This is a genomic window from Stenotrophomonas sp. SMYL11 (genome assembly GCF_036320005.1).
Classification (GTDB): Bacteria; Pseudomonadota; Gammaproteobacteria; order Xanthomonadales; family Xanthomonadaceae; genus Stenotrophomonas; species Stenotrophomonas maltophilia_A.
Genome location: NZ_JAWIRS010000003.1, coordinates 332,243 through 426,052, shown reverse-complemented (window position 1 = coordinate 426,052; position 93,810 = coordinate 332,243). Strand labels below are relative to the sequence as shown.

Sequence of the window (93,810 nt, the reverse complement as noted above, 5' to 3'; positions counted from 1 at the left end):
GCGGCCCCCGGGGGCGCGGGGGGGGGGGGGGGCTTCGGTTTCTCCCCCGGCGGCGGCCCCCCGGCCACTACCGGAGCAGAATCAGGCCGCAGCGCGCGCCTGGGGCATCGACAGCAGGCGGAACGCACCCACCGCTTCGGCCAGGGCATGCACCTGCGCCTGCATCTGCGCGGTCGAGGCCCCCGCCTCTTCCACCAGACTGGCGTTGCGCTGGGTACTGGCCTCCATCTGCACGATGGTCTGGTTCACCTGGGCGATGCCGGCATGCTGGTCCTGCGACGCGCTGCGGATTCCGGCCAGCAGGTCCGCCAGCTGGTGCACGCTGCCGACAATCTCGCCCATCGTGATGCCGGCCTGTTCGGCCTGCTGGTTGCCCTGGCCCACACGCGCCACCGAGTCCTCGATCAGGCCCTTGATCTGCTTGGCCGCCTCCGCGCTGCGCTGAGCCAGCAGGCGCACTTCGGCAGCCACGACGGCGAAGCTGCGGCCCTGCTCTCCGGCGCGCGCCGCTTCCACTGCCGCGTTGAGCGCGAGGATGTTGGTCTGGAAGGCGATGCCATCAATCAGCTGGGTGATGTCACCGATCCGCCGTGAGGCTTCGCTGATGCCATGCATGGTTGCAACCACCTGGCCGACCGCCTCACCGCCGCGCTGGGCCACTGCCGCCGCGCCCTTGACCAGCGCATCCGCACGGCCAGCGGCGTCAGCATTGCGGCCGACGGTGTCGGTCAGCTCATGCATCGACGCCGCGGTCTCTTCCAGGTTGGCCGCCTGCTGCTCGGTGCGCTGTGACAGGTCGTGATGACCGGCGACGATTTCGCCGACACCGGTATCGAGGCTGGACGTCGCCTGCTGGATGCGGGTGACGATGCGGCCCAGTTGCGCGACAGTGGCGTTGGCATCGTCGCGCATGCGTGCGAACACGCCCTGCAGTTCACCTTCCATGCGCACGCTGAGGTCACCGCGGGCCAGCGCGGCCAGAAGCGCCTGCAGATCGCCAAGGTTGGTCTCAAAGGTGGTCAACAGGCGATTGATGCTGGTCGACAGCGTACGCACAAAGCCCTGCTTGCCCTCCAGCGCGATGCGACCGTGCAGGTCGCCCTGTGCGGCGGCATCGACCAGGGCTGCCACTTCGGTTTCCAGCAGCGTTTCCAGCGCGCGGCTGCGCCATTCCACCGCCACGCCGAGGAAATGCTCTTCGTCGGTGATGGCATTGGCGATCAACTGGTAGCGGACACCGGCATGACCGATCTCGCGCTCCTCGCGTTGTCGCACGCCGACCAGGCTGGCCAGTGCCGGATGCAGGCGCACCGCATCGCTCCCCACCAGATCTTCAAGCCGGAGTTCAAGCTGCTCCAGCAGCGCCGGATTGGCGTACGCCACCAGGCCTTCGGCATCGATCACCATCAGGCCGGTCTGCGCACTGTCCAGTGCCTGGCGCACCCGGGTGTTGCCGCGCGCCACGGCGCGCTCGGTCTCGATGCGCGCGCGCAGGCGCTGCTGCATGTCGACCAGACGCTGGGCAAGCTGACCGATCTCATCGTTGGCGTTGTACACACGCAATGTGGTGTCCAAGCGATCGTCGGCGATATCGCTGGCGAAACGCAGGGTGTCCTGGATCGGCTGGCGCACCGCACGCAGCACCAGCACCAGGCTGGTGATCAGCACGCCAGCGACCAGCAGCAGAGTCAGCGCGAACAGCACGCTCATCGTGCGCGCACCGGCCTGCTGGCGCGCCTGCGCCTTGGCCAGCGCCGCCACCTGTGCCTGCTGGAAGGCAGCCAGCGCCGGCGCAACGCCAGCAGCGGTATCCAGCAGCGACTGCGCCTCCACGTCCAGACCGACGCGGGCGGCGGTGTAACCCAGCAGGGCGCCCTGATACGCCTCCATCCCGGTGCGCAGGGCGTCCTGCGCATCCGCAGGCAGGCCCGCCAGCGCGAGGTCGAACGGCAGCTTTTCCTCGCTGGCGCGGTCGGCGTGAGCGGAATCACCGTCGAGCAGCAGCAGGGCCTCCTGCCTTCGCATCTTCTGCAGGGACAGCGCCAGTGCGGGCCGCTGCTGCGCATCCACCTGCGCCTGCAGGGTGTCGGCGGCCTGCTGCAGCTGCGCGGCGAGGCCGGCCTCACCACGACCCATCTCGTCGACCCGTTCGAACAGGGCGGCCACGCCCTGCGAGAACGCGTCGGCCGCTTCGGTCAGCGCCTGCAGCGCCTTGCGCCGGCCGGCATCCATCGGCATTGCGCGAAGCGCCTGCAGGTCGGCCTGCAAGGCCTTCTGTGTAGCCAGCAGCTGGCTGCGGTCAGCATCATCGAAACTGCGTGCATACTGGGTCTGCAGGCGGCGCGCTTCGGCCACCCGCGTAGACAGGCTGGCAGCCAGATCGCTGCCGCGCTGGTAGCTGGCCTGGCTGCGCGCAGCCAGTGCGTTGGCATGGCCAGTCCATGCGTAGACAGCGGCGATCGCCACCAGGCCCAGGCCACAGACCCACAGGGTCGCCTTGAGCTTGTTGGCCACGCTGAGCCGGTGTGGTTGCAGCCACAGCAGCAGGCCGGGGGACGCCGAGCGCAACGTGGCGATACGCGTGCGCAGGGACCGGAGGTGGGGAACAACGGCCGACATGACAGACTCCAGGCGGAAAGACGCACCTGTATCGGCCGTATTAGGAGAAACTTTAAGTCTAATTTTCGTCGCGGATCCGATCTCGCTTCTTGTACCGGCAACAAGCGACGATGCGATGACAGAGAACATCTCCATTTCTCATCTCCTGAGAATCCCGACTGATAGAACTACGTTTCACACAACTACCTCGGAGCAACTGCAGCCATGCTCAGCAGCACGGTACTGAGTCAGATTCAGACGCTTGGCATCCCTGTCGGGATCGGTACTGTCATAGTTGTCCTCGCAACCATCGTGCGCTGGTTCTTCGGTCCTCCTATGGACAGTTTCCACCGCTGGAGAGAGTCAAAGCACCGGGATCGCGAGTACTTGCTGAAGATCGCGGATCATTCAGAGGATGATCTGGAAGCAAGTTGGGTAAAGGAATCCACATTGCAGGAGGCATTTCGAGGGCGCTATGGCCTCCTGGTCGGGCGCGAAGAGCGCCGGGCCTACTTCAGCCTCATGCGCTGCTACTCGCCAAGCATCAAATGGCGTCATATCAGGGGCATAAGCACACTGGCACGGCGCAGCATGGATGGCGCCGGCATTGAATTTCACATGCCCAAGCGAGAGCGCCGCTGGCGATACGCTGCCGGCGCTACTGGCATGATCTTCTATCTGTTCGGCAGCGTGCTTTGGGTTGAAGGCCTGCTTTCCGCAATGCATGGCTCTTGGGCGGGAATCGTTCTGGGGGTTCCGGTCGCAGTACTGGGCGCCTTCACAACGCGCGTGTCCCTGTTCCCTCTGCAGAGCTACGATGCAATTGAGAAAGTTTTCCAGCCTAATGAGCGTAATGAGTTTCTTTTGATCCCAATCCCCGAGGCAAAAAAACCAGAGCCCTCCTCTCTCAAGCCAGCACCAATTGACGCTATGCCGCGCCGCCGCGCTTGACCTCAACCCCGGTTGGGGGAGCACAGTGGACCTCCCTTCCCCGCCCGGTGCCCCCATGACGACGCTCGATGTCCCACGCTACCTGCAGCGCCTGCAGCTGGATGCGCCGCCACCGCGGACCCTGGCCGGCCTGACCCTGCTGCAGCAGCGCCACAACGCACTGCTGCCGTTCGAGACCCTCAGCTGCCTGCTGCGCGATGCCGTGCCGATCGACCTGGACAGCGTGCAGCGCAAGCTGCTCGATGACCGCCGTGGCGGCTACTGCTTCGAACTCAACGGCGGCCTGCTGGCGCTGCTGCAGGCGCTGGGCTTCGATGCACAGCCACTGAGCGCACGCGTTCTACTGGCGGCACAGGACGGCGAGCTCACGGCGCGCACCCACCTGCTGCTGCGTGTGCACGTGGACGATGATGACTGGCTGGTGGACGCCGGCTTCGGCAGCCTGACCCCGACCGTACCTCTGCGCCTGCACGATGCGCAGCCACAGCCCACGCCGCACGAGCGCTATCTGCTGCAGCGGCTGCCCGGCGACGGAGATTTCGTGCTCTCCGCCGAGTCCAGTGGCGGCTGGCGGGCGATGTACCGCTTCGATCTGCAGGCGCCGGCGCCGATCGACAACGTGGTGGGCAACTGGTACGTATGCACCCATCCCGATTCCAGTTTCCCCGGCCAGCTGCGCGCGTCGCTGACCGGACCGGACTGGCGCCGCACCATCGGTAGCGGCAACTACACCGAGTACCGCCCCGGGCAGGCACCGGACAAGCGTCCGCTGCATGATGTGGGTGATGTGCGCGACGTGCTGCAGCAGCGCTTCGGCATCCAGCTACCGGACGACCCTCGGCTGGATCCGGCGATCAACGACTGGCTGCAGCGCTCGCGCGCCGCGACGCTGTAGAGTCGAGCTTGCTCGGCTGATGCATCTACGGCGACGTCAGAATCAGTCGAGCAAGCTCGACTCTACAAATGCGCGCACCGCAGCGTTGACGTTACGGCGCTGTGCGCGCCTGCAACGCAATACGGTTGCCTTCACTGTCGCGGATCTCGGCCACGCGCCAGCCACCGGCATCAGCGGGGCCGAAACGCAGTTCTGCTCCAACCTGCAAGGCTCGCTCGAGGCTGGCATCAAGGTCATCGACCCCGATGTAGATGCGCGCGCCATGTTCTGATGGCCGGTAGTCCGCCCCCTGCACCAGCGCCATGCTGGCCCCTGCCGCTTCATCGGCGAACGGCAGGTAGGCCATCCGGCAATCGTGAAGCAGGATCGGTTCGTCCACCCGCACCTGCAACCACCGCTGGTAGAAGGTGATGGCACGAGCCAGATCACTGGCTGGGATCTCGACATGCAGGATCGGATTCATCCGCGCAGGATAACCGGACGCTGACACCGCCTGCGCAGCAGCACTGGCATGCTGGACGTCCCCCCTGCCCCGTGGAGTCCTGCATGTCCCTGGCCGACCACCGAAGTACGCTGGCACCGCACGGCTTCCTGCGCGTGGCGATCAACCTGGGCAACCCGGTGCTGGCACAGGGCGATGCGCGCTCACCGCGCGGCCCCTCGCTGGAACTGGCTACCGCGTTGGCGCAACGGATGGGGGTGCAGGCACGCTTCACCTGCCACGAGGCCGCAGCCTCGGTGGTCGCCGCAGCAGTCGAAGACGGCTGGGATCTGGCCTTCCTGGCCATCGATCCGGCACGTACCGACCGCATTGCCTTCAGTGCTCCGTATGTGGAGATCGAAGGCACCTATCTGGTGCGCAAGGACAGCCCTGCGCAGCAGGTGGCCGACCTGGATCACGAGGGGCTGCGCATCGCGGTGGGGCGTGGCGCGGCCTATGACCTGTTCCTGAGCCGTGAACTGCGCCACGCCACGATCGAGCGGGCAGAGACGTCGGCAGCCGCTATCACGTTGTTCGATCAGCAGCATCTGGATGCCGCCGCCGGTGTACGCCAACCGCTGCAAGCATGGGCGCAGACGCATCACGGCCACCGCGTGCTGGCCGACCGTTTCACCGCGATCCAGCAGGCGGTAGCGGCGCCAGCCTCACGCCCCGCCGACGCGCTGCAGGCGTTGTTCGAGGAAGTGGAAGCGATCAAGGCCGGCCCGTTGCTTGAGGAAGCGTTCGCGCGCGCCGGGCAGGCAGTCACGCTGGTTCGGTGACTGTAGAGCACACGGAGGCGAGCATGGCTCGACTCTACAGGGACGGCAGTCGAGCATGGCTCGATGCTACAGGGCGCGCATACGGCTTACTGGAACAGATACTTCAAGCCGATCTGCGCGCGGCGACCGTAGTACTCCACCTGCAGCGGGCGCTGCGGGCTGCCCTGGTAGTACTTCAGCGGCTCATTGGTGAGGTTGCTCAGCTCTGCGAATACCGTCCAGCGATCAAAGGTATAGGAAGCGCTGAAGTCGACCGAGGTGTTGGCGCCGTACCATGCGTCGGTGAGGCTGCTGTCTCCGTGCGACTCAATGTAGGCCCCCTTGTGGTTGGTGGCCAGGCGGGCTGCGAACGCGCCGTCGTCGTAGTACACGGTAACGTTGTACAGGCGATCGGCCTGGCCGGTGATCGGCACGTTGCCGTTACGACCCGGAATGCGCATGCGCGAGTCCATCAGGGTCAGGTTGGCGTTGATGCCGAAGTTGCTCCATAGGCCGGGCAGGAAATCGAAGCGCCGCACGAAGGCGAACTCGGCCCCCCACAGCTTGGCGTCGTCGCCATTCTCGGGCCGGTAGAAGGTGACGTTGGAGTTGCCGTTGAAGCTGCCGGTGCTGCTGCTCTGGAACACCGGATTGCTGATGTTCTTGTAGAACACGCCGCCGGACAGCAGGCCCAGTGGACCCGCATACCATTCGGCCATCAGGTCCAGGTTGTCCGAATAGGTCGGGTCCAGGTTGGCGTTGCCGGAGGTGAAGGTGCCATCGGCTTCCATGAACGAGCCACCCGGGTTGATGTCACCGAAGTTCGGGCGGGCGAAACTGCGGGTCAGGCCCAGCCGCAGGTTGAGATCGCTGCGTGGTGAAAAGCGTACGTTGAGCTGCGGCAGCACCGAGGTATAGCGCTTGCGGCCCAGGTTGGGCACCAGAGCGCTGCTGCCATCGGCATCGCGCTCCAGCACCAGCCCGCGCACATCGGTGGCGGTCCGCTCCAGGCGCACGCCGCCCACCACGTCCCAGCGTTCGTCCGGCGTCCAGGTGGCCATCGCATAGGTCGCGTACTGCTTCTCGGCCACGTCGAAGTTGCGGCCCAGCGCTGCACCGTTGGCCACCAGCGCCGAATCGCCCGCTACCAGCACCAGGTGCTGCTTGTTCTGCCGGTACCACTCGGCCAGTGCCTGCATCGGCACCACCTGCGAGAAATCGCGGGCGTAGTCACGGCCATTGCCGACGTCGTAGCCACTGCGATCCGGCTGGTCCATCAACGGGAAGTCGGCCAGGGTCGGCACCGGGCCACCGGTGGCGGTGTTCCATGCATAGAACTCGTCGGAGAAGCGCGCACGGCGCTGCTTGTCGCGGTACTTGGCCCCCATCTTCCAGGTCAGCGTGTCGCTCGCGTCGAAGCTGAAGTCCACCTGCGCGACCGCCTTGTCCTTCTCATTGATCGCCACCCGGTACAGCTCGACCGTGCTCAGCGACATCTTCCCCGGGTCCATCGCAAAGCCAGGCGGCAGATGGGTATCGGGGGTGTCGGCCGCAACATTGCCGCCATCGACGGTGTTGTACGAATTGCGGCCCACACCACGGTCCTGCAGGCCCTGGTAGCCGACCTTGCCCTGGTTGAACTGGACCACGAAGTAGGCGTTGTCGGCACAGGTGGGAATGCAGCCGTAGCGGAAGTCGTTCTCGGCGGTGGCCAGTCTCCAGTCCACCTGGCCGCGACCGAAGGTGTGCTGGCCACCGAACTCGAAGGTCTTGAACTCGGTGATCAGCTCGTTGTGGATGTTCTGCAGCTCCACGCGGTCCTTGTCGAACCGGTAGCGATGCTTGTAGTGGGTCTCATCGTCGCTCAACTCGCCATACTGGCCACGCACGTACAGGCGATGGCCGTCGGCCGGAAGGAACTCCAAGCCGCCGTTGACGCCGCGGGTGGTGCGCTCGCCGGTGTAGTCGCGCAGCTCCAGCCGGTAGACGCCCAGGCCGTCGGCGCTGCGGCGAGGCTCGAAGTTGTCGGTCGCCCACGGGCGCTTCCAGTAGGTGCCGTTGATCAGGAAGCCGAAGCGGCCGTCGGCGCTGCGGTCGCCGTACAGCACGTTGGCGCTGGTGCCGGTATCGACGGCCTTGTCGTTGTAGTTGCCGGCCACGCTGGCGGCAAAGGTGCGCCGTGTCGGTGCGGTACGCGTGACGAAGTTGACCTGGCCTCCGATGGCATCGCCTTCGCGATCGGGCGTCAGCGTCTTGCTCACTTCAATGCGCTCGATCAGCTCGGTCGGGAAGAAATCGAATGCCGTGGCACGGCTGGTGGTTTCCTCTTCGGCGGTCGGCAGCCGGTCACCGTTGAGGGTGGTCGAGTTCCACTGTGCCGGCAGGCCACGTACCGCGACGAAGCGGCCTTCGCCCTGGTCACGTTCGATCGACACACCCGGCACCCGCTGCACCGCCTCGGCCGCGTTGTGGTCAGGCAGCTTGCCGATGCCGTCGGCGCTGACGACGTTCATCAGGTGGCTGGCTTCGCGCTGTGCATCCAGCGCCTGCTTCTCGCCATTGACGATGCTGCCGACCACGGTGACGGTATCCAGGTCGACGGCAGAGGTGGCAGGCATGGTATCGGTCGCGGCCGAAGTGGCAGCCTGGGCGGCCAGCGGGACATGCAGCAGGGCGAGCAAGCCCAGGGTTAGCGGGTGGCGCGAGGGCAGTGTGGACATGGCGATGGCGGCGGCAAGGGAAAGTGGGCCGCTCCGGCGGGAACGGCGATGGCGGCCACTTTCGATCAGTGCGGTGAAGCGCAGGCGGCATCCACTAGGCAGGTCGGGGCAGTTGTCTAGGTGTTCGCGCCGTAGCGGCTACTGGGCCAGCAGACGACGGCCGGCCACCCAGACCTCGGCCACGTAGTCCGGCGTGGATCCACGCACCCGCAGCAGATCGGCGCGCAGGCCTTCGCCGATGCGACCGCGATCCTGCAGGCTCAGCGCGCGCGCCGGTGCATGGCTGACCGTGGCCACCGCACGTGGCAGGCTCCAGCCCAGCCGGGTGCACAGCACGCCCAGCGCCGGCAGCAGGCTGGCGGGCACATAGTCGGAGGACAGCACATCCAGAAAGCCACCGCGGGCCAGTTCAAGCGCCGCCACGTTGCCGGAATGCGAGCCGCCCAGCACCAGGTTGGGTGCGCCGGCGACGATCGTCAGGCCGGCTGCACGTGCGGCGGCAGCGGCCTCCAGCGTGGTCGGGAACTCGCAGATGCGCGCACCACAGGCCACAGCTTCATCCACATCCGCAGCCACCGTGTCGTCGTGGCTGGCCAGGCACAGATCGCGCTCGCGTATCCACCGCAGGACCTGTTGCAGGTGTGCCGGCCGATAGCGCGCTTGCTGCTCGCGCCTCGCCTGCAGCAGGTCGTCCAGGTAACCGGTCTTCCTGTCGGCCGGCAGACCGTAGTACGCCGCGTAGCGTTGCAGGTTGCGGAACTGGCGCTGCCCCGGTGTGTGATCGGTCAGCGACAGCAGGCGCACCGCCGGATCATCCAGCAGTGGCTCCAGCAATGGCAGCAACCCGGGATACGGCAGCTCAGCACGCAGGTGCAGGTAGTGGACGCTGCGCAGGCCGCCGGCGCGGCGCGCCTCGACCAACGCGGCATGCGCGGCCTGCAAGGTACGCACACGCACGCTGTCGGCTTCCACGTCACCCACCGCCAACGCATCGCAGGCCGTAGTGATGCCTGCCGCGAGCAACTGCGCATCGTGCGCCTGCACCGCCGCTCCAGCCGGAAACGCCACCCCAGGACGCGGCACCAGGTGTTTCTCCAGATTGTCGGTGTGCAGCTCGACAAACCCCGGCATCAGCCAGTCGCCGCCACAGTCTTCGGCGCCTGGCAGGCGCACCCGTCCCTGCCCCACCGCGCGGATGCAGGGCCCGTCCAGCACTACATGGCCGTGCACGACCTCGTCGGCCAGCACCAGCTTCAGGTTGTCGAGGATGCGTTCGCTCATGGATTCCGCCATCTGTGTCATGCCGTTGCAACCGCAACGCGTTGATATGCCTGCACGTGCAATGCACCTGTCTAGTCCAGCAGCCGCAGATGGAGGTTTGATGACCATGACCGACACGACCCTGACGCCGCGCGATTCGGCGCTGCCGCTGTGGCAGCAGATCGAGCAGGCGCTGCTGCGGCAGATCCGCGAACGCCAGCTGGTGGAAGGCGACCAGCTGCCCTCGGCGCAGGTGCTGGCCAAGCGCTTCGCGGTCAACCGCCACACCGTACGGCGTGCGATCGAGGCGCTGGAGGAGCGCGGCTATGTGCGCACGGAGACCGGCCGCGGCAGCTTCGTGCAGGAGCATCCGTACCACTACCCGATCGGCCGACGCACGCGCTTCGGCCGGGCCATGCATGACCTGAACGTGGAAAGCCACTACACCCTGCTCGATACCCGGGTGCAGGTGCCGAGTCGGCAGGTCGCACGCGCACTTGGCCTGATCGCCGGTGAGCGTGTGCATCGGGTGGTGTATTCCAGCCAGGTGGAAGGCCGTACGGTGGACCACAGCGAAGCCTATTTCCCGGCCACCCGCTTTCCGGGGCTGGGCGAGGTGTTCGCGCGCACGCCGTCGGTGACCCGCACGCTGGCCGCGTTCGGAGTCACCGACTACCTGCGCCGGCATACCACGGTAATGGCGCGCCTGCCCGATGCCGAGGTCGCGCGCGTGCTCGGGCAATCGACGCGCCGGCCGGTGCTGTGCGTGCATTCGCTGAATGTCGATCCGCAAGGGCAACCGGTGCAGTTCGGCATCACCTGCTTCGCCGGTGACTGGGTGCAGCTGATGGTCAGCAGCGACCTCTAGCGAAAGCGCGGCGGGTATTGCATCCGCCGAGTGCAGCGCCTCACGCTGCGCGGCGTAGTACCGTGTAGCGACCGTCCACCAGTTCCTCGGCCAGGCCAAAGCTGAGCGTCATGCCCAGCCCCCCACCGCCGATGGCGTTGACGATGGTCACGCCCGGCGCCGGCTCGGCGACGAACTCGCTGCTGCCGTCCAGCAGCTTGGGGTAGATGCCGTGCCAGGTCTGCGCGATGCGTGCGTCGGCCACCTGCATGAAGCGGGCCAGGTAGTCGAGCACCTTCTGGTTGACGGCGTGCTCGTCGAACGGGTCATGGGTATGTGCATAGGCATGCGAATCGCCGATGGTGACTTCACCCAGGCCGTTCTGCGCGGCCATCACGTGGATGCCAAGCTCGATCAGGTCGGCATGCTCGGCCTGGTAGCGCGCCTGCAGCGGGGCAACGTCGGCGGCCTCGCGGAAGCCAGCGTAATGCACCAGCGACAGGCCGCCACAGAGGGCCGCACCCAGGCGGAACCCGGAGGGCTGTGCGGCCAGTCGCAGCATCTGCAGCTTGCAACGGGTCAGGGGCGCCGCCGCGTACAGCTCCGGATACAGCTGCTCGAACTCCGGGCCACTGCAGACGAAGACCTGGTCGGCCTCGAACAGGCGGCTGCCGGACCACGCCCGGCCACTCTCCACCGCCGTCACCGGTGTGCGCCACTGGAACTGCACGCCGTGGCGCTCGCGCAGGACATCCGGCAGTGCACGGATCGCCTGGCGCGGATCGACCACCAGCTCATCGGCATTGAACAGTGCGCCACGCAGCTCGCGCGCGACCAGCGCCGGCGACTTCGCCAATGCCGCATCCCGGTCCAGCAGGCGGCACGGGCGCAGCTGCGCATTGGCCGCCGCGTACTGCTGCAGCACGGCCCATTCGTCGTCGGCGTGGGCAACGTGCATTGAGCCACTCGGGTCATGCCAGAGGCCGGCCACGTCGATCAGCTCCTGCCAGATCTGCCGCGAGCGCAGCGCGCGCTCATACAGCGGTCCATTGGGCACGCCGATAGGCCAGACCATGCCGAAGTTGCGGATGGAGGCGCCGACAGCGCGTTCATGGCGCTCCAGCACGGTGACCTTGCAGCCACGTACGGCCAGCGCGCGGGCCACGGCCAGACCGACGATGCCGGCACCGACCACGAGGGCAGTTGTGTTCTTCATGGGGGAGGGACTCAGACGGAGGCGAGTGCCGGCACGCGGGCCAGGCGCAGGGCCTTGTGGTGGAAGTACAGCAGGGACAACAGCAGGCAGGCACCGCCCAGCAGCGACAGATGGATGACCGCACTGGAGAAGAAGCGCACCCACGACAGCTGCAAGCCAGAGAATTCGTGGCCAAGCAGGACCAGCACGCTGCCCAGGTAGCCGAACGCATCGGCCAGATACATCACGAAGCCGACATTGCCGGCGACCTTGAAGGTGGCGATCAAGCGTTCGAAGAACACACAGTTGAACGGCACGTAGGCCAGGTACAGGCCGAAGCCCACCAAGCCCAGCCACGCCAGTGGATGCAGCAGGCCTTCACGGAACGCCAGCGTGCTCAGTCCTGCAGTGGCCAAGCCGATGAACATCAGCGCGTGCAACGCCATCAGGCCGTTGAGGTTGTTGCGGAACCAGGTCAGGCCGGCGGTCAGTGCCAGCACCGCGAACGCGACCGGCGTTTCGATGGCGGCAAACACGCCTGCGCTGCCACCGTAGCCCAGCTCGCGGAACAGCTCGGCCTCGAAGCTGTCGCGGAAATCACGGACCACGGTCAGGCACACGTAGCACAGGATCATCAGCGCCAGACCTGGCAGGAAGCGGCGCACGAAGGCACGACGCTGCGCGCGGTCCATCGGCAGCCGCGGCGAGCGCTCGCGCAGGTCGGCGGCATCCGGGGCGGGAATACGTTCGAGCATGCGCACCGACACCAGCAGCAACGGCAGGAACAGCAGGCCGCACAGGAATGGCATCCAGAACTCGCTCACGCCCTGCAGCAGCAGCCACTTGCCGACCGACTTCACCACGCCGGAGGCCATGATGAAACTGGAGGCGAGGATCGCACCCATCGCTTCGGTGGTCCGTCGCCCTTCCAGATAGCTGAACACCAGGCCCCAGACCATGCCCAGCGGCAGGCCGTTGAGGAACAGGAACGGGATGTTCCAGGGCGCCGGCACCAGCGCGAAGCCAAGCAGGGCCAGCCAGGAGATGCCGATCAGGCCCAGCAGCAGGCTGGCGCGGCGCTCTGTGCGCAGTTCGCCGATCACCCGTACGCCGATGAACTTGCTGCACATGTAGCCCAGCACCTGCGCCACCACCAGCCACACCTTGTAGTCGGCGCCGAACAGTTGCTGGCCATCGAACGACGCGGCGGCAAACGGTTTGCGGAAGGCATACATGCACGCATAGGTGGACAGCGCGGCACTGCCGGCGAACACGGTCAGTGCCAGCGGATGCCCCTGCAGGCGCGCCCACAGCGATGCCCGGCTCATGCAGCGGCGACCGTGCCGGAAGGTACCAGCCCGAGTAGCGACGGCAGGCGGTCGAGATGGTCGATGATGTGGTCCGGGCCATGCGGCAGCAGTTCGGAGCGAGTGAACGCGCCGGTGGTGACCGCCACGTTCAGGCCGACGCCGGCATTGCGCCCCTCGTTGATGTCGACTTCGGTATCACCCACTTTCACCACCGTCGCAGCATCGTCGACGCCGGTGCGCTGCATCAGTGCCTGGATCATGTACGGCGCCGGGCGGCCCGCCGGCACCTCATCGCTGGCCACCATCGCGTCGATGCGATCGTGCCAGCCGAGCCGTTCGATGATCACCTCGGCGATGTCGCGTGAGAAACCAGTATCCAGACCAATACGGATCCCGTGTGCGCGCAGCGTGTCGAACAACGCCTCGGCGCCCGGCAGCGGTGCAATGCCCGGCGCATGGCGATAGCACTCGAGCATGCGCGCCACGAAGTCGGTATGAATCGATGCCACGCGCGGATCATCCACCGCGGTCCCCAGCAGCCGCGCGATCGCCTGCGGCTTGGGGTAGCCCATCAACGGGCGTACGTCTTCCACCTCGATGGCGTGGCCGGCGGCGGCCATCGCTTCGGCGAAGGCACGTGCGACCAGGCCCGGGTCGGCAACGGTGGTTCCGGCGATATCAAGGACGGCAAGTCGGTAGCGCATGGCGGCAAGGGGCGTTGAGCGGAGGTGCCCAGCTTCGCTGCGGTCGGCCACGCCCTGATGACAGCGCCCGGACAGGCCGGTGCACCTGTCTAGCCGGTCGGTCCCTGCGCTGCCATGTGCCGCACGTGCTCGGCGGCCTGCGCGTGCAGCCAGTCGCGGAACGCGAGGAAACCGCGATGGCTGGCCGAGCGCTGCGGGTACACCAGCCAATGCGGCCAGTCGGTCTTCAGGCGCTGGCTGGAGAGTGCGACCAGCTGGCCCGAATCCAGCAGCAGCCGCGCCCGCGTCACCCGCCCGAGCGCTACGCCCACGCCATCCAGAGCGGCGCGATGGTGCGCCTCCGAATCATCCAGCACCGCCACGAAACGCGACGGCGGGCTCTGCCCGCTCAACGCGAACCAGGCGCCCCACGCGCCGTCCGGATCACCGAGCAGCGGCCACCGGGTCAACGGCACACGGTCAATGCCGCCCATGCGTTCGATCAGCGCCGGGCTCGCCATCGGCACCAGCCACTCGTCGAACAGCGGTTCCACCACCAGGCCCGGCCATTGCCCGCTGCCCAGACGCAGCGCGGCGTCGAACTGGCGCTGCCGCTCGAAATCGATCAGGCGTTCACTCGACTGCAGGTTGATCTCGATCTGTGGATGCTCAGCCACGAAGTGACCCAGGCGCGGCACCAGCCAGGCCGACGCCATCGACGGCACCGCGCTGATCGTCAGCACGTGCTCGGCACGTGCGGCATAGGGCTGGAAGGCTTCGTTGATCGCATCCAGATGCGGTCCGACCTGGTCGAGCAGGCGCTGCCCCTCAAGGGTGAGGGTGACACCACGCGGCTGGCGGATCAGCAGCGGCTGCCCGAGCCGTTCTTCCAGCTGCCGCATCTGATGGCTGAGCGCACTGACGGTCAGGTTCATCGACGCCGCCGCGCGCGACAGGTTGCCGAGCCGGGCAGCAGCCACGAAGCCCTGCAGGGCATGGAGCGGAGGGCGGGACATCAGACTTGAATTCCTCTCAAGGCATGCTTGCGGAAATGTCGCTTTTTGCCCGTCCATGCTGCCCGTATCGTGCAATCCACTCAAGTGGAGGCACGCTCATGAACATCTTCAGCGGCTTGTTGTTCCTGCACGGCCACGTGGCCAGCGCCGAGCTGGCACGCCAACTGGCCAGCCCGTCCACACCTGCCGCGCAGCGCGCGCAGCAACCGGCCGCGCCGGTTCAGCCGCCGCGAACGCGTTGAACGCTCCTCAACCTGCATACCAGCGTTGGACGTGTTCAGGCAGCCACGGGACCGGATCGATATCCAATGCCCGGCAAGCGTCGAGGGTGTCACGCAGCACGCCCTCGCCGACGCCACCGGGCATCCGCAGGCCTTCCTCTTCCGGAAGCTGCACCGCAGCCCAGTCGTGCAACCGGTCCATGCGCAGGCGCATCGCGGCCTGCAGCCACGCCTTCAGTGGATAACAGCGATAGCCTTGTTCGCCCAATGCGGCAATCGCAAGCGACAAAGCCGGGTTGGCACCACGTACCCATTCGGTACGACCTCCTGCCTTGTCCTGGACCGTCATCGGCGCCGGTGCACGGTGCGCCTTGAACGGCGCACGCAGCTGCAGCTCCAGGTCCCGCGCGTCGCGCTCGCTTTCCGCTTCCACCAGTGCACCGGCATCGAGGTCGAAGAACTCGAACCAACGCCGGTGCAATGCGCTGATGCGTCTGAGCGGATCACGTGAAAAGCCGATCTTGGCGTAGTCTTCCCACGCACAGGGGAAGACGTAGGCGAAGACACGGCCGTCGATGCGGATATCCGATTGCATGTGCGCAGGCTGCCTCGACAACAGCCCAGGTGCAACCGGGCGTTACCGTGGATGCTGCAGCGCCTCCTGCACCGCGGCAGCCACGTCGGTATTGTCGATGTAGCTGCCGTCGTTCCAGCGCACGTGCTGACGGTAGCCGGCATCAACGCCCCGCACGCGCTTGCCCAGCAGCTCCGCGCCCGCGCCCTTGGCCCACAACGGCACCAGCGCATTGGAATGGTTGCCGGTCGGGCGAAAGCTGATTCCCGGCATGCGTCCACGGCCGTTGTTGCGTACCGGCTGGAAGGCAACGCTTTGTGCATCCGGGCCCATCGGCATGCTGTTGTCGTGGTCGGTGGTGACGATCAACAGGTTGCGCTCCCAGCCACCGTTGCGCTCGATCCAGTCGACCACCGCCGCCACCGCGTCGTTGAACTCCACGGTTTCCTCGATCAGCCGGCCGTACTGCGGCTGGTCGCTGCACTGGCCGTAGTGCCATTCAGTGCCGCAGGCACTGGTATGCGCCGCCCAGTCGGTAGCGCCACCTTCGACCATCAGGAACAGTCCCTTGGACGAACGCTGCTGCAGGAACCGCAGCGCACCACGGGTCATGGTCGCAAGATCCGGCACGCTGTCGATCTTCCTCACACCGGAAGGCGTGGCCGCATCCTTGCCCAGCACCTGCAGCTGGCGCGCCTGCTGCAGCGTGTTGGCCACGCGCGGCACGCCGATCAGGGGCCGGTCTGCCGGCAACCGTCCCTGCACCAGCGCGGCGAACGCTTCCTTGCTGCGGATCAGGCGCCACGGCCCGGACGGATTGCCGGCAATGGTGCTGCCCGCTTCCAGCTGCTGCCAATCCTGCGGCGACACCCACTCCCATGGATTCGCGCAACCCTCGGCCTTGGCCGCGCCGGCACTCTCGTCACAGGCGCGACCATCAACGCTGTAGCCCGGGCCTCCGGTGCCCATCACCAGGTCCATGTGGCCCTGCGCCAGCATCTGGTGCGCAATGGCGTGGTAGTTGTTGCGCGATTCGTTCTGCGCCGCGAACGCGGCCGGCGTGGCATGCGCGAACGGTACCGAAGTCACCACGCCAGTGGCCATGCCCAGGCGCTTGGCGCGCAGCGTATTGAACTCGACCGGCTGGCCATCGTTGTTGAAGTTGATGGCGTTGTTGTAGGTCTTGATGCCCGAAGACAACGCGGTGCCCGCCGCCGCACTGTCGGTAGCCACCGCAGCCAGGTACTGGTAGCCCGCAAACGGCAGGTCCTGCGCAGGAACCGGTGTGTCATCCCAGGCCTTGCCCGCGTCGTAACCCAGGGTCTGTGCGTTGTCGCGGGTCGGCTGGCTGCTGGCGTTCAACGGGAAGGTGGTTACCGCCAGGCGCTGCGGGAAATCCGCATACGGGGCCCCTTCGCGGCGGCCGTATTGCCAGTAGGCGGCGGCGTCCCAGGTGCCCCAACCGGCGCCGTCGTTGATCATCACGATCACGTTGTGCGGGCGCGCTGGGCCGGAAGCAACAGCCTCGGCGCGCAGATTGGGCTGGCAGCCGCCAAGTGCGGCCAGCGCGAGCAGCAACGAAGAATGAAGCCAGCGGCGTGGAATGCATGCAGTCATCGGATGTCCCGTCGGGCCATCGGCGGCCCACAATTGCGATACGTTATATCGTTGCAATATTGCAGCTTCATGCAGCCGCCGCACACTATCCTGCAGGCCCCCACTGCCATCCTCGTTTCCATGCCGTCTCCTGCTCCTGCGCGTGCACCGCTGTCCTCCATCACCCTCGATGCGGCAACTTTCGCGGTGATTCACCAGCACAACGCGGACATCGCCAGGCAACCGGCCTCGCTGACCAAGCTGATGACCGCCTATGCGGCGTACGAATGCGTCGAAGAGAACGGAGGCGCGTGGGACGAAGCGGTCACCATCGCCGCCGGGGATGTGCACGCGGTGGCCGATGATGAAACGCGCATGGGCCTGGTGCCCGGTGAAACAGTCACCCTCGCGCGCCTGCTGGAAGGACTGATGATCGTCTCCGGCAATGACGCGGCGCTGGCCATCGCGCGCCATCTGGACGGATCACAGCGTGCGTTCCTGGACCGTATGAACCGGCACGCACGCCAGCTCGGCCTGCGCAGCAGCTGGTTCGCCAGCGTGTCCGGCATCACCACCCCGCACCATGCGTCCAGCGCGCGCGACATGGCGGTGCTGGCCGCCTGCCTGTTGAACGATCATCCGCAGATCCTGGCGATCACCGCGCAGCGCGCGTTCGCGCACGGCAGCTTCAGCCGCAGCAACCAGAACGCGCTGCTTGGCGATGACGGCGTGGATGGCTTGAAAACCGGCTACACCCAGGCCGCAGGCTTCTGCCTGGCCGCCACCGCCTGCCGGGCAGTGCCCGGGCGGGATCAGCCGGTACGCCTGATCACCGTGGTGCTGGGTTCTGAAAACCGCGACGCACGCGATGCCCTTGTGCGCGAGCGGCTGGCCGCCGGGTTCGCGGCGCTGGCCGACAGCACCGCCGACGCCTGAGCGGCTCAGCGCCGCTTGACCGTCGCCACGATCAAGCGCTGCAGCTCGGCCTCGGCGTCGGTCTTGTCCAGCGCGCCTGCGGCCACACCTTCGGACAGGGTTTCGGCCGCGCCAAGGATCGCCCAGCGTCCCGCCAGCGGCACCGAGCCATCGGCGGCGAACGGGCCCAGCCAGGCGTCGCAGTTGTCGATGAAGTCCTGCTGGTAACGCCGCCGCACCTCGTGCAGTTCCGGCGCGCCCACCAGCGCGGCGAGGATGCCCTGCACTTCACTGCCCTGGCTGAGGATGCAGTCGATGTAGCCGGAGGCGATGGCCGCCGCACGATCGGCCAACTGCGCCCGTGCGCGGCCGATACGCTCGTTGAAGACCACCGTCTGGCGGCCGTCGTAGTCATCGTAGAGCGCGGCCAGCAGGCCGTTGCGGGTCACGAAGTGATCGTAGGCCACCGGCTTGGTCACGCCCGCGGCCCCGGCCAGCCGACCCAGGGTCAACGCGTCGGTGCCTTCTTCGCCAACCAGCGCCCAGGCCACGTCCAGCAACTGGCGGGCGCGTTGCTCGCGGGTCAATCGGCGGCGCGTGGGAGCGGCGTTGGCAGGCATCGGCGGAACACGGCGATCAGTGCATCGGAGTTCCGATTTTACGGCCGATCGCCAGCGCGGTCTGCAGATGCGTTTCGGCCGCACCGGTATCGGCATCCAGCAGCAGGTCTGACGTCAGCACGCGCGCGCCGCAGTAGTCGAAGATGCCCATGTCGATCTGCGTCTTCATCGCCCCGTCGTAGCCGCGCCGTTCGACCATGTCCGCGCCGGCTCCACCGATGCCGACCAGGTGCACGCGCAACCGCTGCAGCTTCTTCTGCACCTTGCCGTCTGCACCGTCCTGGTAGGCCCAGCCCTGGGTGAACACGCGATCGATCCAGCCCTTCAGCAGTGCGGGGAACGACCACCAGTACAGCGGATAGACCAGTACCAGCGTGTCGGCAGCATCCAGCCTCGCCTGCTCGGCGGCGACGTCGGCTGGAGCTGCGCCGGTGCCCCGGAACAGCGCCTGGTCCTGCCGGTTGAAGCGGGGATCGAAGCCCTCAGCCACCAGGTCGGCGTGGGCCACGGTATGGGTGGCATCCGTTGCGATGATGGCGTCGCCGATGCGCCTGGCGATGGCATGGGTGAGCGAGCCGGGCTCGGGATGGGTGGTGACGATGAGGGTGTGCATGGGGGACGTCCGGAATTCACTACCTACCAATAGTAGATAATGACGCCCGGGACAGCAGCGCCATGCGTGGGACGCTGTTTCCGCATCCGCCGTATAGTGCGGCGGTTCCCGCTGAGATACCCGACGATGCACCGATACCTGCTCGCCCTTCTGCTGGCCCTGCCGATGGCAATGGCCGTTGCGCCAGCGCTGGCCGGTGAGCTCAGTCCGGAAGACTCAGCCGCATTGCGCCAAGACGTGCAGGCGATGATGGGCGCATTCGCCCGCGGCGATGCCGAATTGATCATCGCCCGAACCCATCCCAGCCTGAAGCGCCTGGCCGGGGGCGATGAGGCCTATGCGCGTATGACGCGCGACAACCTGAAAGAGCTGCGCAAGGCCGGGGTCACCATCATCAGCGACGAGGCCGGCGTGCCGGGCCACACCTATGCAGCCGGTGATGAGGAAGTCTGCTTCGTGCCGCGCCAGTCGCTGCTGCGCGTGCGCGAGGCGCCGATGCGCAGCACCTCGTTCATGCTCGCCGTGCGCCGCGTCGGCACAGCCCAATGGACTTTCATTGACGGTGCTGCGTTGCTGGACAATCCCGCGCTGCTGCGGCAACTGCTGCCGGCGTTGGAGCCTGGGGTGACGCTGCCCAAGGGTGGGATGGAAGCGCTGTAGTCGCAGGCGCATCCATCCACGCATGGCGTCGATCTACTTCCGTCTGCTGGCCTGGGCCAGTGCCGGGGTTTCCGTCAGCGGAACAGGGCGTTCAATGCGGCCCCGGAAGCCGCCTGCTGCAGGCCGTCGAAGCGTCCGTCCTGCACGATCGGCTGTGTCGCCTGCATCAGTCCGCCCCATGCAGCACGGGCCAGTGCGCCGCCCAGGCTGACGCGGCGTACGCCGAGAGCAGCAATGTCCTGCACGCCCAGCGGTGTCGGCCCACCGACCAGCAGGTTCACCGGCTTCGACCCTGCGGCGGCAACCACCGCGCTGATCTGCTCGCGCGTGCTGATGCCCGGTGCATACAGCACATCGGCGCCGGCCTCGGCATAGGCGCGCAGGCGCTGCAGGGTGTCCGGCAGATCCGGCACGCCGACGAAGAAGTTCTCGGCACGGCCAACCAGCAGCACGTCGCCGCCCGCGCGGTTGATGGCTGCACGGGCAGCGCGCAGGCGCTCCACCGCCTGGTCGATCGGACGCAGCGGTGCATCGGCGACGCCGCTGGCATCCTCGATCGACAACGCGGCGATGCCGGTGTCGATCGCCGCGGCCACCGCCTCCTGCACCGCCTGTGGCGTGGCACCGAAGCCATCGCCGAAATCGGCGTTCAACGGCAGCGGCGTCGCTGCCGCCATCAGGCGCAGATGGTCCAGCGTGGCCTGCAGCGAAACCGCTCCGTCCGGGCGCCCTTCGCTCCAGGCACAGCCGGCACTGGTCGTGGCCAGCGCCAGGAAGCCCTGCCGCTGCAGGTAGCGCGCACTGCCCACGTCCCACGGATTGGGCAGTACGAAGCACCCTGCTGCATGCAGCTGGCGAAAGGTCGCGCGCCTGCGTTGGGTATCGGCATCGGGCGAGGTCATGGCGGGCTCCGGGGCGGCAGACCTGCACCCTAGCCCGCCCTGCAGCCGCACTCAACGACGACGGGACAAACCTGCATGAGGTGATGCCGCCTGCTTATTGGACGCTGTGGATGCAGGTGCCCGAGCGTGCTTGCCTGCCCACACGATGCCGCCACGGAGCCCTTCATGCACCCGGACCCGCTGACACTGATCGACGCCGGCGACGATGACGCCCACTGGGCCGACCTGCTTTCGCCCGCACGCCGCCGCCTGATCGCTTCGGCCGGTCTGGCCGCCGGCGGCCTGGCCAGTGCGTCGACCGCCGCCGCAGCCCCGCGCAGCGGCGGCGCGGTGAACACCACCGAACCCGGGCGCCCCGGCTTCCGCGCCATCGTCCCGCCGCCGGTGCAGGGCAGCAGCCCCTGGGGCCAGGTCACCGCCAGCGAACCGACCCCCCGCCCGGCCAGCGTGCGTCCCGGGGAGGCCACCCTGCCCGCGACCCCACGTGCCTACACCGAGATCAAGAGCTATCACGCGCATATCTACTTCGACGAGGACAGCTTCGAGAAGGCCGCACTGCTGCGACGCTGGGTCGCCGAGCGCTTCCCGGTGGAGCTGGGAAACTGGAACCTGGAACCACGCGGACCGCACGTCACCCCGTCGTTCTATTTCGGCTTCACCAACGACCTGCTGCCGGTACTGGTGCCGTGGCTGCAGCTCAACAGCCTGGGCCTGACCATCCTGATCCATCCCAATACCGGCGATGGCCGCGCCGACCATCTGTATTACGCGTTGTGGGTGAACCGCGCGCAGCCGGTGAACGCCTACAACTGGCCGGCACCGAAGCCGGGGGAACGGGAGCCGCTGGAGGAGGTGTTCCCGAACGTGGTGCCGACGGTGCCGCTGGAGACGTGAGCGGGTGCGTGGCGGGGGCGGTGGGTGGCTTGTAGCGCACCTTGGGCTGCCCCTCGGTGGGTGCGTAGCTTGCTGCGCACCGAACTTCCTTCATCCACGCATGGCGTGGATCTACCGCATCAACGCCCATGGCAGCATCAGCCCTGCCCATGCCTGCCGCCATCGTCGGCCTACGTGCACGCATCCCCCATCTGCACGGCGTTCAGCGCGCCTTGATCCAGCGCCCGACATACGGCCGCAAGCCCTCCGGGGAATTTCAAACAAACGATTGAAACGCTGCAAACTTCGCCGAACTGGACAGCATCCGCCGGTTCCGCCAGACTGCCGCCCTTTCCCGTCTTCCGGATCCCATGGCGAAGCTGCTGGTCCTGCACGGCCCCAACCTCAACCTGCTCGGCACCCGCGAGCCGGAGGTCTACGGCCACACCACGCTGGCCGACATCGACCATGCGCTGGCCGCCCAGGCCTCGGCCGCCGGGCACGCGGTGGAGAGCCTGCAGTCCAATGCCGAGCACGTGCTGGTGGACCGCGTGCAGGCCGCGCGCGACGACGGAACCGCTTTCATCCTGATCAACCCCGCCGCCTTCACCCACACCTCGGTCGCCCTGCGCGATGCGCTGGCGGCGGTGGCGGTGCCGTTCATCGAGATCCACCTGTCCAACCCGCATACCCGCGAACCGTTCCGCCAGCACAGCTTCTTCAGTGACAAGGCCGTGGGCGTGGTCTGCGGCTTCGGCGCCGACAGCTACCGCTACGCGATGGACGCGGCGCTGCTGCGCGTGCAGGCGGCCCGCGCGTGAAGATGCTCCCAAGAGTGCTTGCCTGCATCGTGCTGTGGGCCGGCGTGTGCGGCGCCAGCGTCGCCGCCGAGCGCGCGGCCGCCGGCATTGACTGCGCGCAGGCGACCGGCGGCTACGAGCGCGACATGTGCGATTCCGATCGCCTGGATGACGCCGACAGCGCATTGAACGCCGTTTACGTCCAGGCGCGCCGCGAACTGAAGGCGCAGGCCGCCGATGGCAGCTGCAGCCGCTGCGCAGCGGCCGAACAGCAGCTGGTGAAGGCCCAGCGCATCTGGATAACCCTGCGCGATGCAGACTGCGAGGCAGTCTACGCCTTCAATGCAGACGGCACCTCGCGCAACCCTGCGAAGATGCAGTGCCTGATCACCCAGACGCGCGACCGTACGCGGCAGCTGCGCGAGTTCTACGAACTGCTTTGACCCGAGCGCGATGCGCTTCCCACCACACTTACATCAAGAGCAAAGAGGCCACCATGGATCTCCGCAAAATCAAGAAGCTGATCGACCTGCTGGAAGAGTCGAACCTGGCTGAAATCGAAATCAAGGAAGGCGAAGAGTCGGTGCGCCTGTCGCGCGCCCCGGTGGCCGGCTATGCCGCCCCGGTCGCCGCCCCGGTGTACGCCGCTCCGGCCGCTCCGGCGCCGCAGGCGATGCCGATGCAGTCGCCGACCGAAGCCTCCACCGGCGGTACCGCCAAGCCGGGCCCGTCGCTGCCGGAAGGCCACGTGCTGCGCTCGCCGATGGTCGGCACCTTCTACGCGTCGTCCGCCCCGGACAAGCCGGCGTTCGTCAGCGTTGGCCAGCAGGTCAAGGAAGGCGAGACCCTGGCCATCATCGAAGCGATGAAGATGTTCAACCCGATCGAAGCCGACAAGTCCGGCACCATCGTCGCCATCCTCGGCGAGAACGGCCAGCCGGTCGAATTCGACCAGCCGCTGTTCGTGATCGGCTGAGGGGCACGCCATGCTCGACAAAGTCGTCATCGCCAACCGAGGGGAAATCGCGCTGCGCATCCTGCGCGCGTGCCATACCCTGGGCATCCGCACGGTGGCCGTGCATTCCACGGTCGACCGCAACCTCAAGCACGTGGCCATGGCCGACGAGTCGGTCTGCATCGGTCCGGCGCCGTCGCCGCAGAGCTACCTCAACATCCCGGCACTGATCGCCGCGGCGGAAGTCACCGACGCCCAGGCCATCCACCCGGGCTATGGCTTCCTGTCGGAGAACGCCGACTTCGCCGAGCGCGTGGAAGAGTCCGGTTTCATCTTCATCGGCCCCAAGGCCGACACCATCCGCATGATGGGCGACAAGGTCGAAGCCATCCGCGCGATGAAGTCCGCCGGCGTGCCGTGCGTGCCCGGCTCGGGCGGCCCACTGGGCGATGACATCGTCGCCAACACCAAGATCGCCCGTGAGATCGGCTACCCGGTCATCATCAAGGCGGCCGGTGGTGGTGGTGGCCGCGGCATGCGCGTGGTGCACGCCGAAGCCTCGCTGAAGACCTCGATCGAAACCACCAAGAGCGAGGCCAAGGCCGCGTTCGGCAATGGTGAGGTCTACATGGAGAAGTTCCTGGAGAACCCGCGCCACGTGGAAATCCAGGTACTGGCCGACGGCCAGGGCAACGCCATCCACCTGGGCGAGCGTGACTGCTCGATGCAGCGCCGCCACCAGAAGGTGGTGGAAGAAGCGCCGGCACCGGGCATCACCGCCGAGCAGCGCGAGCAGATCGGCAAGGTGTGCACTGAAGCCTGCGTGCGCATCGGCTACCGTGGTGCCGGCACGTTCGAGTTCCTGTACGAGGACGGCCGCTTCTACTTCATCGAAATGAACACCCGCATCCAGGTGGAACATCCGGTCACCGAAATGGTCACCGGCATCGACCTGGTGGCCGAGCAGCTGAAGATCGCCGCCGGCCAGAAGCTGTCGATCAAGCAGAGTGACGTGGTGCTGACCGGCCATGCCATCGAATGCCGCATCAACGCCGAAGATGCGGAGACCTTCGTGCCGAGCCCGGGCACCATCACCGGCTTCCATCCGCCGGGCGGCCCCGGCGTGCGCGTGGACACCCACATCTACAGTGGCTACCGCGTGCCGTCGAACTACGACTCGATGATCGGCAAGCTGATCGTGCACGGCCCGGACCGCGAAACCGCCATTGCCCGCATGCGCGTGGCACTGAGCGAAATGGTGGTCGATGGCATCAAGACCAATGTCGCCCTGCAGCAGCGGATCATGCGCGACAAGGGCTTCCAGGCCGGTGGCCAGAACATCCACTACCTGGAAAAGCGCCTGGCCGAACGCAAGAACAAGCCGATCGCGCTGACCTGATCGGCGCCACGTGCTGGACATGAAAAGGGCGGGGATATCCCCGCCCTTTTCTGTTGCTGCAGCGCCGAGCCCATGCTCGGCTTGCCGGAAAGCTCAGCCGAACGTGGGCTCGGCGCTACAGCAGGCGTATCAGCGCTTGTCGGCAGCTTCGGCCGGAATCTGCGAGTTCGCCAGCGGACGCACGCCATTGGGCGACGTCGGATCGACGATCACCATGGTCTCGGTCGAACCATCCGGCCACACCACCTGGAAGGTGCTGCCCGCCGGCAGCGACGCGAACGGCATGCCGCTCTGCGCGCGATAGACCGCGGCCACCTGGCTGGCACCGGCACGGCGCACGTCTTCCTGCGCCTTCACCGTGGTCAGTTCCACCTTCGACAGATGCCGGTAGCGATCTTCATAGGTATCGATCATCAACAGGCCAACCGCGCCGGCCGAGTAGGCCACGAACAGGGCCACCCAGAACCAGAACTTGGCCCCGTGCAGGAATCGGCGGTAGTTCATTGCTCGTTCCTCTTTCCAACCAATCGCTTGATCCATTCCTTCATCTTCCCAGCGCCCTGCCGCGATACCGCAGCGTCATACACGAAATCCCGGAAATCCTGCGTACCATCCTGCGAACAGATCCCTCCGTTCGCACAAAAACTGTTGACCAGCACACTGTCTGCCCCACACGGTAGACCGAGTTCGCAGGCCGCAAGCCGCCATGCGAGTTCACTGAGCTGCTCGCCCGCCACCAGGCCGTTGAGCGCGCGGTCACCCGAGGCGCGCACGCCCATGCCCGGTGCGATCGCCATGAAGGCCTCCGGGTCGCGCGAGGTGCGCACCCGTTCAACCAGGTCACGGCGGTACTCGGGGCTGTCCTGCAGCGGTTCGCCCTCGGCGAACAAGGCAGCCTCAGCAGCCAGATTGCCTTGTGCGGCCGCCTTGCGACGTTCGGAGAGCACCAAGGCCATGCCCAGCTTGTCGCCCGGCACGAAACCACCACAACGCTGCGCGACGCGTTCGCGCGCCTGCACCATCGCCGGTGCGGCGGTCAGGCCCAGCCCGGCCAGCACGTTGTTGTCCAAGCGGTAGCCACCCGGATCGACCGCGTACTGCGCGCAATAGTCATAGACACGGCTGAGCATCCAGCGCGCCTCGTGGTTGCCTTCGTCCGCCTGGGCACGCAACCGCTGAGCATAGGCATACAGGTCGGTGGCGTCTTCGATATCGGCACGCAGATCCAGGGGCAGCCCGGACGGCAACGCGTTGCCACGCTCGAAGGGTGCCAGGCGGCGCGCCAGCGCCTCCGGCATCACCGGCAGCGGCGCCGCACTGTCAGCGGCCGCAACCCCACCTGCCAGATCCGCCGACGCTACCGAAGACGTCGCAGCATGGCCGCTGGCCCGATAACCGGCCACGCCCAGCACGGCCACAGCCGGCAGTACGAGCAACCAGGTTTTCAGGGTCGGAGCGAAGGCCATCGGCGGCGGTAGGCGATGCGGCGCATAGGAAAGCACGAAGTTTAGCAAGGCCCGACGGGCCTGTCTGAACGGGCTTCGTTCATCTCTGAGCGGCATCTCAGTCAATACGGAGACGCCCCGATGGTCTAGCATGGCCCCCTTTCCCGCGATTGCCCCCAACCACCATGCCGTTCCTGGAACTGACCCTGCGCTGCACCGAAGCCACCCAGCCCCGCTATGAAAATGCGCTGGAGGACGTTGGTGCACTGGCCGTGACCCTGCTCGATGCCGAGGCCGATACCAGCAACGAACAGGCCATCCTCGAGCCGGGCGTGGGCGAGACCCCGCTGTGGGACACCCTGGTGCTGAGCGCGCTGTTCCCCGCCGACAGCAACGCCCTGCTGCTGCTGGCCGCACTGGAGTCGTTCGATCCGGAGCTGGACTGGAGCAGCGGCAGCTTCCGTGCGGTCGAGGATGAAGACTGGGAACGTGCCTGGCTGGACCAGTTCCAGCCGATGGATTTCGGCAGCCGTACCTGGATCGTGCCGTGGAACCATGAACTGCCCGATGCCGCACAGGCCGCCGATGCCGCCGTGGTGCGGTTGGACCCGGGCCTGGCGTTCGGTTCGGGCACTCACCCGACCACCGCACTGTGCCTGCGCTGGCTGGACCAGTTGGCGGTCGATGGCCTGCTGCAGGGCCAGCGCGTGCTCGACTTCGGTTGCGGCTCGGGCATCCTCGCACTGGCCGCGCTGAAGCTGGGCGCCGCCGAAGCCATCGGCGTCGACAACGATCCACAGGCCCTGGTCGCAACCGCCGACAATGCCGAGCGCAACGGCGAGCAGGCCCGCATGCACGTGTACCTGCCGCAGGACGAACCGGTCGCGACCTATCCGATCGTGGTCGCCAACATCCTCGCCTCGGCGCTGGATGCGCTGGCCGAACTGCTGGCTGCGCGCGTTGCTGCCGGTGGCCGCATCGCCCTGTCCGGCATCCTGCATGGCCAGGAAGGCGAACTGCTGCAGCGCTACGCAGCATGGTTCGACGATCTGCAGGCCACCCAGGATGGCGACTGGATGCGCATCACCGGCGTGCGCCGCGCCTGATCGTGGTTGAATGACCGCTGGATCCGAGCCCGCGCCCTGAGCATGTCCGAGCCGAACCCACCGCGCCGTCCCCTGGCCACCTTCCTGCGCACGACGCCGGAGGGTGAGCCTGCGCCTGCGACCGATGCGCGCACGCAGGACGAAGCCGTACAGGCAACGCCTGTGGAGCAGATGCAGGCCGAGCCCATCGACCTGGCACGCCCACCGGCGACAGAGATGCGACACGACGATGACGTTGTCATCATTGATGAAGCAGCGGCCATCGAACCGGCGCCGGTCACGGTGCAGGCAACGGCGGTCGCCAGTGATGCCCCCAGCTTCCTCGGCAGCGCACGCACGCGCACGCTGCCAGCACCCCGCTGGCACTGGCTGCTGGCCGCCGGGCTGGCATTGCTGCTGGTACTGCAGAGCGTGCTGGCCGACCGCGCGCGGCTGGCCGCCGACGCCGGCAACCGCGCATGGCTGGGCACGCTGTGCGGCGTGCTGCGCTGCAGCCTGCCTGCCTGGCACGAGCCCACTGCGTTCACCATGACCAGCCGCGAGATCCGCCCCCTGCCGGGCCAGGCCGGTGTGCTGCAGGTGCAGGCCAGCATCCGCAATGATGCGCGCTGGGCACAGGCGTGGCCGGATTTGCGGCTGTCATTGTCCGATGCCGATGGCCGGGTGATCGGCAGCGGCGTGTTCACGCCCGCGCAGTACCTGGGCGAGAACCCCGGCGCAGCCCTGCTGGAACCGGGTCAGAGCGCGCGCGTCGCCTTCCGTGTACAGGAGCCCGCCGCGTCCACCGTCGCATTCACCTTCGATTTCCTCTGACCGGGCACGGGCGTCCGACCGTGGCAGGCCGGGCACGCTCGCGCTAGACTGGCCGCCACCACCTCGTCCGGCCGCGCGCTCCGCGCGCACGGGCCAACCGAATCGGGAACCCCCTTGAACGCTGTCCTTTCTCGTCCTGACAACAGTCGTGGCGCTCCCCGGCCACCGCTGCGTGAACACGTCGCCCAGTCCGTGCGCCGTTACCTGCGTGACCTCGATGGCTGCGACGCGGACGATGTCTACGAGATCGTGCTGCGCGAGATGGAAATCCCGTTGTTCGTGGAAGTGCTCAACCACTGCGAAGGCAACCAGAGCCGCGCCGCGGCGATGCTCGGCATCCACCGCGCCACCCTGCGCAAGAAGCTGAAGGAATACGGCATCAGCGCGTAAGCGCGCACGAGGGTAGTGCCGGCCGCTGGCCGGCAACCCCATGAGCGATGGCAGGATGTTGCAGTTGCCGGCCAGCGGCGGGCACTACCGGTAGATCCACGCCATGCGTGGATGAAAGCCCGGCAGAATCAGCCGCCGCCGCCCGCCTTCCAGTAGTACCGCACCACATGGAAGAACACCGGCGCGGCGAAACATACCGAATCCAGGCGGTCGAGCATGCCGCCATGGCCCTCGATCATGTGGCCCCAGTCCTTGATGCCACGATCACGCTTGATCGCCGACATCACCAGGCCGCCCCAGAACCCCATCAGGTTGATCAGCAGCGACAGGCCGAACGCCTGCAGCGGCGTGAACGGGGTGATCCACCACAGCGCCGCGCCCAGCGCGCTGGCACTGAGCACGCCGCCGACGAAGCCCTCCACCGTCTTCGACGGCGACAGCTTCGGCGCGATCAGGTGCTTGCCCAGCAGCTTGCCCCAGATGTACTGCAGCACGTCCGAGGACTGCACCACGATCACAAGAAAGGCGAACAGCAGCACGTTGCGCGACGGATCATGGCCGGGCACGTGCAGGTTCAGCAGCAGCGGTACATGCGAGATGCAGAACACGCAGATCATCAGCCCCCACTGCACCTTTGCGGTCCGCTCCAGGTAGTGCGTGGTATCACCGCCAATGGTCGACAGGATCGGCAGGAACAGGAACGCATAGACCGGAATCAACAGCGTGTACATGCCGTACCAGTCGATCCAGACCAGGTAGTACTGCCACGGCAGCACGATGTAGAACGCGGCCAGCAGCGCGTAGTAGTCGCCCGAGCGGGTCGGCGCCAGGGTGATGAACTCGCGCAGCGCGAACAGCGAGATGATCGCGAACAGCACGATCACCCCGGCACGACCGAAGAACAGCGCCAGCCCGACCACGATCGCCATCACCCACCACGCGCGGATGCGCGACACCAGGTTGGCGATCACCGCGCTGGGCTGTCCACGCTGGCGCCAGCGCAGGGTCTCGGCCACCAGCGTGGCCAGCACCAGCACCGCACCCACGCCAGCAAACAGCAGGCCGGTCTGCTGGCCGACACTCTGCGTGGCCAGGTCGCCGGACACATCGATCAGGAAACTCATGCCCTGCCCCCGTTCGGCGCCAGGTCCAGCAGCGCCTGCCGGCTGCGGGCCAGGAAGGCGGCCTTGTCCTCGTCGGCCTGCAGCCGCAGCGGCGTACCGAAGGTGGCCGTGCACAGCAGCGGCAGCGGCAGGAACCGGCCCTTCGGCATCACCCGCTTCAGGTTGTCGATCCACACCGGCACGAACTCCAGCTCCGGCCGCTGCCGTGCCAGGTGATAGATGCCGCTCTTGAACGGCAGCAGCGGCTCATCGCCCACGTTGCGGGTACCTTCCGGAAACAGAATCAGCGAGCAGTCTTCGTCCACCGCGTCACGCAGGGCCTGCAGCGGATCCTGCTGGCGATGGCCGGCCTCGCGCTCGACCAGCACGCCGTTGAACACCGCATCGATCAGGTAGCGGCGCAGGCCATCGCGCTGCCAGTATTCGGCCGCGGCCACCGGGCGCACCTGGCGCCGCAATGCCGGTGGCATCGACGACCAGATCAGCACGAAGTCACCATGGCTGGCGTGGTTGCCGTAATACACGCGCCGTTCGCTGGACGGCGCACAGCCGATCCACAGCGCGCGGGCGCCGGTCACTACATGGATCGCGCCACTGCAGGCGCGCGCAATCAATTCAGCGAACATCGGTCCCTCCCGTTCACGTCTGCGGCCACAACACGGCCAGCACCAGCAGTGCGAACTGCACTGCGGTCAGCAGGTACTGGCGCAGCAGCAGGCGACGCATGCCGGACCAGCGCGCATCCCAGCCGCGCAGTGGCGCATCGGGCGACGCGCGGCGCAGGCCACTGGCGTGCAGCAGCTGGTCGGTGCGGCGCGCGGCCGCGTCACCCTCCAGGCCTTCATCGCGCAGCAGCTGCAGCAGGCTGGCATCCAGCTCCACCCGCCACGCGTGGTAGATCTGTGCGATGCCCGCAGCAACACTGAGCAGCAACAGGCCGGCAGCGATCATCGCCAGCCCCGGCTCGATGCCGAGCAGCAGCAGCGCCACCAGCAACAGGCCCAGCGACAGCAGCGCGGGCCAACGTCCCTGGCGCAGCAGCAGCTGCAGGGTCGCAAGGTCGGGAACCGTGCTCATGTATGGTCTTCCCTTGCTGCAGCGATGGCGTGCAGATGCGCCGCGCCCAGCACGATGCCCGGACGTGCCGTGCGGACGATCGTCACCGCGGCATCGGTATCGGTGGCACGACCACTGCGCAACAGCCAGGCCGCCACACTGGCAGCACTGCGCGAATAGCCCAGCGCGCAACACACCAGCAGCGGTCCGTGCGCGCGCAGCCGCTCGATGACCTCGGCCGCCTCGCGCAACTGGTGCGGCGTGGGCACCACCAGGTCCAGCATCGGCACGCTGGCATACGCGGCGCCCGGCGCGTGGCAGGACAGCTCGGCACAGGTATCGACCACGCCGACCAAGGGTGCCGGCAATGCAGCGCAGGGAACACGCCCCAGCCATACACCGTCCATCACCGGCACCGGCTGCGGCGCGCGGCGCGTCCACAGCCGCGAATTGATCCAGGCCGCACCCAGGTACGGCGCCAGCAACCAGCGCGCCGCCATGGTCAGGCGACCATCGGCACGCTTCTGGAACACCGCCGCACCGAGCCCCGCATACGCCAACGCCACCAGCAGCAGCGATACCACCGGCCACAGCAGCCACAATGCCGCGCCACGCAGAAGCACCACCGGCACCAGCAATGCAGCGGCCCCCAGCACGTACAGCGCTGCCAATCGCCAACGTCTGGCATCACGCGCGGTGTGCCAGGCCCGCAACGGTGGCGTACCCTGCTCCGGCCACAGCCAGACGCACAGCCAACCGGCCAGCAGGCCGGTCGGGATATCGATGAAATGATGCTGGAACGTGGTCAGTACCGAGACACCGATCAGCAGCGCCCACACATGCAGCACCCAGCGCCAGGCACCGTGCAGGTACTGCGCGAACTTCACCCACAGCACGATCAGCAGCACGATGTGCAGCGATGGCGCCTGGTTGAACGGCTTGTCGAAGCCCAGCAGCACATCGAACAGCCAACCGAACACGCCGCTGATCTCCGGCCGCTCGAAGCTGAAGCGCAACGGCCACAGCAGGAAGCAGGTCACTGCGATCAGCTGTGCACTGAACAGCCGCAGCGCGTGCCGGTCCAGTTCCAGCCGACGCCGGCACAGGAAGAACGAGATCGCGTAGAACAGATCGATCGACCAGTACGGCACGATCGTCCACGGCACGAACGGAATGTGCGTCTCCCATGCGAACGCCATCACCGGCAGTTCGGCATGGCGGCCGGCCATCCAGTTGGCAAAGCCGTAGCTGGCGAAGAAGAACGGACCCAGCAGGGCCAGCCACAGCAGGGCGCGCCGCCAGGGGCGCCCTTCCGCGGCCAGCGGGGTTGCAGCGAGCGTCGCCATCACGCGGTCCGGCGCGCCAGCGATACGGTGAAGATGCCGAAGTCGTCGATGCGCTGCGCCACCTTCTCGAACCCGGCCAGGCGCACCAGCTCGTCCATTTCCTGCTGGGTACGGCGGCGCATCACCCACGCGGCGCCGCCACGGTGGCTGGTCAGCGCGCGGGCGATGAATTCCAGCTGCGGGTGCCAGGGTTGGCCGGTGTAGGCCAGGTAGCCACCCACCGGCACCGTTGCTGCAATGCCCTGCAGCGAGCGCAGCACCGCATCGTTGTCGGGGAACAGTTCGTACAGGCCCGATACCACGGCCAGCGTCGGTGCGGGTTCCACCTTGGCCAGCTGTGTCGGGTCGAACGCATCACCCTGCTCGAAGCGCGCGATGTCGGCCGCCCCCAGGCGCTCAATCAACGCTTGGCCCAGGGTCACGTTCAGATCACTGAAGTCGCGCAGCACGATGCGCTCGGCGCGCTGTTCGCCCTGCCCCAGCGCTTCCAGCACGTAGAGGCCATGGCCGGCGGCCACGTCCAGCACGCGCACCGGGGTGCCCTGCCCACGCAGGCGCTGGGCGGCATCGCGCAGCAGCGCCTGCAGGTGCTGGCCACGGATGCGGATGCCGCGCCAGCCGATCGCATCCAGATAGTTGCGGTCGACCATGCGCCCCAGCGGGCCCTTGCCGCGCGCCTGGTCACGATAGATGTAGTCGAGCGTGCTGCCGGAATCGAAACCGGTCTGCAGGCCCAGGGCGATGCCTTCGGACAACGTGCCGCCGAAACGCAGGCCGCCACGTACCACCCGCCAGCGCAGGTCGGCCAGGCTGTTGCGTTCCGGTGGCCAGGCCAGGATCTCCGATTCCTCGAAGGTCGGCCCATGGCGGTGCGCATCGCGCCGCGACAGCTCGCGCAGCGGCTCGGCAAACCGCGCCTGGATGAAACCGCGGATGCGCGCCAGCGCGGGCGCCCGGTCACGCTCGCCCAGGGTGTCGTGGAAGAAGCCCGGCAGGTGCACGCGCTCCTTGATCGGGCTGGACAGGCGTTCGTAGAAACGGTCCTGCGGGCCCCGGTGCACGACGAAATCCGAGCCGGACACCAGCAGCTGCACCGGCACGCTGATCGCCTGTGCGTCGGCCACGATGCGGTCGGCGGCCTCGTACAGGCCCAGCAGCACGCGCACCGAGATCGGCCGGGTGATCAGCGGATCGGTGCGGTAGCTTTCCACCCGCGCCGGATCGTGGGTCAGCCACTGCGGCTTGACGTAGCTGTTGACGAAGAAATTCCCGCGCAGCTTCTGCATCAACGCCAGCCCGGCGCGTGCGAACGGCACGTACAGCTTCACCTTGAACGCCGGCGAGGCCATCACCAGCGCGCGCAGGCGCGGCGCGTAATCGTGCACCCAGGTCGCGGCGACCACCGCCCCCACGCTCTGCGAGATCACCACGATGTCCTGCACCGCGATGCCATGCTCGGCGCCGATGTGGGCGATGAAGCTGTCCAGATCGCGCACCAGCGCCGGGAAGCCCGGTGCATCGCCACGTGCGCCCGGCGAACGGCCATTGCCGCGCGCATCCCAGGCGAAGAAGGCGGTGTCGGGCAGGTCCAGCTCATCGACCAGGTGTGTGACCCGGCCGGAATGTTCATGGCCGCGGTGCAGCAGCACGACAGCCTTGGTGGCCGGGGTTGCGGTGGTGCTCGCCCAGTACCGGTAGAACAGCGGTACCTGGTCGAAGCTGTGGAATTCCCGTTCCTGCGCCTGACGCATGCAATCTCCTGATTGTCTTTTTGTATCTGCTTGATTAATTCGGCGAAACCGCCGCTTCCCGCAGTCCGCGACGGACGCGGTTGATCATGGTCAGCATGCACAGCACCGCCATCGCAGCGGCCACGCCAGTGACCGTCATCGCGCCAACCCACTCAAACGCCAGCAGCAGGCCCAGCACGCCGATCACGAAGGCGCGATCGCTCTTGCCCATCGGGCCGTCATAGCGGCGGCTGGCACCGGCCATCAGCCCCAGCACACCGGCGTACTCGCTCAAGGCCGCGGTCCAGGCCAGCAGCCACAGGGCTTTCGGGCGCACGCCCGGCACGCTGAGCAGGCTCAGGTACAGCGCCGCATCGGCGATCACATCGCACAGCTCGTTCAGATAGGCGCCCAGCCGCGACTGCTGGCCGAACTCGCGGGCCAGCATGCCGTCCACGGCGTTGAGCGCCATGCGCAGCAGCATCCACAGCGGCAGCAGCAGGTACAGCAGCGGCTGGGCCGGCGCGCAGCACCACACGGCCGCGGCCACCAGCAGCGAGACCACGGCAGCGGCCACGGTCACCGTATTGGCGGTGATGCCCATGCGGTACAGGCCGCGTACGGCCGGACGCAACAGGTCCTGGAAACGTCCTTTCAATGCATAGATCGACATGATCTGTACCTGCTGATCCTTGGCAGTCCGGGCACAGCCTACCCGATCGGGGCGATGCCGCCCCATCGGATTGCTTGCCGTCTGCAACCAACCGGGCTGTGCCGAAGGGAGCCGCAGGGCCGCGCCGGCAGCCGATTTCGCCCGGCGGCGCCCGCCACCGGCCCCCACCGCCTACAATATCGGCCCCGCTCCGCTGCCGATTCTGTCCCATGACTGCTGATCTGTTGCCCGTCCGCCGGGCCCTCCTCTCCGTTTCCGACAAGACCGGTCTGGTCGAGCTGGCCACTGCGCTGGCGGCACGTGGCGTGGAGCTGCTGTCCACCGGCGGCACCGCCAAGGCGATCCGCGATGCGGGCCTGGCCGTGAAGGACGTGGCCGACGTCACCGGCTTCCCGGAAATGATGGACGGCCGGGTCAAGACCCTCCACCCGATGGTGCACGGCGGCCTGCTGGGCCGTTCGGGCCTGGATGATGCGGTCATGGCCGAGCACGGCATCGGTGCCATCGACCTGCTGGTGCTGAACCTGTACCCGTTCGAGTCGGTCACCGCCAAGGCCGACTGCACCCTGGCCGACGCGGTCGAGAACATCGACATCGGCGGCCCGGCCATGCTGCGCTCGGCAGCCAAGAACTTCGCCCGCGTGGCAGTGGCCACCGACCCGTCGCAGTACGCCGAGCTGCTGGCCTCGCTGGAGGCCAACAACGGCCAGCTGACGGCCGCCACCCGCTTCGCGTTCTCGGTGGCCGCGTTCAACCGCGTCGCCCAGTACGACGCCGCGATCAGCAACTACCTGTCGGCGGTCACCGCCACCGACGCTGCGGTGCCGGCGCGTACCGAGTACCCGGCGCAGATGAACTCCACCTTCGTGAAGGTGATGGACCTGCGCTACGGCGAGAACCCGCACCAGAGCGGCGCCTTCTACCGCGACCTGTACCCGGTGCCGGGCACCCTGGCCACCTTCCAGCAGCTGCAGGGCAAGGAACTGAGCTACAACAACCTGGCCGATGCCGATGCGGCGTGGGAATGCGTGCGCCAGTTCGATGCGCCGGCCTGCGTCATCGTCAAGCACGCCAACCCGTGCGGCGCGGCCGTCGGTGCCGGCAACGGCGATGCCTACGAGCTGGCCTACGCCACCGACCCGACCAGCGCCTTCGGCGGCATCATCGCCTTCAACAAGCCACTGGACGCCGCCACTGCCAAGGTGATCCTGGATCGCCAGTTCGTGGAAGTGCTGATCGCCCCGGACTACGAGCCGGCCGCGCTGGAATACGCGCAGAAGAAGGCCAACGTGCGCGTGCTGCGCATCCCGCACGGCGATGGCCTGAACAACTTCGACAGCAAGCGCGTCGGCTCGGGCCTGCTGCTGCAGTCCTCGGACAACCGCGGCATGACCCGCGACGAACTGAAGGTGGTCAGCAAGCTGGCGCCGACCGACAAGCAGTTCACCGACCTGCTGTTTGCCTGGAAGGTGGCCAAGTTCGTGAAGTCCAACGCGATCGTCTATGCCAAGGACAACCGCACCATCGGTGTCGGTGCCGGCCAGATGAGCCGCGTGTACTCGGCCCGCATCGCCGGCATCAAGGCCGCCGACGCGAACCTGGTGGTCGAGGGCTCGGTGATGGCTTCCGATGCGTTCTTCCCGTTCCGCGACGGCATCGATGCCGCCGCCGCCGCCGGTATCAAGGCGGTCATCCAGCCGGGCGGTTCGATGCGCGATGCCGAAGTGATCGCCGCCGCCGACGAACATGGCCTGGCCATGGTGTTCACCGGCGTGCGCCACTTCCGCCACTGATCTGCATCACGAAGCCGGGCCCTGCCCGGCTTTTTCTTCTCCGTACCTGAGAACCCTGTCCCATGAAGATCCTCGTCATCGGCTCCGGCGGCCGCGAACACGCCTTGGCATGGAAGCTGGCCCAGTCCTCCCGTGTCACCGAAGTGATCGTGGCGCCCGGAAACGCCGGCACTGCAAGTGAAGGCAAGTGCCGCAACGTGGCGGTGAAGGTCACCGATATCGACGGCCTGCTGGCGCTGGCCCAGGCTGAGGGCGTAGCGCTGACCGTGGTCGGCCCGGAAGTACCGCTGGTGGCCGGCGTGGTCGACCGCTTCCGCGCTGCTGGCCTGCGCATCTTCGGGCCGACCGCCGCTGCCGCGCAGCTGGAAGGCAGCAAGGCTTACGCCAAGGATTTCCTGGCCCGCCACAACATCCCCACCGCGTTCTATGCCGTGCACACCGAGGTGGGCGCCGCACTGGCGTATGTGCGCGAGAAGGGCGCCCCGATCGTGGTCAAGGCCGATGGCCTGGCCGCCGGCAAGGGCGTGATCGTGGCGATGACCCTGGCCGAAGCCGAGGACGCCGTACGTGACATGCTCTCGGGCAACGCCTTCGGCGATGCCGGCGCCCGCGTGGTGATCGAAGAGTTCCTCGACGGCGAGGAAGCCAGCTTCATCTCGTTGGTGAACGGCGTGCACGCACTGCCGATGGCCACCTCGCAGGACCACAAGCGCGTCGGCGACGGCGATACCGGCCCGAATACGGGCGGCATGGGCGCGTATTCGCCGGCCCCGGTGGTCACCCCGGAGGTGCATGCACGCGTGATGCGTGAAGTGGTGAACCCGACCGTGCAGGGCATGATTGCCGACGGCATTCCGTTCACCGGCTTCCTTTATGCAGGCCTGATGATCGATGCCAGCGGCGCGCCGAAGGTGATCGAGTTCAACGTGCGCTTCGGCGATCCGGAAACCCAGCCGGTGATGCTGCGCCTGCAGTCGGATCTGGTCGAGCTGGTGGAAGCGGCCATCGACGGCCGCCTGGACGAAGTGCAGGCACAGTGGGATGCACGCCCGTCGCTGGGCGTGGTGATGGCCGCGAAGCCCTACCCGGAAGCGCCGATCACCGGTGACGTGATTTCCGGCCTGGAGGATGTGCCGGCCAGTGCCAAGGTGTTCCATGCCGGTACAGCACTGGATGCACAGGGCCAGGTGGTCAGTGCCGGCGGCCGTGTGCTGTGCGTGGCGGCGCTGGGCAACAGCGTGCGCGATGCGCAGGCCAATGCCTATGCCGGAGTGGCCAAGGTCAGCTGGGCCAACGAATTCCACCGCAACGACATCGGCTGGCGCGCGATCGCACGGGAAGGCTGAGGTCCGGCGGCGCAGCGACGCATGGCGTGGCTCTACTGGATGAGCTCCACAAATGTGAAAGGCCCGGCATTGCCGGGCCTTTCTGCATTCCAGCGCCACCCCGCCTTACGCGGTGAACAGCGCCTTCATCTTCTTCAGCGCGTTCGCTTCAACCTGGCGGATGCGCTCGGCCGACACGCCGTACTCGTCAGCCAGTTCCTGCAGCGTCACCTTGCTGTCCGCATCCAGCCAGCGGCGGCGGATGATGTCGCGCGAGCGGGCGTCCAGCTCGGCCAGGCCTTCGCGCAGCAGCTGCATCTGGTTGTCTTCGCTATCGGCACGTTCGTAGGCCATCGACGGGTCTTCGTCGTTGGCGACCAGGAACGCAGCCGGCGACGGCGGCGCGTGCTCGTTGTCCTCGTCGGCCGGCGCATCGAAACCGATATCGCGACCGGACAGGCGCGACTCCATTTCCATGACCTCGCGTTCGGACACGTTCAGGTCCTTCGCCACCGCGCTGACCTCAGCCGCGTTCATCCAGCCCAGGCGGGTCTTGGACTTGCGCAGGTTGAAGAACAGCTTGCGCTGCGCCTTGGTGGTGGCGACCTTCACGATGCGCCAGTTCTTCAGGATGAACTCGTGCATCTCGGCACGGATCCAGTGCACGGCGAAGGAGACCAGGCGCACGCCCATGTCCGGGTCGAAGCGCTTGACCGCCTTCATCAGGCCGATGTTGCCTTCCTGGATCAGGTCGCCCAGGGCAAGGCCGTAGCCGTTGTAGCCGCGCGCCACGTGCACCACGAAGCGCAGGTGCGAATGCACCAGTTCGCGGGCGGCGTCCAGATCGTTGCCGTCGCGGAAGCGACGGGCCAGGTCCTGTTCGTCATCGACCGACAGCACCGGGATCTGGTGCACGGCACCGATGTAGGCGTCCAGCGAACCGAGCGCACTGGGAATCGGGAGATTGTTTGCCACAAGGGCAGTAGAGGTGTTCTGGCTCATAGGCACCCATCTTAGCAGTCCGGGATTTGGACTGCTAAAGGAGGAAAAAGTTCCAGCATCCTATTGATGCAACACTGGTCCCAAACAGAGCCCTACCGTAGCGCGATTTGATGACAGTGGCGAGCACGCTTTTCGGGATTCACAATCCCTTGGAATTCAATCAATTAACTGCCGGAAACCGGCCGATTCCGGTCAAGCGGAGCTGAACGGGCCGTTCTTGAGGCCCATTCAGGCCAGAAGACGTTGCCGGGTGTTCAGGCCCGGAGGCTGGCGTCGCCCCTTTACTACTAAGAAACCCGTTGACAGCCATCCAGCGACATGCTCCGATGCATCAACTAATTCATACGTAGAAGCACATGGCCCGTCCTGTCTCGCAGACTCCCACCCCCGCCGAGCAGGCCATCCTGGACATCCTCTGGGACAAGGGCGAAGCGTCCGTGCGCGAAGTGGCGGATGTGCTCGGCGAACACAAGCCGGTCGCGTACACCACGGTGCTGACCATGTTCAACGTGCTGGCGAAGAAAGGCTTCGTCAGTCATCGCCAGGAAGGTCGCGCCTACATCTACCACGCCACGCTCAGCCGCGAGCAGGCCCGCCGGCAGGCGCTCGACCATCTGCTGCATCAGTTCTTCGACGGCTCACCGAACGTGTTGGCACAGCACCTGGTGGACGAACGCGAAATCGACCGCAACGAACTGCAGGCACTGCAGCAGCGCATCAGCGATGCCAGGGCCGGGAGGAAGGAATGAACCTCATCGACATGGCGATGGCACTGGGCGTTCGGCAGTTGCTGTTGTCCGCAGTTGTGCTGCTGCCAGCGCTGTGGCTGGCACGACGGCGGGCCCTCAGTGCCGAACAACGCTCCTGGCTGCTGACCGCCGCGATGGCAGCGGCCCTGCTGTTGCCGCTCAGCGCCTTCCTGCCGGGCTGGTCGACCACCCTGCCCGCACCGGCACCGCCCGCCGCCGCGTTCCACCCCATGCCCGGCGAAGGGGCAACGGCGGGAGAGGCCATCTTCGAAGCTGGACGGCAGCCCGACATCTATTACGTCGAACTACCGAAGACCCTGCCGACAGTGCTTGCAGTGGTGTGGCTGCTGGGCACCCTGTGGCTGGGCATGCGCCTGCTGGACGCGATGCTGCACGCGCGCCGGCTGCGGCGGCTGGCACAACCGGCGTCCGCCGGACTGCGCGCGGTCCTGGCCGACATCGTGCCCGCCCACGTGAGGATCGCCACCTGCGCCGTCGACGGGCCGATGGTGGTCGGCCTGTGGCGCCCGCAGATCCTGCTGCCCCGCCCCTTGCTGGCACGGCTGGACAACAACGTGCTGCGCGACATCGTCCGCCACGAGGTTGCACACCTGGATCGACGCGATCTGTGGACAAGCACGCTGCTGCGGGCGGGAACAGCCCTGTTCTGGTGGAATCCGCTCCTGCACCTTGCCCAGGCACGCCTGGCGCTACTGCGCGAAATGGCCTGTGATGCACGCGCTGCGATGCAGGCACGCGAACCGCTGGACTATGCAGGCTCGCTGCTGGCCGGTATCGAACAGCTGCAGGCCCTGCGCGAAGAGGCGCCGACGCTTGCACTGGGCATGTTCAGTGCACGCAGCCAGCTGGCGCAGCGCATCGACCAACTGCTGGACGCCCCGTCGTACGCCCCTCGGCGCCGCAGTCTGTTGATGCTGGGCCTGCTGCTTCTGCTGGCCTGCGCCGGCACCGCGGTGGCTGTCTCACCACGACTGGCCTCACCAGCGGCCAGCACCTCCGATACGCGCGTCAACACTCTGCTCCAGGCCGCCAGCACGCATGACGTCGCGCATGTCCACGCGTTGGCGGCGGCGGGCGTCGATCTCGATGCGCGCGTGCTCGGCGATGGCACGGCGCTGATCCAGGCCATCCGCGCACGCGATCCGGTGATGGTCGACGCCCTGCTGCAGCTGGGAGCCGACCCTGATCGCGCTGCGCTGGGCGAAGGCAATCCGTTGATCGTCGCCTCCGCGCTGGGCCTGCAACCCATCGTCGAGCAGCTCGTGCAGGCGGGTGCTGATGTCAACCGGGTCGTGACCTATGACGAGACGCCGCTGATCAACGCCTCGCGCGAAGGCCACCTGGTCACCGTGCAATATCTGCTCGCGCACGGCGCCGACATCAACCTGGGGGTGGAAGCCGACGGCTGGCTGGGGCGCTGGCGGACACCGCTGAACCAGGCCGGCAACGCGGCCGTGCGCGATTACCTGCTGGCGCAGGGCGCCCGCCGCGAACGACGCTGACGCCTCCGCCGCATCGCCTCCTGCGCTGCGGCGGCAACCCGTTCCACCCGCAAAGACCGGACGCGACAGGCGTGCGTGGCAACGCCTGCGCCGATCCCGCCCCCTCTTCCACTCCTGCAAGGATGTCGATGATGAACCGCCTGTTGCTGTGTTCGCTGCTGGTCTCCCTGGCCCCGTTCCACGTGATGGCCACTGACGCCAGCGCTGAAGACGCTGCGCGCTGTGCCCAGGCAATGGCCCATGGCCTGCGCCCCAGCACGGCCCCGCTGGGCGCCGCGCTGCCGCAGTGGTCGATCGAAGAACGCCTGACCCACTACAAGGTACCGGGTGCCGCCGTTGCGGTGATCCGTGATGGCAAGGTGGTGTACGCCGCCGGATACGGCCTGCGCCAAGCCGGCACGCGCGACGCGGTGGATGCCGATACCGTGTTCTCGGTCGGCTCGGTCAGCAAGATGGGCACTGCGGCGACCACCCTGAAGCTGGTTGCTGCCGGCAAGGTCTCGCTGGAGGAAAACATCGACCATCGCCTGCGCCGCTGGCACCTGCCTGCCGATGCGCAGGGACAGCACCCGCCGATCAACCTGCGCATGCTGCTCTCTCACACCGCCGGCTTCAATGTGCATGGCTTCCAGGACTACCAGCCCGCCGAACGCCTGCCGACCTTGCTGCAGACACTGGATGGACGGGCGCCTGCAAAGAATGAACCGGTACGCCTGATCCACGCACCCGGCCAGCAGGTCGACTATTCCGGTGGCGGCTACACGGTGGTGCAGCTGGCGATCGAAGATCTGACCGGCAGAGCATTCGCTGAGGTCGCACAACGCGAGGTGTTCTCGCCACTGGGCATGTCGCGCAGCACGTATCAGAATCCCTTGCCTGCCCGCTACGGCAACGTTGCCCATGCGCACGACAACAAGGGCCTGCCGGAGGCCCTGCCACGCGGCTGGCAGAGCTTTCCGGAACAGGCGGCGTCCGGGCTGTGGACCAGCGCCAACGACATGGGCCTGTTCGTCGCAGCCCTGCTGCGCAGCATCCGCACGAAGGATGGATGGCTGCCGCAGCCATTGGCCCTGCAGATGGTCAGCGAAGTGGCGCCGGCCGGTCGTGGCCTGGGTCCTGAGCTGGCCGGCACTGGCGCCAGTCGCCGTTTCTTCCACAACGGCAGCAATGACAGCTATCACGCCGGCATTGAAGGCTACCCGGAGAGCGGCGATGGATTCGTCATCCTGACCAATGGCGACAACGGCCCCGCACTGCGCGGGGAGATCCGCAATGCCCTGTCCGATGCACTTGGCCACAACGCCAAGCCGGTCATCCGCACGCTGGATCCCGCATTGCTGGTGGATGGCTATCCGCGCTTCAGCGGCCGCTTCGTACTCGATGACACCCTGCCCATGGATCTGCGCAGTGGCCTGGCCGATTGGTTCGACGTCACTACCTTGGACGTGCAGGCGGTCGATGCTGGACTGCAGGTGCGCCTGCCCGGACGTGATACACCGGTCGCGCTGCTGCCGCTGACGCCTGTCCGCTTCCTGGCAGGGAGCGTGGGCGCGGAGCTACTGTTCCATCGCGGCGGCGATGGCAGCGTACAGGCACTGAGCGTGATCGCCGAAGGCGCGCGGGCCTACTACCGGCGCGCGGATATCGCGCCAGCGGTGGACCACTGATCCATCGCTGGCGACGCAGGGCCCATGCTCTCAGAGCGCCGAACGCGGCGGCAGCGACCAGTCGATCGGGGCCTGGCCGCGGCGCTGCAGGTACTCGTTGGCCATCGAGAAATGCTGGCAGCCGAGGAAGCCGCGGTGGGCCGACAGCGGCGACGGGTGCGGCGACTTCAGCACACGGTGGCGGCGGGTGTCGATGACCTTGCCCTTCTGCTGCGCATAGGCGCCCCAGAGCATGAACACCAGCCCTTCGCGCTCGCGGTTGAGCACATCCACGACGTGGTCGGTGAAGCCTTCCCAGCCACGGCCCTGGTGCGCACCAGCCTTGCCCTCTTCCACCGTCAGCACCGCATTGAGCAGCAGTACGCCACGCTGCGCCCACGGAATCAGGCAGCCGTGGTCCGGACGCGGGATACCGAGATCGCTCTCGATTTCCTTGTAGATGTTCAGCAACGACGGCGGCACCGGCACACCGGGCGCCACCGAGAAACTCAAACCATGCGCCTGCCCGCGGCCGTGGTACGGGTCCTGGCCAAGGATGACCACCTTCACCTGTTCGAACGGCGTAGCGTCGAACGCGGCAAAGATCTGCGGACCGGGCGGGAACACCGCCGCACCGCTGGCCTTGCGCTGGCGCAGGAAACCGGACAGCTCACGCATCTGCGGCTGCATCAGGTAATCGCCGACATGCTGCTTCCAGCTCGGCTCAAGCTGGATCGTCGGGGTGCCGGCTACTTCATCAATCATCACGCCACTTCATCGAATCAGGGGTCCATCGTTCAACCGGGCCAGGCGTAGCTGGAACAGCACCTTGGTGACCAGCAGCCGTTCTTCGATCGGCTTGAGCACCAGGTCGTTGGCACCGGACTGCAGCAGCCCGGTCTGGTTGTGCGGATTGCCATCGCCGGTCATCACCAGCACCGGCAGGCGACGCTTGCCGTAGCCGAAGTCCACGCGCACGCGCTGCACCACGTCGCGGCCGCTCAGTTCGCCCTTCAGGGTGACGTCGGTCAGCACTAGGTCGATGCGGTGGCGACTGCGGCCCAGCGACTCGGCAGTGAGCAGGGTGAACGCTTCTTCGGCGCTGACCACGTGCAGCACGTTCAACTGCTGGCGTTCCAGCATGCGCTTGGTGGCCTCGGCCACCACGCGGCTGTCCTCGATGTAGAGGATGGTGGCGCCGGGAATGGTCTGCGGCTGCACATAGCCGCGGATGAAGGTCGCCAATGCCTCGTGGCCCAGCGCCTTGTCGAAATAGTCGGTGACGTACTCGGTGAAGCGGCGCTGCTCCAGGTGCTGTTGGGCATCGCCGGAGACCACGATCACCGGCACATAGGCCTGGCCTGCGGCTTCGCGCACCATCCGCGCCAGTGCCAGGCCGTCGCCATCACGCAGGGTCAGCGAGGTGGTCACCAGATCCACCGGGCCCTGCGCCAGCGCCAGCTGCGCATCCTCGATGCTGTCGCAGCCGATCACTTCAACGCCCGGCAGGTCGCGCTGCAGGACGTCGGCGATCAGCTTGCGGACCAGCTTTGACCCATCGACCACCATCACCCGCGTCGCGGGCCCTTCAAGGTGCTTCAGCGCTTGCGGTTGCATGCCGGTCTCAGGTGTCGGTCGGGCGGGTCTGGCGAAGGAAATGGCCGGTCACCAGCCACGCCCCCAGCCAACCCAGCAGCAGCGTGCCGAGCAGGACCAGGCCGCCATGCAGCAGATCCAGGCCATGCAGCACGAACGGGCTGCCGTAGCTGCGCGAGAGTTCGGCCAGCGGCATGCGCAGGGCTGCACCGGCGGCGCCGATCAGGGCCAGTGCCACCGCGCCGGCGCCCAGGCCGTACCACGCACCCAGGTAAAGGAACGGGCGACGGATGAAGCCATCGCTGGCGCCCAGCAGCTGCAGCACGCCGATCTCTTCGCGGCGGGCCTGGATGTCCAGGCGCACGGTGTTGCCGACCACCAGCGCGGCGCCGACGCCGAGCAGTACCGACAGCACCTGCACCAGCCGTGCGCCGAACGCCAGCCAGGCATCCAGACGCTGGCGCCACAGCGCGTCGTGCTGCACCAGGTCGGCCTCGGGCAGGCTTTCCAGCGCGCGCGCCAGGCGTGCGTCATCCTTGCCCTGACCGGGGGTGATCACCAGCAGCGAGGGCAGCGGGTTGTCGTTGAGTGCATCGATCGCCTCGCCGAGGCCGGCGTCGCGCAGTTCCTGCAGGCCCTGCTCGGGCGTGCGCACGTTCACTTCGGCCACGTCGTCGCGGTCGCGCAGCTGGCCGGCCAGGCGCAGCGCGCCGGGGCCATCGACGTTGCCTTTCAGGAACACGTTGATGTCGCGCGACTGCTGCACGCTGCCGGCGAACTGCTTGAGGTTGTCCAGCGCGATCGACAGGCCCAGCGGCAGGGCCAGCGCCAGCGCCATGACCATCACCGTCAGCAGGGTCGCCCACGGCTTGCGGCAAGCGCGGCCGAGACTGAACACCACGCTGTGCACGTGGTGCTGGAACCAGACGCCCACACGCGACGGGGCGGCGGCTTCGCTGTTTTCGTTCTTCGCCATCGATTACTCCGCCAGGTCCTGCGGCGAGATGTCATCCACCAGCCGGCCGTGGTCAAGGATCAGCACGCGCTTGCGCATGCGGCGCAGCAGCGGCAGGTCGTGACTGACCACCAGCACGCTGGTGCCGCGCGCGGGCAGCTCGGCGAACAGGGCCATGATCTCAGCCGCCAGGGTCGGGTCGAGGTTGCCGGTTGGCTCATCGGCCACCAGCAGCTTGGGCTCACCGACAATGGCGCGGGCGATGCCGACGCGCTGCTGCTCACCGGCCGACAGCTGCGAGGGCAGCGCCTTCTCGCGATGGCCCAGGCCCATCCGCTCCAGCACCGAGCGCACGCGCTTGTTGATGTCGCTACGGCGGGTGCCGCGCAGGATCAGCGGCAGCGCCACGTTCTCGGCAATAGAGCGGTCCATCAGCAGCCGGTGGTCCTGGTAGACCGCGCCGACCGCGCGTCGATGGCGGGGCACGTCGCCACCGCGCACCTTCAGCAGGTTGCGCTCGTCGAACACCACCGCGCCGCGGCTGGGCCGCTCGTCCAGGTGGATCAACTTGAGCAGGGTGCTTTTGCCCGCACCGGAATGGCCGGTGACGAACAGCATCTCGCCCGGCGCGACCTCGAAGCTGACATCGGTCAGCGCCTCGTGGCCACCGGCGTACTGTTTGCTGACATTGTCGAAGCGCAGGACACTCATGCCCCGATTATGCAGGACCAGCGCGACGTCGTGGAGACGGTCACATGATCGGTAGTGCCGGCCGCTGGCCGGCAGCGGTGTGGGTTGCCGGCCAGGGTGGGTGCCGACCATTGGTCGGCACACCGGTCAAGGTCACCCGACCAACGGTCGGGTGCTACCCGCTGACAGCGCCGATCAGCTGCCCGACAGCATCCGGCGGATCTTGCGGCCGATGCGGGTCAGGAACGAATCGCCGGTATCAGCAGCCGTGCGCACCGGCTTGGCCACCACCTGCACGGGGTTGACCGGGTTGGCGCCATTGCCGGCGGCGCTCTGCACGCCCTCGGCACCTTCGACCGGACGGCCGTGGCGACGACGACGGCGCTTGCGCGGCTTGTGCTCGCCGTCCACCGCACCTTCCGGTGCGCCTTCGGCACGCGGCGGGCGCGGCGGACGCGGGGCCTGGGCAGCGGCGCCTTCGGCACCGGCGACCGGCGCGGCAGCACCCTGCTCGCCTTCCACGCGCGGCTTGCGCGGGCCACGCGGACGGCGTTCGCCACTGCGCTCACCGTCGCGGCCACCACGGCCACCACCGCCTGAACGGCCGCCACTACGGCCGCCGCCCCGACGCTCTTCCTCTGCGGCGCGGGCTTCGCGCGCTTCGCGGAAGATCTGGCCGACGCTTTCGTTGTCCTCGCCTTCCTCGCCTGCAGCCGGAGCCGGGCGTTCCGGGCGCGGCAGCGGGGTCAGCAGTTCCTTGGTCACCGGCTCGGACGGAATCTTCTGCTCGATGTAGGCCTCGATGTCCGGCAGGCCCATCGCATAGCGTTCGCAGGCGAAGCTGATCGCATCACCCTCTTCGCCCAGGCGCGCGGTACGGCCGATGCGGTGCACGTAGTCTTCGGCGTCGAACGGCAGGTCGTAGTTGTAGACGTACTTGATGCCATCGATGTGCAGGCCGCGCGCGGCCACGTCGGTGGCCACCAGGATTTCCAGCTGGCCCTTCTGGAAGCGGTTGAGCAGGCTCTCACGCTTCTTCTGCGGCACGTCGCCGGACAGCACGCCGACACGGTAACCGGCCTTTTCCAGCGAACGGGCGACGCGTTCGACGAACACCTTGGTGTTGACGAAGACCATGGTGCGCGCGCCTTCGCTACGCGACAGCAGGCCCAGCAGCAGCGGGATCTTCTCGTCGTCGGCCGGGAAATAGATGCGCTGGCGCACGCGCGCGGCGGTGATGGTCTCGGCTTCAACCACCAGCTTCTGCGGTTCGTTCATGTGCTCGTAGGCCAGCTCCAGCACGCGGTGGCTGAGGGTGGCACTGAACAGCAGGGTCTGGCGGGTGGTGCGCTCGGGCATGCGGCGCAGCAGGAAGCGGATGTCCTTGATGAAGCCCAGGTCGAACATGCGGTCGGCTTCGTCCAGCACGCAGATCTCGCAGGCGTGCAGCGAGACCACCTTGTGCTGCTTCACGTAGTCGATCAGGCGGCCCGGGGTGGCGATGATCACGTCCACGCCCTGCTGCAGCAGTTCGCGCTGCTTGTCGTAATCCACGCCGCCGTAGACCAGGGCGAAACGCAGGCCCAGGTCGGAACCGAACTTCACTGCATCCTTGTGGATCTGGATGGCCAGTTCGCGGGTCGGGGCGAGGATCAGCGCGCGCGGATCCTCCGGCTTGCGGTCGGCCAGGGCCGGACGCGTCAGCAGGCGGTTCACGACAGCGACCAGGAAGGCCAGGGTCTTGCCGGTGCCGGTCTGGGCCTGGCCGGCAACATCACCACCGGGCAGCGCGACCGGCAGGGTCAGCGCCTGGATCGGGGTGCAGCGGGTGAATCCGGCTCCTTCAAGGCCGGCCTGCAGGGCCGGATGCAACTCGAAGGAGGAGAAGGTCAAATCGGTCAGCGGTTTGTCGCTCATGAGTCCGTCTTGGTATGGCCGCCGGCCCACGGGGCGGCTGGCACTTCAGCGTCTAGGGGCACCGTCGCAAACTGCGGCCCCTGCGGCGGGTTGGCAGGCTGGGACCACCCGGTCCGCGCGCCGCACAATGCCCCAGTTTAACGCACTCGGGCCGGCAAACCGGAATGACCTGTCTCACAATGTCAAGAGACGGCCTCCTTCACCCAGCCACACCGGACTTGAACGGCCCTGACAGGGCCGCTGGTGTCGCCCGCTGCCAGCCCCATGTACAGGAAGACAGTGAAATCCGACACATACCAGGCATCGAAGCGATCACGATACGCTGGGTTCCAGCCGGCGCCTGTCCCCGCCCTGCGATAGGGGTACACTGCCGGGCGTGAGCGTCCAGGCATCCCGCCGAACGCACCGCGGCAGTGCGCCGCGAGGCAACGACGAGGGTCGCGCCACCGGGCATGGCCCAGTTCACCCACCTCCGGCATGGCCGGGTGCAATCCAAGACGAGAAACCAAGATGAGCGACAAGGTTGTACATGTCGGCGACGCCGACTTTGATAGCGCAGTGCTGAATTCCAAGGAACCGGTGCTGGTCGATTTCTGGGCCGAGTGGTGTGGCCCGTGCAAGATGATCGCCCCGGCGCTGGACGAACTGGCCGATGCCTACCAGGGCCGCGCCAAGATCGCCAAGGTCAACGTCGACCACAACCGTGCGCTGGCCGCCAAGTACCACGTGCGTTCGATTCCGTACCTGGTCGTGTTCAAGGACGGCGAGAAGGTCGGCGAGCAGATCGGTGCGGTGGGCAAGGCCCAGCTGGCTGGCCTGCTGGACAAGGCCCTGGCCTGATCCTGCTGTTCTCCGGCAGCCGCCGACCGCGGCTGCCGGCGGGCGCCCCGCGCCCATGATGAATGCTGCTCCCGGCGACCCTTGCGTGGCGCCGCAGGCCGATGATAGTGTCGGCATATCCGGCCGCGTTCGCGTGCCGCACCCTCTGGACGCAGTTTCTTCCAGACCCATTCCCAACGTTCGCCGCCCCAGCCGGGCGCTCGCACCTTCAAGCGAGGAATAACGCTCTTGTCCGATAACACTTCCGAAACCGGCAGCGCCGATGCGCCCGCCGAAAAGCGCGTGCGCAAGCCCCGCGTGAGCAAGGCCGCCGCTCCGGCAGCCGCCGAAACCAGCGCCGCGCCGGCGCAGCCGACCCTGCCGCTGGCCGCCGCGCCCGAGGCACCGGCTGCTGCCCCTGCACCGAGCGCGCCCGCCGCCGAGGCCCCTGCCAGCAGTGGCGGTGGCGAAGGCGGTGAGGGTCGCGAATCCGGCCAGCCGCGCCAGCAGAACCACCAGGGGGGCGGCCAGAACCAGGGCCAGAACCCGTACAACCAGAACGGCCAGCAGGGCCAGGGGCAAGGTCAGGGCAACCGCCGTGACCGCTTCCGCAACCGCCGCGACCGTGACCGCAACAACCGCTTCCGCGACGATGGCCTGCCCAACGACGGCGGCGAGCAGCAGCCGTTCGTGCCGCGCCCGCACGCCAACGTACCCGAGGGCTTCCCGGTCTACTCGCTGAGCGACCTCAAGCGCATGCCGGCACAGAAGCTGCTGGAAATCGCCGAGCAGCTGCAGATCTCCGAAGGCGTGGCCCGTGCCCGCAAGCAGGACGTGATCTTCGCCCTGCTGAAGGTGCTGACCCGCCACGGTGACGGCGTCGCCGCCGACGGCGTGCTGGAAATCCTGCCGGACGGCTTCGGCTTCCTGCGCGCGGCCGAAGCCAGCTACCTGGCCGGCCCGGACGACACCTACATCTCGCCCAGCCAGATCCGCCGCTTCAACCTGCGCACCGGCGACCACATCTCCGGCCGCATCCGCTTCCCGAAGGACGGCGAGCGCTACTTCGCGCTGAACATCGTCGACACCATCAACGGCGAGCCGATCGAAGCGTCGAAGAACAAGGTGCTGTTCGAGAACCTGACCGCACTGTTCCCGCGCCGCCGCTTCACCCTGGAGCGTGGCAACGGTTCGTCGGAAGACATCACCGGCCGCATCCTCGACCTGATGGCCCCGCAGGGCAAGGGCCAGCGCTCGCTCATCGTGTCGCAGCCGAAGGCCGGCAAGACCATGATGATGCAGCAGGTCGCCACCGCCATCACCACCAACCACCCTGACGTGCACCTGATCGTGCTGCTGATCGACGAGCGCCCGGAAGAAGTGACCGAGATGCAGCGCACCGTGCGCGGCGAGGTCATCAGTTCGACCTTCGACGAGCCGGCCGCGCGCCACGTGCAGGTGGCCGAAATGGTCATCGAGCGCGCCAAGCGCCTGGTCGAGCACAAGAAGGACGTGGTGATCCTGCTCGACTCGATCACCCGCCTGGCCCGCGCCTACAACAACGTGGTGCCGAGCTCGGGCAAGGTGCTGACCGGTGGTGTGGACGCCAACGCCCTGCACCGCCCGAAGCGCTTCTTCGGTGCCGCGCGCAACGTGGAAGAAGGCGGCAGCCTGACCATCATCGCCACCGCGCTGGTCGACACCGGCTCGAAGATGGACGAGGTGATCTACGAAGAGTTCAAGGGCACCGGCAACAGCGAAGTGCACCTGAGCCGCCGTATCGCTGAAAAGCGCGTGTTCCCGGCCATCGACATCAACCGTTCCGGCACCCGCCGCGAAGACCTGCTGATCGAACCGGAGCTGCTGCAGAAGATCTGGATCCTGCGCAAGCTGCTGCATCCGATGGATGAAATGGCCGCGATGGAATTCCTGCTGGACAAGATGAAGAACACCAAGTCCAACGACGAGTTCTTCGGTTCGATGAAGCGCTGATCCCTGGCGCTGCATCAGAAGAAACCTGCCGTTCGCTGCGGCAGGTTTTTTTTTGCCTGCAGGGCGACGCACTTCACTTCGCTCGCGCCCGCTTTTGGCGATAATCCGCGCGATACCCTGCCCGGCCCCCGTGGGCCCTGCCACCGACTCCCGCTGTCGCCCCTTCCGGAGAACCGGTCGGGTCCAGCCTCCTGCCGGATCCGTCGACGCATGCGAACGCTGTCTCCCCGCCTCAACCTGGGCAAGCTGATCCTCGCCCTGGCCCTGCTCAGTGCCATCATCGCCCTGGCCAACACCCTGCTGGCCAGCTACCGGGTGCAGCGCGACCAGCTGGTCGGCAACACCCTGGAAGCCAACCGCGTCTATGCCACCAAGCTGGCCGAGACCACCCAGAACTTCCTGCTGGCTGCGCAGCAGCAGCTGGCCTATGCAGCCACCCGGCTCGGCCAGGACGACCTTGATCCGAAGCAGGCCCAGGATGAAGCCAGCCGCCTGCAGCTGCAGTCCAGCAGCTTCAACTCCTCGCTGGTGGTGGACGCCGACGGCCTGGTGATCGCCACCTCGCCGCAGACCCTGCAGCTGCAGGGTGAGGTGCTACACAGTGTTGGCAACAACGCGGCACTGGCGGCGCGCCAGCCGATGATCAGCGATCCCTACCAATCGGCCACCGGCAAGCTGCTGGTGTCGCTATCGCACCCGATCTTCGACCGCCAGGGCCGCTATCGCGGCTATGTAAGCGGCACCCTGTACCTGCGCCAGCGCAGTGCACTGCACACGCTGCTGGGCAAGCACTACTACCGCGACGGTTCCTACCTGTACGTGGTGGACCGCAATGGCCGCCTGCTGTACCACGCCGATGGCAAGCGGGTGGGTGACTACGTGGTCGGCAACCCGGCGGTGAAGGCCGTGGTGCGCGGAGAACGGGGCGCACAGCAGGTACGCAACAACCGCGGCGTGTCGATGCTGGCCGGCTATGCACCGGTGGCGGCCACCGGCTGGGGCATCATCGCGCAGCGCCCGACCGAGGCCACCCTGCAGCCGCTGTCGCGGTTGATGACCGCAGTGATCTGGAATGCGATTCCACTCGGCCTGCTGTCGCTGCTGGTCACCTGGTGGTTCGCGCGCCGCATTTCGATGCCGCTGTGGCAGCTGGCGCGCAACGTGCAGGGCGGCGAGGACACCGGCAACGCGATCAACCACGTCAGCGGCATCCGCGCCTGGTACTTCGAGGTCGCCCAGCTCAAGCAGGCGGTGCTGCACAGCTTCAATGCGCTGCAGGATCGTATCGGCACGCTCAACCGTGCCAGCCGCACCGACCCGCTGACCGGCCTGCTCAACCGCCGCGGGCTGCAGCAGGCGCTGGACGCGCTGCAGGTGCAGGGCATTCCGTTCGCGATCCTGGCGCTGGACATCGATCGCTTCAAGTCGATCAACGACAGCTACGGGCATGACGTCGGCGACAACGCCATCGTCCACATCGCCGACCAGATGCGCCGCTACTCGCGCGACAGCGACATCCTCTGCCGCGCCGGCGGCGAGGAATTCCTGCTGCTGCTGCCGGGCATCAGTACTGAATCGGCCCGCCAAGCCGGTGAACGCCTGCGCCAGCACATCGCCGACCATCCGTTCGAACCGGTCGGCACCATCACCGTATCGATGGGCGTGGCCCACTTCCCCAGCTTCCACGTCGACGCCGAGCAGGCATTGCGGCTGGCCGACAAGGCCCTGTACATGGCCAAGGAACAGGGCCGCAACCGGGTGGTGGTGTACCCGTACGCCGACTGAGAAAATCGCCGGATGCTCAGTGGCCTGGTTGCGCACGACCGCACTACCCCACGGCACGCTACAGCCTGTCGTGGTACGGAAACCTGACAGCCGGTTCACGCCAGCCGGTGTGCGCCCGCGTAGGGCGGCGTGTCCGGATAATCACCCCGGGCGAAGCGTTCCTGCAGGCCCTGCCACCAGCCCGGGTCGAACAGGTGCCGGTAGTGCTCGCGCACAGCTGCCAGCTCCGCAGGAGGCAGGCCCATGAACGGACCGAAGCGCTCGGGAAACACGTCGCGCGGACCGACATGGAACCACGGCTCGTCGGCCATCGCTTCCTCCGGCGTGTGTGGCTGCGGCCAGGCGCGGAACACGCAGTCGCTGACCAGGCACAGCTCGTCATAGTCATAGAACACGGCCCGGCCGTGCCGTGACACACCGAAGTTCTTCGGCAGCATGTCGCCGGGGAAGATATTGTTGCGCGCCATGTCGGTGATCGCCTGCGCGTAGTCGAGCACCGCCGCGCGCACCGCCTCGCCGGACTGCTCGCGCAGGTACAGGTTCAAAGGACGGAAACGCCGTTGCACATAGCACAGTGCGACTTCGACCTCGTCGCCATCGACACGTACGCTCTGCGCGCACTGCTGCAGCAGCTCTTCCAGCAGGGCCGGCGCGAAGCGCTCGCGCGGGAAACGCAGGTGGCGATAAGGCTGCGCATCGAGCAGGCGGCCGACACGATCAAGGTTGAACACCAGTGCGTACTTCTCCTCCACCTGTTGCCGCGACATCGATTTGGGCCAGGCAAAGCGGTCACGGATCAGCTTGAACACCAGCGGATAGCTGGGCAGCGTGAACACCGCCATGACCATGCCCGGCGTGCCTTCGGCATGCACCAGCCGTTCCTGCGGATGCTCGTTGAAGTGGCGGAAGAAGGTACGATAGCGCTCGGTCTTGCCCTGCTTGGCACGTCCCAGCACCGTGTAGATCTCGTCGATCGGCTTGCCCGGCAGCAGGCTGCGCAGGAACACCACGGCATCGCCCACCGTGGCCAGATCGGCCTGGAAATAGCTGCGCGACACGCCGAACAGGTGGGCGACATCACGGCGCCGGGTCAGTACCGCATCGGCACGCAGGCCACGCTCGTCATTGACCAGGGCGATCACGCACGGCGAGAAGCGATGCTCGCCGAATACACGTCCAACCAGATAAGCGCGGCGCTCGCGGTAGAACACGGTGTCGAGCAGTTCGATGCTGCGTACCGGCGTGTCCCCCCAATGGGCGAGGTCGTCCTGCAGGCGCACGGCGATGGCCGCCGCACAGCGCAGCTGGTGCGCATATGGAATGTCGAAACGATAGTCGGCCAATACGCGTTGCAGGGCCTCCACCGGCCGCGTCGGCGAGACGGCATAGGTATGCCGCGCGACGGGATGGGTGATCGCATCGGACGGCTCGACGTCGAAAGCAATGAATTCCAGCGCCGGGTCCACGCCGCGGGTAGCGAACAGCCGCCGCGACAACGTGTTGTAGAAGGTCTTGTACAGCTCGGCGTCGATCAGGCCCTGCAGCAGCGCGCTGTACTGCGCGTGCACCTGCAGCCACAGCGCGCGCTCACCGATCGCGTCACCGGCGAGGCGACGCAACGCATCCATCTGCTCGGCGATGCACAGGTCGTACAGGGCGATGCGCTCGACCGCATCCTGTCGCGCACCGGCCCAGTCGCGCTGCTCGAAGCGCTGCCGCGCGCGCGCAGTGATCGCCGCGAAGCGGGCATGGTACTGCTCGAAACCATCGCGGATGGCACCGGCGATACGCGGCGCGAGTTCGGCAGCGATGTCAGGCTGGGACATGCACGGCTCGGCAGGGAGACGGGCATCCACCATACGCCGGCGTGGGGTGCCTTGTGTAGAGCCGAGCCCATGCTCGGCTGCTGCGGTTCTGTAGAGTCGAGCTTGCTCGACTGCTTCTGGCAGAAGTCGAGCAAGCTCGACTCTACGAAAGGCCGTAGCAGAAACAGCCGAGCATGGGCTCGGCTCTACAGACGCCGGTGGCTCAGATCGCCAGTTCGGCCTCCACGTCCTGCACCTTGCGCCGGGCCAATGCCAGGTTGGACTTGGTCCGGTCCAGCACGATGTAAAAGAACAGGCCCTTCTTCTTCGCCACCGGGCGCATGATGTGGTAGGCCTTGCCCAGCGAGATCAGGATGTCCTCGATGCTGTCGTTGAGGTTCAGCGACGCGGCGGTCTTCATCTTGGCGCGGATCACTTCGGTGTTGCCGGCGGCGGCCACTTCCATGTCCATGCCGGCCCCGGCTTCGCCCAGCAGCATGCCGCTTTCGTAGTCGACCAGCGCCACTGCCTGCGCGCCGTCGATGCCCATCAGTGCGTTCAACGATTCATTCAATCCAGCCACGTGGCACCCCTTGTCGATGTTGGTTCGAGCCCCTCGTTCCCCTGCGGCCGGGCTCACGATCCGCCGAGTTCGGCCAGGATCGCCTGGCCACATTCCCTGCTTTGCCACAGCACCTGGCCGATCACGCTGCGCTGGTCGCAGGCCGCCATCAGCAGCAGCGGTGCGCGCCCCTCGGCCTGGATCGCCAGCATCAGCACCTTGCCGCCTGCGGCCTCCAGCATCAGCGTCTGCAGATCGCCCAGCACCAGTTCGCGCCCCACCGCTGCGGCCAGCGCCAGCATCGCGCTGGTCATCGCCGCCAGCCGTTCGCCACGCCCTTCGGCACCGGCACTCACCAGCGCAAAACCATCGACGCTGGCCAGCACGACCGTGCGCACGCCTTCGACCCGCTGCAGCAGATCCTGCAGCAAGGGCTGCAGGCGCTCACGCTGACCGGCATCGGGCAGTACCGCCATCTGCCCGTCAGCCATGTGCAGCCACCAGTGCGTGCGCTTCCATTTCGCTCATCAGTACATCCATCAGCAGCAGTCCCTGTTCGCGCTCACGGGCATCCACGGCCAGCAGCGGCAGCGGCTGGTCGTCAAGGCAGGCACGGGCGGCCCAGTCATCCAGTGCGGCCTGCGGTGCCTGGTCCAGGTGGGTGACCGCCACGACCAGTGCCAAGGATGATGCGAACGGCTGCAGCACCTGCAGGTAGCCTTCCAGCTCGCTGGCCATGCCGGCACGACGCGCATCCAGCAGCAGCACCGCGCCACGCGCGCCCTGCAGCAGGATCGGCCACAGGAAATCGAAACGCTGCTGGCCGGGTGTTCCGTACAACCGCAGGCGTTCGCCATTGGGCAGGTCGATGTCTGCGTAGTCCAGCGCCACGGTGGTGGACGCCTTGTCGGCGCCGAGGCGATCACTGTTGGCCACATCCGTGTCGACCACCGCGCCCGCTGCGATGCTGCGTACCAGGGTCGACTTGCCGCTGCCCATGCCGCCCAGCACCACCACCTTGTGCTCACGCATTGCGTTCGCTCCCGCGCAGGTGCCGCCACAGGCGGGCAAGCAGACCGTTGTCGGTGCGGGTGGCACCTGTCGCCATCATCGGCGTCGCCGGTGCAGTCTGCAGCTGCGCGTAGCCGCACAGGTAGGCGGCATGGATGAAATCGCGCACCGCCGCAGCCGGCAACTCAAGCAGCATCACGCACTCGTCAACCGTGCACGCGCGCTTGAGCAGCAGCGAACACAGGCGGAAGCCATCATGGTCGTGCCCCAGCACGCGGAAGTCCGGCCAGCGCAGCAGCTTCACCGACGCGCTGCGCAGGCGTTCGTCCAGTGACTGCCAATGGCGGCTGCGCTGTGCCCACTGCCACAGCAGCGGCCGCAGTGGCTGGCGTGGTCGCTCACCGGCCAGCGCCTGCAGGCGTGCGGGTGTCAGCGCATCCAGTTGCAGGCGTTCGAAGGCATCGGCCAGACGCTCCACCAGCGCCGCAGCCGGTTCCTGCAGCAGCACGGCCTGGTCGTGCTCCAGATCCATCAGCAGCAGCGGCTCGCCCGCATCAGTCAACAGTGCCTGGCCATGTCGCAGCGGCAGCCGCTCGCGCAGCAGGCGGGTGATGGCGTGTGCACCATCGGCCAGACGGATCGGTGCAGGTGCATGCATGGCAATGGGCTCCGGTACCAACTGCATGCGGCGCAGCGCGCGGCCGATGGCACCATCGTCAAGCACGTCCTGGTGCCCATCACCGTCACGCAGCTGGCCGCCCAGGTCTTCGATCCAGCACTGCAGTCGCGGACGCTGCTGGCGCATGCGCTGGGCCGCGTTGCGCAGCGCCGGCGTATCGCGGATGACCAGCAGATCGCAGTCATCCAGGTCCTGGCTGCGGCGGATCTGGCCGTCCGGCAAGGCCGATGCCACGCGCAGCCGCTGCAGCAGGGCCTGCTCGCCCTGGATGTCGGTTCCCACTACCAGCACGCGTGCCATCCGTGTTCCCCGTGCGGCCACCTCCCCGGTGGCCTCGCGTCGCCAAGGCTAGGGCATCGCCAGCGGCAGCCGTCGTGATCGACTGCTCAGATCGAGGGCGGTTGCAGACTGTCTCCTATCCGTTCTGCGACGGCCATCGCGGGCAAGTTTCATGCCCCTTTGACGGCATTCCGACAGCCGATGGATGTCACGGTTCTGGACCCCGGCAGATCCACGCCATGCGTGGACGAAGGGCAGCAGTAATCCTGGCCCAAAAAGAAACCCGCGCCGAAGCGCGGGTTCCGATGTCACGGCCGAGCGGCGATGGATCAGCCGCGCAGCTGCTCCAGCGCGGCGTTGAAGGTCGCGCTCGGGCGCATCGCCTTGCTGGCCTTGGCCACGTCCGGGCGGTAGTAGCCGCCGATGTCCACGGCCTTGCCCTGCACCGCGATCAGCTCTTCAACGATCTTCTGCTCGTTGTCGGTCAGTGCCTTGGCCAGCGGAGCGAAGCGCGCCTTCAGTGCAGCATCTTCGTCCTGCGCGGCCAGCGCCTGGGCCCAGTACAGCGCGATGTAGAAGTGGCTGCCACGGTTGTCGATGCCACCCAGCTTGCGCGACGGCGACTTGTCGTTGTCCAGGAACTGGCCGTTGGCTTCGTCCAGCGCCTTGGCCAGCACACGGGCGGCAGCGTTGTCGTAACGGTTGCCCAGGTGTTCCAGCGAGGCGGCCAGGGCCAGGAATTCGCCCAGCGAATCCCAGCGCAGGTAGTCCTCTTCAACGAACTGCTGCACGTGCTTCGGGGCCGAACCACCGGCGCCGGTCTCGAACAGGCCGCCACCGGCCATCAGCGGCACGATCGACAGCATCTTGGCGCTGGTGCCCAGCTCCATGATCGGGAACAGGTCGGTGAGGTAGTCGCGCAGCACGTTGCCGGTCACCGAGATGGTGTCCTCGCCCTTGCGGATGCGGTCCAGTGAGAAGGCCGTAGCTTCCACCGGCGGCAGGATGCGGATGTCCAGGCCGTTGGTGTCGTGGTTCTTCAAGTACTGCTCGACCTTGGCGATGACCTGCGCGTCGTGGGCGCGGGCGGCATCCAGCCAGAACACCGCCGGGGTGCTGCTCAGGCGGGCGCGTTCGACGGCCAGCTTCACCCAGTCTTGGATCGGCGCGTCCTTGGTCTGGCACATGCGCCAGATGTCACCGGCTTCCACGGCGTGCTCGAACACCACGGTGCCGGCATCGTCAGTGACCTTGACCACGCCATCGGCAGCGATCTGGAAGGTCTTGTCGTGCGAGCCATACTCTTCGGCCTTCTGCGCCATCAGGCCGACGTTCGGCACCGAACCCATGGTGGCCGGATCGAAGGCGCCGTGCGCCTTGCAGTCGTCGATGACGGCCTGGTACACACCGGCGTAGCAGCGATCCGGAATGACCGCCTTGGTGTCCTGCAGCTTGCCTTCGGCGTTCCACATCTTGCCGGAGTCGCGGATCATCGCCGGCATCGAGGCGTCGACGATCACGTCGCTCGGCACGTGCAGGTTGGTGATGCCCTTGTCCGAGTTGACCATGGCCACGCCCGGACGCTGTGCGTACTCGGCGGCGAGGTCGGCTTCGATCGCAGCGCGGGTGGCTTCCGGCAGCGACGGCAGGCGTGCGGCCAGGTCACCGATGCCGTTGTTCGCATCGAAACCGGCCTGCTTCAGCACGTCGGCGTGCTTGGCCAGCACGTCCTTGTAGAACTCGTTGACCGCCACGCCGAACATGATCGGATCGGAGACCTTCATCATGGTCGCCTTCAGGTGCAGCGAGAACAGCACGCCCTGGGCCTTGGCATCGGCGATTTGCTCGCCGATGAAGGCGGCCAGTGCCTTGCGGCTCATGACGGCGGCGTCGACGATCTCGCCGGCCTTGACTGCGGTCTTTTCCTTCAGCACGACGGTGCTGCCGTCCTTGCCGTGGAAGGTGATCTTCAGCGAACCGGCGTTGGCCAGGGTGGCCGACTTTTCGCTGCCGTAGAAATCACCGGCGGCCATGTGCGCGACGTGCGACTTCGAATCCGAGGCCCAGGCGCCCATGCGGTGCGGGTGCTTGCGCGCATAGTTCTTCACCGACAGCGGTGCGCGGCGGTCGGAGTTGCCTTCGCGCAGCACCGGGTTCACCGCGCTGCCCTTGACCTTGTCATAGCGCGCCTTGTAGTCGCGCTGCTGGTCGTCAGCCGGGGTTTCCGGGTAATCCGGCAGCGGATAGCCCTGGTCCTGCAGTTCCTTGATGGCCGCCTTCAGCTGCGGTACCGAAGCGGAGATGTTCGGCAGCTTGATGATGTTGGCGTCCGGGGTGGTCGCCAGCTCGCCCAGCTCGGCCAGGTCGTCGTTGACCTTCTGCGCATCGCTCAGCAGTTCCGGGAACAGCGACAGGATGCGGCCGGACAGCGAGATGTCACGGGTTTCCACTGCGATGCCCGCGGTGGAGGTATAGGCGTCGACGATCGGCAGCAGCGACTGGGTGGCCAGGAACGGTGCTTCGTCGGTCAGTGTGTAGAGGATCTTGGACATGGGGGACTTGGACTCTGTAGCAGTGCTCAGGGGAAGGCCGGCGCCAGCGCCGGGCCACGTGCAACCGTGTCACTTCCCCCGCCGCCGTCAGGGTGGGCGCGCGGCAGGGGAAACCCCTGCATTGTCGCGTTTTCAGCCCCGCGGGGCAAAGCCGCGCCATACGCGGCGGTACTGGACCGCTGTGTTTCGTCGTTGGCTCGCTTCCGGTCTGGAAGCTGAGGCTTGATGGCTAGTTCGACTTCCCGCTCGTGGAGGAACGCATGACCCATTCCGACAATCGCGGCCCCCACTCGGCATGCCTTGGACAGGTCAATGTCTGTGAGCGCTTGCTTTGCTGGAAGTTGCAGATGCGCAATCCCCCAACGACGGCGGCCAGGCTGGCGAGTTCATCAGACGTCGCTGCAGAGCCGCGGATGTGCAGCGAACCGGCGCCAGACGATCCGGGTCGAACGTAGACGTCGTACCGGGTGGAACCTCCTTCCGCCCTTGCATACCCCGACACGACATATCCGCCGTCCGTGAAGCGCAGATCCGGCGTGCTTCCTGACGCAGGCTTTTCAGGGGCATCACCCTCGTAGATCAAAGCGACTTCCCGATCATCGCTTCTGACGCGGTGCACGCCGAAGTCAACAGGTGCCTCGTAGGTCACGGACATGCCTGTCGGCACGCGCATGCAGGCGCCGTATAGGAAGTGGTCGCAGCTGTAGCTCCAGAGATTCGCGGGTCCCATTGAGAGTGTGAGCGCAATCCAGCTGAGCATGCTGTCCCCCGACCTGTCCGTGTTCCGTTCAGCGTACCCGCCAGCATCCCTAAAACGGGCATCGCCCAATAAAAAAGGACGCAGCCTCGCGGCTGCGTCCATCGTGAGCCCTGCCGGGAGAGAGTCGGCAGGACTTACTTGACCTCGAACTCCTGCGGCGTTCCGGCCGCCTTGCCATCGACGGTGACCTCAGCGCGGTACTTGCCGGCCGGCCAGCCCTTTGCATTCTTGAACGTGACGTTGGTGGTTTCCGCACCACTGGTGTTCAGGGTGGCGTTCTGTTCGCCGGCCACCTGGCCGTCCTGGTAGGTCAGTTTCGCGCCAACAGTGACATTGTTGGCGGCACCGTCGGTCTTGACCGAGACGATGACGTCGTCCTTCGGTGCGAACAATGCCGTGGTCGCAACCGACTTGTCGGCGGCTGCGGTCTTGCCGACGGTGACCGCCGAGACGCTCACCGCAGCAGCTTCGGCCATCGGCGGCGGCGCGCCGGTCATCGGTGCGGGTGCTGCCGGTTCGGCCGGAGCGGTCGCTGCCGGAGCGGCGTTGCTGTCGGTCGACTCTTCTTTCTTCTTGCAACCGACCAAGGCGACGCTGCCCAGCAGGGCGGCGATCAGGGCGGTCTGGAGCGGGGTGGTCTTGATCATTCGGGGTTCCTCCCAGGGATTGTCGGACGACGTTCGGCCGGCTTACTTCGGCGGCAATTTCAGGGTCTGGCCCGGGAAGATCTTGTCCGGGTCATCAAGCACATCGCGGTTGGCTTCGAAGATCTTCTTCCAGGCATTGGCGTCGCCCAGATGCTGCTTGGCGATCTTCGACAGCGAGTCACCCTTCTGCACGGTATAGGTGCCGCCGCTGACAACGTCTGCGGTGCTGTCCACCGAGGCGCTGACGCCGGAGAAGTCCGCCTTCGGCACCTGCTCGGCGGTACTGTCGACGCTGCCACTGACGCCGGAGAAATCGGCTTTCTTCTCGGTACTCATCCACAACTCCCGTCTGCATGACTACGTGGTTCGCACGGTGCCATGGCGGTTGTTAAATGGGGATGGTGCAGATGTGAAGCCGCCCCCGGGGGCGGCTGAACAATCGGGAGCCCGGGTGCCGGGTCGGCCCGCCCGGTGGGGGGGTGCCCCGGGCCCTGGATGCGGGCTCCTTGCGGTTGCCGGCCAGCGGCCGGCACTACCCGTATCCGCCTGAGGCAGTTATTGCCGCAGTTCGCGGTAGGTCGCGGCCGGGGCGGCGATGCCGGGACTGGCGCGCCAGGGATTGATGTCCAGGCCACCACGGCGGGTATAGCGGGCCTCCACTTCCAGCCACTGCGGCTGGCAGCGCAAAGTCACCTCGCTGAAGATCCGCTCAACGCACTGCTCGTGGAACTCGGCGTGCTCGCGGTAGCTGACCAGATAGCGCAGCAGGCCAGCACGATCGATCTTCGGCCCGCGGTAACGCAGGCTGACCGTGGCCCAGTCCGGCTGGCCGGTGACCGGGCAGTTGGACTTCAGCAGCGACGAGACCAGGGTCTCTTCCACCACCTCACCCGCATCGGCGGCGAGGAAGTCCGCCTGCGGCGGGCCGTAGCAGTCGATCTCCACGTCCAGCCCGTCGATGGATTCACCGAGCGGCGTCTCGCGCAGGCCCGGCAGGCCGAACTCGACCTGGACCGGCGCACCGGCGCAGGCAGACAGGTCAGCCACCAGGCGCTCGCGCAGTGCCTCGGCGCTGTCGATGCGGGTGCTGTTGAGGGAGTTGAGGTACAGCTTGAACGACTTCGATTCAATCAGCCGCGGTGATGTGCACGGCACCTGCACGGTGGCCACGGCGACCTGCGGCTTGCCACGCGGGTCGAGCCAGCTCAGTTCGAAGGCATGCCAGCGGTCGTGGCCGACGAACGGCAGCGCGGCGTCATCGAGGCCGATCTCGGCGCGGGCGCCGATGCGCGGGATGGGAAACAGCAGGCCGGGATCGTACTGCGACGGGTAACTGACCTCGCGACCGAGGCTGGAATCCTGTGGGGTGTTCATGGGGGGCATTGTATCGCGCGGACGGCGGGCCTTCGGCCGGGCCGGCCAACGGCGGAGCCCCTCCATGGTGGTTCAGGGCAGGATCTCGGGGTCGGCCGGGAGGGTGGGTTGGCTGGGGGCCGCTGCAAGTACGTCCATGTAAGCTCGGTCGCCGCATCCATGCGGCTCACGCCCCCAGCCAGCCCACCCTCCCGGCCACGGACAATTTCCCGCGCCACCACGGGAAAGATCAGAAAAATCAAAATCAAAAGCCTTCAGACATTCCGGATGTCTGCCCGTGTCGACCAAGGTCGACACCTACCAACAGCCGCGTGAACCTGTCGGGGGCGGGGCGGTGTGGGCCTGCAGGACCGTTGGCGCCATGGGCCCGAGGCATGCCTCGGGCGGGTTGGGCAGGACGCCCAACCCCGGTCTTGCCGTGTGCGCAGGAACGCGCACACCAGCAAGGCGCCATCGAGCCCCCACGGACGGCTTTACGGCGTGTCCTGCAGGCCCACACCGCCCCGCCCAACCAACAGAAATCCAGCACCGCTTTTGCCGTTGACGTTGCCGTTGCTTCGGTGGGTGCAGGGCTGCAAGCCCTGCCGGAAACTCTCAGCCAGCAGGAGTGCCGGCACCGTTCAAGTAATCCAGGCTCACCTGCAGCAGCGCGCGCAGTCCCACATCCAGCGCCTTCTCATCCAGCAGGAACTTCGGCGAATGATTGGCCGGCGCCGTCGCCGGGTCGATGCCCACGCTGGTGGAGCCGACGAAGAAGAACATGCCCGGCACCTCCTTCGCGTACAGCGAGAAATCCTCCGCACCCATCTGCAGCGGTGGCTCGTACACGTTGTCCTTGCCCACCACCGCCTGCAGGCTCGGCAGCATCTTCGCGGTCAGCGCCGGGTCGTTCACCGTGGCCGGATTGCCCTCCGACTCGTAGATGTCCGTCACCGCCTTGGCACCGTGCGCGGCCGCGGTGTGCTCGGCCACGTTGCGCAGGTCGGCGAAGATCTGCTGCCGCATGCCTTCGTCGAAGGTGCGGATGGTGCCGACCATCTCCACTTCATCGGGAATGATGTTGTAGCGGATGCCGCCGTTGATCGCGCCGAAGGTCAGCACCGCCGGCTGCTTGGACAGGTTGGCGCGACGGCTGACGATGGTCTGCGCGGTGCCGACCAGGTCGGCGGTGGCCACGATCGGATCAACACCGTTCCACGGCGCCGAGCCATGCGTCTGGCGACCGATCACCTTGATCCCGAAACGATCCGAGGCGGCCATCAGCGGGCCACCGCGTACCGCGATCTGCCCAGCCTGCACACTGGAGAACACATGCAGGCCAAACACGGCTTCAGGCTTGAAGTCGGCGAACAGGCCTTCCTTCAGCATCAGCGCGGCACCACCCTCTTCCGGCGGCGGTGCACCCTCTTCGGCCGGCTGGAAGATCAGCATCACCTGGCCCGGCAGATCCTTCTTCATCGACACCAGCGCTTCAGCCACGCCGAGCAGGGTGGCGGTGTGCGCGTCATGGCCGCAGGCATGCATCACGCCCACGGTCTGCCCGCGGTACTGGTCGGTGGCCTTGGAGGCGAACGGCAGGCCGGTCTGTTCGGTCACCGGCAGCGCGTCCATGTCCGCGCGCAGGGCAATCTTCGGCCCGGGCTTGCCGCCTTCGATGATCGCCACCACGCCGTGGTGGGCGATGCCGGTTTTCGGCTTCAGGCCCATCGCACGCAGGCGTTTGGCGACCTCGGCCGAGGTTCGCACCTCGCGATTGGACAGCTCCGGGTGCTGATGAAAGTCACGGCGCCATTCGACCACCTTGGCCTGCAGGCGCTGGGCGGCGGCGGTCACTTCCGGGCGCTGCGCGTCCTGGGCATGGGCGAGGGCCGGCAAGGCCAGCAGCAGGGCGGACAGCAGCAACGAACGGCGCATCACGATCTCCACGGCAGGGGGTTCCAGCTGAATGTAGGGCAACACCGCCGCTACGGGAACCTCCGCGGCCGGATCCGGTCTTAGCGCCCGTCCCATCCGTCATGCAGGAAACGTGATGTGGCGCAGGTATGCTTTGCGCATTGCCAACCGGGGCCGTGCCCCGTCCAGCCCTCTTGGAGTCCTTGAATGTCACGTGTTTGGAAGATCGTGCTGCTGGTCGTGGCGGTACTGGTGCTGGCCGTGGTCGGCCTGCGCGTACTCGGCGGGGGCAAGGACAAGGCCGGTGGCCCGGCGGCAGCTGCGCGCCAGGGCGGTGAAGACCCGGATGCCGGCCCGGTGCCGGTGACTGTGGTGAATGCGGCACGCCAGGACGTGCCGGTCTATGCCAGCGCGCTGGGTACGGTGACCGCAATGAACACCGTCACCGTCAGCCCGCAGGTTGGCGGCCAGCTGATGAGCCTGAATTTCCGCGAAGGCCAGGAAGTGAAGAAGGGCGATGTGCTGGCGGTGATCGACCCGCGCACCGCCCAGGCCAGCTATGACCAGGCCGTGGCCTCCAAGCGCCAGAACGAGGCGCTGCTGGCCACCGCGCGTTCCAACTACCAGCGCTCGAACGCGCCGGAGTATCGCCAGTTCGTCGCCAAGACCGATCTGGATACACAGCGAAACCAAGTGGCACAGTACGAAAGCGCAGTCGCGGCGAACGAGGCCAGCATGCGCTCGGCGCAGGTGCAGCTGCAGTACACCAGGGTCACCGCGCCGATCACCGGCATCGCCGGCATCCGCGCGGTCGACGCCGGCAACGTGGTCAACGCCGGCACCGCGCTGGTCACGCTGACCCAGATCCATCCGATCCACGTGCTGTTCAACCTGCCCGAGCGCCAGCTCGGCGATGTGCGCCAGGCGCAGGCCGCCGGTGCGGTACCCGTCGCGGCACTGGACCGCGCCGATTCGCACGTGCTGTCCGGCGACGGCAAGCTCGACGTGGTCGACAACCTGATCAGTGCCGACAGCGGCACGTTCAAGGCGCGCGCGATCTTCGACAACACCGACAACGGCCTGTGGCCGGGCCAGTTCGTCAACGTGCGCATGCAGCTGCGCACGATTGCCGGCGGCGTGGTCATCCCGACCCAGGCGGTGCTGCGTGGCCCGGACGGCGAGTACGTCTATGTGGTGCAGGGCGACAACACGGTGAAGATGCAGACCGTGCGCAGCGGCGTGGAAGTGGGCGACAGCCAGGTGCAGATCGCCGAAGGCCTGAAGGGCGGCGAACGGGTGGTCAGCGAAGGCCAGTTCCGCCTGAAGCCGGGCAGCAAGGTCACCGCGCTGAAGCCGGGCGAGACCCCGGTCGCACCGACCGAGGCCGAACTGAAGGCCGCCGAGCAGAAGAACAGCGGCGGTGGCCGTCGCGGTGGTGGCCCGCGCTGAGCGCAGGCCACTGACCTTCCCGCGCCGGCAAGCCTGCCGGCGCTGCCATTGAAGTGCCAGCAAGGATCAGTCCGTGGGCTTTTCGACGATCTTCATCCGCCGCCCCATCGCCACCTCGCTGTTGATGGCGGGCCTGTTGCTGCTGGGCATCCTCGGTTACCGCAAGCTGCCGGTGTCGGCGCTGCCGGAAATCGATGCGCCCAGCCTGGTGGTCACCACCCAGTACCCCGGCGCCAACGCCACCACCATGGCCTCGCTGGTCACTACGCCGCTGGAGCGCCAGTTCGGGCAGATCTCCGGGCTGGAGCTGATGACCTCCGACTCGTCGGCCGGGTTGTCGACGATCATCCTGCAGTTCTCGATGGACCGCGACATCGACATCGCCGCGCAGGACGTGCAGGCGGCGATCCGCCAAGCCACCCTGCCCTCCTCGCTGCCGTACCAGCCGGTCTACAACCGGGTGAACCCGGCCGACGCGGCCATCGTCACCCTGAAGCTGACCTCCGACACGCGTCCGCTGCGTGACGTCAACAACTACGCCGACTCGATCCTCGCCCAGCGCCTGTCGCAGGTGCAGGGCGTGGGCCTGGTGTCGATCGCCGGCAACGTGCGCCCCGCCGTGCGCATCCAGGTCAATCCGGCGCAGCTGTCGAACATGGGCCTGACCATGGAGGAGCTGCGCAGCGCGCTCACCCAGGCCAACGTCAATGCGCCCAAGGGTTCGTTGAACGGCAAGACCCAGTCCTACAGCATCGGCACCAACGACCAGCTGGCCAGCGCCGCTGAATACCGCGACACCATCATCAGCTACAAGAACGGCCGCCCGGTGCGGCTGTCCGACGTGGCCGACGTGGTGGATGGCGTGGAGAACGACCAGCTGGCCGCCTGGGCCGATGGCAAGCCGGCGGTGCTGCTGGAAGTGCGCCGCCAGCCCGGCGCCAACATCGTGCAGACCGTCGAGCGCATCCGCGCGATCCTGCCGCAGCTGCAGGGCGTGCTGCCAGCCGACGTGCACCTGGAGATCTTCAACGACCGTACCGAGACCATCCGCGCCTCGGTGCATGAGGTGCAGTTCACCCTGATCCTGACCATCGGCCTGGTGGTGGCGGTGATCTTCGTGTTCCTGCGCCGCCTGTGGGCCACGATCATTCCCTCGGTGGCGGTGCCGTTGTCGCTGGCCGGCACCTTCGCGGTGATGGCCTTTGCCGGCATGTCGCTGGACAACCTCTCGCTGATGGCGCTGGTGGTGGCCACCGGGTTCGTGGTCGACGATGCGATCGTGATGATCGAGAACATCGTGCGTTACATCGAGCAGGGCAAGAGTGGCAAGGAAGCGGCCGAAATCGGTGCGCGCCAGATCGGCTTCACCGTGCTGTCGCTGACCGTTTCGCTGGTGGCGGTGTTCCTGCCGCTGCTGCTGATGCCCGGCGTCACCGGCCGCCTGTTCCATGAGTTCGCGTGGGTGCTGAGCATCGCCGTCGTGCTGTCGATGCTGATCTCGCTGACGCTGACCCCGATGATGTGCGCCTACCTGCTCAAGCCCGACGCCTTGCCCGAAGGCGAGGACGCACATGAGCGTGCGGCGGCGGCCGGCAAGCAGAACCTGTGGACGCGCACCGTCGGCCTGTACGAGCGCAGCCTGGACTGGGTGCTGGACCACCAGCGCCTGACCCTGGCCGTGGCCGGCGGCGCACTGGTGCTGACCGTGCTGCTGTACGTGCTGATTCCCAAGGGCCTGCTGCCCGAACAGGACACCGGCCTGATCACCGGCGTGGTCCAGGCTGACCAGAACATCGCCTTCCCGCAGATGGAGCAGCGCACCAGGCAGGTGGCCGAAGCACTGCGCCAGGACCCGGACGTGACCGGCGTGTCGGCGTTCATCGGTGCCGGCAGCATGAACCCCACGCTCAACCAGGGCCAGCTGTCGATCGTGCTGAAGGAACGCGGCGAGCGCGACGGCCTGGACAACATTCTGCCGCGCCTGCAGAAGGCCGTCGCCGGTATTCCGGGCGTGGCCCTGTACCTGAAGCCGGTGCAGGACGTGACCCTGGACACCCGCGTGGCCGCCACCGAGTACCAGTACTCGCTGTCGGACGTCGATCCGGCGACCGTGGCCAACCAGGCCACGCGCCTGACTGAAGCGCTGCGCAAGCGCCCGGAGCTGGCCGACGTCGACAACAACCTGTCCAACCAGGGCCGCGCGCTTGAACTGAACATCGACCGCGACAAGGCCAGCGTGCTGGGCGTGCCGATGCAGACCATCGACGACACCCTCTACGATGCGTTCGGCCAGCGCCAGATCTCGACCATCTTCACCGAACTCAACCAGTACCGGGTTGTGCTGGAAGTGGCGCCGGAGTTCCGCACCAGCACCGCGCTGATGGAACAGCTGGCGGTGGCGTCCAACGGTGCAGGCGCACTGACCGGCACCAATGCCACCAGCTTCGGCCAGGTCACCTCGTCGAACTCGTCGACCGCCACCGGCATCGGCGCGCAGAACACCGGCATCACCGTTGGCGCCGGCAACATCATCCCGCTGTCGGCGCTGGCCGAAGGCAAGGTCAGCAGTGCGCCGCTGCTGGTCAGCCATCAGCAGCAGCTGCCGGCGGTGACGGTCTCGTTCAACGTGGCGCCGGGCTATTCGCTGTCCGAAGCCGTGCGTGCAATCCAGGAGACCAAGGACAGCCTGGACATGCCCGCACACCTGCATGCCGAATTCATCGGCAAGGCTGCCGAGTTCACCGGCAGCCAGACCGATGTGGTGTGGCTGCTGCTGGCCTCGCTGGTGGTGATCTACATCGTGCTGGGCGTGCTCTACGAGAGCTACATCCACCCGATCACGATCATCTCCACGCTGCCGCCGGCAGGTGTCGGCGCGCTGCTGGCACTGATGCTGTGCGGGCTGAGCCTGTCGGTGGATGGCATCGTCGGCATCGTGCTGCTGATCGGCATCGTCAAGAAGAACGGCATCATGATGGTGGACTTTGCGATCGAGGCTCGCCGCGCCGGCGCCAACGCGCATGAAGCGATCCGCCGCGCCTGCCTGCTGCGCTTCCGCCCGATCATGATGACCACCGCCGCGGCCATGCTCGGCGCGCTGCCGCTGGCACTGGGTACCGGCATCGGTTCGGAGCTGCGCCGCCCGCTGGGCATCGCCATCGTCGGCGGCCTGCTGCTGTCGCAGCTGGTAACCCTGTACACCACGCCGGTGATCTACCTGTACATGGAGCGCTTCTCCGAATGGCTGGCCCGCCGCCGCGAGCAGCGCGCACTGCGCGACGGTTCGCTGCAGGAGCCGCAGGCATGATCCACGCCCCGCTGCTGCGGGGGACCGCACGATGAACCTGTCCGGCCCCTTCATCCGCCGCCCGATCGGCACCGCGCTGCTGGCCATCGGCCTGTTCATGGTCGGCCTGATCTGCTACCTGCGACTGGGCGTGTCGGCGCTGCCGAACATCGAGATCCCGGTGATCTTCGTGCACGCCAGCCAGTCCGGTGCCGATGCAGCAACCATGGCCTCCACGGTCACCGCGCCGCTGGAACGTCATCTCGGCCAGCTGCCGGGCATCGACCGCATGCGCTCATCGAGCTCGGAAGGCAGCTCGCTGGTGTTCATGATCTTCCAGAGCGGCCACAACATCGATTCGGCCGCGCTGGACGTACAGACCGCGATCAACTCGGCGCAGGCCGACCTGCCTTCGGGCATGGGCTCGCCGATGTACCAGAAGGCGAACCCGAACGACGACCCGGTGATCGCCATCGCGCTCACCTCGCAGACGCAGTCGGCCGACGAGCTGTACAACGTGGCCGACTCGCTGCTGGCGCAGCGCATCCGCCAGATCAGCGGCGTCGCCTCGGTCGACATCGCCGGTGCGTCGACGCCGGCGGTACGCGTGGACGTCAACCTGCGCCTGATGAACGCACTCGGCCTGACCGCCGACGACCTGCGCAACGCCGTACGCGCGGCCAACGTGACCTCGCCCACCGGCTTCCTCAGCGATGGCAACACCACCACCGCGATCATCGCCAACGATTCGGTCGCCCGCGCCGCCGACTTCGCCGACCTGGTGGTCAAGACCCAGGGCGATGGCCGGGTGATCCGGCTGAAGGACATCGCCAACGTCTACGACGGCCAGCAGGATGCCTACCAGGCGGCATGGTTCGACCACAAGCCAGCGGTGGTGATGTACGTGTTCACCCGCGCCGGCGCCAACATCGTGGAGACCGTGGACCGGGTCAAGGCACAGATCCCCGCGCTGCGCGACTACCTGCAGCCGGGCACCACGATGACGCCGTACTTCGACCGTACGCCGACCATCCGCTCGTCGCTGCATGAAGTGCAGATCACTCTGCTGATCAGCCTGGCGATGGTGGTGCTGACCATGGCGCTGTTCCTGCGCCGGCTGGCACCGACGCTGATCGCCGCGGTGACCGTGCCGCTGTCGCTGGCCGGTGCCGCGCTGATGATGTACGTGATGGGCTTCACCCTGAACAACCTGAGCCTGCTGGCGCTGGTGATCGCGATCGGCTTCGTGGTCGACGATGCGATCGTGGTGATCGAGAACATCATGCGCCACCTCGACGAAGGCATGCCGCGCATGCAGGCGGCGCTGACCGGCGCGCGCGAGATCGGCTTCACCATCGTCTCGATCACCGCCTCGCTGGTGGCGGTGTTCATCCCGCTGCTGTTCGCCAGCGGCATGATGGGTGCGTTCTTTCGCGAGTTCACCGTCACCCTGGTGGCGGCCATCGTGGTCTCGATGATCGTCTCGCTGACGCTGACCCCGGCGCTGTGCAGCCGCTTCCTCAGCGCCCACGACCACACGGCGCCGCCGTCGCGCTTCGGCCGTTGGCTGGATGCCGGCCACGAGCGCATGCTGCGTATCTACACCGTGTTCCTGGATTTCTCGCTGCGGCATGCGCTGCTGCTGTCGCTGACGCCGCTGCTGCTGATCGGTGCCACCGTCTTCCTGTTCGGCGCGGTGAAGAAGGGCGCGTTCCCGCCGCAGGACACCGGCCTGATCTGGGGCCGCGCCAACTCCAGCGCCACCGTATCCTTCGAGGACATGGTCAGCCGCCAGCGCCGCATCACCGACATGCTGATGGCCGACCCGGCGGTGAAGACCGTGGGTGTACGCCTGGGCAGCGGTCGCCAGGGCTCCAGCGCACAGTTCAACGTCGAGCTGAAATCACGCAAGGAAGGCCGCCGCGAAACCACCGCACATGCCCTGGCGCGACTGAGCGCCAAGGCCGACCGCTACCCGGACCTGCAGCTGCGCCTGCGCGCGATCCAGGACCTGCCCAGCAACGATGGCGGTGGCTCCAGCCAGGGTGCGCAGTACCGCATCTCGCTGCAGGGCAATGACCTGGCGTCACTGCAGGAATGGCTGCCCAAGCTGCAGGCGGAGCTGAAGAAGAACCCGAAGCTGCGCGATGTCGGCACCGATGTGGACAATGCCGGGCTGCGCCAGAACATCGAGATCGACCGTGCCAAGGCGGCCCGCCTGGGTGTTTCGGTCGGCGCCATCGACGGCGCCCTGTACGGCGCGTTCGGCCAGCGCCAGATTTCGACCATCTATTCGGACATCAACCAGTACAGCGTGGTGGTCAACGCCCTGCCCTCGCAGACCGCTACACCGGCGGCGCTGGACGAGGTGCATGTGCGTGCGCGCAACGGCGACATGGTGCCGCTCACGGCGGTGGCCAAGCAGGTGCCGGGGCTGGCGCCTTCGCAGATCACCCATGAGAACCAGTACACGACGATGGACCTCAGCTACAACCTGGCGCCGAACGTGAGCATGGGTGAGGCCAAGGCGATCATCGACGCGACCGTGGCCGGCATGCGCATGCCCGGCGACATCCGCCTGGCTGATGACGCCGGCTTCGGCTTCAACTCCGACCCCAGCGACATGCTGATCCTGGTGTTTGCCGCGATCCTGACCGTGTACCTGGTGCTGGGCATGCTCTACGAGAGCCTGATCCACCCGGTCACCATCCTGTCCACGCTGCCGGCGGCGGGCGTGGGTGCGCTGCTGGCGTTGTTCGGCACCAACACCGAACTGTCGGTGATCTCGATGATCGCGCTGGTGCTGCTGATCGGCATCGTCAAGAAGAACGCGATCATGATGATCGACTTCGCGCTGGTGGCGCAGCGCGAGCATGGGCTGGCACCGCGTGAAGCGGCACGCGAGGCCAGCATCGTGCGTTTCCGCCCGATCATGATGACCACGATGGTGGCGATCCTGGCGGCGGTTCCGCTGGCGATCGGCCTGGGCGAAGGGTCCGAGCTGCGTCGTCCGCTGGGTATCGCGATGATCGGCGGCCTGCTGTTCTCGCAGAGCCTGACCCTGCTCAGCACGCCGGCGCTGTACGTGATCTTCTCCTGCCTGGCCGAACGCTGGCGGGCACGTCGCGCACGCAGGCGCGAAGCGAAGCTGCTCAAGCGCGCGCAACGGGCGTAGAAGGGCCCATCCACGCATGGCGTGGGTCTACTGGTAGCGCCGGCCGCTGGCCGGCGTTCTCCGTACAGCCAATCTGCCGGCCAGCGGCCGGCACTACCGTGGATGCAGATGGTGGGTGCGGACCGTTGGTCCGCACGCCTCCGGGTTTGACGCGCGGCAACGAAAAGAGAACAATTCTCATCCAGCCATGGTCCTGCGCCCCTTCGCGGCGCCCCGCTGCCATCTCCGGCCAGCCTGCGTGATCCCAGCCACTGCCCTTTCCCCCACCCGTGGGCGGATGGCCTGTGGCCGTCCGTCGAGGACCACCATCGATGCTGCCTTCCCATTCCCCCCGCTTGGCCCTGCTGGCCGTCGCCCTGTCAGCCGCCTGCGCTGCCCATGCCGAAGCGCCGGCCGTCAGCCGTAACGCCACCGATCTGGATGCGGTGAAGGTCACCGCCGAACGCACCCATACCGACGCTGGCGCACTGGGCGACCGCGCCCTGCGCGACACTCCGTTCGCGATCACCGCTGTTGGCCGCGAGCAGATCGAGCAGCGCCAGGTGGTCTCGCTGGGCGAAGCCTTCCTGCTCGACCCTTCGGTCAGCACCCAGGTCAGCGCCTATGCCAGTGGCTGGAGCTCGCCCATCCGCAACCGCGGTCTGGAGCTGAACTACGACAGCTACCGGGTCAATGGCCTGCAGGTCTCTTCCTGGGGCACCGAATGGCCGCTGGAAGTGATGGAACAGGTCGATCTGCTGAAAGGCCCGGGCGGATTCCTGTATGGCTTCGGCACCCCTGGCGGCATCGTCAACTACATCACCAAGAAGCCGACGGACACGCCCACCTTCTCCGCCCAACTGGGCTGGCGCGAACAGGGCATCGTCAGCGGCGGCATCGACGTTGGCGGCCGCTTCGGCAACGAGCAGATGTTCGGCTACCGCTTCAACGCCTTCCAGGAAAAAGGCGAGACTTTCAATGGTGGGCACGTCGATCGCAAGGTTGGCGCACTGTCGCTGGATGCGCGCCTGAGTGATGCGCTCACCTGGACCTTCGACGGTGTGTTCCAGTCGCGCGAGCTGCGCGAAGAATCGCCGCAGTACTACTTCCGTGGCCTGACCTCGTTGCCGCGGCCGATCGCGGGGGATACCGACAACAGCGTACCCGGCACCTACTACGACACCCGTTCCAGCCTGCTGTCGACCGGCTTGAACTGGCAGATCAACGGCGACTGGAAAGCCAGCCTGAGTTACGGCGTCACCACCTCGTGGAATGACGTCAACAAGATCTTCGCCTACATCGACGATCTCAACGGCGACTACGACGTCAACGTCTACGAACTGGGTGGCAAGAGCGAGTGGAAGCTGGCCCAGGCGATGCTGCAGGGCAGCTTCCGCACCGGCCCCCTTCAGCATCAGGTGGTGGCGGGCATCAGCCACCAGACCGGACTGGGCTGGGACCGCCCCTACGAGTGGAACCTGATTGGCCGCGCCAACCTGTACCAGCGCCATGCCATCCGCCACGACGCCGTCGGTTCGCGGGTGATGACCCGCGGCGACGAGACGGTGCAGCAGGCGGTGTTCGCAAGCGATACCGTCGATCTCGGCAGCGGCTGGTCGGTACTGGCGGGTTGGCGCTACAACGACTTCGAAACCAAGGGGCGATACCACACCTACCCGGTCACCCCGACCTACGCCGTGATGTTCAAGCCCAGCGAGGCGGTCACCCTTTACGCCAGCTACATCGAGTCGCTGGAAGCGGGCAGCCGCGTAGGCAACAGCTACATCAACGCCGGTGACGTGCTCGATCCCACCATCAGCAAGCAGTACGAGATCGGTGCCAAGGTCGAAGCGGCGCGTTGGAATGCGAACGTGGCCGCGTTCCGGCTGGAACGTGGTGCCAACATCGATGAGCTCACGCCGGCCGGCAAGCGCCTGGTGCAGGACGGCATCACGCTGTACGAAGGCATTGAAGCCAGTGCCGACCTGCACCTCAACGATGCACTGACCGTCGGCGGCGGCGTCACCTGGCTGGATCCGACCTACGACAAGCTGTCCCCGGGCAGCGCCGCACAGGAAGGCAACCGCACCGCCGGTGCTGCGCGCTGGAGCGGCGTACTGCACGCTACCTACCAGCTGCCGTGGGTAGATGGCTTGGAAACCTATGCCGCCGTGCGCTATTACGGCGATGTCTGGTACGACGCCGACAACACCCTGAAGCTGCCTGGCTACACGCTGGTGAATGCAGGCATCGGCTATCGCCTGCTGGCGTCCGGCCATCCGGTGACCCTGCGTGCCAGCGTCGAGAACCTGGCCAACCGGAAGTACTGGTCCAACGCCGGCGCCGGCCTGCCACGCACGTTCGCTGTGAGCGTGCGGTTCGACATGTAATGCCCGGCAAACCGGTAGTGCCAGCCGGCGGCCGGCTCCTCGCACCTCCGTCCGGGCGCATGAGAGCCGGCCAGCGGCCGGCACTACCGGGTATTCCTTCGCGGGCTGTCCCCTTCACCCCGCACCCGCAATAATGGTGGGAGACCCTTCCACCGAGCCTGCATGCCCGCCCGCGAATCCCGCCTCAGCCGCCTGTGGGCCCACGAAAAGGCCAGTTATGGCCTTCGGGTGTTCATCGCCCTGACCGCAGCGCTTGCCGTGTGCTGGCAGCTGGACGCGCTCACTGCCCTGCCCGGCGTGTTCCTCGGCATCATCGCCAGCGCCATCGCCGAGACCGATGACAACTGGTGGGGCCGTACCAAGGCGGTTCTGCTGTCGCTGCTGTGCTTCTGCCTTGCCGCCGCTTCGGTGATCTGGCTGTTCCCATGGCCATGGATCTTCATCGGCGCGCTGGCGCTGTCCACCTTCGGGTTGACCCTGCTGGGTGCGCTCGGCGAGCGCTACGCGTCCATCGCCCAGGCCACGGTAACGCTGGCGATCTACACCATGATCGGGCTGGAGCAGCATGGCGCCAGCGACCTGCACAGCGCGCTGGACGCGGTCAGCCACCTGCTGGCCGGTGCGATCTGGTACGGCCTGCTGTCGATCCTGTGGACCGCACTGTTCGCCAACCGTCCGGTACGCGAACGCGTGGCGCGACTGTACGTTGAACTGGGCCGCTACCTGCAGTTGAAGGCAACACTGTTCGAGCCGGTGCGCGAGGCCGACCTGCAACGTCGCCAGCTCGACCTGGCCGAACAGAACCGGCGCGTGGTCGGTGCATTGAATGAAGCCAAGACCGCGATCCTGGCCCGCTTCGGCCGTTCCGGGCGGCCCGGCGTGAACTCCGGCCTGTACCTGCGCCTCTATTACATGGCACAGGATTTCCACGAGCGCGCCAGCTCCTCGCACTACCCGTACGGTGCGCTGGTCGATGCCTTCTTCCACAGCGACGTGCTGTACCGCTGCCAGCGCCTGCTCGACCTGCAGGGGCAGGCCTGCGCACGGCTGGGCGAGGCGATCCGCCTGCGCCGTCCGTTCGTGTATGGCGAAAGCAACCAGCAGGCCGGGCGCGACCTGGCCGATGCGCTGGCCTATCTGCGCGACCAGCAGCGGCCGCAGTGGCAGCGACTGCTTGGCTCGCTGGACCTGCTGGTGCACAACCTGCGCAGCATCGAGCGCCGCCTGCTGGATGCAGAGCGCTCCGAAGCCAGCCTGGACAACGTCGATACCCGCTTGCGCGACAGCAACCCGCACACCCTTCGCGAGATGGGCGTGCGCGTGCGCCAGCAGCTCACGCCCGGCTCGGTCCTGTTCCGCCACGGCCTGCGCATGGCATTGGCCCTGATCGTCGGCTTCGCGGCTATCCGCTTGTTCAATGCACAGAACGGCTCGTGGGTGCTGCTGACCATCGTGTTCGTGTGCCGCCCCAACTTCGGCGCGACCCGCCAGCGCCTTGCACAACGCATCGTCGGCACCGTGGCCGGCCTGGTGCTGACCTGGGCACTGCTGCAGCTGTTCCCGCAACTGCACGTGCAGCTGCTGATCGCGCTGCTGTCGGCGCTGCTGTTCTTCTTCACCCGCACCGACCGCTATCTGGTGGCCTCGGCGGCGATCACGGTGATGGCCCTGACCTGCTTCAACCTGATCGGCGACGGCTTCGTGCTGATCGTGCCGCGCATGGTCGATACGCTGCTGGGCTGTGCGATCGCCGCCGCGGCCGCGTTCCTGATCCTGCCCGACTGGCAGGGCCGGCAGCTGCACCTTGTACTGGCGCGGGTACTGGACACCGCCGCGCGCTATCTGGATTCGGTGCTGGGCCAGTACCGCAGTGGCATGCGTGACGATCTGGCCTACCGCATCGCCCGCCGCGACATGCACAACGCCGACGCCGCGCTATCCACCGCGTTGTCGAACATGCTGCGTGAGCCCGGCCATGTGCGCCGCAACCTGGATGCCGGCTTCCACTTCCTGGCGCTGTCCAACACACTGCTCGGGCACCTGTCGGCCCTGGGTGCGCACCGCGACCAGGTGGACAGCTACGCTGGCGATCCGCTGGCGCTGGCTGCCGGTGAGCGCGTGCGCAAGGCGCTGCAGCAGCTGGCGACGGCCCTTACCGCTCGGCAACCGGTCGCGGAAGAGGACAATGATGCCGACCGCGCGGTGGCCGCCGAACTGGAGCAGATCGGCGAGGCGATGCCGCCGAAGCTGCAGCTGATCCGCACGCAGATGGCGCTGGTGCTGCGGCTGCTGCCGAAGGTGCGGGCAGCGGCGAATGAGGCGGTGACCAGCCTGACCTGATCCCTCATCGCTGGTCGGACATTCCATCCACGCATGGCGTGGATCTACTGCACCGCGTGCAACCGTGTGTTGCGTATGGCGATGCGCCCCGATCACGTTCCCGCGCGGATACTGGGTAATCCTCTGCCCCCCGGATTCCCCATGAAGATTGAACTCTCCGGCCGCACCGCGCTGGTCACCGCCTCCACCGCCGGCATCGGCCTGGCCATCGCCCAGGGCCTGGCCAACGCGGGCGCGCGGATCATTCTCAACGGCCGCAGCACCGACAGCGTCGAACGCGCCCGCCAGCGCCTGCTCGACGCCGTTCCGGGTGCCGACGTGCTCGGCGTGGCCGCGGACCTCTCCGATGCGGCCGGCGTCGGCACGCTGCTGGCAGGCCTGCCCAAGGTCGACATCCTGGTCAACAACGCCGGCATTTTCGGCCCCGAGGACTTCTTCGAGACCGAGGACGCAACCTGGGAGCGTTACTGGCAGACCAATGTGATGTCCGGGGTACGCCTGTCGCGGGCATTGTTGCCGGCCATGGTCGATGCCGGCTGGGGTCGCGTGCTGTTCATCTCGTCCGAATCGGCACGCAACATTCCGGCCGACATGATCCACTACGGTGTCAGCAAGACCGCGCAGCTGTCGCTGTCGCGCGGCCTGGCCAAGCGTGTGGCCGGCAGCGGCGTCACCGTCAACGCAGTGCTGCCCGGCCCTACCCTGTCCGACGGCTTCGCGGCGATGTTCGAAGATGAACGCCAGCGCAGCGGCAAGCCACTGGAGCAGATCGGCCGCGAGTTCGTGATGACGCACCGGCCGTCTTCGGTGATCCAGCGCACCGCCACGGTCGAGGAAGTGGCCAACATGGTGGTGTACCTGGCCTCGCCACAGGCCTCGGCGACCTCGGGTGCGGCGCTGCGCGTGGATGGCGGCGTGGTCGACGATATCGTCTGAGACCTTTCAACGTGTGCGGACCAACGGTCCGCACCCACAGGTCCGCACCCACAGCGGATAGGCAGGAATGCTAGGCTGCGCCGGTCAAGGAGGCTCCATGTCCGGTCACAACCAGTTCGCCCTGCTGCGCCAGCGCCGTTTCCTGCCGTTCTTCGTCGTCCAGGCGCTTGGAGCGTTCAACGACAACGTGTACCGGCAGGCGATCATCAGCATGTTGCTGTTCATGGCCGTGCCGGAGGAAGAGCTGGGGCTGTATGCCACGTTGGCACCTGCCATCTTCATCCTGCCGTACTTCCTGTTCTCGGCACTGGCCGGGCAGATCGCCGACAAACTGGAAAAATCGCGGCTGATCGTGATCACCACCACCATGGAGATCGTGATCATGTCGCTGGCGGCCACCGGCTTCCTCACCCAGAGCCTGCCGGTGCTGCTGGTCGCCCTGTTCTGCACCGGCATGCAGTCGACCCTGTTCGGCCCGGTGAAGTACTCGGTGCTGCCCTCGGTGCTCAAGCCCGAAGAGCTGACCGGTGGCAACGGCCTGGTTGAAATGGGCACCTCGATGTCGATCCTGTCCGGCATGATCGTCGGCGGCCTGGTGTTCACCGTGGCCGGCAGCCACGGCACGGTGGTGGCGGCCTGCGCGATCATCGGCCTGGCGATCTGCGGCAACATCGCCGCGCGCCTGATTCCCAGGGTCGATGCCGGCGACCCGAACCTGAAGATCAACTGGAACCCGCTGCCCGAATCACTGGCGGTGCTGCGCATGGCGCGCCAGCAGAAGGCGGTGCGCAATTCAATCCTGGGCGTGTCCTGGTTCTGGTTCGTCGGCACCGTGCTGACCTCGCAGCTGCCGGCCTATGCCGTGACCAACCTCGGCGGTGAGCCGACCCTGTATATCTTTGCGCTGGCCCTGTTCTCGGTCGGCACCGGCATCGGTTCGCTGCTGTGCGAGAAGCTGTCGGCACGCACGGTGGAAATCGGCCTGGTGCCGCTGGGTGCGTTCGGCATGACCGCGTTCCTGCTCGACCTGTATTTCGCCCGCAGTGGCGAAGCGACCGTGCACGGACTGACCATCGGGACGTTCCTGCAGCAGCCGGGCAGCATCCGCATCGTCATCGACCTGATCGGCATCGGCCTGTTCACCGGCATCTTCGTGGTGCCGCTGTTCGCGCTGATCCAGAGCCGCACGCCGAAGGCGCAGATGTCGCGCGTGTTTGCGGCGCTGAACATCCAGAACTCCGGCTTCATCGTCGGCGCAGCCCTGCTGTCGCTGGCCGCGCACAAGCTGCTGCACTGGACCATCCCGCAGCAGTTCCTGGCGCTGGCCATCGCCAACGCACTGGTGGCGATCTACATCTTCACCATCGTCCCCGAATTCCTGATGCGCTTCCTCAGCTGGCTGATGGTGCGCACCCTGTACCGCCTGCGCCCGCACGGCATCGAGGCCAACGTGCCGGACGAGGGTGCCGCGCTGCTGGTCTGCAATCATGTCAGCTACATGGACGCACTGATCCTGTCGGCGACGATTCCGCGCCCGGTGCGCTTCGTCATGTACTACAAGATCTTCAACATCCCGGTGATGCGCTGGATCTTCCGGACCGCCAAGGCGATCCCGATCGCCGGTGCGCGCGAAGACCCGGCGCTGATGCAGCGCGCGTTCGATGACATCGACGCTGCGCTGGCCGAAGGCGAGCTGGTCTGCATCTTCCCGGAAGGCGCGCTGACCAAGGATGGTGCGATGGCACCGTTCAAGTCCGGCGTCGAGAAGATCCTCGAACGGCGGCCGGTGCCGGTGGTGCCGATGGCGCTGCGCGGCATGTGGTCGAGCATGTGGAGCCGGCGCGACAGCCGCCTGGGCCGCATGCGCGTACCGCGCCGTTTCCGCGCCACCGTCGAGGTGGTGGCGGCAGCGGCCGTGGATGGCCACAGCACCAGCGCACCGGTGCTGGAGGCCCAGGTGCGGGCCCTGCGCGGCGATCACGCCTGACGGAATCGGTCCGCCAAGCGGGTCCGGCAACTTCCCCCGCATGCGTCACCGTTCACTGGCGTACGTGGCATGTCGTGACTGTAAACGCATACATGCAACGCAGGTTGCGGTAGATTACGCACCCACAGGGGGGAGGTCCGGCCGATTCATCATGGCCGGCCACCAAGGAATGGAGTCTCGCTTTGAATCAACCACCACCGCTCAGCCGTCCGGTCTACATCCCCAACCATCTGGTCTGGGCGATCCTGACGACGCTGTTCTGCTGCCTGCCGTTGGGCGTGGTGTCGATCGTGTACGCCTCCCAGGTCGATGGCCGCCGCGCGGCCGGCGACCTGCCGGGGGCCTACAGTGCGTCGCGCAAGGCGGGCTGGTGGGCGGTGGCTTCGGCCGTGGCCCTGCCGGTCCTGTTGCTGTTGTGGTTCGGGCTGTTCGGCGGCTTGGCCGTACTGGGCGCTCTTTCCGACCAATGATTCACCACCACCACCCATCAAGGAGCTTGAACCCATGAATACTGCGACTCCGCAGGTCCCGAACAACCTGGTCTGGGCGATCCTGACCACCCTGTTCTGCTGCCTGCCGGCCGGCATCGTGTCGATCGTCTACGCCGCACAGGTCAACGGCAAGCTGGCTGCTGGCGACATCGCCGGTGCCCAGGACTCCGCTGCCAAGGCCAAGAAGTGGGCCATCTGGTCGGCCATCGCCTGGGCCGTGCTGGTCGTGCTGTACGTGCTGTTCTTCGTTGTGCTCGGCGGCATGGGCGCGATGAGCAACAGCGGCTACTGATACGCCTGGGCGGATCCGGCGCCTGCGCCGGATCCGTTGTTGCATGTCCGCGCTTCCCGCTCGTTCCCGACTCGCCCGCTGGGCACCGCTGCTGGTTTCCGCCGGCCTGGCCGTGGGTGCCACGGTGGTGCTGCGCAACGTCAATCCGTATGTCGCCGGCAATCCCCTGCCGAGCTGCCCGCTGTACGCGCTGACCGGCCTGTACTGCCCGGGCTGTGGCAGCACGCGCTGCCTGTACTCCCTGGTCCACTTCGACCTGCCCGGCGCGATGGCGATGAACCCGCTGCTGGTCATCAGCCTGCCGTTCCTGTTGCTGATGCTGCTGAACATCGCAGGCATCCGCCCCCGTGTGCTCGACCCGCTGATGCGGGTGCTGGCCAATCCCGTGTTCTGGCTCTGGGTGCTGCCCGGGTATGCGCTGCTGCGCAACCTGCCGTGGGCGCCGTTCACCGCACTGGCACCGATCTAGGTTTCCAGCCAACGGCGCAGCCCCTCGTGGTGGGCGACGTTTGTCGATCATGGGGTTGGCCGGGCGGGATGGGTTTGCGGGGGACGCCGTGAATCCGTCCGTGGAGGCTTGGCCGCGGCATCCATGCCGCGGACACCCCCGCAAACCCATCCCACCCGGCCACGGACAGTTTCCGTGTGCGTCCACCACGGAAAATAAAGAGAAGATCAAAAGCGGAAGCGGATCGCTTCGCTCTGCAACCACGCATGGCGTGGATCTACCGTGTCGACCAAGGTCGACACCTACCAACAGCCGCCGGAATCTGTCGGGGGTGGGGCGGGGGGGGGGCCCGGCGGGGGGGGGGGGGCCCCCCCCCCCCCCGGGGGGGGGGGTCGGGGGGGGGCCCCCCCCCCCCCCCCCCCCCCCGCCAGAGCATCAGCAATCCAGAGCCGCTGTTGCTGTTGCTGTTGCTGTTGCCTCTGCAGGTGCAGGGCTGCAAGCCCTGCAAAAGCCACTACGTCACCCAGCCTGCAATCACCAGCAGGGCGAGGATCGCCAGCCACAGCAGCAGCATCCTCCACACCAGGCTCATCGCATCACGCAGGTCCGGCAACCGCTGCCACACCGGCAACAGCCCCGCCTCGGTGTAATCATGCGCATCCTCGCGCAGCTCAGCATTGACGCTGGCCCGCGCCACCGCGCCCAGGAAGCCGATGTTGCCGGCCAGGCGCTCGCCGTGGGCCTGGCGCCAGGCCTTCCACGCCGTATCGAAGTTGCCCACCAGCGCCATCGAAAACGCCATCAGCTGTGCCACCGGCCACTCGATCCAGCCCAGCAGGCGCTGCGCCAGCGCCAGCGGCTCCACCGGCACGCGGGCGCGCATCGGGCTTTCAGCCATCAATGCCAACAGGCGATAGCCCAGCGCACCGGCCGGGCCCAGCAGCAGGAACCAGAACAGCACCGCGAACCAGCGCCGCAAGGCGTTGAGCACGGTTGCCTCGACCAGTGACGGAATGTCCTCGCGCAGGCTGCCACCGGCCGCCTGCAGGTTACGCACCGCGGCCTGGCGCGTCGCCGCGTCATCGGCATCGATGATCGCTTCGATATCGCGGTCCAGATCGCGCGGGCCCCAGCACCACGCCAGCACCGCCACGCCCAGCAGCAGCGACGGCAGGCCGAACAGCACCCCGCGCAGCAGCCACGCCAGCAGCGCCATCAGCAACAGCGGCGGCAGCAGTGCCAGGGCAACGCCGGCCGGTCCCTGCCAGGCCTTGCCACCCCGCGCGTCCAGCCAGCCCAGCCAACGCCGGAAGCCGTCGAAACGGCGCAGCGAGGCGGCAGCGGCCGGGGCAACATGGCCCAGGGCCAGTGCCACCAGCACGGCGGCCAGAGTGGTGAACATGGCAGGTCTCCCTACGAAACAGAACGCTCGGCGTCGCTACCTTACCTGTCGCAGCGTCGCCCTCAGCGGTGAACCGGACTGTAACCCGGGCCGTGTTCAGGTGGCGGCAATACAGGCGCCACCGTCAGCCCCGCTCAGCCCTTCTGCTGCCGGTACCAGTGTTCGATCAGGCCGCGCGAAATCGAGATCGGCGGCGACAGGCGGATGCCCTGGCCATCGTCCTCCACATCGCGTGCCAGTGCAGCACCGACCTCGTCGGCACTGAACCAGCGCGCATCTTCCAGCTCGCCATCCACGGTCGGCAGGTCATCCTGCGCCTGTGCACGGAAACCGATCATCAGCGCGCCCGGGAACGGCCACGGCTGCGAACCGAGGTACTGGCAGGCGGTCACCCGTACCTTGCTCTCCTCGTGCACTTCACGCACCACGGTCTGCTCGAAGGTCTCGCCGGGTTCGACGAAGCCGGCCAGCACCGAGTAACGCCGCGGTGCCCAGTTCGACTGCCGGCCCAGCAGCAGCCGACCCTGGTTCTCCACCGCCACGATCACGGCAGGATCGACACGCGGGTAGTGCTCGGTGGAACACTGCGCGCAACGACCGACGAAGCCGCCGCGGGCAAACGTCACGGCGCCGCCGCACACGCCGCAGAAACGGGTGCGCGAATGCCAGTAGGACATGCCGCGGGCATAGCTGAAGGCGGTCGCATCGGCCATCGACCACAGCAGTGCGGCCTGGCGCAGGTCGAGGCGGCGCGGAGCGGTGACGGTGACGTTGCTGGCTTCGACCGAGAACCAGGCCTGCTCCCCACGCAGGCCGAGGAAGATCGCGGCACCGGGGCCACCGCCGATGTCGGCGCCGGTCAGCGCCAGCGGCTGGTCGTCATCGCCGGTGAAGGCGCTGCCGTCCTGATCGAGCACGAGAATGCGCGCGCCCGGCCACAGGCGCGCCAGTGCATCGGCATCGTCGCGCAGGGCATCGGCGCGCTCCAGCGGTTCGCCAACGAAGGCGAAACCGGAAAGCGGCGAAAGAGTATTGGGCATCCGGCAAGCGTGCCGCCATTCGATGCAGGTGGCAAGGTCGGCGCTGTGCGCAATCTGCCGTAGTGGGGCGTGCAGGCACAGCATCCACGCATGGCGTGGATCTACTGAAGTGCCAACCCTGGTTGGCACATCCCGGCCACAGGGCTCTTACATGCTGAAGCTGCTGCCGCAGCCGCAGGTGGTCTTGGCGTTCGGGTTGCGGATCACGAACTGGGCACCGGTCAGGCTCTCGGTGTAGTCCACCTCGGCGCCCATCAGGTACTGCAGGCTCAGCGGGTCGACCAGCAGGGTCACCCCGCTGGTCTGTACCGCCAGGTCATCCTCGGCACGGTTCTCGTCGAACTCGAACCCGTACTGGAAGCCCGAACAGCCACCGCCTTCGATGTACACGCGCAGGGCCAGGTCGGGGTTGCCCTCTTCCTGGATCAGGGATTTGACCTTGGCGGCCGCCGACTCGGTGAAGTTCAGCGGGCGCTCCAGCGACTGGTAATCGGGCGCGGCAACCGGGGTGGCGCCGGGCAGGGAGACTAGCGTGCTCATGGTGCCAGCATGGGGGCGCCGACGATGGCTTTCAAGCCATCGCCTCGGCCAGCTTGCGGCGTGCGGCGGTGTCACCCTTGCCGCCATTGGCCTCATCACCTTCCGGGGCCGGCAGGGCAGCCATCGGGGCGCTGGCATGGATCAGGCGACCGTTCAGCTGGGCACCCGCATTCATCTCCACCACCTGGTAATGGACGTTGCCATTGACCCGCGCGCTCGGGGTCAGTTCGACCTTCTCGGTGGCATGCACGTCGCCGTCCAGGCGGCCACTGATGACCACCACCTGGGCACGGATCTCACCTTCGATCACGCCATGCTCGGCGACCGTCAGGGTCGCGCCACTGGCGCCTTCAGCGGCGATCACCTTGCCGTGGATGCGGCCTTCCACGTACAGGCCACCACTGAATTCCACATCACCGCGGATCACCACCTGGTTGCCGATCAGGGCATCCACCACCAGCTGGCCTTCACGGTTGGATTTGCTGCTTCCGAACATCTGCCTACTCCCCTTTGGCGGCCGGCGCACCGGCCTGTTTCCAGTCGAATACCTGGGTGGTACCCCCCGTACCACTCCCCAATGTCACCCGCACGCGTTGCGGGGTGAAGTCAGCCGGCAGCATCACGCTGCCGGTGAGCTGCTGGAAGTACCGGAACGAGTAATCCTGTCCCGGTACCTTGCTGCGCTGGTGCAGATCATCCCAGCTGATCGTGGCCAGCTTGCCGTTCTTGACGCCTTCCACGGTGAAACGCATCTGCCCCTGGCTGATGGCGCCGCGGTTGAGGTTCTGTGTCAGCACGGCGGTGTACTGCCAGGTGCCGGCCGCTTCCGGGCTGAACTCGATCGAATGGGTGTTCAGGCCCTTGCGCTGGCTGGTCGAACCCACCAGGCGCTCATAGAAGGCAACGTCGGCACGCAGGCCGGCGATTTCCTCATCGCGTTCGGCCAGCGAGGACTGCACCTCGGTGTTGGCGGCGCGGCTGATGCGGTCGGAGGCTTCCAGCGTGGCCTGCTTCTGGCGCAGTTCGGTCAGCTGCGCCTGCAACGTCTCGGCGCGCTTCTCGGCGGCCTGCAGGCGCTGGCCCTGTGCATCGCGCGGCGTGGCCATCCAGCAGCCACCCAGCACCGCCAGCACCAGGCTGAGCAGCCAGATGCCGCCGATCACCAGCAGGCGGCGGCGGTCGACAGGTGGTTGCGGTGCGCCGGGCAGGCGAACCTGCACGCGCATGGGAGGACGGTTGGTCATGGGTGGATTCCGGGGCATCGCGAGGGCGACACCGGTACGGCCCCTGTGGCAAACGACGGGCTAGTGTATGACAGGACGGGTGGGTTTCCTGCGCAGTGGCGAGCCACCGTCTGTGGCGTTCAGGCATGCCATCGTCGATAGTGTGGTCCCCTGCACAGTTCCGTCGCCGGAGCATCGCCATGACCGAAGCCCACCTGTTCGTGATCGGCATCCTGCTGGCCTGGCTGGCCGGTATCCGCGTCTACCTCACCGTGTTCGGTGTCGGCCTGGCCGGCCTGCTCGGCTGGGTCGACCTGCCGCCGGCCCTGCAGGCCACCGAATCGTGGTGGGTGCTGGGCACCTCGGCAGCGCTGGCGGTGACCGAATTCTTCGCCGACAAGATTCCCGGCGTCGACTCGGCGTGGGATCTGGTGCAGACCCTGGCACGCGTACCCGCAGGTGCCTTCCTTGCCGCAGCCACGCTGTCGCCGGATGGGCAGCTGGGCACCGGCGCACTTGCTGCCGGTGCCGGTGTCGCGCTGGCCAGCCATGGCCTGAAGGCCGGCACCCGCGCCCTGCTCAATACCTCGCCCGAGCCTGCCAGCAACTGGGTGGCCTCCGCCGCCGAGGACACCGTGGTGGTCGGTGGCCTGGCCCTGGCCCTGGCACACCCGTGGGTCGCGCTGATCGTGGTGCTGGCCTGCAGCCTGGCCGGCGCGCTGCTGGTGTGGCTGGTCTGGCGCGCCCTGTGGAAGGGCGTGCGCTGGCTGGCACGCAGTGCGTCGCCCGACAGTCCACGCCAGCCCGGTACCGGTTGATCGCCGGGCTTGTCGCATAATGGACGCGAACACCAGGAGCACCGATGGCCGCAAACGAATCCCCCGCGGGCGCCCGCCCGGGACGCGCTGAAACCCCTCCGGCCGATCATTGGCAACGCTGGACCGCTGAACCGGCGAGCGCGGTCGCCGCAGCGCCGGCTGCGGCTCCGCCGCTGGCCGCCTCCGACGCACCCGCATCGATCGGCAGCGCACCGCCGCCGCTGCCGGGCCCGGCCGTGCTGGCCGAGGCTGGCAACAACGACCAGGCGCCGCCGCCCTCCGATTCGCCGTACCGCGTGCTGATCGTCGAGGACGACCGCGCGCAGGCCCTGTTCGCACAGAGCGTTCTGCATGGCGCCGGGATGCAGGCGATCGTGCACAGCGATGCCGACGGCGCGCTGCAGGCGATCAAGGAGCATCGCCCCGACCTGATCCTGATGGACCTGCACCTGCCCGGCCTGGACGGCATGCGCCTGACCGCGCTGATCCGCCAGCAGCCTGGCCTGCAGTTGCTGCCGATCGTGTTCCTGAGCGGCGATCCGGACCCGGAACGCCAGTTCGAAGTGCTCGACAGCGGCGCCGACGATTACCTGAGCAAGCCGATCCGCCCCCGCCACCTGATCGCCGCCGTGGCCAACCGCATCCGCCGCGCACGTGCGCAGGCCGCGACCCTGCCCGGTGCCACCGGCGCACCGGCCACCAGCAATCCGGAAACCGGCCTGCCGACACGTCACCACGTGCTGCAGCAACTCAACGCCACCCTCACCCATCGCGACCGGGGCGGCGTGTTCTTCATTGAAGTGGCCAGCGCGCTGGGCCTGCGCGAACGCTATGGCTACGCCGCCTTCGAGCGCCTGATGGTGCAGGCCGGGCAGCGCCTGGCAGAGGCCGGCCAGCCGCACCTGCTGGCACGCCTGAACGACAACAGCTTCCTGCTGCTGGCCCGCAATACCGATGAAGACAGCCTGGAAAGCATCGCCGCGACCCTGCGTGAGCAGCTCTCGGCGCGCGCCTTCGTGATCCGCGATGATGAATCGGTGCATCTGCGCGGCGTGGTGGGTTACGCGCCGCTGTCGCCGGGCTTCGACGATGCCAACGCTGCACTGGAAGCGGTCGAGCGCACCACCCTGCAGGCACGCCTGCTCAGCGCCGGCGTGGCAGGCCATGTGCACCGCCAGGCCGTCACCGAACAGGAACACCTGGCACTGCTGGAGGGCCAGCTGGAGCTGGCCTATCAGCCGATCGTCGCCGTCGCCGGTGGCAACACCGCGCAGTACCAGCTGCTGCTGCGCCTGCGCCAGGCCGACGGCACGGTGCTGGCGGCCGGCCAGGTGATTCCCGCCGCCGAAGCGGCAGGCCGCATCGCCGACCTCGACCAGCAGGTGATGGACCATGCGCTGGGCCTGCTGGACCTGTACCGGCACGCAACGCAACCGCTGCACCTGTTCGTTTCGCAGTCGCTGCGCACCCTGCAGCGCGATGCCTTTGGCGACTGGCTGCTGGAATCGCTGCAGCAGCGTGACCTGCCCGGCAGTGCGCTGGTGATCGACGTGCGCCTGCCCGACGCGCTGATCCACACCGTGCCGCTGCAACAGTTCTGCCAGCGCATGGCCGGCGCCGGCGTGCGTTTCTGCCTGAGCCAGTTCGAACCCAGTGGCGAAGCCGATGCACTGCTGACCCAGCTGCCGCTGTCGTTCGTGCGCATGGCTGCGCGCTTCTCCAGCAGCCATTCCAACCCTGCCACGCGCGAGGAACTGCGCAAGGCGATCGAACAGGCACATGCGGCGGGGTTGCAGATCATCGGCCAGCAGATCGAGGACCCGCAGGCCGCGGCAGCGATGTGGGTCGGCGGCGTCGATTACATCCAGGGCAACATGGTGCAGTCGGCCGGCAGTGACCTGAACTTCGACTTCCACAACGCGGTGCTCTGACGTGCCGCTGTGGGGCGTGCTGCTGGTTGCCCTTGCCGCAGCCGCCGTGGTGCTGCTGTTGGGCCTGCGCCTGCGCACGCGCAGCCGCGCACTGGCCCAGCTGCAGCGCGAGCACAGCGCGCTGGCCAGCGAGCGCGACCAGCTGCGCCGCACCACCGAACGCCAGGGCCAGCTGGAACAGCAGCTGCTGCAGGCCAAGCAGGCCGCCGAAGCGGCCGTGCTGGCCAAGGGCGAGTTCCTGGCCACGATGAGCCACGAGATCCGCACGCCACTCAACGGCATCCTGCCGATGCTGGAGCTGATCGCGCGCGGGCCGCTGGGTGAAGACCAGCGGCAGATGCTGGCCACTGCTTCGGCCAGCTCGCAGCAGCTGCTGCGCATCGTCGACGACATCCTCGACTACTCCCGGCTGGAAGCGCAGGCACTGGAACTGGAGATCACCAGCTTCAACCTGCGCGACCTGCTCGATGGCGTGGTGCAGCTGATGCAGCGGGCCGCCGACGCCAAGGGCCTGGCCCTGGGCCTGCAACTGGATCCATCGGTGCGCCTGCCCGTGCGCGGCGACCCGGTACGCCTGCGCCAGGTGCTGAGCAACCTGCTGGCCAATGCCATCAAGTTCACCGCCCGCGGCCAGGTGCAGCTGCGCGTGCAGCGCCTGGGCGAAGGTGCCGCGCAGCACCAGCTGCGCTTCGAGATCATCGACACCGGCATCGGCATCGATGAGGCACTGCAGGCACGCCTGTTCCAGTCCTTCAGCCAGGCCGATGCCTCGACCACGCGCATCTACGGTGGCACCGGCCTGGGCCTGGCCATCTGCAAGCGCATCATCGACCTGATGCACGGGCAGATCGGCGTGCAGTCCACGCCCGGCCAGGGCGCAACGTTCTGGTTCGAGATCCCGCTGCTGAAAGTACCCGGCGACCTGCCTGCGATGGCGCGCGCCCCCACAGCGCTACTGTTGTTCAGTGCCGATGCAACGCTGCAGGCACGCATCGAGCGCATTGCCGCCCACCATGGCCTGCAGGTGCAGGTGCTGGCACAGCTGGATGCCGTGGCCGAGCGCCTGCGTGCTCCCGCGCGGCCCGGACAACCGGCGCCGGCATGGCTGATTGTCGATTCCCGCACACGCCGCAACGGCGAGGTCACGCTGCAGCAGGCGCTGGCCGAGCGCGGCGACGATGACGCACTGCAGGTGCTGTGGCTGCAGGAAGACACGCCGCCACAACGCCCGCGCCAACGCCAGCTGCTCCCGCATTTCGATGATGCAGCCCTGCATGCACTGCTGGCGGCGCCTGCCACGCCTGCCCGCCCTGCCGCCCTGCTGTCCAATGCCGAAGACGGCTTGCCCGCACCGACGCTGCCGCCACTGCACCTGCGCGTGCTGCTGGTGGAAGACAACACGGTCAACCGGATGGTGGCCGAGCATCTGCTGCGCGTGTTCCAGTGCGAGGTGCGCAACGCCGCCGACGGCGAGCAGGCACTGGCCGCCCTTCGCGAAGGCGGCGTGGACGTGGTGCTGATGGATTGCCAGATGCCGGTGCTGGACGGCTACGCCGCGACGCGCCGCTGGCGTGCGGAAGAAACGGAAACCGGGCGCTCGCGGTTGCCGATCATCGCGATGACGGCCAACGCCATGGCCGGTGACCGCGAACGCTGCCTGCAGGCCGGCATGGACGACTACCTGTCCAAGCCGATCGCACGCGCCACCTTGCATGCGCTGTTGAAGCGCTGGGGGCAGCGATCACGCGATATCGTAGCGTCGAGCTTGCTCGACGGCGATGCATCCGGGGCCAGTGGAATCCCGCCAGCCGAGCATGGCCCGGCTCTACAAGAGACGAAAAGCCAAGCGGTGACGCAAACGGTGCTGGACCGTGATGTGCTGGACGAACTGCACGCGGTGATCGGCGATACCGCCCTTCAGATCGTCTCGGTGTTCCTGGAGGATGCGCCGGCGATGGTGCAGCAGCTGCAGCAGGCCGCGCAGAGCAGCGACGAGCCGCGACTGCAGGCAATCGCCCACAGCCTTAAATCATCGAGTGCGAACGTGGGGGCGTTGTCGCTGTCGGCAATCGCGCAGCGGATCGAGCACGAAGCCCGTAGTGGCAGCCTGCAGCGCCCCGCAGTGGCGGTGGCGCTGCTGGTTGCCGAATTCGCCCGGGCGCGCGTGGCGCTGACGGGCTACCTGGCACAGCATCGGTAGCGTCGAGCTTGCTCGACCATCGCCATGCTGATCACAGTCGAGCAAGCTCGACGCTACGTCACTCTTCCAGCTTGCTCAGCAGGTACTTCGGCTCGCCGATACGCTCGATCAGGTCCAGCTGGGTTTCCAGCCAGTCGATGTGCTCTTCTTCCGAGTCGAGGATCTTCACGAACAGCTGGCGGCTGACGTAGTCGCCTACCGAATCGGAGTAGGCCACGGCCTCGCGCAGGGTCACCACGCCGTCGCGTTCCAGCGACAGGTCGCACTGCAGGATCTCGGTCGGATTCTCGCCAATGCGCAGCTTGCCCAGCGCCTGGAAGTTCGGCAGGCCTTCGAGGAACAGGATGCGGTCGGCGAGCATGTCGGCATGCTTCATCTCGTCGATCGATTCCTTGTACTCGTGTTCGGCCAGCTCCTTGATGCCCCAGTTCTTCAGCATCTTGGCGTGCAGGAAGTACTGGTTGATCGCGGTCAGCTCGTTGTAGAGGACCTTGTTGAGGAATTCGATGACCTTGGTGTCGCCCTTCATGGGGGTGCTCCTGCACGCTGAAAACGCAGGCACTTTAACGCCTTGCGCGCGGCCGTGAAGGAACGCGAATCGTGCGCATTGGCCTGTGCGGCCGCACGTGAAGGGTGCGAAAGCGCGGCGTCAACGCGCCGCGAAAGAGACGATCAGGCGACCTGGGCCAGACCGAGGACCGGCAGCGGCAGATCGTGGGTGGCACGCGCCTTGGCCAGCAGATCACCGGCCATGTCCAGGCAGGAACCGCAGGTGGCACCACAACCGGTACGCATGGTCAGTTCGGCCACCGTGCTGACGCCATGGCTGGCGGCTTCGCGGATCTGGTGGTCGGTGACTCCGTTGCAGATGCAGACGTACACAGGCGTGAACCGGGCTGACAGGCCAAGAGTGGCCTGTTGGCTATTCCAATGGAAACGAGAATGGTTGTCAATCAGAGACCTGAACCATTCTCGATACGGTTCAGCCGGTCACGTGGCCGGACCATCCCCGGTGGCCTTCTTCGGCCAGTAGCCGCGGGTCCGTGGGCGCTTGCGTGGCCGCTCATGCCCGGCGGTATGCCCTGGCATCCAGGCCTCGGCGGCACTCTTGGGCATGGCGGTCACGCCCTGCCCGGCGACCCCGCGCGCCAACGGCGCCAGATGTCGCAAGGCGCGCGCATAGACGCCACGCTTGAACATCACCACATGCTCCACCGGGTACCAGAAGTCCACCCAGCGCCAGTGATCGAACTCGGGCGAGTCGGTGTGGTCCAGCTTCACGTGGGATTCGTCGCCGGTCAGGCGCAGCAGGAACCAGACCTGCTTCTGGCCGATGCAGACCTGCCGCTCCTGGCGGCGGATGGCCCGCGCCGGCAGCTTGTAGCGCAGCCAGCCGGGCGTCGCCCCGAGCACTTCCACATGCTCAGGCAGCAGGCCGGTCTCTTCCTGCAGTTCACGATACATGGCCTCGACAGGCGTCTCGTCGGTGTTCATGCCACCCTGCGGGAACTGCCAGCCGTCCCGGCGCACGCGTCGTGCCCAGAACACCTGGCCGTCCTGCCGCATCAGCACAATGCCGACGTTCGGTCGATAGCCGTCCGGATCGATCACGATGCGGACTCCTAGAAAATCTACTGGTCGGGACTATCCCATGCCGCCTGTCGACCCACAAGCACGATACAAAAGTGTTGACAGGGGCGATACACATCCGCAGAATAGCGGGCTCACCAAGGCTATGTAGCTCAGCCGGTTAGAGCACAGCACTCATAATGCTGGGGTCGGTGGTTCGAGTCCACCCATAGCCACCACGCTGAAAATCAAGTTGTTTTTCAGCGTGAAAAGTGAGAAAATAGTTGCACGTTTTGCCCCGTCGCCAAGCGGTAAGGCACCTGACTCTGACTCAGGCATTCGGTGGTTCGAATCCATCCGGGGCAGCCAAACAAAAAAGAAAAAAGCCTGATCGAAAGATCAGGCTTTTTTTTGTTTGGTCACGCATCCCACCTTATCCCCGCGCCTGCCGACGCACCCCCTTGAACATCAAGGGGGCTCTTCTCCAGAGAGGCGTCCGGGGTGGGATCCCTTTCTGCAGAACCCCGCCCTGCTGACATGCAACGCCCCGGGTAGTGCCGGCCGCTGGCCGGCAACCTCGAAATGCACTCCCCAGAACGACAAAAGCCCGGCCGAAGCCGGGCTTTTGCTTGTCCAACCAGCGGGCTCCCGAAGGAGCCCAACCAGGCGCGGTAGATCAGCGCTTGGAGAACTGGGTGGCGCGGCGTGCCTTGTGCAGACCGACCTTCTTACGCTCGACTTCACGGGCGTCACGGGTCATGAAGCCAGCCTTGCGCAGCTCGGACTTCAGGGTTTCGTCGTACTCGACCAGAGCACGGGCGATGCCCAGACGGATCGCACCGGCCTGGCCGGTGGTGCCGCCGCCAGCGGCGGTGACCAGGATGTCGAAGCTTTCGGTGTTCTTGGTCAGCTCGAGCGGCTGGCGCACGATCATGCGCGCGGTCTCACGACCGAAGAACTCGTCCAGCGGACGGCCATTGACGGTGATGTTGCCCGAACCCTTGCGCAGGAACACGCGAGCGGTGGAGGACTTGCGGCGGCCAGTGCCGTAGTTTTGAGTGATAGCCATGATTAGATATCCAGAACCTGCGGCTGCTGTGCGGCGTGCGGATGCTCAGTGCCGGCGTAGACCTTGAGCTTGCGGTACATCTGGCGACCCAGCGGGCCCTTCGGCAGCATGCCCTTCACGGCGATCTCGATCACGCGCTCCGGGTGGCGCTCCAGCGCCTGGGCCAGGGATTCGGTCTTCAGGTTGCCGATGTAACCGGTGAAACGGTGATACATCTTGTCCTGCAGCTTCTTGCCGGTGACGGCAATCTTTTCTGCATTGATGACGACCAGGTAGTCGCCGGTATCAACGTGGGGGGTGTAGACCGGCTTGTGCTTGCCGCGCAGACGGCGGGCCAGCTCGGTGGCGAGACGGCCCAGGGTCTTGCCCTCGGCGTCGACGAGGTACCAGTCGCGCTGGACGGTCTCGTTCTTGGCAGTGAAAGTGCTCATGAAGAACTCTAGGTTAGGTCGGGCTCATTGCGGCGAAAGGTTCGCCGGAACTCTGCCACGCGTTGTGAAAAGGTGAAGCGTAAGAGGCGGGATTGTACGCAGGTCAGCCCCTCGTTGCAAGCCGGCCCTTGACCGGGTTGGCAGGGGGACGGGGCCGGGCGAGAATCGCGGGGTCTTCCGCCCCACCGTGTACCGCCATGACCGTGCTCCGCCAGATCACCCCGCTGGACCACCTGCTGACCGAGGCGCAGCGCGCCCTGGACACGGTGTTCGGCAACCCGCCGGCGGCCCGTCCCTACCCGGCCACGGAGACCGACGAGCCCGGCATGGACCGCGCCGAGCGCCGCCATGCGGCCGGGCTGATGCGGATCAACCACGTCGGCGAGGTCTGCGCGCAGGGCCTGTACTTCGGCCAGGCCGCCGTGGCCCGCGACCCGGCCACGCGTGAACACCTGCTGGAAGCGGCCCAGGAAGAGACCGACCACCTGGCCTGGTGCGCCACCCGCCTGGGCGAACTGGACAGCCGTCCGAGCCTGTTCAACCCGCTCTGGTACGCCGGCAGCTACACCATCGGCACCCTGGCCGGGCTGCGTGGCGACGGCTGGAACCTGGGCTTCGTGGTCGAGACCGAGCGCCAGGTGGAGGCACACCTGGACGAGCACCTGGTCGACCTGCCGGCCGGCGACCTGCGCAGCCGCGCGGTCATCGCCGTGATGAAGGAAGACGAGGCCCGCCATGCGGACCACGCCGAGCAGGCCGGCGCACGCCGCCTGCCATTCCCGATCCCGGGCGCGATGGCGCTGGCTTCCAAGGTGATGAAGACCATCGCCTACCGGCTGTAAGTCGCGGGTAGTGGGGGGGGGGGGGGGGGGGGGGGGGGGGCGGGGGGGGGGGGGGCGGGGGCGGCGCGCGGGGTGGGGGGGTGTGGGGGG

Annotated in this window: 85 protein-coding genes and 2 tRNA genes; 39 read left to right on the top strand and 48 right to left on the bottom strand. The window is 67.1% G+C overall.

Annotation, left to right across the window (positions count from 1 at the left end; all coding sequences use genetic code 11):
- Window positions 1–81: 81 nt before the first annotated feature.
- Window positions 82–2,619 (bottom strand): methyl-accepting chemotaxis protein, encoded by a 2,538-nt coding sequence (locus tag V3B46_RS08805; RefSeq protein WP_329891702.1) that lies wholly within the window; start codon window positions 2,617–2,619, stop codon window positions 82–84.
- 204 nt (window positions 2,620–2,823) lie between these two features.
- Here V3B46_RS08805 and V3B46_RS08800 point away from each other — a divergent pair, with 204 nt between their 5' ends.
- Complete coding sequence (locus V3B46_RS08800; protein ID WP_329891701.1) at window positions 2,824–3,549, top strand: hypothetical protein; 726 nt, start codon at window positions 2,824–2,826, stop codon at window positions 3,547–3,549.
- Between the two features lie 55 nt (window positions 3,550–3,604).
- Window positions 3,605–4,444: an arylamine N-acetyltransferase family protein gene (locus V3B46_RS08795; RefSeq protein ID WP_329891700.1), complete on the top strand. Its 840-nt coding sequence runs from the start codon at window positions 3,605–3,607 to the stop codon at window positions 4,442–4,444.
- Window positions 4,445–4,535: 91 nt separating this feature from the next.
- Here V3B46_RS08795 and V3B46_RS08790 read toward each other — a convergent pair whose 3' ends face one another.
- Entirely contained in the window at window positions 4,536–4,907 is a 372-nt protein-coding gene (locus V3B46_RS08790) for a VOC family protein (RefSeq protein WP_329891699.1), read from the bottom strand.
- Between the two features lie 83 nt (window positions 4,908–4,990).
- Here V3B46_RS08790 and V3B46_RS08785 point away from each other — a divergent pair, with 83 nt between their 5' ends.
- The gene (locus V3B46_RS08785; protein ID WP_329891698.1) at window positions 4,991–5,707 is read left to right on the top strand and encodes an ABC transporter substrate-binding protein; all 717 of its coding nucleotides are present in this window, start codon (window positions 4,991–4,993) and stop codon (window positions 5,705–5,707) included.
- A gap of 86 nt (window positions 5,708–5,793) precedes the next feature.
- On the opposite strand, the gene V3B46_RS08780 is transcribed toward V3B46_RS08785, so the two are convergent.
- Both V3B46_RS08780 and V3B46_RS08775 read right to left on the bottom strand, forming a co-directional pair.
- Window positions 5,794–8,304, bottom strand: coding sequence for a TonB-dependent receptor (locus V3B46_RS08780; RefSeq protein WP_329891697.1), 2,511 nt, complete (start codon window positions 8,302–8,304; stop codon window positions 5,794–5,796).
- A gap of 240 nt (window positions 8,305–8,544) precedes the next feature.
- Window positions 8,545–9,687, bottom strand: coding sequence for an alpha-D-ribose 1-methylphosphonate 5-triphosphate diphosphatase (locus tag V3B46_RS08775; protein ID WP_329891696.1), 1,143 nt, complete (start codon window positions 9,685–9,687; stop codon window positions 8,545–8,547).
- 106 nt (window positions 9,688–9,793) lie between these two features.
- On the opposite strand from V3B46_RS08775, the gene phnF reads away from it, so the two are divergent.
- Window positions 9,794–10,534, top strand: coding sequence for a phosphonate metabolism transcriptional regulator PhnF (gene phnF / locus V3B46_RS08770; protein WP_329891695.1), 741 nt, complete (start codon window positions 9,794–9,796; stop codon window positions 10,532–10,534).
- 40 nt (window positions 10,535–10,574) lie between these two features.
- On the opposite strand, the gene V3B46_RS08765 is transcribed toward phnF, so the two are convergent.
- The 4 genes from V3B46_RS08765 to V3B46_RS08750 form a co-directional block, all read right to left on the bottom strand.
- Window positions 10,575–11,729: a TIGR03364 family FAD-dependent oxidoreductase gene (locus V3B46_RS08765; protein ID WP_229655255.1), complete on the bottom strand. Its 1,155-nt coding sequence runs from the start codon at window positions 11,727–11,729 to the stop codon at window positions 10,575–10,577.
- A gap of 11 nt (window positions 11,730–11,740) precedes the next feature.
- Window positions 11,741–13,036: a DUF5690 family protein gene (locus V3B46_RS08760; protein ID WP_154264593.1), complete on the bottom strand. Its 1,296-nt coding sequence runs from the start codon at window positions 13,034–13,036 to the stop codon at window positions 11,741–11,743.
- Window positions 13,033–13,722 carry an HAD-IA family hydrolase gene (locus V3B46_RS08755; protein ID WP_329891694.1) on the bottom strand — a complete coding sequence of 230 codons (690 nt, stop codon included), beginning with the start codon at window positions 13,720–13,722 and terminating at the stop codon, window positions 13,033–13,035. The genes V3B46_RS08760 and V3B46_RS08755 overlap by 4 nt, the downstream gene beginning before the upstream one ends.
- An 89-nt stretch (window positions 13,723–13,811) precedes the next feature.
- Window positions 13,812–14,717 carry a LysR substrate-binding domain-containing protein gene (locus tag V3B46_RS08750; RefSeq protein ID WP_154264595.1) on the bottom strand — a complete coding sequence of 302 codons (906 nt, stop codon included), beginning with the start codon at window positions 14,715–14,717 and terminating at the stop codon, window positions 13,812–13,814.
- Between the two features lie 98 nt (window positions 14,718–14,815).
- Between V3B46_RS08750 and V3B46_RS08745 the strand changes: the two genes are divergently transcribed.
- Window positions 14,816–14,959, top strand: a complete 144-nt coding sequence (locus tag V3B46_RS08745) for a hypothetical protein (protein ID WP_329891693.1) — start codon at window positions 14,816–14,818, stop codon at window positions 14,957–14,959.
- A gap of 7 nt (window positions 14,960–14,966) precedes the next feature.
- On the opposite strand, the gene V3B46_RS08740 is transcribed toward V3B46_RS08745, so the two are convergent.
- Together V3B46_RS08740 and V3B46_RS08735 are read right to left on the bottom strand one after the other, a co-directional pair.
- Window positions 14,967–15,533: a GIY-YIG nuclease family protein gene (locus V3B46_RS08740; protein ID WP_329891692.1), complete on the bottom strand. Its 567-nt coding sequence runs from the start codon at window positions 15,531–15,533 to the stop codon at window positions 14,967–14,969.
- A 42-nt stretch (window positions 15,534–15,575) separates the two neighbouring features.
- Window positions 15,576–17,129, bottom strand: coding sequence for an alkaline phosphatase (locus V3B46_RS08735; RefSeq protein WP_329891691.1), 1,554 nt, complete (start codon window positions 17,127–17,129; stop codon window positions 15,576–15,578).
- A gap of 120 nt (window positions 17,130–17,249) precedes the next feature.
- Between V3B46_RS08735 and V3B46_RS08730 the strand changes: the two genes are divergently transcribed.
- A complete protein-coding gene (locus V3B46_RS08730) occupies window positions 17,250–18,044 on the top strand; it encodes a D-alanyl-D-alanine carboxypeptidase family protein (RefSeq protein WP_329891690.1) in 795 nt (264 codons plus the stop codon).
- Between the two features lie 5 nt (window positions 18,045–18,049).
- On the opposite strand, the gene V3B46_RS08725 is transcribed toward V3B46_RS08730, so the two are convergent.
- Entirely contained in the window at window positions 18,050–18,643 is a 594-nt protein-coding gene (locus V3B46_RS08725; RefSeq protein WP_329891689.1) for a TetR/AcrR family transcriptional regulator, read from the bottom strand.
- 16 nt (window positions 18,644–18,659) lie between these two features.
- The gene (locus V3B46_RS08720) at window positions 18,660–19,256 is read right to left on the bottom strand and encodes an NAD(P)H-dependent oxidoreductase (RefSeq protein ID WP_154264599.1); all 597 of its coding nucleotides are present in this window, start codon (window positions 19,254–19,256) and stop codon (window positions 18,660–18,662) included.
- Window positions 19,257–19,382: 126 nt separating this feature from the next.
- Here V3B46_RS08720 and V3B46_RS08715 point away from each other — a divergent pair, with 126 nt between their 5' ends.
- Window positions 19,383–19,916: a hypothetical protein gene (locus V3B46_RS08715; protein ID WP_154264600.1), complete on the top strand. Its 534-nt coding sequence runs from the start codon at window positions 19,383–19,385 to the stop codon at window positions 19,914–19,916.
- A 74-nt stretch (window positions 19,917–19,990) separates the two neighbouring features.
- Here the strand turns inward: V3B46_RS08715 and V3B46_RS08710 are convergent, their stop codons facing one another.
- Window positions 19,991–20,818: an isocitrate lyase/PEP mutase family protein gene (locus tag V3B46_RS08710; RefSeq protein WP_329891688.1), complete on the bottom strand. Its 828-nt coding sequence runs from the start codon at window positions 20,816–20,818 to the stop codon at window positions 19,991–19,993.
- Window positions 20,819–20,983: 165 nt separating this feature from the next.
- Between V3B46_RS08710 and V3B46_RS08705 the strand changes: the two genes are divergently transcribed.
- The 5 genes from V3B46_RS08705 to accC all read left to right on the top strand — a co-directional run bounded on the left by V3B46_RS08705 (window position 20,984) and on the right by accC (window position 24,845).
- On the top strand, window positions 20,984–21,712 hold the full coding sequence (locus tag V3B46_RS08705; protein WP_329891687.1) for a DOPA 4,5-dioxygenase family protein: 729 nt from the start codon (window positions 20,984–20,986) through the stop codon (window positions 21,710–21,712).
- A gap of 350 nt (window positions 21,713–22,062) precedes the next feature.
- Window positions 22,063–22,512 (top strand): type II 3-dehydroquinate dehydratase, encoded by a 450-nt coding sequence (gene aroQ / locus V3B46_RS08700; RefSeq protein WP_329891686.1) that lies wholly within the window; start codon window positions 22,063–22,065, stop codon window positions 22,510–22,512.
- Entirely contained in the window at window positions 22,509–22,934 is a 426-nt protein-coding gene (locus V3B46_RS08695; RefSeq protein ID WP_329891685.1) for a lysozyme inhibitor LprI family protein, read from the top strand. The genes aroQ and V3B46_RS08695 overlap by 4 nt, the downstream gene beginning before the upstream one ends.
- Window positions 22,935–22,987: 53 nt before the next feature.
- Window positions 22,988–23,467, top strand: coding sequence for an acetyl-CoA carboxylase biotin carboxyl carrier protein (accB, locus tag V3B46_RS08690; protein WP_154353439.1), 480 nt, complete (start codon window positions 22,988–22,990; stop codon window positions 23,465–23,467).
- Window positions 23,468–23,477: 10 nt separating this feature from the next.
- Entirely contained in the window at window positions 23,478–24,845 is a 1,368-nt protein-coding gene (gene accC, locus V3B46_RS08685) for an acetyl-CoA carboxylase biotin carboxylase subunit (RefSeq protein WP_154264606.1), read from the top strand.
- Between the two features lie 129 nt (window positions 24,846–24,974).
- Here accC and V3B46_RS08680 read toward each other — a convergent pair whose 3' ends face one another.
- Window positions 24,975–25,349, bottom strand: a complete 375-nt coding sequence (locus V3B46_RS08680; RefSeq protein WP_010481078.1) for a hypothetical protein — start codon at window positions 25,347–25,349, stop codon at window positions 24,975–24,977.
- Window positions 25,346–26,311 (bottom strand): hypothetical protein, encoded by a 966-nt coding sequence (locus V3B46_RS08675; RefSeq protein ID WP_329891684.1) that lies wholly within the window; start codon window positions 26,309–26,311, stop codon window positions 25,346–25,348. Before V3B46_RS08675 ends, V3B46_RS08680 begins: the two co-directional genes overlap by 4 nt.
- Before the next feature lie 164 nt (window positions 26,312–26,475).
- Here V3B46_RS08675 and prmA point away from each other — a divergent pair, with 164 nt between their 5' ends.
- The 3 genes from prmA (at window position 26,476) to fis (ending at window position 28,599) form a co-directional block, all read left to right on the top strand.
- Window positions 26,476–27,396: a 50S ribosomal protein L11 methyltransferase gene (prmA, locus tag V3B46_RS08670; protein WP_049463300.1), complete on the top strand. Its 921-nt coding sequence runs from the start codon at window positions 26,476–26,478 to the stop codon at window positions 27,394–27,396.
- 42 nt (window positions 27,397–27,438) lie between these two features.
- Window positions 27,439–28,209: a DUF3426 domain-containing protein gene (locus V3B46_RS08665; RefSeq protein WP_329891683.1), complete on the top strand. Its 771-nt coding sequence runs from the start codon at window positions 27,439–27,441 to the stop codon at window positions 28,207–28,209.
- Window positions 28,210–28,323: 114 nt separating this feature from the next.
- On the top strand, window positions 28,324–28,599 hold the full coding sequence (gene fis / locus V3B46_RS08660; RefSeq protein ID WP_005419706.1) for a DNA-binding transcriptional regulator Fis: 276 nt from the start codon (window positions 28,324–28,326) through the stop codon (window positions 28,597–28,599).
- Window positions 28,600–28,727: 128 nt separating this feature from the next.
- Here the strand turns inward: fis and V3B46_RS08655 are convergent, their stop codons facing one another.
- The 6 genes from V3B46_RS08655 to V3B46_RS08630 are packed head-to-tail and all read right to left on the bottom strand — an operon-like array spanning window position 28,728 to window position 34,528.
- Entirely contained in the window at window positions 28,728–29,723 is a 996-nt protein-coding gene (locus V3B46_RS08655) for a phosphatidate cytidylyltransferase (RefSeq protein ID WP_099530425.1), read from the bottom strand.
- Window positions 29,720–30,349, bottom strand: a complete 630-nt coding sequence (locus V3B46_RS08650) for a lysophospholipid acyltransferase family protein (protein ID WP_005411260.1) — start codon at window positions 30,347–30,349, stop codon at window positions 29,720–29,722. The genes V3B46_RS08655 and V3B46_RS08650 overlap by 4 nt, the downstream gene beginning before the upstream one ends.
- 13 nt (window positions 30,350–30,362) lie before the next feature.
- Entirely contained in the window at window positions 30,363–30,800 is a 438-nt protein-coding gene (locus V3B46_RS08645) for a hypothetical protein (RefSeq protein ID WP_154264608.1), read from the bottom strand.
- On the bottom strand, window positions 30,797–32,125 hold the full coding sequence (locus tag V3B46_RS08640) for a phosphatase PAP2/dual specificity phosphatase family protein (RefSeq protein ID WP_329891682.1): 1,329 nt from the start codon (window positions 32,123–32,125) through the stop codon (window positions 30,797–30,799). The genes V3B46_RS08645 and V3B46_RS08640 overlap by 4 nt, the downstream gene beginning before the upstream one ends.
- On the bottom strand, window positions 32,125–33,876 hold the full coding sequence (locus V3B46_RS08635; protein WP_329891681.1) for a bifunctional alpha/beta hydrolase/class I SAM-dependent methyltransferase: 1,752 nt from the start codon (window positions 33,874–33,876) through the stop codon (window positions 32,125–32,127). The genes V3B46_RS08640 and V3B46_RS08635 overlap by 1 nt, the downstream gene beginning before the upstream one ends.
- Window positions 33,877–33,910: 34 nt before the next feature.
- Window positions 33,911–34,528, bottom strand: a complete 618-nt coding sequence (locus tag V3B46_RS08630; protein ID WP_329891680.1) for a CDP-alcohol phosphatidyltransferase family protein — start codon at window positions 34,526–34,528, stop codon at window positions 33,911–33,913.
- Between the two features lie 209 nt (window positions 34,529–34,737).
- On the opposite strand from V3B46_RS08630, the gene purH reads away from it, so the two are divergent.
- Both purH and purD read left to right on the top strand, forming a co-directional pair.
- The gene (purH, locus tag V3B46_RS08625) at window positions 34,738–36,321 is read left to right on the top strand and encodes a bifunctional phosphoribosylaminoimidazolecarboxamide formyltransferase/IMP cyclohydrolase (protein WP_329891679.1); all 1,584 of its coding nucleotides are present in this window, start codon (window positions 34,738–34,740) and stop codon (window positions 36,319–36,321) included.
- Window positions 36,322–36,383: 62 nt separating this feature from the next.
- Window positions 36,384–37,667 carry a phosphoribosylamine--glycine ligase gene (purD, locus tag V3B46_RS08620; RefSeq protein ID WP_329891678.1) on the top strand — a complete coding sequence of 428 codons (1,284 nt, stop codon included), beginning with the start codon at window positions 36,384–36,386 and terminating at the stop codon, window positions 37,665–37,667.
- Between the two features lie 105 nt (window positions 37,668–37,772).
- Here purD and rpoH read toward each other — a convergent pair whose 3' ends face one another.
- Window positions 37,773–38,648 (bottom strand): RNA polymerase sigma factor RpoH, encoded by an 876-nt coding sequence (rpoH, locus tag V3B46_RS08615; RefSeq protein WP_049424102.1) that lies wholly within the window; start codon window positions 38,646–38,648, stop codon window positions 37,773–37,775.
- Between the two features lie 356 nt (window positions 38,649–39,004).
- Here rpoH and V3B46_RS08610 point away from each other — a divergent pair, with 356 nt between their 5' ends.
- The 3 genes from V3B46_RS08610 to V3B46_RS08600 all read left to right on the top strand — a co-directional run bounded on the left by V3B46_RS08610 (window position 39,005) and on the right by V3B46_RS08600 (window position 42,587).
- Window positions 39,005–39,397, top strand: coding sequence for a BlaI/MecI/CopY family transcriptional regulator (locus V3B46_RS08610; protein ID WP_100474111.1), 393 nt, complete (start codon window positions 39,005–39,007; stop codon window positions 39,395–39,397).
- Window positions 39,394–40,920 carry a M56 family metallopeptidase gene (locus V3B46_RS08605; protein WP_329891677.1) on the top strand — a complete coding sequence of 509 codons (1,527 nt, stop codon included), beginning with the start codon at window positions 39,394–39,396 and terminating at the stop codon, window positions 40,918–40,920. The genes V3B46_RS08610 and V3B46_RS08605 overlap by 4 nt, the downstream gene beginning before the upstream one ends.
- A 131-nt stretch (window positions 40,921–41,051) precedes the next feature.
- Window positions 41,052–42,587 carry a serine hydrolase domain-containing protein gene (locus V3B46_RS08600; protein ID WP_329891676.1) on the top strand — a complete coding sequence of 512 codons (1,536 nt, stop codon included), beginning with the start codon at window positions 41,052–41,054 and terminating at the stop codon, window positions 42,585–42,587.
- A 30-nt stretch (window positions 42,588–42,617) separates the two neighbouring features.
- On the opposite strand, the gene ung is transcribed toward V3B46_RS08600, so the two are convergent.
- From ung to rhlB, 5 genes are all read right to left on the bottom strand, one after another.
- Window positions 42,618–43,331, bottom strand: coding sequence for a uracil-DNA glycosylase (ung, locus tag V3B46_RS08595; RefSeq protein ID WP_329891675.1), 714 nt, complete (start codon window positions 43,329–43,331; stop codon window positions 42,618–42,620).
- A 9-nt stretch (window positions 43,332–43,340) separates the two neighbouring features.
- Window positions 43,341–44,183 (bottom strand): response regulator, encoded by an 843-nt coding sequence (locus V3B46_RS08590; protein WP_032129540.1) that lies wholly within the window; start codon window positions 44,181–44,183, stop codon window positions 43,341–43,343.
- A 7-nt stretch (window positions 44,184–44,190) separates the two neighbouring features.
- Window positions 44,191–45,138 carry a permease-like cell division protein FtsX gene (gene ftsX / locus V3B46_RS08585; RefSeq protein WP_014038703.1) on the bottom strand — a complete coding sequence of 316 codons (948 nt, stop codon included), beginning with the start codon at window positions 45,136–45,138 and terminating at the stop codon, window positions 44,191–44,193.
- 3 nt (window positions 45,139–45,141) lie between these two features.
- Entirely contained in the window at window positions 45,142–45,828 is a 687-nt protein-coding gene (ftsE, locus tag V3B46_RS08580; protein WP_032129538.1) for a cell division ATP-binding protein FtsE, read from the bottom strand.
- 174 nt (window positions 45,829–46,002) lie between these two features.
- Window positions 46,003–47,724, bottom strand: coding sequence for an ATP-dependent RNA helicase RhlB (rhlB, locus tag V3B46_RS08575; RefSeq protein WP_329891674.1), 1,722 nt, complete (start codon window positions 47,722–47,724; stop codon window positions 46,003–46,005).
- A 510-nt stretch (window positions 47,725–48,234) separates the two neighbouring features.
- On the opposite strand from rhlB, the gene trxA reads away from it, so the two are divergent.
- The 3 genes from trxA (at window position 48,235) to V3B46_RS08560 (ending at window position 52,320) form a co-directional block, all read left to right on the top strand.
- Entirely contained in the window at window positions 48,235–48,564 is a 330-nt protein-coding gene (gene trxA / locus V3B46_RS08570) for a thioredoxin (protein WP_005411275.1), read from the top strand.
- A 228-nt stretch (window positions 48,565–48,792) separates the two neighbouring features.
- Entirely contained in the window at window positions 48,793–50,535 is a 1,743-nt protein-coding gene (gene rho, locus V3B46_RS08565; protein WP_029379723.1) for a transcription termination factor Rho, read from the top strand.
- 210 nt (window positions 50,536–50,745) lie between these two features.
- Window positions 50,746–52,320 carry a sensor domain-containing diguanylate cyclase gene (locus V3B46_RS08560; protein ID WP_154264621.1) on the top strand — a complete coding sequence of 525 codons (1,575 nt, stop codon included), beginning with the start codon at window positions 50,746–50,748 and terminating at the stop codon, window positions 52,318–52,320.
- Window positions 52,321–52,415: 95 nt separating this feature from the next.
- Here the strand turns inward: V3B46_RS08560 and aceK are convergent, their stop codons facing one another.
- The 11 genes from aceK to V3B46_RS08505 all read right to left on the bottom strand — a co-directional run bounded on the left by aceK (window position 52,416) and on the right by V3B46_RS08505 (window position 63,903).
- A complete protein-coding gene (aceK, locus tag V3B46_RS08555; protein ID WP_329891673.1) occupies window positions 52,416–54,146 on the bottom strand; it encodes a bifunctional isocitrate dehydrogenase kinase/phosphatase in 1,731 nt (576 codons plus the stop codon).
- A gap of 202 nt (window positions 54,147–54,348) precedes the next feature.
- The gene (locus V3B46_RS08550) at window positions 54,349–54,708 is read right to left on the bottom strand and encodes a hypothetical protein (RefSeq protein ID WP_005419760.1); all 360 of its coding nucleotides are present in this window, start codon (window positions 54,706–54,708) and stop codon (window positions 54,349–54,351) included.
- Between the two features lie 53 nt (window positions 54,709–54,761).
- Complete coding sequence (locus tag V3B46_RS08545) at window positions 54,762–55,178, bottom strand: roadblock/LC7 domain-containing protein (RefSeq protein ID WP_154264623.1); 417 nt, start codon at window positions 55,176–55,178, stop codon at window positions 54,762–54,764.
- Window positions 55,171–55,719: a GTP-binding protein gene (locus V3B46_RS08540; RefSeq protein ID WP_329891672.1), complete on the bottom strand. Its 549-nt coding sequence runs from the start codon at window positions 55,717–55,719 to the stop codon at window positions 55,171–55,173. Before V3B46_RS08540 ends, V3B46_RS08545 begins: the two co-directional genes overlap by 8 nt.
- The gene (locus tag V3B46_RS08535) at window positions 55,712–56,677 is read right to left on the bottom strand and encodes a hypothetical protein (protein ID WP_329891671.1); all 966 of its coding nucleotides are present in this window, start codon (window positions 56,675–56,677) and stop codon (window positions 55,712–55,714) included. Before V3B46_RS08535 ends, V3B46_RS08540 begins: the two co-directional genes overlap by 8 nt.
- A gap of 308 nt (window positions 56,678–56,985) precedes the next feature.
- The gene (locus tag V3B46_RS08530; protein WP_329891670.1) at window positions 56,986–59,208 is read right to left on the bottom strand and encodes an NADP-dependent isocitrate dehydrogenase; all 2,223 of its coding nucleotides are present in this window, start codon (window positions 59,206–59,208) and stop codon (window positions 56,986–56,988) included.
- A gap of 229 nt (window positions 59,209–59,437) precedes the next feature.
- Window positions 59,438–59,968: a hypothetical protein gene (locus tag V3B46_RS08525; protein ID WP_329891669.1), complete on the bottom strand. Its 531-nt coding sequence runs from the start codon at window positions 59,966–59,968 to the stop codon at window positions 59,438–59,440.
- Between the two features lie 134 nt (window positions 59,969–60,102).
- Entirely contained in the window at window positions 60,103–60,615 is a 513-nt protein-coding gene (locus tag V3B46_RS08520; RefSeq protein ID WP_032130280.1) for a hypothetical protein, read from the bottom strand.
- A 42-nt stretch (window positions 60,616–60,657) separates the two neighbouring features.
- The gene (locus V3B46_RS08515) at window positions 60,658–60,951 is read right to left on the bottom strand and encodes a LysM peptidoglycan-binding domain-containing protein (RefSeq protein ID WP_005419771.1); all 294 of its coding nucleotides are present in this window, start codon (window positions 60,949–60,951) and stop codon (window positions 60,658–60,660) included.
- A 219-nt stretch (window positions 60,952–61,170) separates the two neighbouring features.
- A complete protein-coding gene (gene queF / locus V3B46_RS08510; RefSeq protein ID WP_329891668.1) occupies window positions 61,171–61,989 on the bottom strand; it encodes an NADPH-dependent 7-cyano-7-deazaguanine reductase QueF in 819 nt (272 codons plus the stop codon).
- Between the two features lie 594 nt (window positions 61,990–62,583).
- On the bottom strand, window positions 62,584–63,903 hold the full coding sequence (locus tag V3B46_RS08505) for a M20 family metallopeptidase (protein WP_032973396.1): 1,320 nt from the start codon (window positions 63,901–63,903) through the stop codon (window positions 62,584–62,586).
- A gap of 186 nt (window positions 63,904–64,089) precedes the next feature.
- On the opposite strand from V3B46_RS08505, the gene V3B46_RS08500 reads away from it, so the two are divergent.
- The 10 genes from V3B46_RS08500 (at window position 64,090) to V3B46_RS08455 (ending at window position 80,676) form a co-directional block, all read left to right on the top strand.
- Window positions 64,090–65,331, top strand: a complete 1,242-nt coding sequence (locus V3B46_RS08500; protein WP_329891667.1) for an efflux RND transporter periplasmic adaptor subunit — start codon at window positions 64,090–64,092, stop codon at window positions 65,329–65,331.
- Between the two features lie 73 nt (window positions 65,332–65,404).
- The gene (locus V3B46_RS08495) at window positions 65,405–68,638 is read left to right on the top strand and encodes an efflux RND transporter permease subunit (protein WP_329891666.1); all 3,234 of its coding nucleotides are present in this window, start codon (window positions 65,405–65,407) and stop codon (window positions 68,636–68,638) included.
- Window positions 68,639–68,669: 31 nt separating this feature from the next.
- Window positions 68,670–71,792, top strand: a complete 3,123-nt coding sequence (locus V3B46_RS08490) for an efflux RND transporter permease subunit (protein ID WP_329891665.1) — start codon at window positions 68,670–68,672, stop codon at window positions 71,790–71,792.
- Window positions 71,793–72,103: 311 nt separating this feature from the next.
- On the top strand, window positions 72,104–74,161 hold the full coding sequence (locus V3B46_RS08485) for a TonB-dependent siderophore receptor (protein WP_329891664.1): 2,058 nt from the start codon (window positions 72,104–72,106) through the stop codon (window positions 74,159–74,161).
- 162 nt (window positions 74,162–74,323) lie between these two features.
- A complete protein-coding gene (gene yccS / locus V3B46_RS08480; RefSeq protein WP_329891663.1) occupies window positions 74,324–76,501 on the top strand; it encodes a YccS family putative transporter in 2,178 nt (725 codons plus the stop codon).
- 141 nt (window positions 76,502–76,642) lie between these two features.
- Window positions 76,643–77,437: an SDR family NAD(P)-dependent oxidoreductase gene (locus V3B46_RS08475; protein WP_329891662.1), complete on the top strand. Its 795-nt coding sequence runs from the start codon at window positions 76,643–76,645 to the stop codon at window positions 77,435–77,437.
- Window positions 77,438–77,534: 97 nt separating this feature from the next.
- Window positions 77,535–79,424 (top strand): MFS transporter, encoded by a 1,890-nt coding sequence (locus V3B46_RS08470; RefSeq protein WP_329891661.1) that lies wholly within the window; start codon window positions 77,535–77,537, stop codon window positions 79,422–79,424.
- A 182-nt stretch (window positions 79,425–79,606) separates the two neighbouring features.
- Window positions 79,607–79,894: a CD225/dispanin family protein gene (locus tag V3B46_RS08465; protein WP_005419784.1), complete on the top strand. Its 288-nt coding sequence runs from the start codon at window positions 79,607–79,609 to the stop codon at window positions 79,892–79,894.
- Between the two features lie 34 nt (window positions 79,895–79,928).
- Complete coding sequence (locus V3B46_RS08460) at window positions 79,929–80,207, top strand: CD225/dispanin family protein (RefSeq protein WP_005411298.1); 279 nt, start codon at window positions 79,929–79,931, stop codon at window positions 80,205–80,207.
- 43 nt (window positions 80,208–80,250) lie between these two features.
- Window positions 80,251–80,676 carry a DUF2752 domain-containing protein gene (locus V3B46_RS08455; protein WP_006473646.1) on the top strand — a complete coding sequence of 142 codons (426 nt, stop codon included), beginning with the start codon at window positions 80,251–80,253 and terminating at the stop codon, window positions 80,674–80,676.
- Window positions 80,677–81,169: 493 nt separating this feature from the next.
- Here the strand turns inward: V3B46_RS08455 and ampE are convergent, their stop codons facing one another.
- The 5 genes from ampE to V3B46_RS08430 all read right to left on the bottom strand — a co-directional run bounded on the left by ampE (window position 81,170) and on the right by V3B46_RS08430 (window position 84,881).
- Entirely contained in the window at window positions 81,170–82,057 is an 888-nt protein-coding gene (gene ampE, locus V3B46_RS08450) for a regulatory signaling modulator protein AmpE (protein ID WP_032127176.1), read from the bottom strand.
- 134 nt (window positions 82,058–82,191) lie between these two features.
- Window positions 82,192–83,097 carry an NAD(+) diphosphatase gene (gene nudC, locus V3B46_RS08445; RefSeq protein ID WP_154264636.1) on the bottom strand — a complete coding sequence of 302 codons (906 nt, stop codon included), beginning with the start codon at window positions 83,095–83,097 and terminating at the stop codon, window positions 82,192–82,194.
- Between the two features lie 147 nt (window positions 83,098–83,244).
- Complete coding sequence (erpA, locus tag V3B46_RS08440; protein WP_005419789.1) at window positions 83,245–83,637, bottom strand: iron-sulfur cluster insertion protein ErpA; 393 nt, start codon at window positions 83,635–83,637, stop codon at window positions 83,245–83,247.
- A 31-nt stretch (window positions 83,638–83,668) separates the two neighbouring features.
- Window positions 83,669–84,133, bottom strand: coding sequence for a bactofilin family protein (locus V3B46_RS08435; protein WP_006398829.1), 465 nt, complete (start codon window positions 84,131–84,133; stop codon window positions 83,669–83,671).
- A 4-nt stretch (window positions 84,134–84,137) separates the two neighbouring features.
- A complete protein-coding gene (locus V3B46_RS08430; RefSeq protein ID WP_088479076.1) occupies window positions 84,138–84,881 on the bottom strand; it encodes a DUF6776 family protein in 744 nt (247 codons plus the stop codon).
- A gap of 179 nt (window positions 84,882–85,060) precedes the next feature.
- On the opposite strand from V3B46_RS08430, the gene V3B46_RS08425 reads away from it, so the two are divergent.
- Genes V3B46_RS08425 through V3B46_RS08415 form a run of 3 tightly spaced genes read left to right on the top strand, consistent with a single transcriptional unit; the run spans window position 85,061 to window position 89,809 of the window.
- Entirely contained in the window at window positions 85,061–85,678 is a 618-nt protein-coding gene (locus tag V3B46_RS08425; RefSeq protein WP_329891660.1) for a DUF4126 domain-containing protein, read from the top strand.
- A gap of 44 nt (window positions 85,679–85,722) precedes the next feature.
- The gene (locus V3B46_RS08420; RefSeq protein ID WP_329891659.1) at window positions 85,723–87,609 is read left to right on the top strand and encodes an EAL domain-containing protein; all 1,887 of its coding nucleotides are present in this window, start codon (window positions 85,723–85,725) and stop codon (window positions 87,607–87,609) included.
- Window position 87,610: 1 nt separating this feature from the next.
- Window positions 87,611–89,809 carry an ATP-binding protein gene (locus V3B46_RS08415; protein WP_329891658.1) on the top strand — a complete coding sequence of 733 codons (2,199 nt, stop codon included), beginning with the start codon at window positions 87,611–87,613 and terminating at the stop codon, window positions 89,807–89,809.
- Between the two features lie 58 nt (window positions 89,810–89,867).
- On the opposite strand, the gene bfr is transcribed toward V3B46_RS08415, so the two are convergent.
- From bfr to V3B46_RS08400, 3 genes are all read right to left on the bottom strand, one after another.
- Window positions 89,868–90,338, bottom strand: a complete 471-nt coding sequence (bfr, locus tag V3B46_RS08410; protein ID WP_005419804.1) for a bacterioferritin — start codon at window positions 90,336–90,338, stop codon at window positions 89,868–89,870.
- A gap of 143 nt (window positions 90,339–90,481) precedes the next feature.
- Window positions 90,482–90,691, bottom strand: a complete 210-nt coding sequence (locus V3B46_RS08405; RefSeq protein ID WP_005411309.1) for a (2Fe-2S)-binding protein — start codon at window positions 90,689–90,691, stop codon at window positions 90,482–90,484.
- Window positions 90,692–90,799: 108 nt separating this feature from the next.
- Window positions 90,800–91,420 (bottom strand): RNA pyrophosphohydrolase, encoded by a 621-nt coding sequence (locus V3B46_RS08400; RefSeq protein ID WP_106469339.1) that lies wholly within the window; start codon window positions 91,418–91,420, stop codon window positions 90,800–90,802.
- Window positions 91,421–91,540: 120 nt separating this feature from the next.
- On the opposite strand from V3B46_RS08400, the gene V3B46_RS08395 reads away from it, so the two are divergent.
- Together V3B46_RS08395 and V3B46_RS08390 are read left to right on the top strand one after the other, a co-directional pair.
- Window positions 91,541–91,617: transfer RNA gene (locus tag V3B46_RS08395), tRNA-Met, on the top strand.
- Window positions 91,618–91,672: 55 nt separating this feature from the next.
- Window positions 91,673–91,747: transfer RNA gene (locus tag V3B46_RS08390), tRNA-Gln, on the top strand.
- Between the two features lie 307 nt (window positions 91,748–92,054).
- On the opposite strand, the gene rpsI is transcribed toward V3B46_RS08390, so the two are convergent.
- Together rpsI and rplM are read right to left on the bottom strand one after the other, a co-directional pair.
- Entirely contained in the window at window positions 92,055–92,447 is a 393-nt protein-coding gene (gene rpsI / locus V3B46_RS08385; protein WP_005411311.1) for a 30S ribosomal protein S9, read from the bottom strand.
- A 2-nt stretch (window positions 92,448–92,449) separates the two neighbouring features.
- A complete protein-coding gene (rplM, locus tag V3B46_RS08380; RefSeq protein ID WP_005414692.1) occupies window positions 92,450–92,878 on the bottom strand; it encodes a 50S ribosomal protein L13 in 429 nt (142 codons plus the stop codon).
- Between the two features lie 197 nt (window positions 92,879–93,075).
- Here rplM and coq7 point away from each other — a divergent pair, with 197 nt between their 5' ends.
- On the top strand, window positions 93,076–93,720 hold the full coding sequence (gene coq7, locus V3B46_RS08375) for a 2-polyprenyl-3-methyl-6-methoxy-1,4-benzoquinone monooxygenase (protein ID WP_154264641.1): 645 nt from the start codon (window positions 93,076–93,078) through the stop codon (window positions 93,718–93,720).
- Window positions 93,721–93,810: the final 90 nt, after the last annotated feature.

Bases quoted from the DNA above. Each gene is read 5' to 3' on its own strand.
- V3B46_RS08805 (WP_329891702.1), bottom strand. From the start codon at position 2,619: ATGTCGGCCGTTGTTCCCCACCTCCGGTCCCTGCGCACGCGTATCGCC.
- V3B46_RS08800 (WP_329891701.1), top strand. From the start codon at position 2,824: ATGCTCAGCAGCACGGTACTGAGTCAGATTCAGACGCTTGGCATCCCT.
- V3B46_RS08795 (WP_329891700.1), top strand. From the start codon at position 3,605: ATGACGACGCTCGATGTCCCACGCTACCTGCAGCGCCTGCAGCTGGAT.
- V3B46_RS08790 (WP_329891699.1), bottom strand. From the start codon at position 4,907: ATGAATCCGATCCTGCATGTCGAGATCCCAGCCAGTGATCTGGCTCGT.
- V3B46_RS08785 (WP_329891698.1), top strand. From the start codon at position 4,991: ATGTCCCTGGCCGACCACCGAAGTACGCTGGCACCGCACGGCTTCCTG.
- V3B46_RS08780 (WP_329891697.1), bottom strand. From the start codon at position 8,304: ATGCCTGCCACCTCTGCCGTCGACCTGGATACCGTCACCGTGGTCGGC.
- V3B46_RS08775 (WP_329891696.1), bottom strand. From the start codon at position 9,687: ATGAGCGAACGCATCCTCGACAACCTGAAGCTGGTGCTGGCCGACGAG.
- phnF (WP_329891695.1), top strand. From the start codon at position 9,794: ATGACCGACACGACCCTGACGCCGCGCGATTCGGCGCTGCCGCTGTGG.
- V3B46_RS08765 (WP_229655255.1), bottom strand. From the start codon at position 11,729: ATGAAGAACACAACTGCCCTCGTGGTCGGTGCCGGCATCGTCGGTCTG.
- V3B46_RS08760 (WP_154264593.1), bottom strand. From the start codon at position 13,036: ATGAGCCGGGCATCGCTGTGGGCGCGCCTGCAGGGGCATCCGCTGGCA.
- V3B46_RS08755 (WP_329891694.1), bottom strand. From the start codon at position 13,722: ATGCGCTACCGACTTGCCGTCCTTGATATCGCCGGAACCACCGTTGCC.
- V3B46_RS08750 (WP_154264595.1), bottom strand. From the start codon at position 14,717: ATGTCCCGCCCTCCGCTCCATGCCCTGCAGGGCTTCGTGGCTGCTGCC.
- V3B46_RS08745 (WP_329891693.1), top strand. From the start codon at position 14,816: ATGAACATCTTCAGCGGCTTGTTGTTCCTGCACGGCCACGTGGCCAGC.
- V3B46_RS08740 (WP_329891692.1), bottom strand. From the start codon at position 15,533: ATGCAATCGGATATCCGCATCGACGGCCGTGTCTTCGCCTACGTCTTC.
- V3B46_RS08735 (WP_329891691.1), bottom strand. From the start codon at position 17,129: ATGACTGCATGCATTCCACGCCGCTGGCTTCATTCTTCGTTGCTGCTC.
- V3B46_RS08730 (WP_329891690.1), top strand. From the start codon at position 17,250: ATGCCGTCTCCTGCTCCTGCGCGTGCACCGCTGTCCTCCATCACCCTC.
- V3B46_RS08725 (WP_329891689.1), bottom strand. From the start codon at position 18,643: ATGCCTGCCAACGCCGCTCCCACGCGCCGCCGATTGACCCGCGAGCAA.
- V3B46_RS08720 (WP_154264599.1), bottom strand. From the start codon at position 19,256: ATGCACACCCTCATCGTCACCACCCATCCCGAGCCCGGCTCGCTCACC.
- V3B46_RS08715 (WP_154264600.1), top strand. From the start codon at position 19,383: ATGCACCGATACCTGCTCGCCCTTCTGCTGGCCCTGCCGATGGCAATG.
- V3B46_RS08710 (WP_329891688.1), bottom strand. From the start codon at position 20,818: ATGACCTCGCCCGATGCCGATACCCAACGCAGGCGCGCGACCTTTCGC.
- V3B46_RS08705 (WP_329891687.1), top strand. From the start codon at position 20,984: ATGCACCCGGACCCGCTGACACTGATCGACGCCGGCGACGATGACGCC.
- aroQ (WP_329891686.1), top strand. From the start codon at position 22,063: ATGGCGAAGCTGCTGGTCCTGCACGGCCCCAACCTCAACCTGCTCGGC.
- accB (WP_154353439.1), top strand. From the start codon at position 22,988: ATGGATCTCCGCAAAATCAAGAAGCTGATCGACCTGCTGGAAGAGTCG.
- accC (WP_154264606.1), top strand. From the start codon at position 23,478: ATGCTCGACAAAGTCGTCATCGCCAACCGAGGGGAAATCGCGCTGCGC.
- V3B46_RS08680 (WP_010481078.1), bottom strand. From the start codon at position 25,349: ATGAACTACCGCCGATTCCTGCACGGGGCCAAGTTCTGGTTCTGGGTG.
- V3B46_RS08675 (WP_329891684.1), bottom strand. From the start codon at position 26,311: ATGGCCTTCGCTCCGACCCTGAAAACCTGGTTGCTCGTACTGCCGGCT.
- prmA (WP_049463300.1), top strand. From the start codon at position 26,476: ATGCCGTTCCTGGAACTGACCCTGCGCTGCACCGAAGCCACCCAGCCC.
- V3B46_RS08665 (WP_329891683.1), top strand. From the start codon at position 27,439: ATGTCCGAGCCGAACCCACCGCGCCGTCCCCTGGCCACCTTCCTGCGC.
- V3B46_RS08655 (WP_099530425.1), bottom strand. From the start codon at position 29,723: ATGAGTTTCCTGATCGATGTGTCCGGCGACCTGGCCACGCAGAGTGTC.
- V3B46_RS08650 (WP_005411260.1), bottom strand. From the start codon at position 30,349: ATGTTCGCTGAATTGATTGCGCGCGCCTGCAGTGGCGCGATCCATGTA.
- V3B46_RS08645 (WP_154264608.1), bottom strand. From the start codon at position 30,800: ATGAGCACGGTTCCCGACCTTGCGACCCTGCAGCTGCTGCTGCGCCAG.
- V3B46_RS08640 (WP_329891682.1), bottom strand. From the start codon at position 32,125: ATGGCGACGCTCGCTGCAACCCCGCTGGCCGCGGAAGGGCGCCCCTGG.
- V3B46_RS08635 (WP_329891681.1), bottom strand. From the start codon at position 33,876: ATGCGTCAGGCGCAGGAACGGGAATTCCACAGCTTCGACCAGGTACCG.
- V3B46_RS08630 (WP_329891680.1), bottom strand. From the start codon at position 34,528: ATGTCGATCTATGCATTGAAAGGACGTTTCCAGGACCTGTTGCGTCCG.
- purH (WP_329891679.1), top strand. From the start codon at position 34,738: ATGACTGCTGATCTGTTGCCCGTCCGCCGGGCCCTCCTCTCCGTTTCC.
- purD (WP_329891678.1), top strand. From the start codon at position 36,384: ATGAAGATCCTCGTCATCGGCTCCGGCGGCCGCGAACACGCCTTGGCA.
- rpoH (WP_049424102.1), bottom strand. From the start codon at position 38,648: ATGAGCCAGAACACCTCTACTGCCCTTGTGGCAAACAATCTCCCGATT.
- V3B46_RS08610 (WP_100474111.1), top strand. From the start codon at position 39,005: ATGGCCCGTCCTGTCTCGCAGACTCCCACCCCCGCCGAGCAGGCCATC.
- V3B46_RS08605 (WP_329891677.1), top strand. From the start codon at position 39,394: ATGAACCTCATCGACATGGCGATGGCACTGGGCGTTCGGCAGTTGCTG.
- V3B46_RS08600 (WP_329891676.1), top strand. From the start codon at position 41,052: ATGAACCGCCTGTTGCTGTGTTCGCTGCTGGTCTCCCTGGCCCCGTTC.
- ung (WP_329891675.1), bottom strand. From the start codon at position 43,331: ATGATTGATGAAGTAGCCGGCACCCCGACGATCCAGCTTGAGCCGAGC.
- V3B46_RS08590 (WP_032129540.1), bottom strand. From the start codon at position 44,183: ATGCAACCGCAAGCGCTGAAGCACCTTGAAGGGCCCGCGACGCGGGTG.
- ftsX (WP_014038703.1), bottom strand. From the start codon at position 45,138: ATGGCGAAGAACGAAAACAGCGAAGCCGCCGCCCCGTCGCGTGTGGGC.
- ftsE (WP_032129538.1), bottom strand. From the start codon at position 45,828: ATGAGTGTCCTGCGCTTCGACAATGTCAGCAAACAGTACGCCGGTGGC.
- rhlB (WP_329891674.1), bottom strand. From the start codon at position 47,724: ATGAGCGACAAACCGCTGACCGATTTGACCTTCTCCTCCTTCGAGTTG.
- trxA (WP_005411275.1), top strand. From the start codon at position 48,235: ATGAGCGACAAGGTTGTACATGTCGGCGACGCCGACTTTGATAGCGCA.
- V3B46_RS08560 (WP_154264621.1), top strand. From the start codon at position 50,746: ATGCGAACGCTGTCTCCCCGCCTCAACCTGGGCAAGCTGATCCTCGCC.
- aceK (WP_329891673.1), bottom strand. From the start codon at position 54,146: ATGTCCCAGCCTGACATCGCTGCCGAACTCGCGCCGCGTATCGCCGGT.
- V3B46_RS08545 (WP_154264623.1), bottom strand. From the start codon at position 55,178: ATGGCTGACGGGCAGATGGCGGTACTGCCCGATGCCGGTCAGCGTGAG.
- V3B46_RS08540 (WP_329891672.1), bottom strand. From the start codon at position 55,719: ATGCGTGAGCACAAGGTGGTGGTGCTGGGCGGCATGGGCAGCGGCAAG.
- V3B46_RS08535 (WP_329891671.1), bottom strand. From the start codon at position 56,677: ATGGCACGCGTGCTGGTAGTGGGAACCGACATCCAGGGCGAGCAGGCC.
- V3B46_RS08530 (WP_329891670.1), bottom strand. From the start codon at position 59,208: ATGTCCAAGATCCTCTACACACTGACCGACGAAGCACCGTTCCTGGCC.
- V3B46_RS08525 (WP_329891669.1), bottom strand. From the start codon at position 59,968: ATGCTCAGCTGGATTGCGCTCACACTCTCAATGGGACCCGCGAATCTC.
- V3B46_RS08520 (WP_032130280.1), bottom strand. From the start codon at position 60,615: ATGATCAAGACCACCCCGCTCCAGACCGCCCTGATCGCCGCCCTGCTG.
- V3B46_RS08515 (WP_005419771.1), bottom strand. From the start codon at position 60,951: ATGAGTACCGAGAAGAAAGCCGATTTCTCCGGCGTCAGTGGCAGCGTC.
- queF (WP_329891668.1), bottom strand. From the start codon at position 61,989: ATGAACACCCCACAGGATTCCAGCCTCGGTCGCGAGGTCAGTTACCCG.
- V3B46_RS08505 (WP_032973396.1), bottom strand. From the start codon at position 63,903: ATGCGCCGTTCGTTGCTGCTGTCCGCCCTGCTGCTGGCCTTGCCGGCC.
- V3B46_RS08500 (WP_329891667.1), top strand. From the start codon at position 64,090: ATGTCACGTGTTTGGAAGATCGTGCTGCTGGTCGTGGCGGTACTGGTG.
- V3B46_RS08490 (WP_329891665.1), top strand. From the start codon at position 68,670: ATGAACCTGTCCGGCCCCTTCATCCGCCGCCCGATCGGCACCGCGCTG.
- V3B46_RS08485 (WP_329891664.1), top strand. From the start codon at position 72,104: ATGCTGCCTTCCCATTCCCCCCGCTTGGCCCTGCTGGCCGTCGCCCTG.
- yccS (WP_329891663.1), top strand. From the start codon at position 74,324: ATGCCCGCCCGCGAATCCCGCCTCAGCCGCCTGTGGGCCCACGAAAAG.
- V3B46_RS08475 (WP_329891662.1), top strand. From the start codon at position 76,643: ATGAAGATTGAACTCTCCGGCCGCACCGCGCTGGTCACCGCCTCCACC.
- V3B46_RS08470 (WP_329891661.1), top strand. From the start codon at position 77,535: ATGTCCGGTCACAACCAGTTCGCCCTGCTGCGCCAGCGCCGTTTCCTG.
- V3B46_RS08460 (WP_005411298.1), top strand. From the start codon at position 79,929: ATGAATACTGCGACTCCGCAGGTCCCGAACAACCTGGTCTGGGCGATC.
- V3B46_RS08455 (WP_006473646.1), top strand. From the start codon at position 80,251: ATGTCCGCGCTTCCCGCTCGTTCCCGACTCGCCCGCTGGGCACCGCTG.
- ampE (WP_032127176.1), bottom strand. From the start codon at position 82,057: ATGTTCACCACTCTGGCCGCCGTGCTGGTGGCACTGGCCCTGGGCCAT.
- nudC (WP_154264636.1), bottom strand. From the start codon at position 83,097: ATGCCCAATACTCTTTCGCCGCTTTCCGGTTTCGCCTTCGTTGGCGAA.
- erpA (WP_005419789.1), bottom strand. From the start codon at position 83,637: ATGAGCACGCTAGTCTCCCTGCCCGGCGCCACCCCGGTTGCCGCGCCC.
- V3B46_RS08435 (WP_006398829.1), bottom strand. From the start codon at position 84,133: ATGTTCGGAAGCAGCAAATCCAACCGTGAAGGCCAGCTGGTGGTGGAT.
- V3B46_RS08430 (WP_088479076.1), bottom strand. From the start codon at position 84,881: ATGACCAACCGTCCTCCCATGCGCGTGCAGGTTCGCCTGCCCGGCGCA.
- V3B46_RS08425 (WP_329891660.1), top strand. From the start codon at position 85,061: ATGACCGAAGCCCACCTGTTCGTGATCGGCATCCTGCTGGCCTGGCTG.
- V3B46_RS08420 (WP_329891659.1), top strand. From the start codon at position 85,723: ATGGCCGCAAACGAATCCCCCGCGGGCGCCCGCCCGGGACGCGCTGAA.
- bfr (WP_005419804.1), bottom strand. From the start codon at position 90,338: ATGAAGGGCGACACCAAGGTCATCGAATTCCTCAACAAGGTCCTCTAC.
- rpsI (WP_005411311.1), bottom strand. From the start codon at position 92,447: ATGGCTATCACTCAAAACTACGGCACTGGCCGCCGCAAGTCCTCCACC.
- rplM (WP_005414692.1), bottom strand. From the start codon at position 92,878: ATGAGCACTTTCACTGCCAAGAACGAGACCGTCCAGCGCGACTGGTAC.
- coq7 (WP_154264641.1), top strand. From the start codon at position 93,076: ATGACCGTGCTCCGCCAGATCACCCCGCTGGACCACCTGCTGACCGAG.